The sequence below is a fragment of the Streptomyces sp. NPDC053665 genome (genome assembly GCF_055585285.1).
In genome coordinates, this window is the sequence record NZ_JBVJKK010000005.1 from 1 (window position 1) to 111,847 (window position 111,847).

A 111,847-nucleotide genomic window follows, 5' to 3' on the forward strand; every position below is an offset into this window, starting at 1 on the left:
TTCTCAAGGAACGGTCGCTTCCTTTGTACTCACCCTCTCGGGCTTTCCTCCGGGCGCTTCCCTTCGGTCTTGCGTTTCCGACTCTATCAGATCTTTCCGATCCGATTTCCTCGGTGCTTTCCAGGTTTCCGCTTTCGCGGTTTCCTTTCCGGCGGTTCCGACTCTATCAGATCCTTTCGGGCCTGATTCCCAGTCAGAGGGGCTTGTCCTCGCGGCCGTTGGGCCGTTCCGACGTGTCCAACCTTAGCGCGGTCTCTCGGCGATCCAAAATCGAAGCCGAAGCGGATTCGATCAGGGCGTCGAGTCCCATTCGAATTGAATTCGGGCGTGCCGAATACAACCCCGCTGGGATCGATCGTGCTGTGGTGGGTGCCGCTGCTGCGGCGGAAGTGCTGCCGAAGAACCGTTACGGCTCCGTGGCAACCCGAAGAACTTTACGGACCGGGCTGGGGGGTGTCAAGCCTCCCCTGTCAAGATCTTTTCGCGGTGCGTCAGTCCAGGTCGGTGAGGCGTCCGCCGGCGTCCGGCTGGGCGTGCTCCACCCGGCGCAGCAGGCGCGTGAGCACCTCGCCCAGCGCCGTGCGCTCCTTCGGGGACAGGTCCTGGAGCAGGTCCTCTTCGAAGACCGACGCCAGGCGCATCGCCTCCAGCCACTTCTCTCGCCCCTCCGGTGTCAGTTCCACGATGACGCGGACGCGGTTCGTCTCGTCCCGTTCACGGGTCACCAATGCTTCGGCGACCATGCGGTCGATCCGGTGGGTCATCGCGGCCGGCGTCAGGCCGAGGCGCTTGGCGAGGTCGCTGGGGCCCAGGCGGTAGGGGGCGCCGGAGAGGACGAGGGCCTTGAGGACCTCCCACTCGGCGTTGCTGATCCCGAGGGCCGCGGTCTGGCGGCCGTAGGCGACGTTCATGCGGCGGTTCAGGCGGGACAGGGCGGAGACGATCTGCTCCACCTGGGGGTCGAGGTCCTGGAACTCGCGCTGGTACGCGGCGATCTGCTCTTCGAGGGTCGGCTCGCTGGGGCCGGGGATGTCGCCCATGGGCCGCAGTATGGCACGGCCCCCCTTTGCCTTGAAGTCCTTGAGTATGTACTCTTTAGCATCGAACTTTAGCTTCGAAGTCTTCACTCCTAACTTGTGAGAGAGGTGAACGTGACCAGGGCGATGGGCGCTGCGATGCGCCGGATCCACGTGGGCAACGCACTCAGCGCTTTCGGGCTCGGCTTCACGGTCCCGTACCTGTACGTCTATGTGGCGCAGGTGCGAGGGCTGGGGGCCATGACGGCGGGTCTGGTGCTCGCCGTCTTTGCTGTGGCCGCACTGATCGTGCTGCCGTTCGCCGGACGGGCCATCGTCCGGCGCGGTCCGCTGCCGGTGCTGCTCACCGCCCTCGTCACCGCCGCCCTGGGGGCGCTGAGCCTGGGGATCTCCGGCAGCGCGGCGGCCGTGCTGGTCTCGGCGTCCCTGCTGGGAGCGGGCCAGGCCGTGATGCAGCCGGCGCTGGCGACCATGATCGTGGACTGCTCCAGCGCCGACACCCGCTCGCGTGCCTTCGCCATGCAGTTCTTCCTGCAGAACCTCGGGCTCGGCGTCGGCGGCCTCATCGGCGGCCACCTGGTCGACACCAGCAGTCCCGCGTCCTTCACGCTGCTCTTCGCGATCGAGGCGGCGATGTTCCTGCTGCTGGTCGTGGTGATGGCGACCGTGCGGATGCCGCACGCGCCGCGGATGGACGCGCCCGTCGGTGGGGACCGGGGCAGCTGGAAGCAGTTGCTGGGCAACCGCGCCATGGTGCAGCTGTGCGTGCTCGGCTTCGTGCTGTTCTTCGCCTGCTACGGGCAGTTCGAGTCGGGTCTGAGCGCGTACGGGGTCGAAGCCGCCGGTATCTCGACGTCCGCGCTGGGCACCGCGCTGGCCGCCAACACGCTGGTGATCGTCGTCGCGCAGTTCGCCGTCCTGCGGTTCGTGGAGCGGCGCCGCCGGTCGCGGGTGATCGCCGCTGTGGGCCTGATCTGGGCCGTGGCCTGGGTCGTCGCGGGGTACGCGGGACTCGGTCACGGGAGCCAGGAGATGGCGACCGCCGCGTTCGTGTCGACGTACGCCCTGTTCGGCCTCGGGGAGGCAATGCTGTCGCCGACCGTGGCCCCGCTGGTGGCCGACCTGGCGCCGGAAGGCATGGCCGGTCAGTACAACTCGGCGTTCGCCCTGGTCAAGCAGCTCGCGCTGGCCGTCGGGCCGGCGGTGGGCGGACCGCTCGGGGCGTCCCTGCACGCTCCGTACATCGTGGCGTTCCTGCTGTTCTCGCTGGGGATCACCGTGCTGGCCGTGCGGCTGGGGCGGCAGCTGACGGACGCGCAGGACCAGCCGTGGGTCGCCAGGAGCCGGGTCGTGGCGCGGGGCGGGGCGCCCGTCTCGGCGGACGTCTGATCCGTCCCCGTCAGGTCGGTGTGGTGCGGGGCAGGACGAACTCGCACCACACCGCCTTGCCGCCGCCTGGTGTGCGGCGGCAGCCCCAGTTCGAGGCGATCGTGGCGACGATGGCGATGCCCCGGCCCGATTCGTCGCCCGGTTCCGCGCGGCGGCGTCTGGGGAGGTGGTCGTCGCCGTCGGTGACCTCGATGATCAGGCGGCGGTCGGTGCGGCGCAGACGCAGCCGCATGGGCGGGGTGCCGTGCTGCAGGGAGTTGGCGACCAGTTCGCTGGTCGCCAGCACGCCCAGGTCGTGCAGATCCGCCGGGAAGCGCCAGCTGGTCAGGACACCGGAGGCGAAGGCACGCGCGCGGGGGGCCGCCTCCACACCGCCCAGCAGTTCCAGGGCGGCGTTGCGGAACAGCTCGCTGTCCGGGCCGGTGCGGGCGGGGTGCTGCAGGACCAGGACGGCCACGTCGTCGTCGTGGTCGGGGGTGACGCCGGCCGAGCGGATCAGGCGGTCGCAGACCACCTGCGGGGTGCCGGTGGCGCCGGACAGGGCGCGCTCCAGGGCGGCGATGCCCTCGTCGAGGTCGGCGTCGCGGCGCTCCACCAGGCCGTCCGTGTAGAGGACGGCCGTGGAGCCCGGGCCGAGCGGGACGGAGCCCGAGGTGTGCATCCAGCCGCCGGTGCCGAGCGGGGGGCCGGTGGGTTCGTCGGCGCGCAGGACCGTGCCGTTCTCGTCGCGGACGAGGATAGGGAGGTGGCCCGCCGAGGAGTAGACGAGCCTGCCCTCGTTCGGGTCGTGGATGGCGTACGCGCACGTGGCGATCTGGTGGGCGTCGATCTCCGCCGCGAGGCCGTCCAGGAGCTGGAGGACCTCGTGCGGGGGCAGGTCGAGGCGGGCGTAGGCGCGGACGGCCGTGCGGAGCTGGCCCATGACCGCCGCCGCGCGGACACCGCGGCCCATGACGTCGCCGATGACCAGGGCCGTGCGGCCGCCGCCGAGGGTGATCACGTCGTACCAGTCGCCGCCCACCGCCGCCTCGGTGCCGCCGGGGTGGTAGGTGGCGGCGATGCGCAGGTCGTCGGGCTCTTCCAGCTCCTGGGGCAGCAGGGAGCGCTGGAGGGTGACGGCCGTCTCGCGCTGGCGGCGCTCGCTGGCCCGCAGGCGTTCGGCCGCTTCGGCGTGGTCGGTGACGTCCGTGGCGAAGACGAGGACGCCGCGGCCTTCGCTGCCGCCCTTGCCGTCGTCGCGCTGGGCGACGGGAGTGCAGGTGAAGGTGTAGCAGCGGCCGTCGGGCGCCTTGCGGGACTTGACCGTCCGGGGCCGGCCGCTGCGCTGGACCTGGTCCAGCAGGGGGAACAGGCCGAGTCCGTCGAGCTCCGGGAGGGCCTCGCGGGCGCGCTCGCCCAGGGGGCGCACGCCGAAGGCGGTGGTGTAGGCGTCGTTGACGTAGGCGATCCGGTGGTCGGGGCCGTGGACCAGGGCGACGAGGGAGGGGACGCGGTCGAGGACCTCGCGCACCCGCAGTTCGTCGACGGCGGGGACGGGCGGGGCCTCGCCGGTCAGCTGCTCGGCGCGGGCGGCGGGCACGGAGCCGTCCCCCCGCCGGTCCGGGGAGGCCGTCTGCTCGGTCCGCGCTGCGGCGCGGCGCTGCGTTCCGGGGAGCCGGGCGCTCCAGCGCGTGAAGTTCACGAATCCTTGCCTCGTGTAGTGGTCGGCGGCCGGAACCGGCCGGGGCCCGGGGGCCCGCACCGGGACGTGGGGGGCACGCCCGCGGTGGTGGACCAGTCTGGCAGGGCGCGGACCGGACCGACATCCGTCAGACGCCGGGCCGGCCGCGGGAGTTCCTGGGTCGGGTCAGGACGACCCCTTCGGGTTGCGCGGGGGGTCCTGGGAAGGCTTTCCACCGGCCGCGAGTTCGAACTCGGCCCGCGGGTGTTCGAGTGAGCCCAGGGAGACGATCTCCCGTTTGAACAGCCCGGCCAGGGTCCATTCGGCCAGCACGCGCGCCTTGCGGTTGAAGGTGGGCACGCGGCTGAGGTGGTAGGCGCGGTGCATGAACCAGGCCGGGTAGCCCTTGACCTTGCGTCCGTAGACGTGCGCGACGCCCTTGTGCAGGCCGAGGGAGGCGACGGACCCGGCGTAGGAGTGCTCGTAGGTCGTCAAGGGTTCGCCGCGCAGGGTGTGCACGATGTTGTCGGCGAGGACGGCGGCCTGGCGGACGGCGTGCTGGGCGTTGGGCGCGCACTCGCGGCCGGGTTCCTTCGCGGTGACGTCCGGGACGGCGGCGGCGTCTCCCGCGGCCCACGCGTGCGTGGTGCCCTCGACCGACAGCTGCGGGGTGCACCGGAGGCGGCCGCGCTCGTTGCGGGGCAGGTCGGTCGCGGCGAGCACGGGGTGCGGTTTCACGCCGGCCGTCCACACGACCGTGCGGGTGGGGAAGCGGGCGCCGTCGCTGAGGACGGCGACCCGGTCGGCGCAGGACTCCAGGCGGGTCTCGAGGCGGACGTCGATGTTGCGCCGGCGCAACTCGGTGACGGTGTAGCGGCCCATCTCCTCGCCGACCTCCGGGAGGATGCGGTCGGAGGCCTCGACGAGGATCCACTTCATGTCCTCGGGCCGGACGTTGTGGTAGTGGCGGGCGGCGTAGCGGGCCATGTCCTCCAGCTCGCCGAGCGCCTCCACGCCCGCGTAGCCGCCGCCGACGAAGACGAAGGTGAGGGCCGCGTCGCGGACGGCGGGGTCGCGGGTGGAGGAGGCGATGTCCATCTGCTCGATGACGTGGTTGCGCAGCCCGATGGCCTCCTCGACGGTCTTGAAGCCGATGCCGTGGTCGGCGAGGCCGGGGACGGGCAGGGTGCGCGAGACGGAGCCGGGGGCCAGCACCAGGTGGTCGTAGGCGAGCCGCTGTCCGCCCGTGCCCTCCTCCTCGGTGGCGAGGGTGGTGACGGTGGCGGTGCGCTTGTCGTGGTCGACGGCGGTGGCCTCGCCGATGATGATGCGGCACCGGCCGAGGACGCGGCGCAGCGGCACGACGACGTGGCGCGGCGAGATGGCCCCGGCGGCGGCCTCGGGGAGGAACGGCTGGTACGTCATGTACGGGTCGGGGGTGACGACGGTGATCTCCACCTCGTCGCGGTCCAGTTCCCGGCTCAGTCTGCGCTGCAGGCGCAGGGCCGTGTACATCCCGACGTAGCCGCCACCGACAACGAGAATGCGCGCACGTTCCTTCACCATCCCATGACGCACCCGCCGCTTGCGTTTGTCCACAGCCTCGACGAATTGTGTGACCGGGGCGGGAGCCGGCGCGTAGTTGGCCGAAAGGGCGGGGCGGTGGGATCCGCCGCAGGTCAGGGCGGGTGGTGCAGGGGGCGCGCGGGGGCACATTCCGGACGTATGCGGCCCGTGCTCCGATCGGTGGGCGCTCTGTGCGGAACCTGCCCCTTCTGAATTGACTCCCTCTCAACTATGTTCGTGTGTCGACGGGGTGTAGGGGGATGTGCTCACCGGGTCCGCGACGGGCGGGCCCGCGGACCCGGGCCTGTTCCCCCGTCCCGCGATGGCTTGACGGGGAGTGTCTCCGGGGGGAGACGTCATTACCGGGGGAATGCATATGCATGTTCAGGATTCTCGATGGTCGACCGTGTCCGCTCTCGCGGGCGGCGCGACGATGAGCGCGACGCCGGGCGGCGCCCGCCCGGACGGGGCGCGGACCACACCGCTGCGCGTGGACGCGCAGCGCAATCTGGAGCACGTGCTGCGTGCGGCGCGCGAGGTCTTCGGCGAGCTGGGCTACGGCGCGCCGATGGAGGACGTGGCGCGGCGCGCGCGGGTCGGCGTGGGCACGGTCTACCGGCGGTTCCCGAGCAAGGACGTCCTGGTGCGCCGGATAGCCGAGGAGGAGATCTCCCGGCTGACCGACCAGGCGCGTGCGGCGCTCGGGCAGGAGGACGAGCCGTGGTCGGCGCTGTCGCGCTTCCTGCGGACGTCGGTGGCCTCCGGCGCCGGGCGGCTGCTGCCGCCGCAGGTGCTGCGGGTGCCCGCGGAGGACGGCGCGGGCGGTGCGCGTGTGCCGCAGCAGCGGACGCAGCCCGGACCGGCGGAGCTGCGGCTCGTCCCGGACGAGCCGGCGGCCGTGGCGGCGGTGCCGGATGCCGCGGCGGAGGAGGACGACGCCGGTGCGGCGGCGCTGCTCGACGTCGTGGGCCGGCTCGTGGAGCGGGCCCGGGCGGCGGGCGAGCTGCGGGCGGACGTGTCCGTGGCGGACGTCCTGCTGGTGATCGCCACGGCGGCGCCCTCGCTGCCGGACGCGGCCCAGCAGGCGGCGGCCTCGGCCCGGCTGCTCGACATCCTGCTGGAGGGACTGCGCTCGCGACCGGCGTGAACCGGCGCGGTGCGTACGGGCCCCGGGCACATCGGGGCCCGTGAGGGCCGTGGCGCGAAGAGGCCGCGATGAGGCCCGGGGCGTGCGCTCCGGGCCTCACGCGTGGGGCGGGGGAGAGGTGTGCGGGCCGGTTTCCGTCCGGCGAGGGGCCGTGGTCGGTGCGTGCGCCGCAAGCCCCGGTCGCCGGTGGTCCGGAGGAGTGCGCGGAGTGAGCCCGAAGGCGCGATCCTTCCCCGGGCGCGTGCCGTTCAGTACTGGCGTGCGGTGGATCCCCACGGACGGGTGATGCTCCTGGCTCAAGCGTTCCCGGTGGGGACCGCTGTGGCACGCTGACCCGGTGGTCTGGACGGGTTGGGCGGCTGGCGGGGGCGTTCCGCGATGAGCGGTGACGAGCGGGACGAGTCGGACGGGGGCGGCGGCGACGTCACGGCCGGTGGCGAGGTACCGCCCCAGGTGCCGAGCCAGGGCGGGCGCGCGGCCGTGCCGCCCCCCGCGCCCCACGACGGTGTGGTCCCGGCTCAGCGCGAAGGACGCGAAGAACGCGAAGGCCGCGAGGACGGCGTCCTGCCGCCGCCGCGCGAACTGCCGCCCTCCGACGCCGATCTGATCGACCGGATGCGCGCGGGCGACGACACGGCGTACGAGGAGCTCTACCGGCGCCATGCGCAGGCCGTGCGCCGGTACGCCCGTACCTGCTGCCGCGACGCCCACACCGCCGACGACCTCACCGCCGAGGTCTTCGCCCGGATGCTGCAGGCGGTACGCGGCGGGGCCGGGCCGGCGCACGCGGTGCGTGCCTATCTGCTGACCTCCGTACGGCGCGTGGCCGCCTCCTGGACGCGGTCCGCCCGCCGCGAGCAACTCGTCGACGACTTCGCCGTGTTCGCCGCCGGGTCCGCCCGGGGCGCCGACGTGTCCGACGGCGACACGCTCGAACTCGGCGCGGACGTACGGGCGATGCACGAGGCCGAGCAGTCGATGGCCATGCGGGCCTTCCGGTCGCTGCCCGAGCGGTGGCAGGCCGTGCTGTGGCACACCGAGGTGGAGGACGAGTCCCCCAGCGAGGTCGCCACGCTGTTCGGGCTCGACGCCAACGGCACCCGGGTCCTGGCCAGCCGGGCCCGCGAGGGACTCAGGCAGGCCTACCTCCAGGCCCACGTCAGTGCCACGCTCACCGCCGACGAGGAGTGCGCCCGCTGGGCCGACCAGCTGGGCACCTACGCGCGCGGCCGGCTGCGCACCCGGGCCGAGCGAGGGCTGCGCGGGCACCTGGAGGAGTGCGCCAGGTGCCGGCTGGCGGCGAGCCAGATCGCGGAGGTGGCCGGGGGCATCCCGGCCGTCGTGCCGGTCGCCGTCATCGGCTGGTTCGGTGCCGCCGGGTACGCGAAGGCGGCCGGGATCATCGCCGGGGGCACGGGCGCGGGCGCGGCCGGGGCCGCCGCGGCGGCGGGCGGCTCGTCCGGCGGGGCCGGAGGTGCCGGGGGTGCCGGCGGCGGTGCGGTGTCCGAGGGGCTCGGCGCGCCGCTGAAGGCCGGTGCGGCGGCCGGTGTGGTCGCCGTGGGCGTCGCCGTCGCGGTGGCGCTCGCGCTGGCCGGCAGCGAGACGCCGAAGGAGGAGGCCGGGCCTGCCCGGCCGGCCGCTCCGCCCTCGTCGGCCGTCCGGCCCGGCGATCCCACGCCCCCCGCCTCGAAGCCGGGCCCCGGGCCGAAGCCGCCCGTGCTGCTGCCCGTCGGCGCCGGTACACCCGCGCCCACCCCGGCTCCCCGGACCAGCCCGAGCCCGTCCCCCTCGGCCTCCCGCACGCCGGCGCCCACCCCGCCCCCCGGCGTCCCGAAGCCCACACCTCCGCGCACCCCCGCCCCCGAACCCACCCCGGCTCCCCCGTCGCCGCCCGCACCACCACCCGCCCCGCCCCCGCCGCCCCCGGCACCGGCCGTCTACCGGTGGAGCGACCTGGCGTACGACGTCACCGGGGACGGGACGGGACCCGAGATGCGGAGCGGCGCGAGCAGCTGGGTCTGGAAGCGGTCCGGGCCGTCCGTCGACGGCCGGCGGTACGCGCACGGCGTCACCGTGCACGGCCGGTCCTCCGTCACCGTCGACCTCAACCGGTCCTGCACCTCCTACGACGCGCAGGCGGGGGTCGACGACCTGGCGCTGGGGCTCGGCCGCGTCCACTTCTCCGTCTACGCCGACGGTGAGCGGCTGTGGCGGTCCGGGCTGGTCGAGGGCGGCGACCCGGCCGTGCCGGTCCACGTGGACCTCACCGGCCGGAGCACGGTGCGCCTCGTGGTGGAACCGCGCGGCGTGCTCGACGACGTGACGCTCGCGGACTGGGCGGAGTCGACGTTCACCTGCCGCTAGCGGCGTGCGCACCGCGCGCCTCGTCCAGCTCCCGCAGGACGTCCCGCGGGCCGAGGGCGGCGCCCGAGGCGCGCTCGGCGGTGTACCCGCCGGCGCCGAGGGCGGCGCTCGCGATGGCCGCCGCGCGCTCCGACGGGCCGCGTTCGGGCAGGGGACGGGCCCGGCAGGCCCGCCACCGGTCGGCGGCGCCGAGCAGCCGGGCGGCCCGGGCGCAGTCGCCGAGGTCGGCCAGCACGGCCGCCGCGGCGTCGGCCACCGCGGCCCGGACCGCGCCGGAGCACCGCTTGTCCACGGCCTCCCGCAGCACCCCGGCCACCTTCGCCAGGGCGGCCTCCGGGCCGGACTCGGCCGCCGTGATCACGGCGTCGACCAGGTGCAGCGTCACCGTGAACTGGGGCGGCGGCGTGCCCCGCGCGGCATCGGCCCGCGCCTCCTCGCACAGGGCGCGCGCCAGCGGCGTCTCCCCGTCGTCGGCGGCGATCCGGGCGCGCAGCAGGGAGACGAACGCCTTTGAGTCGGTCACCGCGTACCGGTCGGCGGCCGCGCTCGCCTCGTCCAGTGCGGCCAGCGCACCCGTCCGGTCGCCCGCGCGGTAGGCGATCTCGGCGAGCCGGGCGAGCAGGAGCGGGGACTCGGCGTACGCGCCGACCTCGTAGGCCAGGCGCAGGGCCTCCTCGTACTCCCCGCGGGCCTCGTCGTACGCACCGCGCGCCATGGCGGCCTCGCCCGCCGCGCCGCACGCCTGGGCGCGCAGCCAGCGGTCGCCGCAGCGGCGGCCGAGCGCCCGCAGCTCGGTGAGGTCGTCGTCGACACACAGCAGGTCACCGGGGGCGTCGACGACCGTGTGCGTGCGGAACAGCAGCGCCACGGCCGTCTCCCAGTCGCCGCCGTGGGCGCGGCAGTTGGCGACGGCGGCGTCCATGACGGACCAGACGTCGTCCTGGTCGTCGGAGAAGGCGACGACGATGGGCCAGATCAGGCCGGGTATGCGGGCCGCACGCGGGCCGCCGCTCTCGTAGTGGGCGCGCATGCGGGCCAGGTGGCGGCGCCAGCTCTCCGAGGAGGGGTCCACGGGCGCCGCGTCGCTCAGGAAGAACAGATGCAGCATCCGCAGATCCATCCGCAGGTCGTGCAGCGGATGCCCCACCGCCTCGTCGTCCGGTACGGCGAGGAGACGGGGCGCGCCGTCCCCCGGCGGCCGGGTGCTGCCGCTGCCGGGGCTCCGGCCGGGGCACAGGGTGCGTTCCAGCCACTCCATGGCCTCGTGGCGGTAGTTGCGCAGCCACCAGAACCAGCCCATGGTCAGCACGAGGGTCCCGGCCTCCTCCTCCGCCCCGGCCGTCAGCGCCCGGTCCAGGGCCGCGCGGATGTTGTCCAGCTCGGTCTCCAGGCGGGCGATCCAGGGCAGTTGGCCGGCGGAGCGCAGCAGCGGGCCGGCCCGCTCGACCAGCGCGCCCGCCCACGCCCGGTGCCGCGTCTCGGCGCCGGCGCGCAGGCCCGGGGTCTCGGCCGCGCGCTCCACGGCGTACTCGTGGATGGTCTCCAGCAGCCGGTAGCGCATGCCGCCGGGCCCGTCCTGCGGGCCCGGGGCGGCCACCACCAGGGACTTGTCGACGAGCGCCCCGAGCAGTTCGGCGGCGGGGCCGGTGCACACGGCCTCCGCCGCCTCGAGGTCCCAGCCGCCCGCGAACACCGACACCTCGCACAGCACGCGCCGCTCGGCCTCGTCGAGCAGGTCCCACGACCAGTCGACGACGGCCCGCAGGGTCTGCTGGCGGGGCAGGACCGTGCGGCTGCCGGAGGTCAGCAGGCGGAAGCGGTCGTCGAGCCGGTCCGCGATCTGCCGGGGGGTGAGCAGCCGCAGGCGGGCGGCGGCCAGTTCGATGGCGAGCGGCAGTCCGTCCAGCCGCCGGCAGATCTCCGCCACCGCGCGCTCGTCGAGGAGCACGGCACCCGCGTCGGGCCGCACGGCCGCGGCGCGCTCGGCGAACAGCCGCCGCGCGTGGTCCTGCCGCAACGGCTCGACGGGGCGCACCGACTCCCCGGGTACGCCCAGCGGTTCCCGGCTGGTGGCGAGGATCGTCAGCCGCGGGCAGCGGGTGAGGAGGGTCTCGGCGAGGTGGGCGGCGGCCTCGATGACGTGCTCGCAGTTGTCCAGGATCAGCAGCAGGTCGCGCGCGGCGCAGTACTCCACGAGCAGCGCGACGGGGTCCTCCTGCATGGCCGTGGCGCGCTCGCCGGTCATGAGGACGGTCTCGCGCAGGCCGAGTGCACTGACCACCGCGTCCGGCACCGCCTCGGGCCGGTCGAGCCGGGCCAGCTCGGCCAGCCATGCCTGGGGGAGCCCGGCGGCGGCCTGCTCGGCGAGGCGGGTCTTGCCGGAGCCGCCCGGTCCGGTGAGGGTGACGAGCCGGGCCCCGCGCAGGTCGGAGCGGATGGCGTCGATCTCGGGCTCCCGGCCGACGAAGGAGGTCAGCCGGGGGCGCAGGTTGCCGGTGCGCGCGCGTGCCGGTCCCGGCCCGGGCGCGGGGGTCCCGGGGTGCTCGCTCCTCGCGCCGGTGCCGAGCAGGTCGGCGTGCAGGGCGCGCAGTTCGGGCCCCGGGTCGGTGCCGAGCCCTTCGGCGAGGGTCCGGCGGACGGACTCGTACGCCTCCAGCGCGTCGGCGTCCCGGCCGGTGGCGCGCAGGGCCCGGACGAGGAGGGCGTGCAGCGGTTCGTCGTAGGGGTGGACGGCGGTCAGCTCCCGCAGTTCCGGTACGGCCTCCCGGGCGCGTCCCCGCCGCAGACGGGCCTCGGCCCGGGCGCGGATCGCCTCCAGCCTGGTCGCCTCCGCCCGGGTGGCGGCGGACCGGTCGGGCAGATCGGCCAGGGCGGGGCCGCGCCACAGGGCCAGGGCCCGGTCGAGGAGGTGTTCGGCCCGGCCGGGGTCGTCGCCGGCCAGGGCGTCGGTGCCGTGCCGGACCAGCCGGTCGAAGACGAACAGGTCGACGTCGTCCGGGTGCGCCGCGAGCTGGTAGCCGCCGGTCGCGGAGACGACGGCGTCCTTGCCGAGCACCCTGCGCAGTCGGCCGACCAGGGCCTGGAGGGCGGCGGGGGCGTCCTGGGGCGGGTCGTCGGCCCAGACCTCGTCGATGAGCGTGCCCGGGGTGGCGACGCGGGAGGGGCGCAGGGCGAGGGCGGTCAGCAGCGCGCGAAGCCGGGGCCCGCCGACGGCCACGGCGGCGCCGTCCTCGTCCTCCACCGTGGTGACACCCAGGATTCTGTACCGCACGGGGCCATTGTCGCCGGGACGACGGAACGGCCCGAGGCTTTCACCGCGCCGGGCGGTGCGGGGCCGTGCAGTGCCGGGCAGGGCCGTGCGGTGCGGTGCGGTGCCGTGCTGTGCGGTGCCGTGCAGCAGGTGGCGGGGGCGAAGGACGCGTTCTGGCTGGACCGCCGGTGGAGAGGAACGGGCGGTGCGGCGGGCCGCGGACATGCGGTCGGCGGGCGGACGGCCGCCGACGCTCCTGCCGTGCAGGTGGCCCGCCAGGCGGTGCCGGGTGGCACGGCAAGGGACCACATCGGCCGAGCGGTGGGTGCTGACGAGCAACAGGGCCGAACGGGCCGGTCGAGCGGGCCGGAACCGGCACGGTGCCCGGAAGCACCGGGCGACCCGGCTGGTGGAGAGCGGCGGGCACAAGGAAAGGAGTCGGCTGCACGGGCCGGTTCCCTGGCCGGACCCGACCCGGACCCGGAGCCGAAGCCGGTGCGCGTGCGCGCGGGCCGGTTCCCTGGCCGGAAGCCGGAGCCGGAGCCGGTGCGCGTGCATGCGGGCCGGGAGCGAGGCGGACGGCGGACACGCAGGGTGTCAGGGAGGGGCAGGCCCCGGGAGGGCCGGGACGCGCGGGGTGTTGCTACCCGCGCCGCCCTCCGGCCCCCGCTCCCAGCGCCCCCCGCCGCGGGGCGATTCCCGCCGGCACCGCTCGGGCCCTCGCGGGGGTGCCCGTCCAGCAGGTGCCGCGGCGGGACAGCAGGCGGCGCAGCCACAGTTCCAGGGAGACCAACTCGGCGAGACCGTCCAGGGGGAGGGATTCGCCCGCCGCCGCGCCGCGCAGCGCCTTGCGGACCACGCGGGCCTCCACCAACCCCGCCTCCGCCAGCAGCGGCGTCTCGAACAGCCCGATCAGGGAGTCCGCCGCGACCCGCAGCCCCGTGCGCGCGGCGGCCGCCGTCGTCCCCGGGGCCGGGACGCCCCAGCCGGGCGGCAGCTCGCGCACGCCGGCCCCCTCCAGCACCGTGCGCAGGATCGCGGCCCGTGCCCCGGGGCGTACCCGCAGCGCCTCGGGCAGGGCGCGGGCCGCGCGGACGACCTGGTTGTCGAGGAAGGGCGCGTGCAGCCGCTGGAAGCGGATCTCCGCGGCCTGCTCCAGCACCCGCAGGTCGGCGGCGTAGCGGGCCAGGGCCGCACGCGCGCGGAAGTCGCCCGGCCGCTGCCCGGGCCCCACCAGCTCGGACCGGTGCGTGGCCGCCTGGAGGCGAACCGATACTTCGGCGAGCGCCTCCCCGGTCAGCCAGCGCGCCGCCGGCCCGGGTCTGCCCCAGCTCAGCGCGGCGAGGGAAGCCTCCACCGCCCCGCCGGACGCGTCGAGGCCGTCGTCCGGCCGCGGGTCGAGGAGCCGCCCGGCGAGGGACTCCAGGCCCGTGCGGTAGGGCGTACGGGACAACCGCCGGGCCGCCGCGTACACCCGCGCGGGGACCAGCACCGACCCGTCGGCCTTGGTCAACGCCGCGACCGGGCGCACCAGATGGCGCCGCTTGCGGTCCATCAGCAGGTCGGCCAGGCGTGCCGGGTGCGCGTCCAGCACCTGCCGCGCCCCGTAGCCGGTGAAGTGGTCCGCGCTGCCCGCGGCGAGCCGGGCGCGGTGCCGTGCCGCCGTGACCAGGCACGGCCCGGGCTCGTCGGTCAGCGGTCCGTCCAGGTCGGCGTACGGCAGGGTCTCCTCGCCGCCCGCGACGACCACATGGTGCAGCCGCGGGTTCGCGGCCAGCGCCCCGGCCTGCTCCAGCTCGGCCTCCGGCGCCTTGACGGCCAGGTCGTTGAAGGTGACGGCGAGGAGCCGCTCCCCCGCGCCCGTGCCGTGCCCGAGGACGGTGCCGGGCATCCCGGGCAGACCCGCGGCGAGCAGGGCCAGCGCGCCCGAGGCCGGGCCGCCGGACAGGTCGGCCCCGATGCCGGGCACGGGCATCCCGCGCGCGGCACGCCGCTCGGCGGGGCCCATGCCGGGGACGGGCCCGGGGTCGATGTCCGCGCCGGGGACGTGCCGGGGGGCGGACAGGCGGGTGCGGACGGCCTCCACGAGCGCGTCGCGCACGGCGTCGACGGCGCTGTCGGGGTCGGCCGGCGGGGCGGCCACCGCCAGTGAGGCCCGCGGCTCGTACCCGGCGATCTCGCGGGCCCCGGCGCGCAGGATCAGGGCGTGCCCCGGCGGAATGCGCTTCACGCCGTCGTACGGCGTGGAATCGTGCAGCGCGGCGGGGACGTCCGGGGCAGCCAGCAGCGCGGCGAGGTGCCCGAAGTCGAGGTTGGCCTCGACGAGGTCGGCCAGCGGCAGGGCGGCGGTCGCGTACGCGGTGCCGCCGGCCCAGGGCGTGTGGAACACCGGCCGGACGCCCGCGAGATCACCGCAGACGGTGATCCTCCTGCCGACCTGGACGATCGCGGTGTAGCTGCCCGGCCACGCGGTCAGATGGCGCAGGGCCCCGCCCCGCGCGGCGAACAGGGCGACGCGCAACTGCTCGTCGGTGGCTCCGCAGATGCCGAGCACGGCGATGCGGGTGTGTTCGTCGGCCTTCACGACGCGGACCTCGTCGGGACGCCAGTCGCCGACCGCCCACAGGGGATCCGGGTCGCCCCACAGGAGTTGGGACCCCACCGGGTGCAGCGTCTCGCCGTCGCTCCCCGTCGCCCCCGCCGTGCCGGCAGCGACGGCTCCCGCGGCGGTGCTGCTCCATCCCACCAACCACCGCATTGCCGCCTCCACAGGCTGTGGACAACCAGTGCACCGTACGAACCGGTTCACCATGCTGCCATGAAGGAAGCGCTCCGGAGGGTGCCCGCGCCGCTCGCGCTCCGCCGCATGCGCCCCGGCGGAGCCGTCCGCACGAGCCGGTGCACCCTCAACGCCCGTACCCGGCACGGCGATACGGGCGGCACGGACCACCGCCGGAGGATCGGCGGAAGACGGCGCAGGCCGACCAAGGATGGCGCAGGCCGACCAAGGGCGGCAGCGGAGGACGTACGCCCGGCACCGGAAGAACGAGGAAGAACGAGGAGGAACGAGGAGGAACCGAGGAGACCGGCCGCAGGAGGAAGAGTCCGGCCAACATGCAAGGCAGGCGGGCGACATGTCCGCAGCAGGAGCGCGCCGCGAATGCGCCCCCGAAATGCGCCCCAATCACGCCCGAAGCGCCCTCGAGTACCGTGGTCGCGGCGTCGGCACAGCCCGGAAGGCGGGGTCGGTTTTCGGCCAAATAGCCGACGGACGACGGGAGTCGAACACGCTCCGTACAGGCTCCGCGCACGACGGCCCGGCCGCGCAGTCCGGGAGACGGAACGCGCCTCCCGGACCGTTCCGCCGCCCGCGGGGATGAAGGCGGCGGTGTCCCCCAGCCCACTGGATCCAGTACAGCGGGCCGACCCACGCGGGAACCATGGAACCGCTCCCGGGATGGCCGGAGAAGAGCGCACGGGCGGGCGCACGGCCACACACCGGGAGCACGTTGCAACTGCCCGTATCTGAACCGCACTTCAGTACGGACCACAATCCCGCCAACCGGAAGAATGCCCCTTAACGCTTGGGATGCGGCGAACTACGCTGGGTTTACGAATGCCGCACGGTTATGCCAGCGCGGCAGCCGTCTGTGTCGAGGGGTGGCGCATGTCCAGGGAGCAACGCGGGCCGAACGAAAAGCTCGGCGCCGTTCTCGCCCTCGCGGGAATCTCCAACGCCGGCCTCGCGCGGCGCGTCAACGACCTTGGCGCCCAGCGGGGACTGACGCTTCGCTACGACAAGACCTCGGTGGCGCGCTGGGTGTCGAAGGGCATGGTGCCCCAGGGTGCGGCGCCGCACCTCATCGCCGCGGCCATCGGCCAGAAACTGGGCCGCCCGGTGCCGCTGCACGAGATCGGCCTCGCGGACGCCGACCCCGCACCCGAGGTCGGGCTCGCCTTCCCCCGGGACGTCGGCCAGGCCGTGCGCTCCGCCACCGAGCTGTACCGCCTCGACCTCGCCGGCCGCCGTGCCGGCTCCGGCGGCATCTGGCAGTCGCTGGCCGGATCCTTCGCAGTAAGCGCGTACGCCACGCCCGCCTCGCGCTGGCTGATAACCCCGGCCGACAGTTCGGTGGCGCGTGACGTGGGTTCCGGTGAGGACTCCGGCGCACCGCTCAAAGTCGGCCACAGCGATGTGCAGAAACTGCGGGAGGCCGCCGAGGACGCCCGCCGCTGGGACTCCAAGTACGGCGGCGGCGACTGGCGTTCGTCAATGGTCCCCGAGTGCCTACGGGTCGAGGCGGCCCCCCTGCTGCTCGGCTCCTACACCGACGAGGTCGGCCGTGCGCTGTTCGGCGCCTCCGCCGAGCTCACCCGCCTCGCCGGCTGGATGGCCTTCGACACCGGCCAGCAGGAGGCCGCCCAGCGCTACTACATCCAGGCCCTGCGCCTGGCCCGGGCGGCCGCCGACGTCCCCCTCGGGGGCTACGTCCTGGCCTCCATGTCCCTCCAGGCCACCTACCGCGGCTTCGGCGACGAGGGCGTGGACCTCGCCCAGGCCGCCCTGGAGCGCAACCGCGGGCTCGCCACGGCCCGCACCATGAGCTTCTTCCGCCTGGTCGAGGCACGCGCGCACGCGCGCGCCAACGACGCCCACGCGGCGGGCGGCGCCCTCAAGGCGGCCGAGAGCTGGCTGGAGCGGGCCCGGCCCGGCGACAACGACCCGAGCTGGCTCGGCTTCTACTCCTACGACCGGTTCTGCGCCGACGCCGCCGAGTGCTACCGCGACCTCAAGGCGCCCCGCCAGGTCCGCCGCTTCACCGAGCAGGCGCTGTCGCGGCCCACGGAGGAGTTCGTCCGCTCGCACGGTCTGCGCCTGGTCGTCTCCGCCGTCGCCGAACTGGAGTCGGGGAACCTGGACGCCGCGTGCGAGCAGGGCGTACGGGCGGTCGAGGTCGCCGGCCGCATCTCCTCGGCCCGCACCACGGAGTACGTCAAGGACCTCCTGCACCGGCTGGAGCCCTACGGCGACGAGCCGCGGGTGGTCGAGCTGCGCGAGCGGGCCCGGCCCCTGCTGGTGGCCCCCGCGTGACCATCCGCCGTCCCGGCGTTTGAAGCCGCTGTCAGTGGCGCAGTGCACTATCGAGGCGGGAGGTGGTGCGCGTGGGGACCGCATACGACGGCGACGTGCTGGTGATCGGTGGCGGGATCGTCGGCCTGTCCACGGCGTACGCGATCACGCGGGCCGCGCCGGGCACACGGGTCACCGTCCTGGAGAAGGAGCCGGGCCCGGCCCGCCACCAGACGGGCCGCAACAGCGGCGTGATCCACAGCGGCATCTACTACCGCCCCGGCTCCCTCAAGGCCCGCTACGCGGTGCGCGGCGCGGCCGAGATGGTCAAGTTCTGCGCCGAGTACGGCATCCCGCACGCGGTCACCGGCAAGCTGATCGTCGCGACCGACCGTACGGAGCTCCCCCGGCTGCACGCCCTCGTGCAGCGCGGCCGGGAGAACGGCATCCCGGTCCGTGAGCTGGGCGCCTCCCAGATCGCCGAGTACGAGCCGGAGGTCCGCGGCCTGGCCGCGATACACGTCGGCACGACCGGCGTCTGCGACTACGTCGAGGTCGCCCGCCGGCTGGCCCACGCCTCGGGCGCGGAGATCCGCTACGGCACCAGGGTCGTCCGCGTCGACCGGCGCCCCGAGCGCGGGGTCGCCGTGCTCACCGCGGCGGGCGAGATCGTCCGTGGGCGCGTCCTGGTGAACTGCGCGGGCCTGCACTGCGACGAGATCGCGCGCCTGACCGGGGACGACCCCGAGGTGCGGATCGTGCCGTTCCGGGGCGAGTACTACGAGCTGGCCCGGCCGGAGCTGGTGCGCGGCCTGGTCTACCCCGTCCCCGACCCGGCGTTCCCCTTCCTCGGCGTGCACCTCACCCGCGGCATCGACGGCGAGGTCCACCTCGGCCCCAACGCCGTCCCGGCCCTGGCCCGCGAGGGGTACGGCTGGACCACGCTGCGCCCGCGGGAGCTGGCCTCCACCCTGGCGTGGCCCGGCTCCTGGCGGATCGCCCACCGGCACTGGCGGTACGGGGCGGGGGAGCTGCGGCGTTCCCTGTCCAAGAGCGCGTTCACGCGGGCGGTGCGCAGGATGCTGCCCGCCGTGACCGAGGACGACCTGGTCCCCGCGGCGGCGGGCGTGCGGGCCCAGGCCGTCCTGCGGGACGGAACCCTGGTCGACGACTTCCTGATCCGCGAGGCCCCGCGCACGGTCCACGTACTGAACGCCCCGTCCCCGGCGGCGACGGCCTCCCTCCCGATCGGCCGCGAGGTAGCTCGCAGAGCCCTGAACGCGCTGTAGCGGCGCAGCGGAGACACGGAGTCGACGCCGAGGCCGGGTGGGTCCGCAACCCGGCGGAGCGGCGAGCACGGCGTCGAAGCCAAGGCCGGGCGGGACCGCAACCCGGCGTAGCGGCGAGCACGGCGTCGAAGCCAAGACCGGGCGGGACCGCAACCCGGCGTAGCGGCGGACACGGCGTCGAAGCCAAGACCGGGCGGGACCGCAACCCGGCGTCGCGGCGAGCACGGCGTCGATGCCGAAGCCGGGTAGGCCCACAACCCAGCGGAACGGGGTGCCGCCGCGCCCACCCGTGCCGCCCTTAGCGGCACGCATGCCCGCGGTGAGGGCACCGCGGGCGCAGCAGATGCGCGGCGTCGATGCCGAGGCCAGATAGGCCCGCAACCCGGCGTAGCGGGGTGCCGCCGCGCCCACCCTCCCCCAAGCTCTCGGCTTCGCTCGAGCAGGGGGGACCCCCATCGCCCCTAGCGGCACGCATGCCCGCAGCGACGGGACAGCCGCCATGCCACGCAAGGGGACGTGTCGGGGGGTGTCCGCCCGCAGCTGGTTGGCGCGTCGACGGACAGTGAGTCGGTGTGACACCCCATCGCGCCGTTCCGAGGACGGACACCCCCCGGCGCGGCCCCGACCCACCACCGGCGCCAGGCGAAGCACAGGCGAAGCACCACGGCCGTAAAATCGGGACCACTGTGTCTGACTCCGCGAACACCCCCGAAACCCCGAGCCCTCACCCGCACACCCCGGGTGGCTCCCTCCGCCACACCCGGGCCAAGGGCGAGCCGCGTTTCCCCGACGGACCGAAGCCGGACCCGGCCGGGTCGCACTTCGAGCGGCGCATCCGGAGTTTCCAGCCCCGGCGCAGCCGGGTGACGGCGGGCCAGGCCGACGCCCTGCAGCGGCTGTGGCCGAAGTGGGGCCTCGACATCGACGGCCACGCCCTCGACCTGCGCGACCTCTTCGGCGACGACCACCCCGTCGTCCTGGAGATCGGCTTCGGCATGGGCGAGGCCACGGCCCAGATGGCCGCGGCGGACCCCACGACCAACGTCCTCGCCGTCGACGTCCACACGCCCGGCCAGGGCAACCTGCTCAACCTCGCCGACCACAACGGCCTGTCCAACATCCGCGTCGGCAACGGCGACGCGATCATCCTGCTGCGCGAGATGCTCGCCCCGGACTCCCTCGACGGCCTGCGCGTCTACTTCCCCGACCCGTGGCCCAAGAAGCGGCACCACAAGCGCCGGCTCATCCAGCCCGACTTCCTGACCCTCGCCGCCACCCGGCTGCGCCCCGGCGCGCTGCTGCACTGCGCCACCGACTGGGAGCCGTACGCCGAACAGATGCTCGACGTCCTCACCGCTCACCCCGACTTCGAGAACACCCAGGCCGACGGCGGTTTCGCCCCGCGCCCCGACTTCCGGCCGCTGACCCGTTTCGAGGGCCAGGGACTGGACAAGGGACATGTCGTGAACGACCTCCTGTTCCGGCGCGTACCACACGCGGACCAACCCCAGCCCTCCGCCGGCGCCTGACCGCGCCCGTCACCTCCCGCCTGCGGACGGCGCCCCTCCGTCGTTAGGGTCGAAGCCGTGGCCACCAGTTCCCCGTTTCCGTATCCCAGCGGACCCGCCGACGGCACCCCCGTCGGCGGGTCCCTGCGGCACGCGCACTGGTGGCAGCGCCCCTGGGTGCGCTACGGCGCGCCCAGCACCCTCCTCGCGATATCCGGCCTGGTCATCCTCGCCCTGGTGCGCGAGGAGACCGGCACGGAAGGGTTCCTGGTCGGGCTGGGCCTGGCCGTCCTCCCGGTCCCCCTGCTGCTGGCGTCGTTCCGCTGGCTGGACCGGGTCGAACCGGGCCCCTGGCGGAACCTGCTGTTCTGCTTCGCCTGGGGCGCCTGCGCGGCGGCGCTGATAGCGATCGTCGCCAACAGCTTCGCGACGAGATGGATAGCCACGGCCACCGCGGACCCGTCCAGCGCGGACACGCTCGGCGCGACGGTGATAGCGCCGGTGGTCGAGGAGTCCGCCAAGGCGGCGGCCGTCCTGCTGGTCTTCCTGTTCCGGCGCCGCGACTTCACCGGGATCATCGACGGCGTCGTCGTGGCCGGCGTCACGGCGACCGGCTTCGCGTTCACCGAGAACATCCTCTACCTGGGCACCGCCTTCGGCACGGACCAGATGACCGGCGGCACGGGCATCGCGTCCGTCACGGCGGCGACCTTCTTCGTCCGCATCATCATGTCGCCGTTCGCCCACCCCCTGTTCACGGTCCTCACCGGCATCGGCTTCGGCGTCGCCGCGCTCGCCGGGGACCGCGCCCGGTTCCGCCGGGTGGCGTTCCCGCTCGCCGGGCTGCTGCTGGCGATGGGCATGCACGCGATGTGGAACGGCTCCGCGTCGTTCGGCGAGTACGGCTTCTTCGCCGTGTACGCGGCGTTCATGGTGCCGATCTTCGGCCTGCTGACCTGGCTGGTGATCTGGACCCGGCAACGGGAGCTGCGGACCGTGCGCGAGGAGTTGCCCGCGTACGCGGTGGCCGGCTGGCTGGACCCGGCGGAGCCGTACGCGCTGGGCTCGATGCGGGCCCGGCGGATCGCCCGCGCCCACGCCCGGCGCCACGCGGGCAGGGCCGCGGCGCGCGAGGTGGCCCGGTACGAGGCGTACGCGACGTCCCTCGCGTTCCTCCGGCACCGGGCCCGCCGCGGCCGGGCCGGCGCCGGGTTCACCGTCCGCGAGCAGGAACTGCTCGGCGAGCTGTGGCGGCGCCGGGAGGCGGCCCGCCCGGCCCTGGTCCACGCGGCCCGGGTGACCTCCCCGCCACCCCCGGCGATGGCGCCGCCCTGGCCGGTGCACGGGGTGTACGGCGCATACGGCGCAAACAGCGCGCACGGCGCGTACGGCCAGCCCCACCGGCCGGCTCCCCACCCGGCGTACAACCCCTACCGCTCCTGAGCCGCCACGGAGCCGCTACTGAGCCGCTCCAAAACCGCCGCTCAGCCACCACGCAGCCACCACTCAGCCACCACGCAGCCACCACGCAGCCGCCGCTGAGCCGCCACGCAGCCGTCGCTGAGCCGCCGCTCCCCCTCGCTCCGTCAGGCGGAGGCCTCGTCGAGCCGGGCGGTCTCCGCCTCCGTCAGGGTCAGCCGCGCCACCCCCACCAGCGCCGGCAGCTGCTCCACCGTCCGCGCGGAGGCGATCGGCGCGACGACGGTCGGCCGGGCGGCGAGCCACGCCAGGGCGACCGTCGCCACCGGCACCTCGTGCGCCGCGGCGATCTCGTCGAGCGCGTCGAGCACCCGGCGCCCGCGCTCCGTCTCCAGGTGCCTGGCCGCGCCCCCGGCCCGCGCGCTCTCGACGGTCGTGCCGGGCCGGTACTTGCCCGTGAGGAAGCCCGACGCGAGGGCGTAGTACGGCACGGCCGCGAGGCCGCTGCGCTCGGCGAGGTCCTGGAGCCCGCCCTCGTAGGTGTCGCGGGAGACCAGGTTGTAGTGGGGCTGGAGGGCGACGTAGCGGGCCAGTCCCTCGCGGTCGGAGAACTCCAGGGACTCCCGCAGCCGCTCCGCGGAGATGTTGGAGGCGGCGATGTGCCGCACCTTGCCGGCCTTCACGAGCGCGTCGAGGGCGCCGATGATCTCCTCGACGGGCACCTCGGGCCGGTCGTAGTGGGTGTAGTACAGGTCGATGTGGTCGGTACCCAGCCGGCGCAGGGAGGCGTCGGCGGCGGCCTTGATGGTGGCGGCGGACAGCCCCTGGAAGTCGGGGTGCTGGCTCACCTTCGTGGCGACGACGACCTCGGAGCGGTTCCCGCGCGCCCGGAGCCACCGGCCGAGGATGGTCTCGGACTCACCGCCCCGGTTGCCGTCGACCCACGCCGAGTAGACGTCGGCGGTGTCGACGAAGTTGCCACCGGCCGCGGTGTAGGCGTCGAGGACGGCGAAGGACCGGTCCTCGTCGGCGGTCCAGCCGAAGACGTTGCCGCCGAGGGCGAGCGGGAAGACCTCGAGGTCGGAGGAGCCGAGCTTGCGCAGAGTCGTCGTAGCAGTCATACCCGGCGTCAACGACCGTACGGAACGGCCCATTCCGGGAGCCGCACAAAACCCGGGCAAACAAACCCGGGCAAACGAACCCGGGCAAACACCCCGGTCACCGAAAACCGGCAGCCCTGACGCCGGGGGGTCGTCGTCAGGGCTGCCGGTGCTTCGACGGGCGCGGTGCGTCTACGGGGTGAGTCCCTTGCCCCGCAGCCACGCCATGGGGTCGATGCCGCTCGCGGAGCCGCTGGAGTGGACTTCGAGGTGGAGGTGGGCGCCGGTGACGTTGCCGGTGGCGCCGACGCGGCCGATGACGTCGCCCGTGCCGACCTTCTGGCCGACGCTGACGCCGATCGACGACTGGTGCGCGTACCAGATCTCGGTGCCGTCATCGAGGGTGAGGACGGTCTTGTAGCCGTAGGAGCCGTTCCAGCCCGCCTCGGTGATGGTGCCGCTGTGGACCGCCTTGATCGGCGTGCCCGTGGGGGCGGCGAAGTCGAGGCCGGTGTGGTAGCCGGAGGACCAGTAGGCGCCGGCCTGGCCGAAGGTGGAGGTGAGGGTGTACGAGGAGGTCGGCAGCGTGTACTGCTTCGCGAGGGCGGCGAGCCGCTCGGCCTCGGCCTTCTTCTCGGCCGCCTCCTCCGCCTTCTTCTTCGCCTCGGCGGCCTTGGCCTTGGCCTCCTTCTCGGCCTTGGCGACGGCCTCCTGGGCCGCCTTCTCGGCGGCGGCCGCGGCGTCCTGGGCGGCCTTGGTGTCGATCTGGTCCTGCTGGTGCTCGACCTGGGCCATGATCCGGGCGCGCAGGGCCTCACCGGCGCCGTCGGTGCCCGGCTCGGCCTCGGCGGTCGTGGTGCCCAGGCTGCTGAGCGGGGTGGCGGAACCTTCGGGGGTGTCGTCGTCCGAGAGGAGGGAACCCACCGAGGGAAGGTCCGGGACGGAGATCGACACCGGCGGCTTGCCGGTCTGGGCGCTGGCCATGCCGCCCGCGCCGACGGCGGCTATGACGCCGACACCGAGGACGGTGGAGCTGCGGGCGAGTCCTCCGCCGCGCTGCTTGGAGACGCGGTGCCGGCCACGGACGGGGCGGATGGACTCCGCGGTGGGGTTCCACTCCTGGAACGGGCCCTCGTCGGTGCGCTGACGGCCGAAGCCGAAGGTCTCGGGGTCGCGCTGGTCCGCCGCGAACGGGGCAGCGGGGGCAGGCCGGTTGGACGCCACGTGGGCGTGCTCCTTTCCTTCCTTCTCGCCTACCGGGTTAGCTGACGGGTTCGGAGCAGGAAGGTCTCCTACGCGCGTATACCTGCCGTGCTGCCACGGCGGCATCCGCCCGATTCACCCCAAGTGGTGGTTCCCCGGTTCCCTCGCGGGATTCGGCGCGTGCGCACGGAGCCGCCTTCTGTGACGGCTGGGACGACCGCGCTGCGTTATCGAACGTTAATGGATGGCGCGGTGCGTATTCCAGCGCTTCCGCTTGATCATTAACCTTTTTCGCGCGGACCAACCTGCCATGACCGGGGTGAATCGGGCGAGTTGACCGCCTCCCGGGCCTCGCACGGTACTTGACGGTGTGTCAGTTGTTATGCGCTGTGAGGCGGTTCACTCACCGTGTGTGACGGCCGGTCGACGGCTGGAGGGAAACGGCCCGGAAGGCCGGAGAGAAAAGGCCCATGAGGCCGGAGGGACGACGCATCGAGGGCCGGAACCCTTTCGGATTCCGGCCCTCGGCCTTCAGTAGCGGGGACAGGATTTGAACCTGCGACCTCTGGGTTATGAGCCCAGCGAGCTACCGAGCTGCTCCACCCCGCGTCGTTGTGTTCACCAGTGTACGCCATCCGCGGGACGCCTCGCGCACACCCCGTACCGGTGCTGCGCTCAGGTCACCAGATGCCGGTTCGGCGCCTTGGCCCGCTCCTCGTGCTCGGACAGGACGACGACCTGCGCTCCCCCGGCGGCCAGGACTCCGCTGCCGTCGGCCCCGGCCACGAAGGTGTCCGGCTCGCGCCAGGCCGTGACGACCCGCCGCACGCCCGCGTCGAGGATCAGCCGGGCGCAGGGTGCCGGGCGCGAGGCGCGGCGGGCGCAGGGTTCGAGGCTGCTGTAGACGGTCGCCCCGGCCAGCCTGGGGTCGGCCGGGTCGAGCTTGGCCAGGGCCGCCTCCTCGGCGTGCACGACCGGGTCGCCGCCCTCGCGTGAGTGGCCGCGGGCCAGTTCGGTGCCGTCGGCCGCGACCACCACCGCCCCGACGCTGAACGCGGTCCCGGAGGGCGGGCAGTGCTCCGCCAGCTCGCAGGCCGCGGCCAGCCAGTGATGGTCGGCGGCGACCGGGAGCGGCCCGGTGCCGGGGGCGGTCGGTTCGTAGCGCATCAGGACGACGTCCTCGATCCGGCGGGTGTCGAGCAGCCGCAGCCGGCCGGGCGGGTAGCCGCCGGGGCCGAAGAGGCGGGGCGCGGCGGGGTCGCCCACGAAGAGCGGGGCGAGGACCAGCTGGATCTCGTCGGCGAGCTCCTGGGTGAGCAGCTGGGTGTGGATCAGGCCGCCGCCCTCGACCATCAGCCGCCGCACGCCCCGCACGTCGTGCAGGTGGGTGAGGAGCCGGCGCCAGTCGAGGCGCGCGCCCAGGGGGACGACGTCGGTGGCGAGGCCGAGGGCGCGGGCGCGCCGCGCGCCCTCGTCGGTGGTGTAGAGGACCTTCTCGCCGCCGGTGTGCCAGAAGTTGGCGTCCGGGTCGAGGTCGCCGGTGCCGCTGACGGTGACCTTGAGGGGGTACTCGGACCGGCCCGCGGCGGCACGGGCGGCGCGGCGCTGCGGGGAGTTGACCAGGAGGCGGGGGTTGTCGGCCCGGATCGTGCCCGCGCCGACCAGGATCGCGTCGACGGACGCGCGCACCTCGTCGACCCGGTCGAAGTCGGCCGGGCTCGACAGGAGCAGGCGTTCGGGTCCGGTGTCGTCCAGGTAGCCGTCGAGGGAGACGGCGGCGGACAGCAGGACGTACGGGTGAGGCATCGACGCTCCGCGGCTGGTCGGAAGGGCGGGACTGGACGGGACGGGCGGGACTGGCACGGGTGGGGCGGGACGGGGCTGGACGGGCAGAGTGGGACGTGGCCAAGTCTTACGCGGTCACCCGGCCGGACGTGGACGGCACCCCCCGCCGCCGGCCGCACCGGCGGAACTCGGCGCCGGCCGAACCGCCGTCCGGCCGGGGACGGCCGTGCAACGGTCTGCTTGCCGCTCGGCTCTTCGGGTACAGCCTTTGCAAGAGGGCGACCTCCACAGCACCCGGAGCTTATGGAAAGTGACCGTTTTGTGACCGGATTCGGCGGGCCCGGTGACCACCGGGCCAGGGGGCCGGGCGAGGGCCCGGAAGCCGTCGCCTCGCAGATCGCCGATGCGGTGGACAGCCTGGCGGCCCTGTGGACGGTCGCGGCCCAGGAGGCGTCCCTGCGGCTGTCCCCGCATCAGTTGCGGGCGCTGCGCGCGGTGCAGACCGCACCCGGACTCAACCTCACCGCCCTGGCGGAGCGGCTGGACATCGGCCTGCCCACCGCCAGCCGCCTCTGCGACCGGCTCGCGGCGGCCGGCCTGCTGGAACGGGCCCCGCACCCGGACACCCGCCGTGAGGTCCAGCTCCGGCTCACCCCGCACGGCCGCAACGTCCTGAGCGACGTCGCCGCTCGCCGCACCCACGCCCTCACCGTCACCGTGGCCGCGATGCGGCCGGCCGAACGGGAGGCACTGAAAAGGGGATTGCGCGCCTTCCTGGCCGCCCAGCACCACACGCCTCCCCGGGCCGGCGAGCCACCGGGCCCGTGAGAAGTCCGGTCCGACGGAACGGCCGGTCCCCCGCCGCCACCCCGGCCCTCACGCCCCGGGCGGGCCCCCCTTCAGCACCGCCACGCACGTGTCGTCACTCACCGGCCGGGCCGCGCTGCCCGAGTCGCGCAGCACCACCGCGGCGACCACCGCCGGGTCGCAGGTCAGGAGCACGTCCTCGGGCGGGCTCCAGCGGCTGGGCAGACCATCGCTGTGCAGCACCAGCATGCTGTCCTCGTGCCACGGCCCGCTCTGCACGGGGACGTCGGCCGGCGCCTGGGCGCCCACGATGCCGGGCCGGGACAGCAGCGGCCGCCACTCCCCGCCGGTGCGCAGCCGGGCGCCGACGTTGCCGATCCCGGCGAAGTCCAGCCGCCCCGCGGACAGATCGGCCTGCGCCACGGCGACGGCAGCCCCCCGGGTGGGGCGCAGAGCCGGGCCCAGACGCCGCAGGATCTCCGGCGGCGGCAGCTCGGCCAGGTCGCGCAGCGCGGTCACCGCCGCGGTGGAGGCCTCGGCGGCCTTCTCCCCGTGGCCGAGCCCGTCGGCGAGCAGCAGGGTCAGCCGGTCCCCGGCGCGGACACGGGCCCAGGCGTCGCCGGAGTGGGCCGCCCGGCCCAGGGGGACGTTGACACCGCCGGCGTGCGGGGGCGGCGCGGACGTCCCCGGGTGCCGCACGGCGATCCCGTGGTCGATCCGGGCCAGTACGACGGTGCCCCGGCCGACGGCGCTGTGCAGGTCGAAGTCGTTCGCGACCCGGCGGCAGGTGCCGAGCCCCGCGCCCAGGGAGGCCGCGACGGTCGTGGAGTAGCCGTCGCGCATCGCGGCGGCCACGTCCGGGATGCCGGGCCCGTGGTCCAGCGAGAGGAGCTGCACACAGGTGCGCGGACGGCCGCCGTCCGTCCGCTCGACGAGGCCGATGAGCACGTGGCCGCCCTCGGCGTGCCGCAGCAGGTTGGTCGCCAGTTCCGTGGCCACCAGGGCGGCGGACGCCGTGCGGTGCGCGGGCAGTCCGGCGCACGCGCTGGCCTCCTCGGCGGCGACCCGGACGTCCCGCACCCGGGTCGAGTCGTCCACGGGCACGTCCCAGACCCTGCTCATCAGGGCTCCGGCCGGGAGGGCGGTACGGCCGTGGCCCAGGCCGTGACGGTGACGGTGGTGCCCTCACCCGGCCGGCTGTCCACCCGGAACTCGTGCACGAGCCGCTTGGCCCCGCTCATGCCCAGGCCCAGCCCGCCGCCGCTGGTGTAGCCGTCGGTCATGGCCAGGTCCAGGTCGCGGATGCCCGGCCCGGTGTCGACGAAGGCCAGCCGCAACCCCTGCGTCGGCCCGGTGGTCAGCGGGGTGATCTCCAGGTGGCCGCCACCGCCGTGGACGAGGGTGTTGCGGGCCAGTTCACTGGCCGCGGTGACCAGTTTGGTCTGCTGCACCAGACCGAAGCCCAGCTCGGCGGCCGCCTGCCGGACCTGCTGCCGCACCCAGGCCAGATCGGCGTCCGAGCCGATCGGCAGGGTGGCCGGGGCGGCATGGTGGGAAGCCTGCATCAAGGACTCCCCCCTCCGTCGCGCGGGTCGACGGCGAGCAGCTCCATGGCGCGCTCGACGTCCAGAGCCGTCCTCAACCCCGGCAGCGTGAGACCGAGTTCGACGAGGGTGATCGCCACGGCCGGACGCATCCCGGCCAGGACCGTGCGCGCCGCGAGCAGCTTCGCCCCGGCGGCGATCTCGGCGAGGACCCGGCCCAGGAACGAGTCGACGATCTCCACGCCGGAGATGTCGATGACGACCCCGGTCACCCCGGACCCGGCGATCCGGGCCGCGACGTCGTGCTGCAACTGCTCGGCCATGGCATCGTGCAACTCGCCCTGGAGCGTGACCAGCAGGACGTCGCCCAGCCGGAGCACCGGCACGGTGAAGGAGTGCCCGGGCACCGGCGCGGACAGCGGGGACCCGTCCCCCGCGGGCAGCGTCACCGCGCGCCCGCGTCCGCCGGGTCGGCCGCCCGCAGCGGCGCGATCTCCACGCCCTGCCGGCCGAGCGCGTAGGCCAGCGCGTCGGCCAGGCTCGCCCGGGTGATCACCGTGCCGAGGTCGATGCCCAGGTGGACGATCGTCTGCGCGATCGCAGGCCGGATGCCCGAGACGATGCACTCGGCGCCCATCAGCCGGGCCGCCGCGACCGTCTTCATCAGGTGCTGGGCGACCAGCGAGTCGACCGTGGGCACACCGGTGATGTCGAGGATGGCGTACCGGGCGCGCTCGGCGACGATCGCGTTCAGCAGGCTCTCCATGACCACCTGGCTGCGCGCGCTGTCGAGCGTGCCGATGAGCGGGACGGCGACCGTGCTGTCCCACAGTTTGATCACGGGGGTGGCCACCTCGTGCAACTGCTCGCGCTGCCGGGCGATCAGCGCCTCGCCCGCACTGAGCGTGGTCTCCATCACGACCAGCCGCAGCGTGCCCATGAGCACGGTGAGCGCCACCACGCACTCCTGCGCGTCCGGCGAGCCGGGGTCCTCGAACTCGGCGCGCAGCAGGTCCACCGCCGGGAGCCGCAGCGCGGCCACCTCGCCGGCGACCCCGTCCGGGTCGATGCCCGTACGGGCGCGGGAGGCGGCCATGCGGCCCAACTGGTCGCGCACCGCCTCGAATCCGGGCGCGCGGATGTCGTCCAGCCGCTCGGAGGCGGCGACGGCGGCGAGGGCGGCGAGCACGGCCCGGCCCGCCTCGACCGCCTCGTCGCGGGAGACCGTGAAGACGGTGCGGAACAGCGCGGCGTCCGCCCACCGCTGGGCGATCTGCTCCCGCCGCCGTTCGAGGAAGGCGCTCACCTGGTGCGCGGCCGGCCCCTGCCCGGCGTGTGCTTCCGACACCGTCACTTGCATCGCTCCTTCGCACGGGCCGAACCGAGGTCCATCACGGCGCCCTCACCGATTACTTGCCCTATGACAAACATTAGTGCCGACGGTCGGCACCACCAAACAGTCGTACACCGACGCTCCTGACCGGGCGCCTTCCCCCATCCTTCACCGGCCACGCCAGTCCAGACACACCACGAGGGCGTCGTCGTCCGGGACGGGCCGGCCGCGGTGGCCGGACAGCTCGCGCAGGATGGCCCGGGGCACGTCGGCCGCCGGCAGCAGCCGGGTCGACTGGATCGCCCGGGCCAGGGCGGCGTCGCCGTAGGCCTCACCGCCGGGGGAGGCGACGTCGTAGACGCCGTCGCTGACGAACACCAGCCGGTCGCCGGGCTCCACGGCGAACTCCTGCACGACGTAGTCCGTCTCCTCGAACATGCCGAGCGGCAGCTGGGCGTCGAAGGCGACCCGCTCCACCGTGCCGCGGCGCAGCCGCAGCAGCTGCGGGGAGCCCGCGTCCACCGCCCGGGCGCGCCCGGTGGCCAGCTCGATGTCGAGCATCAGCACGGAGAGGTAGCAGCGGCCCCGGTAGTGCGCGTACACCGCCTGGTCCGCCAGCGCCGCCTGGTCGTCGATGGCCAGGCCGGCGCGGCGCGCGTTGCGCAGGGCGCTGATGGCCAGGCTGGTCAGCAGGGACGCCTCGATGCCCTCGCCCATGCCGTTGGTCACGTACAGGCTGAGCCGGTCGGCCGAGGCGGACCAGTCGAAGTTGTCCCCGAAGATCGCGTACGCCGGTTCCAGCTGCGCGCCCAGTTCGTACTCGGGACGGGCGCAGGAGCGGGCGGGCAGCAGCTGCCACTGCATCTCGGCGGCCAGCGTGAGCCGGTCCCGGCGGCGCGCCTGGAGGTAGAGGTCGGTGTCCCGCTCGGCCACGACCACCTCGTGCGCCAGCACCTCGGCGACCTCGGCCAGTTCGCCCACGCAGTCCTCGGCGTGACCGGCGTCCGGCAGGGTCACCGTCAGCACCCCGAGCCGGTCGCCGCGCACGCTGACCGGCAGGTGCGCGCGGACCGGGCCGCCCGCGACGTGCTCCAGGTGCGGCTCCTGCGCGCCGAAGGCCCGGCCCGCCGGGCTGTTATGCACCGGCACCGGCTCCAGGGTGTGCGGCAGCACGGACACGGGCTGGAGCAGCGACATGCCGTAGTCGGCCAGGAACAGCTCGACGGAGTCCGCCGCGTACTGATCGGTCAGTACACGACGGACCGCGTCCAGCAGTTGATGGGGCGCCGCCGTGCGCAGGGCGCGCTCGGCGGCGACGAATCTGTTGTCGATCGCACTCACGACGTCAAAACACCTGTCTCTGCTCGATAAGTCGACGATTGCCGGACCCGGCCCCGGCAGCGGACACGGGCCGCTCCCTCACCGCCGGGCTGATCCGCACGAAAGGCCCTAGTACGCTGACGGCCACCCCGGTGCCTGCGAGAGTGTGACTGTGACTTCCCTCCGACCCCGCCCTGAGCCTGCCGAGGTCGCCCGTGTGACCTCGACGGCCGCGGAGTTGCTGGAGGTCCTGTGGGGCCGGGCCTCGACCGCGCCGGCCTCGGCCTCGCAGCTGCGCGTGCTGCTCATCCTCGAACACCACGACGGCATCAACCTGCGCACCCTCGCCGATTCCCTCGCCTCCACACCGCCCTCGACCAGCCGGCTCTGCGACCGGCTCCAGGCGGCCGGTTTCGTCGAGCGCGAGGTCAGCGCACCGGACCGGCGCGAGGTGCGGCTGCACCTCAGCGGGCGCGGCCGCGCCTTCCTGGCCGACCTGCGCCGGCGCCGGGAGCAGGCACTGCGCACGGTGCTGGACCAGATGCCCGCCGCCGAGCGGGTCGCGCTGCTGCGCGGGCTGGAGGCGTTCTGCGAAGCGGCGGCGGCCCAGATACACGACGACTCCGACGATTCCCGCTCGTCCGGATCCCGGACTGCCTGACCTGCCCGCCGCGGCCCGGGACCGATTCTTCCCGTTCGCTCCCCTGGCACGTTCGGCACGGCTAGGTTGTTGTCCGCCAACTATAGTTGTCAAACGACAACTGTCCGCTCCGGATGTCCCTCGGCCCCTTTCCGCGCCCCACACCGTCCCCACCCTCCTGCCCGTCCGGTCGGCCCGTACGGTCGCAGCACATGTCCGGTTACCCCGGCACCGCCCCGGCCTGCGTCGACTGTGGTCAACGTCTCGGCGGGGCACCCGGGGGCATGGGAGGGGAGACTGTGGGTAGCGGCGCTGAAGGTGGCCTGCCGGGGAACCGGAGCGGGCCGGACTACGAGGGAGGGCCCGTGACCGCGACCATGCGCATCGGCACGACGACGGATTCCGCCACCGGGACCGGTGCGGAGCTGCCCCGGATCGCCGAGCCGCAGAAGCTCGCCCCGCAGGACGCGCGCGAGCTGACGGGTCAGTTCCTCGACCGCCTCGCGGTACTGGAGGAGGGCACGCCCGAGTACCAGTACGCGCGCAACACGCTCATCGAGATGAACATGTCGCTGGTGCGGTTCGCGGCCCGCCGCTTCCGTGCCAACGGCCAGTCGATGGAGGACGTCGTCCAGGTCGGCGTCATCGGGCTGATCAAGGCCATCGACCGCTTCGAGGTCTCCCGCGAGGTGCAGTTCACGAGCTTCGCGGTGCCGTACATCATCGGGGAGATCAAGCGGTTCTTCCGCGACACCTCGTGGGCGGTGCACGTGCCGCGCCGGCTCCAGGAGGCCCGTACCGAACTCGCCAAGGCCACCGAGGAGCTGGCCTCGCGGCTCGGCCGCGCCCCGCGGGTGTCCGAGCTGGCCGCGCTGATGAACCTGTCGGAGGAGGAGGTCGTCGAGGCGCAGATCGCGGCCAACGGCTACACGTCCTCCTCCCTCGACGCGGCGATCACCGGCGAGTCCGACGAGGGCGACGCGACGCTGTCGGCGTTCATCGGCGGGGACGACCCGGCTCTCGAACTCGTCGAGGACTTCCACACGCTGGCCCCGCTGGTCGCCGAACTGGACGAGCGCCAGCGGCTGATCCTGCACCTGCGCTTCGTGGAGGAGCTGACCCAGGCCGAGATCGGCGCCCGCCTCGGCATCTCCCAGATGCACGTCTCCCGGCTGATCTCCCGCACGGTGGCCCGGCTGCGTTCGGGGATGCTCGCCACGAGCTGACGCGGCCCCGCCCCGCTGGACGAGAAAAGCGCCCCGACCGGTCTCCCCGGTCGGGGCGCTTCTTCGAGCGGCCGGAGGGCGTCTGCCCCGGCTGCCTCGCGGTAGGCCCTGTGGGACTCGAACCCACAACCAATGGATTAAAAGTCCACTGCTCTGCCAATTGAGCTAAGGGCCCAGGCGATGTCGCCCCCACGAGCATAGCCGGACGACGCCGCGTCTCCGATCGGGTATCCGGCTCGGGGCGCTGCCGGAGGGACGAACAGGGCCGATGGGTCCCACGCGCCGCCCGTCCCGGGCGTGTTGACCCACCGGACGGCGAAGCGCCGCGGCCCCGCCCCTGGGGGACGGAACCACGGCGCTCGTCGTCACGCGTGTGCGTCAGCCGTTGCGCTTCCAGCGCGGCTTGTCCTCACGGCGGCCGAAGGAACCGCCGCCGCGGTGGTCGTCACGCCGGCCGTACGGACGGTCGTGGCCCGGACGGTCGTGGCCGGGGCGGTCGTGGCCGCCGGAGCGGAAGCCCGGGCGGTCGTCCCGGCGGTCGCGGTTGAAGGGACGGTCGCTGCCCCGGTGCCCGCCGCGCTCGTCCCGGCGGAAGCCGCCGCGGTCACGGTCGCGGTTGAAGCCGCCGCGGTCGTCCCGACGCTCGAACGAACGGCCGCCACGGTCGTCACGACGCTCGAAGGAACGGCCACCGCGGTCGTCACGGCGGAAGCCGCCGCGCTCGCCCCGGTCACCGCCGCGGTCGTCACGGCGCTCGAAGGAACGACCGCCACGGTCGTCACGACGGTCGAAGGAACGGCCACCCCGGTCGCGGTCACGGTCGCGGTTGAAGCCGCCGCGGTCGTCCCGACGCTCGAACGAACGGCCACCGCGGTCGTCACGACGGTCGAAGGAACGGCCACCGCGGTCACGGTCGAAGGACCGGTCCCGGTCGGCGTACCGGTCGCGCCCGGCCCCGCCGCGCTCCTCGCGCCGCTCCCGGCGCTCGTAGGGCGCGGAGGTCTCGGCGCGGTCCTCGCGCTCGACGTCCTGGGCGGTGGGCTGCTCCGGGACCGACACCTCGACGGCGACGGTGGCGTCCCCGGCCTCGGCGTCCGCGGCCGCGGGCTCCTCGCCGCGGTCACGCGCGACCCGGGCGAGCAGCCGGTCGGCCTCCTCGCGCAGCTCGTTCGCGCGCCGCTGGGCCCGCTCGAGCTCCTTGGTGAGCTGGGCGACCTCGCGCTCGGCCTGCTGCGCGGCGTTGCCCACGGACTCGGCCTGGACCTCGGTCATCGACCGGGCCCCGGTGATCTCGGCGACCTCGGGGTCGAAGGCGCCGGCGCCCTGGATGATGTGGCGCGAGGCGTCGACGCCCGCGTCCTCCATCAGCCGGAAGATCTGGCGCCGCTGGTGCGGCAGCGACAGGGAGACGACGGTGCCGGTACGGCCCGCACGCGCGGTACGGCCCGCCCGGTGCAGGTAGTCCTTGTGGTCGCCGGCGGGGTCGACGTTCAGCACGAGGTCGATGCCGTCGACGTGGATGCCGCGGGCGGCGACGTCGGTGGCGACGAGGACGTTGACGTAGCCGTCCTTGAAGTCGGCGAGGGTGCGGGTCCGCGCGCCCTGGGTCATGCCGCCGTGCAGCGCGTCGGCCTTCACCCCGGAGTCGCGCAGCTGCTCGGCGACGCGGTCGGCACCCAGCTGGGTGCGGACGAAGATGATCGTGCGGCCCTTGCGGGAGGCGATCGCGGCGGTGACCGGCGCCTTGTCCTTGGGCTTCACGATGAGGATGTGGTGCGACATCGTCGTCACGGCGCCCTGGGCGGCGTCGACCTCGTGGCTCACCGGGTTGTCCAGGTACCGGTCGACGAGCGTCTTGATCTCGTTCTCCATGGTCGCGGAGAAGAGCATCCGCTGACCGCCCGCGGGCACCTGGTCGAGCAGCTCCGTCACCTCGGGCATGAAGCCCAGGTCGGACATCTGGTCGGCCTCGTCGAGGACCGCGATCTGGACGTTCTCCAGGGAGCAGGCGCCGCGGTTGATGATGTCGCGCAGCCGGCCCGGCGTGGCGACCAGGATGTCGACGCCGCGCTCCAGGGCGTAGATCTGGTTGCCCATGGACGTACCGCCGCAGACGACCTTCATCTTCAGGCCGAGGACGTCGCCGTAGGGCTGGAGCGCGTCGGCGACCTGCATGGCGAGCTCACGCGTGGGGGTCAGGATGACGGCACGCGGCTTGTGCTTCTCGGTCCGGCCGCCGGCCAGGGTGGCCAGGGTGGGCAGACCGAACGACAGGGTCTTGCCGGAGCCGGTGCGGCCGCGGCCGAGGATGTCCTTGCCGGCCAGGGCGTCCGGGATGGTCGCGGCCTGGATCGGGAAGGGGGTGGTCACGTCGTTCTGCGCGAGCTTGCGCACGACACCCTCGGGCAGACCGAGGTCGGCGAAGGTGGTCTCGGGGGCGTCCTCGACTGCCTCGTTCTCGGGCACGACGACGTGATCAGTACTGGCGATGGACATGCGAATGCGAAACCTTCCGGAGTCTCAAGTCGGCACGCGCCCGTCAACTCCGTGATTCGCGATTCGCAATACGACCGCCTCAATGCGGTCCACCACGGCAAGGGAGAGTACGCGCCACACGGCGCGCTCTGCGGTGGCGCCGGGCAAGATGGGATCAAACGATCTGCCACCATACGCAGTCCGGGGCCCTTGACGCAAACCGGACCGAGCGGGTGACAGCGGGAACGCGCCCTCGTCCGCAGACCGCGGGGCGCTTCCGAAGTGCGTCAACCAGCGTCCCGCGCGGATTGTTCCCGGCCCGCACGGGTTGTTCCCCGGGGCGCCCGGCACCCGCAGGACACCCCGGCGCCCCGCGCTACACCGGTACCCCCGCCTCGGGGGCCGGTTCCCGCTGGACCAGCTGCGGTCCGGGCGGCTCGTGCGCCGAGGACGACGGCTCGGGCGTGGGCTCCGGGCTCGTCGTCGGCTCGGGGGGCGTGGGCGTGGGCTCCGGCTCGGCCGTGCGGGTGGGCTCGGGCGGGGCGGGCGGCTTCGGCGTGGGCCGGGACGGCCTGCCGGGCCGGTCGTGCCCGGGTGCGGACGCGCTCGCCCGGGCGGACGGCGAGGTGGCGGGGGACGCCGACTCCTTCGCCTCGCCGTCCTTGCCGTCGCCCTTGCCCTTGCCGCCCTTCTTGCCCTTGCCGTGCCCCCGCTTGCCGTCGGCCGACACCGCCCCGGGCCCGGAGCCGCCCGAGACTCCCGAGCCGCCGCCGGGCCCCTCACCGGCGTGGTGTCCGGCGGAACGCGACGGCTCGACGCTCCCGCCCGCGCCGTCGTCGCCGACGCTCATGCAGCCCGCGGCGGCGGCGACGGCCACGACCGCGGCGGCCAGGCGGACGGGTACGTACAAGGGGCGCACGGGGCCACCTCCGGGAAGGGTGAGGGAGTCAACACCTCAACTCCCGCCGCCCACAAGAGGACACGCGCCCCGTATTCACAACCCGCTCAGCCGTAGCCCAGGGCGTGAAGGCGCTCGTCGTCGATGCCGAAGTGGTGCGCGATCTCGTGCACCACGGTGACCTCCGTCTCGGCGACCACGTCCTCGCGCGATGCGCACATCCGCAGGGTGGGGTTGCGGTAGATCGTGATCCGGTCCGGCAGCACACCGGCGTACCACTCGCCGCGGTCGGTCAGCGGAGTCCCCTCGTAGAGCCCGAGCAGCTCCGGGTCGTCCGCGGGCGGCTCGTCCTCGACGAACACCGCGACGTTGTCCATCAGTCGGGTCAGCTCCGGCGGGATCCGGTCGAGCGCCTCGGCGACCAGCTCCTCGAACTCCTCGCGCGTCATCTCCAGCACAGGCCCATTGTCGGCCACGACCCCGGTCCGCGAGAGCCTTCCGGCGCCGCATACCCGGCTGCCGACGTGGGCATACGGGATCAATGGCCCGCGTCCCCGCCGCAGTCCTGCGTGTCCTGAAGCCCGTCCGCACCGTCCCGCACGCCCTGGCCCGCCGCTACCGATCCCGCCAGGCACCCGCCACGATCGCCCTCGTACCGCAGCCGCACCCCTGGACCCGGGCCCTGGGGCTGGTGACGGTGGTACTCGCCGGCGCCTGGCTCGGCCTGCTGGTCGTGGGCAACGTCCGGGTCCCGGTCGGCCCCATGGACACCACCATGACGCTGCGGCCCTCCTTCACGGGCGGCACGAAGATCAACATCTCGCCGCTGGGCGCCCTTCAGCTGGACAGCCACATCGCGCCGTTCCGCCTGGACGTGAACGTCGACCAGCTCGACCCGGACCGCTCCCGGGCCCTGGTCGACCATCCCGAGCGCCTCTCCGGTCTCCAGGACGAGGTCACCGAGGACGTCGGCCGCGGCACCCTCGACCTGGCCGTGCGGTCCGGGGTCGCCGTCGTCACCGGAGCCACCGCGCTCGGCCTCGCCGTCTACCGCCGGCCCCGGCGCGCCCTGGCCGCCGGCGGCCTCGCCCTCACCCTGCTCGCCGCCTCGGGCGGCACGGCCTACGCCACCTGGCGCCCCGACTCCGTGCTGGAGCCCCGGTTCTCCGGCCTGCTCACCTCGGCACCCTCCCTGGTCGGCAACGCGCGCAGCATCGTCATGGAATTCGACGTCTACCAGAAGGAGTTGGCCCGCCTGGTCACCAACGTCACCCGGCTCTACGACGCCACCTCCACCCTCCCCGCCTACGCCCCCGACCCCTCCACGATCCGGGTCCTGCACGTCTCCGACATCCATCTGAACCCGGCGAGCTGGAAGATCATCGCCTCGCTGGTGGAGCAGTACAAGGTGGACGTGATCGTCGACTCGGGCGACACGATGGACCACGGCACGGCCGCCGAGAACGGCTTCCTCGACCCGGTCGAGGACCTCGGCGCGCCCTACGTCTGGGTGCGCGGCAACCACGACTCGATGATCACCCAGGAGTATCTGGAGGACCTGAAGAACGTCCACGTCCTGGACGGGGGCCGGGCCGAGACCATCGAGGGCCTGCGCTTCGCCGGCATGGGCGACCCGCAGTTCACCCCGGACCGCGCGCGCCGCACCGGTGCCGAGCAGTCGCAGGAGCTGGCCGGTGCCCGCCTGGCCACGGCCCTGCGCGACCAGCGCGCCGCGGGAACCCCGGTGGACATCGCCGTGGCCCACGAGCCCTCCGCCGCTCGCGAGGTCGACGGCGAGGTCCCCCTGGTCCTGGCCGGGCACCTGCACCACGACGAGATGAAGGTCCTGGCGTACGGGACCCGGCTGCGCATCGAGGGCTCCACGGGCGGCAGCGGTCTGCGCGCCATCGAGGGCAAGCACCCCGACCCCATCGAGGCGTCGATCCTCTACTTCGACCGGGAGACCCGCCATCTCCAGGCCTGGGACGAGATCGAACTGGGCGGGCTCGGCCTCACCACCGCCGAGGTGAGCCGCCACCTGCCGGAGGAGAACCAGCCGGGCGCGAACCCGTCTCCCAGCCCCTCCGGATCGTCTCCCAGCCCTTCCGGATCGGAGGGAGCAGGCACGGGAACGGGCGGCTCCTCCCCGTCCGCGACCCCACGCCCGTAAACCGTTTTGGCGATAGCTCCCGCCATCCCATATGCTTCTCACGTCCCCGACGCGCTGAGAAGCGCCCAGGCGGGCCGATAGCCCTCATCGTCTAGCGGCCTAGGACGCCGCCCTTTCAAGGCGGTAGCACGGGTTCGAATCCCGTTGGGGGCACGCACCACCCTGTGCGACACTGTCGTACGAAAGCTTGGTCCTGTGGAGCAGTTTGGAGTGCTCGCCACCCTGTCAAGGTGGAGGCCGCGGGTTCAAATCCCGTCAGGACCGCTGAGGTTTCACGTGAAACCTCGTGGCTGGGTAGCTCAGTTGGTACGAGCGTCCGCCTGAAAAGCGGAAGGTCGCCGGTTCGACCCCGGCCCCAGCCACAACCGCCCTATCAGGGCTTGAGCCCCTCTCCGGGATTCCGGAGAGGGGCTCTTTCGTGTCGTCCACGCCACTCGGTGCGCCGACGCTCAGGCGACGGATGGCGCCCGGGGCCGGGCCCGGTCGCCGCCGCCGACCGGGCTGCACCGGTCACGCGGCCGCAGTGCAAGCCGGAGGGCTGCCGGGCAGCAGGCGGGAGAGGTCGAAGACCACCGGGTTCGTCTCGGCGGCGAGGCGCAGCAGCCACATCGGCTGCCGGCCCAGCCCGGTCACGGTGACGCGGAGCGCCGGGTCGCCGATGGCCGGGTTGAAGAGCAGGTGGAGGCCGGCCACGTCCATGAAGGCGGTGTCGGTCAGGTCCCACTGGAGGTCGGTCACCTGCGGCGGCAGCGCGGCGACGGCGGCGCGCAGGGGGGTGAGGGTGTGGAAGTCGATCTCTCCGCGTGCGTGGATGCGTGCGGAGGTGCCGTTGACGGCGGTGGTGACGTTCATGCGGGCACGCCCCCTTCCGGGGGTGGGTGAGCCCAAAGGCGGCACACTCCCTGGAGAGGCGTCGCGACGATGGCGGGGCCGAGTGCCCGTGGTGGGGGCAACGCCCGGCGTCCCGAAAGACCGGCACCTGAGCGTGCCGGTCGGTCTCGCTGTTCCTCCACGGTCGCACAGCGGCGCCTGTGACCACGATGCCCCACATGGTGGATTTCCTGTGAAGCCCGTTACGGTCCGGCCCGCCGTCACGCGGGACACCCCGACCTCGGGGCTCCCCGTACGCGGGGGCGGGGTGACGGGCGAGCCACCCGACCCTAGAATCGAACATGTGAACGAGGAACCGCCGTCCCGGCTCGAGCTGCTGCGCTTCGCGCGCCGTGTGGTGGTCCGGCAGGCCAAGGCGGCCCTGGCGCAGATCGACCGGTGGATCGCGGTGGAGGAGACCAGGGAGGCCGAGCGGCGCCAGGGAATCGAAGCCCGGCCGCCGGCGCCACAGTGGCTGCTCGAACAGGGACTGTCCGGCCACGACCCGGTGTGCGTGCACGTCGGCGACTGCTGGAACGCCGGGAAGCGGTCCCGGGGCCTGGAGCGGGACGAGGCCCGCCGGGCCCTGGCCGACGGCATCAAGCCCTGCCCCCAGTGCCGCCCGGACAGCGCACTCGGCTTCCTCGACTAGAGCGGATGCCCCGGGCGTCCCCCTCGGCCCGCGCCAGCCGCACCCAGCCTACGGTCGGGCCCGCCGGGGGAGGTTCCGGGCGGCCGGGGCGGCCGGGGCCGGCGGCGGGGCAAAAGCGTTCGCCATGAAAATCGCCGGGATGAGATCCTGGATCGCGTATGTCTACGCACCCCGCCCCCGCCCTCGGCGCCCTCGCCCCCCGCCTCACCGAGCTGTCCCTGCGCGACGCGCACCGGCTCGGGCGGCGGCTCGAAGGCGCGCGCAAGATCCGTAAGCCGGAGGCCCGGGCCGCCGTTCTCGCCGAGATCGAGGCGGAGATCGCCAAGGGCGAGGAGCGGCTCGCCGCCCGGCGCGCCCGCGTGCCCGAGATCACGTATCCCGAGCAGCTGCCGGTCAGCCAGAAGAAGGACGACATCGCGGCCGCGATCCGCGACCACCAGGTCGTGATCGTCGCCGGCGAGACCGGCTCCGGCAAGACGACGCAGATCCCCAAGATCTGCATGGAGCTCGGCCGGGGCGTGCGCGGCATGATCGGCCACACCCAGCCGCGCAGGATCGCCGCCCGCACCGTCGCCGAGCGCGTCGCGGAGGAGCTGAACACGCCCCTCGGCGAGACCGTCGGCTGGAAGGTGCGCTTCACCGACCAGGTCGACCCCGAGGCCACCTGCGTCAAGCTGATGACGGACGGCATCCTGCTCGCCGAGATCCAGACCGACCGCGAGCTGCGCGCCTACGACACGATCATCATCGACGAGGCCCACGAGCGGTCCCTCAACATCGACTTCCTGCTCGGCTACCTCGCCCAGCTGCTGCCCAAGCGCCCCGACCTCAAGGTCGTCATCACCTCGGCGACGATCGACCCGGAGCGCTTCTCGCGGCACTTCGGCGACGCCCCGATCATCGAGGTCAGCGGCCGCACGTACCCCGTCGAGGTGCGCTACCGCCCGCTCCTGGAGGAGGACGGCGACGACGCCGACCGCGACCAGATCACCGCGATCACCGACGCCGTCGAGGAACTGCAGAAGGAGGGCCAGGGCGACATCCTGGTGTTCCTCTCCGGGGAACGCGAGATCCGCGACACCGCCGACGCCCTGACCAAGAAGAACTACCGCTTCACGGAGATCCTGCCGCTCTACGCCCGGCTCTCGCACGCGGAGCAGCACCGCGTCTTCCAGCCGCACACGGGCCGCAGGATCGTGCTGGCCACGAACGTCGCCGAGACCTCCCTGACCGTCCCGGGCATCAAGTACGTCATCGACCCCGGCTTCGCCCGCATCTCGCGCTACAGCCACCGCACGAAGGTGCAGCGCCTGCCGATCGAGCCGGTCTCGCAGGCCAGCGCCAACCAGCGCAAGGGCCGTTGCGGCCGTACGTCCGACGGCATCTGCATCCGGCTGTACAGCGAGGACGACTTCGACGCCCGGCCGGAGTTCACCGACGCGGAGATCCTCCGGACGAACCTGGCCTCCGTCATCCTGCAGATGACCGCGGCCGGCCTCGGCGACATCGAGAAGTTCCCCTTCATCGACCCGCCGGACCACCGCAACATCCGCGACGGCGTGCAGCTCCTGCAAGAGCTGGGTGCCCTGGACCCGGCGCAGAAGGACCCCCGCAAGCGGCTCACCGACACCGGCCGCAAGCTCGCCCAGCTGCCCGTCGACCCCCGGCTGGCCCGGATGGTCCTGGAGGCCGACAGGAACGGCTGCGTCCGCGAGGTCATGGTCATAGCCGCCGCCCTGTCCATCCAGGACCCGCGGGAACGCCCCGCCGACAAGCAGGCCCAGGCCGATCAGCAGCACGCCCGCTTCAAGGACGAGACCAGCGACTTCCTGGCGTACCTCAACCTCTGGCGCTACCTGCGCGAGCAGCAGAAGGAGCGTGGTTCGTCCTCCTTCCGCCGGATGTGCAAGCAGGAGTACCTCAACTTCCTTCGCATCCGTGAATGGCAGGACATCTACACCCAGTTGCGCACGGTCGCCAAGCAGATGGGCATCCACCTCAACGACGACGACGCCCCGGCCGACCGCATCCACGTCTCCCTCCTCGCGGGCCTGCTGTCCCACGTCGGCATGAAGGACGTGAAGGAGACCGGCGGGGAGGGCGGGAGGAGCACGGGGAAGAACGAGTACCTGGGCGCCCGCAACGCCAAGTTCGCGATCTTCCCGGGCTCGGCGCTGTTCAGGAAGCCCCCGCGCTTCGTGATGTCCGCCGAACTCGTCGAGACGTCCCGCCTCTGGGCCCGGGTCAACGCGAAGATCGAGCCGGAGTGGGTCGAGCCCCTCGCCCAGCACCTCGTCAAGCGCACCTACAGCGAGCCGCACTGGGAGAAGGACCAGGCGGCCGTGATGGCGTACGAGAAGGTCACGCTGTACGGCGTGCCGATCGTGGCGCAGCGGAAGGTCAACTACGGGCGGATCGACCCGGAGATCAGCCGTGAGCTGTTCATCCGCAACGCGCTCGTCGAGGGCGACTGGCGCACCCACCACAAGTTCTTCTCCGACAACCGCCGCCTGCTCACCGAGGTCGAGGAGCTGGAGCACCGCGCCCGGCGCCGCGACATCCTCGTCGATGACGAGACGCTCTTCGACTTCTACGACCGGCGCGTCCCCGAACACGTCGTCTCCGGCGCGCACTTCGACTCCTGGTGGAAGCACAAGCGCCACGAGCAGCCCGACTTCCTCGACTTCGAGCGCGAGATGCTCATCAACGAGAAGGCGGGCGAGGTCACCAAGGCCGACTACCCCGACTCGTGGCGCCAGGGCAACCTCAAGTTCCGTGTGACGTACCAGTTCGAACCCGGTGCCGACGCCGACGGCGTGACGGTCCACGTCCCGTTGCAGGTGCTCAACCAGGTGACGGACGAGGGCTTCGACTGGCAGATCCCGGGCCTGCGCGAGGAGCTGGTCACCGAGCTGATCCGCTCCCTGCCCAAGCCCGTCCGCCGCAACTACGTGCCCGCGCCGAACTACGCGAAGGCGTTCCTGGACAGGGCGGTGCCCCTCCAGGAGCCGCTGACCACGACCATGGCCCGCGAGCTGCGGCTCATGGTCGGTGTCCCCTTCGAGCCGGACGACTTCGACTGGGCCAAGGTCCCCGACCATCTGCGGATCACGTTCCGGATCGTCGACGAGCGGCGCCGCAAGCTGGCCGAGGACAAGGACCTGGAGGCGTTGAAGCTCCGGCTGAGGCCCAAGGCCCGCAAGGCCCTCTCGCAGGCCGCGGCGGCCACGGCCGAGCGGCAGGGCGGCCCGTCCCTGGAGCGCGCGGGCCTCACCGACTGGACGATCGGCACGCTCACGCGCGTCTTCGAGACGCGCCGGGCCGGCCAGCCGGTGAAGGCCTACCCGGCGCTGGTCGACGACGGCGACACGGTCTCCGTACGCCTCTTCGACACCGAGGCGGAGCAGGCGGAGGCCATGTGGAAGGGCACCCGCCGGCTGATCCTGCGCAACATCCCCGTCAACCCGGCGAAGTTCGCCTCCGAGAAGCTGACGAACGCGCAGAAGCTGGCCCTGTCGGCCAACCCGCACGGCTCCATCCAGGCCCTGTTCGACGACTGCGCCATGGCGGCCGCCGACAAGCTCATCGGCGACCTCGGCGGACCGGCCTGGGACGAGGAGTCCTACCGCAAGCTGTACGACAAGGTGCGCGCCGAGATCGTCGACACGACGGTCCGCACGGTGGGTCAGGTGCAGCAGGTCCTCGCCGCCTGGCAGGCCTGCGAACGCCGCCTGAAGGCCGTGCGCAGCCCCGCGCTGCTGCCGAACCTCCAGGACGTGCGGAAGCAGCTGGACGCGCTCGTGCAGCCCGGATTCGTGACGGAGGCCGGCCTGCGCCGGCTGCCGGACCTGATGCGCTATCTGGTGGCCGCCGACCGGCGTCTGCAGCAGATGCCGACGAACGTCCAGCGTGACACCACGCGCATGGAGAAGGTCCACGAGATGCAGGACGAGTACGCCTGGCTCCTGGAGCAGATGCCGCAGGGCCGGCCGGTCCCGCCGGCGGTCCTGGACATCCGCTGGATGCTCGAGGAGCTCAGGGTCAGCTACTTCGCCCACGCGCTGGGCACGGCGTACCCCGTCTCCGACAAGCGGATCGTGAAGGCGATCGACGCCGCGGCTCCGTGACGACCCGCACACGGAGGGTGAGTTCGACCCGCGGCTCACCCTCCTGTACAGTCTCTTCTCGCAGCGCAACGCACGAATAGCGCAGCGAAACCTGGTCCTGTGGAGCAGTTTGGAGTGCTCGCCACCCTGTCAAGGTGGAGGCCGCGGGTTCAAATCCCGTCAGGACCGCAGTGAGAGAGGCCCGGATCTTCGGATCCGGGCCTCTCGTCGTGCGGGCGACACTCCGTCACCCACGGGCCCCCGGCCGGCTCCGCCCCTTGCGCCACGGGCGTGCCCCAGTCGCCGAGGGCGCCTCCCCGGCCCCTCGCGCCGTCTTGACGCTCCCTCAATCGGCCGGTACCCCGGAACCAGGGGCCGTTCCCGTACGGCTCCCCGGAGGTGGCGTATGGCGGCATCGGCCAGGCACGAGACGCGGGCGCTGCTTCGCGCGCACCTGGCGGCCGCGTCGTCGTACCGGCATCTCACCCGGCACTGCCCGATCTGCCATCGCCTGCTGCGGCTGGCGATGGAGTCCGCTCCGGGGACCACCGCCCCCGAGCCTCCGCCGGCCCGGGAGGACGAGAGTCCCGCGCCCGCCTGACCCCTCGGGCCGCCCAACACCCGTGCGTGCGGCGGCCGCTGGCACCGCGCGTTCCTTTACCGCACCGGGCGGCAGGCCAACAAGCCGTGCGGTATGTGACGGGAGTCACCGCATGTTCCGGGAGAAGCGCGGTACTTACGCCCCTCCTACAACAGGTCAATTTAATATGTGCAATTGCACTCTCCCCGAGGCTCCCGCCCGGAGGGGATCCGGCACCCGCACCCCGCCCGTCCCCCAGACTCCGACAAGGCCGCTCACCGGCAGGCCGGCGGACCGGCACGAGGGCACAAAAAAGATCGCGCTGGACCCGGCGGAGTCCAGCGCGATCGACGACGCACCCTGTCATATGCCTGTAGTGCTGCTCTGACTGGCTTGGGCGTGGGGGCTGTTGGGGCAGCACCCCGCGTCGCTTGGAGCTGTGGACCCGGACGTCACGGTCAGTTGGGGGACGGACCGATTCGACCGGTATTCAGTTGTTCAGGCCTCGCTGCGCTGCTGCGGGATGCCCGCGAGCAGAGCGCGGACCTCGGCCTCGCGGTAGCGCCGATGCCCGCCGAGCGTGCGGATCGACGTGAGCTTGCCGGCCTTCGCCCACCGCGTGACCGTCTTGGGGTCGACGCGGAACATGGTGGCGACCTCAGCCGGGGTCAGCAGCGGCTCGGCATCAGGGGTGCGAGCGGTCATGAGCGGCCTCCTCGGGAGAACCGAACCTTCTCGGTTCTTTCCTCTAAATTCTGCACCTTGACCCGCGTTGCCCGAAATGGCGGACGCGAGTCGAGTCGGTTATAGGACGAACGGCTTGTCCTCGGCACTACAACTACACCATCTGTCCAGCCGCGTCGGCCAAACCGATGGAATTGCCCCCCCAGGCGTTCATCACCGACGGAAGCCGATGGACCATGCCATAGCGGACAGTCACACCGCTGTGACGATCAGTCACGCGGTGATCAGGAAGGCACCAGACCCCCCAAAGCGTGCAATGCTGAGATTCCACCCATAGTGCAGCACTACAGGACGGAGGAGCCCTCCCCGGACTCCTTGTCCTATTTTGGCATGAGGAGGGGCAAGCGGCGCAAGGGCCTCGTACGTGCAGTCCGTCACGCTTGGCCTACTTGCGAGGTCTGCCCGGATCGGGTCCTACGTCCCTTGTTGACGAAGCCTCAGGAGACGCTCGGCCCGCTTCAGGAAGTCGGTGCGAGGACGAAACCCCAAATCGGGCGGTTCGTCAAACGTCAGTTCGTGACCAACCGCGAGCGGTACGTGCCGACGGCGAGGTCAGGGGTCAGTTGGCGGACCGGAGATCCCGTACGGAACGCCACCGCTCCACGAGCCGGGCGTAGGCCTCCCCGGCGGCCGTGCCGTCGCCCCGGCGCAGCGCGGCGATGCCCTCGGCGACGTCCGCCGCCGAGTGGTCCTCCTCCAGCGTCCCGGCCGGCAGGGCGTGCACCAGGCCGCCGTAGTCCAGTTCCACCAGCGAACGCGGGTGGAACTCCTCCAGCCACCGCCCGACGTCCACCAGGCCGTCGATCAGCGGCCCCTCGTCCATCGCCTCGCGCAGGGCGCGCAGCCCCCGGGCCACGCGCCGCCGGGCCTGGACCATCGGGGTGCGGTAGCGCAGGACGGGCGGGCTGTCCTCGGCGGCGCCCCGGACGTACTCCCGCTCCTCGTCCGAGACCAGGACGAACCAGTTGATCGGCACCTGCCAGGTCGCCGTGCGGATCCACGGCCGGGCGTCCGGGTGGTCGGTCAGCCAGCGCTCGTAGTCCTGGGCCGCCTGATCGCGCAGGAGGGGCGGCAGGACCGCGTCCAGGACCGGGGGCGGCAGCTCGCCGGAGAGATCGTCCAGGGCCTGCCAGCCGCGCAGCCGGGTGCGCCAGGGGCACACGCAGACCACCCCGTCGACGTCGAGCACGAAGGCGTCCTCGCTCTCGTGCACCGGCACGGGAACCGGCGGGGTGGGGGCCAGGTCGGCCAGCGCGCGACGGAGTTCGTCCTGGTAGGAGGGGCGGTCGTCACGGCGGGCGTACCGCGCCCAGTGGCTGCGCTCGGGCTCGGGGAAGGCGGCCAGCGGCTCGTACACGCGCAGATAGGTCGCGTACGGGACGATCACCGAGGTCACCTTGGGCACGCCTGCTCCCTCCCCCGCGCGCCGCCGCGAAAACCTGCCGGGCCCTCGCGCGGCCGCACGGTGAATCCATGCAAATCGTCGCACGGGCATACTCCGCTCGGAGGTGATCCTGAGCATGGTGCCGCCGGCGGGGCCGCCAGGCTCTAATCTCGTGCTCAACAGTCCCCGCCACCCGTACGGGGGCGCCTCCACCCGCCGCAACTTACTCAGGAGTCACCACAGTGACCGACGTAACCGGCGCACCTGCTGATGTCCTGCACACCCTGTTCCACTCGGACCAGGGAGGACATGAGCAAGTCGTGCTCTGCCAGGACCGCGCGAGCGGCCTCAAGGCCGTCATCGCCCTGCACTCCACCGCCCTGGGCCCCGCGCTCGGCGGTACGCGCTTCTACCCCTACGCGAACGAGGCCGAGGCCGTCGCCGACGCGCTGAACCTCGCCCGGGGGATGTCGTACAAGAACGCCATGGCCGGTCTCGACCACGGCGGCGGCAAGGCCGTGATCATCGGTGACCCGGAGAAGATCAAGACCGAGGAGCTGCTCCTCGCCTACGGCCGGTTCGTCGCCTCGCTCGGCGGCCGGTACGTCACCGCCTGCGACGTCGGCACCTACGTGGCCGACATGGACGTCGTGGCGCGCGAGTGCCGCTGGACGACGGGCCGCTCGCCGGAGAACGGCGGCGCGGGCGACTCCTCCGTCCTGACCGCCTACGGCGTCTACCAGGGCATGCGCGCCTCCGCGCAGCACCTGTGGGGCGACCCCTCGCTGCGGGGCCGCAAGGTCGGCATCGCGGGCGTCGGCAAGGTCGGCCACCACCTGGTGGAGCACCTGCGGGCCGAGGGCGCCGAGGTCGTCATCACGGACGTGCGCGAGGAGGCCGTGGGCCGCATCCTCGCCGCCCACCCGACGGGCGTCACGGCCGTGGCCGACACCGCCACCCTGATCCGCGCCGAGGGCCTGGACATCTACGCCCCCTGCGCGCTCGGCGGGGCCCTGAACGACGACACGGTGCCCGCGCTCACCGCCACGGTGGTCTGCGGCGCGGCCAACAACCAGCTCGCCCACCCGGGTGTGGAGAAGGACCTCGCCGACCGCGGGATCCTCTACGCGCCGGACTACGTGGTCAACGCGGGCGGCGTCATCCAGGTCGCCGACGAGCTGCACGGCTTCGACTTCGACCGGTGCAAGGCGAAGGCGTCGAAGATCTTCGACACCACGCTGGCCATATTCGCACGTGCGAAGGAGGACGGCATTCCGCCGGCCGCCGCGGCCGACCGGATCGCCGAGCAGCGCATGCAGGACGCGGCCGCGGCACGCCGGGCGGGCTGACCCGCCCGGTCCGGCCCCGGGGTCTCGTACGTTTGACCGGTACCCGCCGGAGGGCAGTTAGAGAGAACTCTCACTTCTCCCGGCGGGTCGACCGCCGATAAGTGGTTAAAATCGCGGTTGACCAGCGAGGACGGGGCGCCTCGAAGGTCCTGGGCGCGGGCACGTCATGCGGGCGACGTACCGTATGGGCGCGGGCTCAGGTACCGTGGAAGCCCTACGGACCGGTCTCTCTGTGGAGAGTCCGTGCCGGACCATGAACGCGTGTCAAGACTCTGGGGCCGTCGAGCCCCGTCGTTGAGGGGGTCGAGCCATGGGGCGCGGCCGGGCCAAGGCCAAGCAGACGAAGGTCGCCCGCCAGCTGAAGTACAACAGCGGCGGGACTGATCTCTCACGCCTGGCCGAGGAGCTGGGTGCATCGCCTTCGAATCCGCAGCCGCCTAACGGCGAGCCGTTCGAAGACGATGATGACGACGACCTGTACGCACGGTACGCCGACCTCTACGAGGACGACGACGAAGACGGGGACGGCCAGTCCTCGCAGCATCGTCGCGGCGCTTGACCTTGCACTGAGCACTCACCCGGTCGGTGACCGTCGGTCACCGACCGGGTTCTGTGCTGCGTGCGGGTGAGGGCCCCGTGCCTCAGCTCGCGTAGTCACCGATCAGGGCGGCACCCGTGGGGTGCTCGCCCCGTTCCGTGATCTCTCCGGCCACCCAGGCGTCCACGCCACGGTCGGCCAGGGTCGCCAGGGCCACGTCCACGGACTCCTGGGGCACGATCGCGATCATGCCCACGCCCATGTTCAGCGTCTTCTCCAGCTCCAGGCGCTCGACTCGGCCCGTCCGGCCGACGAGGTCGAAGATCGGGGCCGGCGCCCAGGTGGAGCGGTCGACGATCGCGTGCAGCCCGTCGGGGATCACGCGGGCCAGGTTGGCCGCGAGCCCACCGCCGGTGACGTGGCTGAAGGCGTGCACCTCGGTGGTGCGCATCAGGGCCAGGCAGTCCAGCGAGTAGATCTTCGTCGGCTCCAGCAGCTCCTCGCCGAGGGTGCGGCCGAGCTCCTCGATGTGCGCGTCCAGCGCGAGGCCGGCCTGGTTCAGCAGGACGTGGCGGACGAGGGAGTACCCGTTGGAGTGAAGCCCGGAGGACGCCATGGCGATCACCGCGTCACCCGTACGGATGCGATCCGCGCCCAGCAGCCGGTCGGCCTCCACGACGCCCGTGCCGGCGCCGGCGACGTCGAAGTCGTCCTCGCCCAGCAGGCCCGGGTGCTCGGCCGTCTCGCCGCCGACCAGGGCGCACCCGGCCAGCACGCAGCCCTCGGCGATGCCCTTGACGATCGCGGCGACGCGCTCGGGGTGGACCTTGCCGACGCAGATGTAGTCGGTCATGAACAGCGGCTCGGCGCCGCACACCACGATGTCGTCCATGACCATCGCGACCAGGTCGTGGCCGATGGTGTCGTAGATGCCCAGCTGCCGGGCGATGTCGACCTTCGTGCCGACACCGTCCGTGGCGGAGGCGAGCAGGGGGCGCTCGTAGTTCTTCAGGGCGGAGGCGTCGAAGAGGCCGGCGAAACCGCCGAGGCCGCCGAGGACCTCGGGGCGCTGCGCCTTCTTCACCCACTCCTTCATGAGCTCGACGGCGTGGTCGCCGGCTTCGATGTCGACGCCCGCGGCTGCGTAGCTGGCGCCGCCTTCGGCAAGGGGTTTCTCGGACATGGCTGGGAGAACCTTCGTGTCGTACGGCGGGTGTTACGGGCCGTCTACGGGCGGCGGATCGCGTCGGCTGCGGCCGTGGCGGCCGGGCCGGCGGCCAGCTCCGTCTCCAGCAGCTGCTTGCCGAGCAGCTCCGGGTCGGGGAGCTCCATCGGGTACTCGCCGTCGAAGCAGGCACGGCACAGGTTCGGCTTGGCGATGGTGGTCGCCTCGATCATGCCGTCGATGGAGATGTAGGCCAGGGAGTCGGCCCCGAGCGAGGTGCCGATCTCGTCGATCGTCATGCCGTTGGCGATGAGCTCGGCGCGGGTGGCGAAGTCGATGCCGAAGAAGCAGGGCCACTTCACGGGCGGCGAGGAGATCCGGATGTGGACCTCGGCGGCGCCCGCCTCACGGAGCATGCGCACCAGGGCCCGCTGGGTGTTGCCGCGCACGATCGAGTCGTCCACGACCACCAGGCGCTTGCCCTTGATGACTTCCTTCAGCGGGTTCAGCTTCAGGCGGATGCCCAGCTGGCGGATCGTCTGCGAGGGCTGGATGAAGGTCCGGCCCACGTAGGCGTTCTTCACCAGGCCCGCGCCGAACGGGATGCCGGAGGCCTCCGCGTAGCCGATGGCGGCGGGCGTGCCCGATTCCGGGGTCGCTATGACCAGGTCCGCCTCGACCGGGGCCTCCTTCGCCAGCTTGCGGCCCATCTCCACGCGGGAGAGGTACACGTTCCGGCCGGCGATGTCGGTGTCCGGGCGGGCGAGGTAGACGTACTCGAAGACGCAGCCCTTGGGCTTCGCTTCCGCGAATCGAGAGGTGCGCAGGCCGTTCTCGTCGATGGCGACGAACTCGCCCGGCTCGATCTCGCGGACGTAGCTGGCGCCGCAGATGTCGAGGGCCGCGGACTCAGAGGCGACGACCCAGCCGCGCTCCAGGCGGCCGAGCACCAACGGGCGGATGCCCTGCGGGTCGCGGGCCGCGTACAGGGTGTGCTCGTCCATGAAGACGAGGGAGAAGGCGCCCCGGACCTGCGGGAGGACGCTGTGCGCGGCCTCCTCGATGGTCAGCGGCTTGCCGTCCTCGTCCGTCTGGGCCGCGAGGAGCGCGGTGAGCAGGTCGGTGTCGTTGGTCGCCGCGACGCGCGGGGCGCGGCCGCCCTCCTGCTTGGGCAGGTCGGCGACCATCTCGGCGAGCTGGGCGGTGTTGACGAGGTTGCCGTTGTGGCCGAGCGCGATGGAGCCGTGCCCGGTGGCACGGAACGTCGGCTGGGCGTTCTCCCAGACGGAGGCACCGGTGGTCGAGTAGCGGGCGTGTCCGACCGCGATGTGACCCTGGAGCGAACCGAGGGAGGTCTCGTCGAAGACTTGCGAGACCAGGCCCATGTCCTTGAAGACGAGGATCTGTGAGCCGTTGCTGACCGCGATTCCCGCGGATTCCTGGCCTCGATGCTGGAGGGCGTAGAGCCCGAAGTACGTGAGCTTGGCGACCTCTTCGCCCGGAGCCCAGACACCGAAGACGCCGCAAGCGTCCTGGGGGCCCTTCTCGCCGGGGAGCAGGTCGTGGTTGAGTCGTCCGTCACCACGTGGCACGCCACCGAGTGTAGGCGAGGTCGACCGTTGGTCCGAATTGGGGAAACCGGACTTCTCCGTGGGTCACCGCGCGGCGCCGGCCCGGACCGTCGTGCCGTTCTCGCTGGTCAGCGTGAGGGTTTGCTGATCGACCGTGTACCTGAGCCGCGTCTCGAAAAGTCGCAGCAGGGTCTTCTCGCCGGTCATGAGTGAGTCTTCGCACATCATTCGGGTGGTGGCCGGACGGCCCAGGGTGATATGGCCGTCGCGGACGGTGGCCTTCGCGTTGACCTTGTTGCAGCCGAGGCTGCCGGAGACGGTGCCCTTCTCGTCGTCGAAGGTGAGGTGGGCGCGGCCGTCGAGGTCCGGGGTCGTGACCGTCCAGCGGGTGCCGGCCAGGGGGGTGTCCTTCGCCTTGCTCAGCCGGACGGTGGCGCCCTCGTCGGTGGTGAGGGTGAGGTGGCCGCTGTCGGTCGCGGCCTTCAGTTCCCGGCCGGACAGGGTGCGGGCCAGCGTCGCCTCGAAGGCCATGGGCTTGTCCGCGCAGGCCATCTGGGTGGCCATGGTCCTGCCCAGCCGGATGCGGTCGCCGTCGACCTCGGCCTTCGCACGGAAGTCGTTGCAGCCGAAGCTGCCTTCGGCGCGGCCCTCGGCGAAGGTCACGTGGGCGCCGGTGGGGGCCTGGTGGGTCCGGCCGGCGGCGGTGACGCTGTCCACGCTCCACCGCACGCCGGTGACCTGCTGCCGCCCGGCACCGGCCGAGCCGCTGCCGCCGTCCGCCTGCTCGCTGCCGCACGCCGCCAGGAGCGGGACGAGCATGGCGGCGGCCGTCAGGGTCATGCGCTGCTTCTGCTTGTCCATGTCACTTCGACGGGCCACCCGGGGGGATCGGTTCCCCTTGTGACGGCGCGTGCGTCCCGGGCGGGCCGGGGCGTCACCCCAGGAGGGGCAGGTGCGGGGCCAGGTCGGCGCGCTCGCCGCTGGCGCTGACCTGCGCTTCCTTCAGCGCCTCGACCCAGTCCAGCCGCCCGGTCGCGAGCCGGATCCAGGTCAGGGGGTCCGTCTCGACGACGTTGGGCGGGGTGCCCCGGGTGTGCCGCGGGCCCGCCACGCACTGCACCACCGCGAAGGGGGGCACCCGCACCTCCGTCGAGCCGCCCGGGGCCTTCGCGGCCAGCGCGTCGGCCAGCAGGCGCGTGCAGGCCGCCAGGGCCTGGCGCTCCACGGGGATGCCGAGGCCGGGGACGGCGGCGTTGAGGTCGTCGGTGTGGACGACGAGTTCGACCGTGCGGGTGACCAGGTAGTCGTCGAGGGTCATGGCACCCGTGCGGGTGGCGAGGACGCGGCTGCCGGGGGCGTCCGCGAGCTTCCGCGCCAGGCGCTCCGCGGACGCGGCGTACAGCGCGTCGAGGTCCGGGTGGGCCGCGGCGAGCTGCCGGGTGGCGTCGTCGATGTCGGCGGCCCGGTGGGCGGTGGCGGCGGGCCAGTCGAGCAGACCGAGCTCCGCCCGGGCCGGCGGCTCGCGGTCGAGGTTGCGGCTGACCGTGTCCACGGCCATGGTCACGTGGGCCGCCAGCTCCCGCACGCTCCAGCCGCCGAGCCGGGTCGGCAGCGCCAGCTGCTCCGGGGTGAGGCTCCGGACCGCCTGCCGCACGTTGTCGAACTGGCCGAGCACGGCTGCGCGGATCCGGGCGGGGTCGTGGCTGCGGGTGCGCTTCTTGGCCGGAGGCATGGGGCTCAGCCTAGGACGGCCGCGGCCGGGGTCGTGCCGAAGCCCCCGCCCGGGTGTCCGGGCGGGGGCTTCGGGGGGTGACTCACGCCAGCAGGGCCGGGATGGTCGTCTCGTGCGCCTCGCGGAGCTCGGCCAGGGTGAGGGTGAACTCGCCCTGCACGTCGACCGTGTCGCCGTCGACGACGCCGATGCGGGTGGCCGGCAGGCCGCGTGCGCCGCACATGTCGTTGAAGCGGACCTCCTCCGAGCGCGGCACGGCCACGACCGCGCGGCCCGCCGACTCGGAGAACAGGAACGTGAACGCGTCCAGGCCGTCCGGGACGATCAGGCGGGCGCCCTTGTCGCCCAGCAGGGCCGATTCGACGACCGCCTGGATCAGACCGCCGTCGGACAGGTCGTGCGCGGAGTCGATCATGCCGTCGCGGGAGGCGGAGATCAGGATCTCCGCCAGCAGGCGCTCGCGCTCCAGGTCGACCTTCGGGGGCAGCCCGCCGAGGTGGTCGTGCACGACCTGGGACCAGGCCGAGCCGCCGAACTCCTCACGCGTGTCGCCGAGGAGGTAGAGCAGCTGGCCCTCCTCCTGGAAGGCGACCGGCGTGCGGCGGGCCACGTCGTCGATCACGCCGAGCACGGCGACGACCGGCGTCGGGTGGATGGCGGCCTCGCCCGTCTGGTTGTAGAGGGAGACGTTGCCGCCCGTGACCGGCGTGCCGAGCTGCTGGCAGGCGTCCGCCAGACCGCGCACGGCTTCCGCGAACTGCCACATGACCGCCGGGTCCTCGGGCGAGCCGAAGTTCAGGCAGTCGGACACGGCGAGCGGCTTGGCGCCGGTGGTGGCGACGTTGCGGTACGCCTCCGCCAGGGCCAGTTGGGCGCCGTGGTACGGGTCGAGCTTGGCGTACCGGCCGTTGCCGTCCGTGGCGAGGGCCACGCCGAGGCCGGTCTCCTCGTCGATCCGGATCATGCCGGAGTCCTCGGGCTGGGCGAGGACGGTGTTGCCCTGCACGAAGTGGTCGTACTGGCTGGTGATCCAGGACTTGGAGGCCTGGTTCGGGGAGGAGACCAGCTTCAGGACCTGGTCCTTCAGCTCCTCCGAGGTCTGCGGGCGCGGCAGCTTGTTCGCGTCGTCGGCCTGGAGGGCGTCCTGCCAGTCGGGACGGGCGTAGGGGCGCTCGTAGACCGGGCCCTCGTGCGCGACCGTGCGCGGGTCCACGTCGACGATCTTGCCGCCGTGCCAGTAGATCTCCAGGCGGTCGCCGTCGGTCACCTCACCGATGACGGTGGCGATGACGTCCCACTTCGCGCAGATCTCCAGGAAGCGGTCGACCTTCTCCGGCTCGACGACCGCGCACATGCGCTCCTGCGACTCGCTCATGAGGATCTCCTCGGGCGAGAGCGTGGAGTCGCGCAGCGGGACGTCGTCCAGGGTGACGCGCATGCCGCCGGAGCCGTTCGAGGCGAGCTCGGAGGTGGCGCAGGACAGTCCGGCCGCGCCGAGGTCCTGGATGCCGACGACCAGCTTCTCGGCGAACGCCTCCAGGGTGCACTCGATGAGGAGCTTCTCCTGGAAGGGGTCGCCGACCTGGACGGCGGGGCGCTTGGAGGGCTTGGCGTCGTCGAAGGTCTCGGAGGCGAGGATCGACGCGCCGCCGATGCCGTCGCCGCCGGTGCGGGCCCCGTACAGGATGACCTTGTTGCCGGCGCCGGAGGCCTTCGCGAGGTGGATGTCCTCGTGCCGCATGACGCCGATGGCACCGGCGTTGACCAGCGGGTTGCCCTGGTAGCAGGCGTCGAAGACGACCTCGCCGCCGATGTTCGGCAGGCCCAGGCAGTTGCCGTAGCCGCCGATGCCCGCGACGACGCCGGGCAGGACGCGCTTGGTGTCGGGGTGGTCGGCGGCGCCGAAGCGCAGCGGGTCCACGACGGCGACCGGGCGGGCGCCCATCGCGATGATGTCGCGCACGATGCCGCCGACACCGGTGGCCGCGCCCTGGTAGGGCTCGACGTACGACGGGTGGTTGTGCGACTCGACCTTGAAGGTGACCGCGTAGCCCTGGCCGACGTCCACCACACCGGCGTTCTCGCCGATGCCGACGAGCATGGCGTCGTTCTCGGGCGCCTTCTCGCCGAACTGGCGCAGATGCACCTTGGAGGACTTGTACGAGCAGTGCTCGGACCACATGACCGAGTACATGGCGAGCTCGGCCCCGGTGGGCCGGCGGCCGAGGATCTCGACCACGCGCTCGTACTCGTCCTTCTTCAGGCCGAGTTCGGCCCAGGGCAGCTCGACGTCGGGGGTCGCGGCCGCGTGCTCGACCGTGTCCAGAGGCGTCCGGCTCATGCGTTGACCAGCTTCTTGAGGATCGAGGTGAAGAAGGGGAGGCCGTCGGTGCGGCCGGTGCCGATGAGCGGCTCCACGGCGTGCTCCGGGTGCGGCATCAGACCGACCACGTTGCCGGCCTCGTTGGTGACACCGGCGATGTCCCGCTGCGAGCCGTTCGGGTTGAAGTCGAGGTACCGGAAGGCGACCCGGCCCTCGGCCTCCAGCTTGTCGAGCGTGTACGGGTCGGCGACGTACTGCCCGTCGTTGTTCTTCAGCGGGATGTGGATCTCCTGGCCGGCCGTGTAGTCGGTGGTCCAGGCGGTCCCGGCGTTCTCCACGCGCAGCTTCTGGTCGCGGCAGATGAAGTGCAGGTGGTCGTTGCGCAGCATCGTGCCGGGCAGCAGGTGCGCCTCGGTGAGGATCTGGAAGCCGTTGCAGATGCCGAGGACCGGCAGGCCGGCCTTCGCCTGCTCCAGCAGCGGGTCCATCACCGGCGAGAAGCGGGCGATGGCCCCGGCCCGCAGGTAGTCGCCGTAGGAGAAGCCGCCGCACAGCACCACGGCGTCGACCTGCTTGAGGTCCTTGTCCTTGTGCCACAGGGCGACCGGTTCGGCCCCCGCCAGGCGGATCGCGCGCTGTGTGTCCCGGTCGTCCAGACTCCCCGGAAAAGTGACGACGCCGATACGAGCGGTCACTTCACGGCCTCCGCGGCTTCCTCGACCCGGACGGTGAAGTCCTCGATCACGGTGTTCGCGAGGAAGGACTCCGCAAGATCGTGAATGCGGGCGAGGGCGGCCTCGTCGACCGGCCCGTCAACTTCCAGTTCGAAACGCTTTCCCTGGCGGACGTCCGAGATCCCTTCGAAACCCAGCCGCGGCAGTGCGCGCTGGACCGCCTGGCCCTGGGGGTCGAGGATCTCCGGCTTGAGCATGACGTCGACTACGACGCGTGCCACTGGCACTCCCGGTGTGTAGTGCTGAGCAGGTTCCTTCAGACTACCCGCACAAAATTTCTACGCGCGTTGACTTGTAGGAATCTACGTGACAGCCATCACGATCCGGCATCGGCGCCCGCGCACGCGAAATTTTCGGGAAAGATTCCGGATCGACACCCGAAACCCATTGCGTACGGACACGCAGAAGGGATTTAGTCGGGCTTCACCAAGTATTGCCGGGCACTGTACAAATGAATTGGCAAAGTGCCGCAAGAAGGGACCGATATTCGTGGCGCAGAAGGTCGTGGTCACCCTCTTCGACGACATCGACGGCTCAGAAGCGGCGGAAACGATCGCCTTCGGTCTGGACGGAACGTCGTACGAGATCGACCTGAGCGAGGTCCACGCCGGCGAACTGCGCAAGGCGCTCGCGCCTTACGTCGAGGCCGGCCGCACGCGCTCCCGCTCGGGCAGGGCGTACCGGCAGACGGAGGTCGCACCGGACCCCTCGGCCGTGCGCGCGTGGGCACAGGCCCACAAGATGGAGGTCCCCGCGCGCGGACGCATCCCCAAGAAGGTCTACGAGGCGTTCACCGCCGCCCAGTGACGGCCCGTCCGGGCCGGGCCGACGGCCGCTCACCGGCCCCTCGCGGCAACCGACTTGCGCAGCACCCCTGCTGATCAGCTAGAGTCTGGAGCACGCCGAGGGGCAAGGCCGCAAAGGCCCAGCTCACGGAGACATGCGGGTGTAGTTCAGTAGTAGAACATCCCCCTTCCAGGGGGAAGGCGCAGTGTGCGATTCCTGTCACCCGCTCTGCACCGCCGTACCGGCCACTGTTGTGGATCAGGTAGGCTGGTGCCCGCACCGATCGGTGAAAGCCGGTCGGGAGCACATGCGGACGTAGCTCAGTTGGTAGAGCGCAACCTTGCCAAGGTTGAGGTCGCGAGTTCGAGCCTCGTCGTCCGCTCGGGAATGAGACCCCGGTCCTTCTGGACCGGGGTCTTTTCGTGTTCCCCTGCACCGCTCTGACATTTGTCATGCCGAGTGATGACAGCGCGCACTGCTCACGGCCCCGTACGGGCGGAACGCTGAAGGCATGGAAACCAACGGACACGAGCACGTGATCGAGGTCACCGACCTGCGGCGTGTGTACGGGGGCGGGTTCGAGGCGGTCCGCGGGATCGGCTTCTCCGTCCGGCGCGGCGAGATCTTCGCGCTGCTGGGCACCAACGGCGCGGGCAAGACGTCCACCGTCGAGCTGCTGGAGGGACTCGCGGCGCCGGCCTCGGGCCGCATCCGGGTCCTCGGCCACGACCCGTACACCGAACGGGCCGCCGTACGCCCGCGCACCGGCGTGATGCTCCAGGAGGGCGGCTTCCCGTCCGAGCTGACCGTCGCCGAGACCGCGCGGATGTGGGCGGGATGCGTGAGCGGCGCCCGGCCGCCGGCCGAGGTGCTGGCGCTGGTCGGGCTGGAAGCCAGGGCGGGAACCCGCGTCAAGCAGCTGTCCGGCGGCCAGCGGCGCCGGCTGGACCTGGCGCTCGCGCTCCTGGGCGACCCCGAGGTGCTCTTCCTGGACGAGCCGACCACCGGCCTGGACGCCGAAGGCCGCCGCGACACCTGGGAGTTGGTCGCCGCCCTGCGCGACGGCGGCACGACCGTGCTGCTGACCACGCACTACCTCGAGGAGGCCGAGAACCTCGCCGACCGGCTGGCGATCATGCACGAGGGACGCATCGCCACCACCGGCACCCCCGCCGAGGTGACCGCGGCGGAGCCTTCGCGGATCTCCTTCGAACTGCCCGACGGCTACTTCGTCGGCGACCTGCCGCCACTGGCCGAGCTGGGCGTGAGCGGCCACGAGACCGACGGCCGGACGGTCCGGCTGCGCACCCACGAACTCCAGCGCACGGCCACCGGACTGCTGACCTGGGCCGCGCGGGCCCGGGTCGAACTGCGCCGCCTGGACGTGCGCTCGGCCTCCCTGGAGGAGGCGTTCCTCGGCATCGCCCGGCAGGCCTCCGCGGACCACACCGCGGGCACGACGACGAAGGAGTACGCGGCATGAGCGCCACCGGCACCACCCCCCGCCCCGCGACGGCGGTGACGACCCCGCTCAGCCGGATGACGGCCCTCGCCCGCGCCGAGCTGACCCTGCTCGGCCGGACCCGGGGCGCCCTCGTCGCCGCGCTGTTCGTGCCGCTCGTGCTGCCGGTCAGCGCCTCGCAGGCGGCCAAGGAGATGGACCTCGCCGAGGCCGGGCTCGACACGGGCACGTTCGTGCTGCCCGCCGCGATCGGCTTCTCCCTGCTGTTCGCCGTCTACTCCGTCCTCGTCGGCACGTTCGTCGTGCGGCGCGAGGAACTCGTCCTCAAGCGGCTGCGCACCGGTGAGCTGCGGGACGGCGAGATCCTGGCCGGAGCGGCCCTGCCGGCCGTGCTCACCGGGCTCGCGCAGAGCCTGCTGCTGGCGGCGGCGTGCACCGTGCTGCTGGACGTGGCCGCGCCCTCCGCGCCCCATCTGGCCGTCCTGGGCCTGCTGCTGGGGCTGGTGCTGTGTGCCGCCCTGGCCGCGGCCACCGCGAGTTTCACCCGGACCGGCGAGAGCGCCCAGGTGACGCCCATGCCGCTGATGATGGTCTCGATGGTCGGCTCGGGGATGTTCGTCCCGCTGCAACTGCTGCCGGACGAGGTGGCCTCCGTCTGCGAACTGCTGCCGCTGACGCCCGTCGTCACCCTGGTGCGCGGGGGCTGGACCGGCGACCTGACCGGCTCGGAGGCGCTGGGCGCCGTCGCGGTCGCGGTGGCCTGGACCGCCGTCGCCGTGTTTGCTGTACGCCGGAGGTTCCGCTGGGAACCGCGGCGCTAGGCGAACCGGGAAGGGCTGACTGATGCGCGGGCCGGGCAGGTGGTGGCGGCGGAAGACCACGCCGGAGAAGGTCGAGACGTACACCCGGTGGTCGTTCCACTTCTTCGCGGTGATGGAGTTCTTCTCCGTCGGGCTGACCTCCGTCGCCCCGCTGGGTCCGCGGCTCGGCACCGCCGTCATGCTGGTGGTGGGCGTGCACGCCACCCTCTGCTTCGTGACCGTCTCGGCGGCGGTGGACTGGACGCGTGGCCGCCGGCCGCAGCCCGTCGGGCTGCTGTGGGCGCTCGCCGCCGTGACCGCCGTGATCGCCGCCGCCGCGATCGCCCTGGCCGAGCACGGACCGGAGGGCGAGGGCTTCGACACCGCCGCGGGCGGCGTCTTCGGCGTCATCCTGATCTTCGGCCCCGGCATCATCGCGCTCGGCGTCCGCGACCGGCGGCGCGCCTTCGGGATCGCGGCCGCCTTCGCCGCCGGCACCTGGATCGTCACCTTCGCCATCGGCGCCTCCGCGCTCACGGCCCTGTTCACGGCGCTGATCGTGCTGGCCGGCGGCATGTTCATCGCCTTCACGGCCGTGTTCTCGGTCTGGCTGCTCGACGCCGTGTACGAACTCGACGAGGCCCGCGAGACCCGGACCCGGCTCGCCGTCGCCGAGGAGCGGCTGCGGTTCGGGCGGGACCTGCACGACGTGATGGGGCGCAACCTCGCCGTCATCGCGCTCAAGAGCGAACTGGCCGTGCAGCTCGCCCAGCGCGGGCGGCCCGAGGCGGTGGCGCAGATGGTCGAGGTGCAACGGCTCGCGCACGAGTCGCAGCGGGAGGTGCGGGAGGTCGTGCGCGGCTACCGCGAGGCCGACCTGGGGTCGGAACTGGCCGGGGCGCAGGGCGTGCTCACGGCGGCCGGCATCGACTGCACGGTCACCGGCCCGGTCCCGGCGGGGCTGCCGGCCGGGGTGCAGTCCGCCCTGGGCTGGGTCGTCCGGGAGGCCGCGACGAACGTCCTGCGGCACGGGGACGCGAGCTGGTGCCGGGTACGGCTGTCGACGGCGGAGGGGCGTGTGGTGCTGTCGGTGGAGAACGACGGGGTGGCCGCGGCCGGGCAGGGCTCCTCCGGCCCGGCTGGTTCCGGACCGGCTGGTTCCGGACCGGCTGGTTCCGGACTGGCCGGGCTGCGGGAGAGGCTGGCCGGCATCGACGGGACGCTGGAGGCCGGGCCCGTGGACAAGGGACACTTCCGGCTGACCGCACGGATCCCCCTGCCCGCGCCCGCCGCACCGGCCGGGACGGCCCACGCCCGCGCGGGCGTGGGTGACATCACACGATGAAGGACGGGGGGACGACCGTGCGGCTGCTGCTCGCCGACGACGAGCACCTGATCAGGGGCGCGCTCGCCACACTGCTGTCGCTGGAGGAGGACCTCATGGTCGTCGCCGAGGCGGCCACCGGGCCCGAGGCCCTGGCGATGGCCCGGGCGCACCGGCCCGACGTGGCGGTGCTGGACCTGCAGATGCCCGGGGCCGACGGTGTGAAGGTCGCCACATCCCTGCGCACCGAGCTGCCCGGCTGCAAGGTCCTGATCGTCACCAGCCACGGGAGGCCCGGGCACTTGAAGCGGGCGCTGGAGGCGGGGGTGCGGGGGTTCGTGCCGAAAACGGTCAGCGCCCAGCGGCTCGCCGAGATCATCCGCACCGTGCACGCCGGGAACCGTTACGTCGACCCGGAGTTGGCCGCCGACGCGATCGCCGCCGGGGACTCGCCGCTGACCGTGCGGGAGGCCGAAGTGCTGGAACTCGCCGCCGACGGGGCGCCCGTCGCGGAGATCGCCGAGCGGGCCGCGCTCTCCCAGGGGACCGTGCGGAACTACCTGTCCTCGGCCGTCTCCAAGCTCGGGGCGGAGAACCGGCACGCGGCGGTGCGGCTCGCGCGGGAGCGAGGTTGGGTATAGTGGTTCCCGCGCCACGGCGCATGCGAACGTAGCTCAGTTGGTAGAGCGCAACCTTGCCAAGGTTGAGGTCGCGAGTTCGAACCTCGTCGTTCGCTCCAGTGAGAAGCCCCCCGGTTCCGGCCGGGGGGCTTCTCTCGTGTCTACGACCAGTTCGTGCCGGTCAGGCGCTCGTACGCCTCCACGTACTTGGCGCGGGTGGCGTCGACGACCTGCTGCGGCAGAGGCGGGGGCGGCTGCTCGCTCCTGCGGTCCCAGCCGGACTCCGCCGAGGTCAGCCAGTCGCGCACGAACTGCTTGTCGTACGACGGCTGCGCCCGGCCCGGCTCCCACCGGTCGGCCGGCCAGAAGCGGGAGGAGTCCGCGGTGAGGACCTCGTCGGCGAGGACCAGGGTCTCGCCGTCGAAGCCGAACTCGAACTTGGTGTCCGCCAGGATGATGCCGCGCTCGCGGGCGATGTCGCGGCCGCGGGAGTAGACCGCGAGGGTCGCCTGGCGCAGCCGGGCGGCGGTGTCGGCGCCGACCTGGCGGGCGACCTCCTCGTAGGAGACGTTCTCGTCGTGCTCGCCGACCTCGGCCTTGGTGGCCGGGGTGAAGATCGGGGCGGGCAGTTCACTGCCGTCGGTCAGGCCCTCCGGCAGGGCGAGGCCGCAGACCGTGCGGGTCTCCTGGTACTCGGCGAGGCCCGAGCCGGTGAGGTAGCCGCGGGCCACGCACTCCACGGGGATCATCTCGAGGTTCTTGCAGACGAGCGTGCGGCCCTCCCAGTCGGCGGGCGCGCCGGCAGGCAGGTCCGTGCTCAGGACGTGGTTCGGGACCAGGTCGGAGAGCCGGTCGAACCACCACAGGGACAGCTGGGTGAGGATCCGGCCCTTGTCGGGGATCTCGGTCGGCAGCACCCAGTCGTAGGCGGAGATGCGGTCGCTGGCGACCATCACGAGGTCGCCCGCCTCGTTCCGGTACAGCTCGCGCACCTTGCCGGTGTGCAGATGCACCAGACCCGGCACCTCGATCGGCTCGGGCTTTTCGACGAATCCGGACACGGTTCCTCCCCGTGGTGATGTCCAAGTGGCTCGATTCTCCCGTACGGGAGGCCCGGCACGGACACGGGGTCAGTCGCGTTTGCAGATGCGGTCCAGGAGATTCGCGGTCGCCCGCTGGATCCGCTCGTCGACGTGGCCCGGGCGGTCCAGGGCCGGGGACCAGGCGAACGTTCCTGCTGCGAAGACCCAGGCCCCGGAGGGCGCGCGGTACAGGGAGGTCTCCTGGTGGCGGCGCGTGCCCTCCTTGTCGGTGTACGGGGAGTGGGCCAGCAGGATCCGCTCCTCGTGCTCGGGCAGCGGGGTGCGCGGGAAGTAGCGGTCGGCCTCGCCCGCCACCAACCCGTCGATCTCGTCGCCCTCGTGGGCGCCGGTCGCCTCCCACAGCCAGTGCCCGGCGTTGCGCACGATCAGCGGGTGCGGCTCGGGCACGGGCCCGGCGTACTGGATGCCCAGGAGCTGCTGCTCGGCCCGGTCGACCTCCCGCCACAGCACCGGCTTGCCCGGGCCCCTGCGCTTGCGGCAGGTGAGCAGGCGGTCGGGGACACCGGAGGGTGAGGGGCCCAGTTCCACCTGCCAGTACAGGGAGTTGGCGGACAGGAACACCAGTGAGGTGCCGGCGTCGCGGGCGACCTCCACGGTGCGGCGCATGTCCGCCGACCAGTACTCGTCGTGCCCGGGGAAGACCAGCCCGCGGTAGCGGGCCGGGTCGACACGGCCGGCGTGCAGGTCGGAGGCGTGGGCGTAGCCGAGGTCGTAGCCGTAGCGCTCGGCCCAGCGGATGACGTCGTAGGCGTGGCCCACGTGCAGGGGGAGGCCGGCGCCCGCGTAGGGGCGGTCGAAGGAGACCGTGGTGGCGGCCTGCGACTCGCCCAGCAGACGGCCCGTGCCGTCCCAGGCGTGGTAGAGGCTGGCGCCGGTGCGGCCGTCCTCCGGATAGAGGTTGTACGCCTGCCAGGTGACGTCGGGCAGCACGAGCAGCAGGTCGGCGGGCTGGTCGTGCCGGACGGTGAAGGGGACGTGCGAGCGGTAGCCGTCGGCGGTGGTGAGGACCGCCACGTACGCCCCGACGTTCCAGTACGAGGGCACTTGCAGGCGCCAGGACAGCCACCAGTGGTGGCAGGAGACCGTGCGGTCGGCGGTGAGCGGCGGGGGCTGCACGATGCCGGACAGGCGGGGGCTGGTGGTGATCTTCGCGGCGCCGTCACCGCCGTAGTGGCCGATGCGGTAGATGTCGACGCCGAACTCCTGCGGCGGGTCGACGGTGATGTGGAAGTCGATGGCCTCGCCGGGCGCGACCGCGCCGGTGGAGGTGAAGCCCTTGATCTGGAGGCGCACGTCGTCCGCCGCGCGGGGGCCGCCGCCGGAGCGGGTCCCTTTCGCGGCCCCGGGGGACGCGTCCTGGTCGACGTACCAGGGGACGACCTGGCCGGTGTCGTCGAAGTACGTCACGTTGCCGCGCAACCAGGGCACCGGGCCCTGCCCGAAGGGATCCGTCACGCCGTGTGCCAGTGCTCCCGACTCCCAGCGCCGGGTCTGCTCCGAACTCATGGTGGCTCCCCTCCCCTTGGCCCCCGTGATCGTCCGTACCGGTGTGCGCTCTCTGGTGCTGTGCGTGTGGTGCGTGCTGTGCGTGTGGTGCGTGCTGTGCGTGCTGTGCGTGTGACCGTGGTGCGGGTGGTGCGAGTCGCGCGCGTAGTGCGTGCCGGGCGGTGTGCGCGCCGCGTGCCCTGCGCGGCGCGCGGTCTCCGTGCCGGGTGGCCGGCCTGGTGCCGCCAGGCCCCCGCGGGTCGTCGCGAGCCGGTCCGTGCGGCCCGTGCCGTCCGCGCCGTCCGCGCGGTCCGCGCGGTCCCGCGGTGCCCGCGGCCCGGGAGGCGTGTGCGACTCCGCGTGCTTATGTGCTTGTCGTATTCCGCCCGCCCTTGCCACGCGCGTGACGCTCCCAGCACATCACATGACGCACGCGTTCCGTCACTGTTCGTTGTGAATTGGCCAGAAGCGGAAGGTGCTGCTCCGCGGCGGACGCGGTCCCTCAGCCGAGCCGGACCGGCTTCTCCGGGCGTATCCCCAGCTCGGCGAGCCAGGTGCGCAGCGGGACCGCGTTGCCGTCCTCGATCAGGGTGAGCACCTTGGGGGCCAGATCAGCCGCGCGCTCGCCCTCGACGAGCAGGGTCGGGCCGTCCAGCCAGTCCAGGCCGGGCACGGCACCCGCGCTGTCCATCGCGGCACAGCAGACCATCGCCGTGAGGTGGTCGGCGAGCAGCTCGCGGGCCGTGCGCGGCGGCTGGAGCGGGAAGAGGGGCAGGGCCCGGTCGTCCCAGAGGGCCGCGGGGTCGGGCCCCGGGGACGCGGCGGGAGTCGCCGGACCGGGACCGGCGGACGCCGCGTGCGGGGGCGGGGCCTCCTCGCGGGCCAGCTCGGCGCTGAGCCGGGCGGCCAGCGCGGCACTGCGGGGGGTGGTGTCGGCGAGGTCCTCGTCGTCGGCGAAGGCCGGCGCGGCGCTGTCCCCGGGCCGGGGGGCCTCGGCAGGGCCGCCGGTCGCGGTGCCGGTGGTCCCGGACGCCGGTCCGGCGGCGCCGGTCCCCGGTGTGGCGCCGCTGCCCGCCTCGGGGGCGGCGGATGCGGGGGCCGGGGTGGCGGGGACGGAGGCGGAGGCGGAGGCGGCCGGGCTGTACCCCGGGGCCGTGATCGTGCAGGGCGGGCCGGGGGGCCAGGCGGGGTCCGGCTCGGTGAGGTGGTCGAGGACCCGGGACAGGGTCGGAGCGGCGGAGGCCGGGGGCGTGTCACCGGTGGCCGGGCGGACACCCATGGCGTCCAGGACCCGGTGCAGCCGGGCGGCGTCGAGGCGCCATGTGCGGTCCACGACCTCCTCCGGGTACGCGCTCCAGTCCACGGGGGACCAGTCGGGCCCGGACCCGGACGGGCCGCCGTGGAAGAGGCGGGCGGCGAGCAGGGAGGCGGCCTCGTCGACCGAGCCCGGCTCCTCCAGCAGGTCGCAGGCGGGGCGCTCGCCGAGCCGGGACGCGAAGCCCTCGGCCAGGCGGTCCCGCCGGGACAGTTCCGTGAGCGCCGCGACCACACCGGCGTCCAGCCGGGACGGCCAGCGGCCCATCCGCCAGGCCGGCAGCGCGACGCGGGTCAGCAGCCGGTCCCAGCCCGCGTACGCCAGGCCGACCTGCTCCTGGGCGACGATCCGCAGCCCGTAGTCCACAGCCTGTGCACGCTCCGCGGCGGCCGCCGCCACACCCCGCTCCATCTCGGCGGCGTGCCCGCGGCAGCTGCGCAGCAGCGCCCGGGCCACCCAGCCGACCCCCGCGAGCACGGCCCGGGTCACCGGGTCGCGCCGGGGCGCCGAGGCCACGGCCACGGCGGCGTCCAGACCGCGGACGAAGCGACGGGCGGCCGCTATGTCCGGATGGGCCGAGGGGCCCGTACCGGCGACGACCGGGGCGAGGACCGCGCGCAGTTCGCCGACGCGCATCCACCACAGGAACGGGGAGCCGATGACCAGGACCGGGGCTACCGGCTGTCTGCGGTGGGCGTGCCGCCCGGAGCCCGCTATGTCCTCGTGCTCCTCGGCCGGCGGCGGGCCGTGCGCCGGGTGCGTGCGGTCCTCGAGCCAGCTGTCGCAGTCCGGGGTGAGCGCTATCGCGGAGGGTGCCGGGACGTCGAGGCGGTCGGCCAGGTCGCGCACCATCCGGTACAGGTCCGGGGCCGCCTCCTCGGCGATCGGGACGGTGGGGCTCAGGGCGGGCCGGGCCCGCGCCACGACCAGGGCGACCCCGCCGGCGAAGAGCAGCACGAGCGCCGCGACCGGCGTCAGGGCCCAGCGGGCCGCGTCCCATCCGGAGCCCTCGAGACGGCCGCCCGCGGCGCCCGCCAACAGGATCACGGCGACGGCGGCGGGCAGCAGGGCGACGGCCAGCGCACGGCTGCGCATGCGCAGCACGACCAGCGCCCGCGCCCGGGCGGCCTGCGCCCCTGCCTCCACACCCATTCCGGTCACGACCGACCTCACCCCCTCCCCGTAGACCTGACGCTTCCCTTGCTCACTCCCCCACTGTGGCACCCGTCACTGACATCGCAATGCCGGTGGGCCAAGTGCCGGAACGCTTGCGCCGCACCATAGTTGGGGCTCCTCCCCCCGTCAGCCGGATACGGCATCGGTCACTCGATGGAATGGCTTTGGGGAGAGCTGATGACGGACGGCACGACGATCGGGTCACCCCGCGCCGACACCTCCCGGTACACGTCAGGCCCCGGATCCTGAGACGGATCCGGGGCCTGCGGGGTTCATCGCGGCCGGACGGGCGGTGCCCGCCCGGCCGGGGAGGGTTACGCGCCGGCCGCCTTCGCGGCGATGTCCGTGCGGTGCTGGGAACCGTCGAGGCGGATGCGGGCCACGGCCGTGTAGGCACGGTCGCGGGCCTCGGTGAGGTCCTTGCCGGTGGCCGTGACGGACAGCACCCGGCCGCCCGCGCTGACCACGGCGTCGCCCTCCCGCCGGGTGCCGGCGTGCAGCACGTACGCGTGCGGGGCGTCCTGGGCGGCGACCTCGTCCAGTCCGGTGATCGGGTCGCCGGTGCGCGGGGTGCCCGGGTAGTTGTGCGAGGCGACGACCACGGTCACGGCCGCGTCGTCGCTCCAGCGCAGCGGCTCCAGGTCGGCGAGGGTGCCGGTGGCGGCGGCCAGCAGCAGACCGGCCAGCGGCGTCCTCAGCCGGGCCAGCACGACCTGGGTCTCCGGGTCGCCGAAGCGGGCGTTGAACTCGATCACGCGCACACCGCGCGAGGTGATCGCGAGACCGGCGTAGAGCAGCCCGGAGAACGGCGTGCCGCGCCGCCGCATCTCGTCCACGGTCGGCTGGAGCACGGTCCGCAGCACCTCGTCGACCAGCTTCGGATCGGCCCAGGGCAGCGGCGAGTACGCCCCCATGCCGCCGGTGTTGGGACCCTCGTCGCCGTTCAGGGCGCGCTTGAAGTCCTGGGCGGGCTGGAGCGGGACCACCGTCTCGCCGTCGGTGACGGCGAACAGGGAGACCTCGGGGCCGTCGAGGTACTCCTCGATGACCACGCGCTCACAGGCGGCGGCGTGCTCCCGGGCGGCGCTCAGGTCGTCGGTGACGACGACGCCCTTGCCGGCGGCGAGGCCGTCGTCCTTGACGACGTAGGGAGCGCCGAAGGCGTCGAGTGCGGTCTCGACCTCCTCCGCCGTCGTGCAGACGTACGACCGGGCCGTGGGCACTCCGGCCGCCGCCATGACGTCCTTGGCGAAGGCCTTGGAGCCTTCCAGCTGCGCGGCCTCGCCGGAGGGGCCGAACACCGGGATGCCCGCCTCGCGCACGGCGTCGGCGACACCGGCGACGAGCGGCGCCTCGGGGCCGACGACCACGAGCTCCGCGCCGAGCCGGGTGGCCAGCGCGGTGACGGCGCCGCCGTCCAGGGCGTCGACCTGGTGCAGCTCGGCGACCTCGGCGATGCCGGCGTTGCCGGGGGCGCAGTACAGCGCCGTGACGTCGGGGTCGTGGGACAGGGAGTGGCACAGGGCGTGTTCGCGGGCGCCGCTGCCGATGACGAGGACCTTCACGGGGTCAGCCTAACGGCAGCGGCCGGTTCCCCTTTGTGCGGGCTTCCGAAGTCCGGGGACGGACGGGCCTGGAGGATCCTACGAACGGCACGCGGGCGGGGCCGTACCGGAGGGCGCGCCCGCTACTCGTTGGTGAACTCCTCCACCACGGTCGCCCCCAGCTCCTTGACGATCAGCTCCTGGCCCGACAGCGCTGATTCGTCCAGGTCCGGATCGTCGTCCTCGGGGATGTCCTCCTCGACGGAGACGTGGCGCCGCTGGGGTGCGGAGGGCTGGGGAACCGGCGCCGAGGGCGCGGGAGCGGCCTGCCGGGCGGGGGCCGCCGGGGCGGCCGCCTGCGCGGGGGCGGGGCGCCGGGCCGTCGCTGTGGCGCCACCGCCGCCGGAGCCGCCGCCCCAGGTGCCGGAGCCGGTGGCCGCGGCGGAGCCGCCGTAACCGCCCGGGGCCGGGGCCGGGGCCGGTGCCGCGCCCGGGCCGCCGCCGAAGCCCGCGGGGCCGCCGGGGGCCGGGGGCGCGGAGCCGCCCGAGGGGTCGACGATCGCCTCGATCTTCCACTGCACGTTGAACTGCTCGCCCAGTGCCTGGCGCAGCACGTCCTCGCTGCCGCTGCTGAGGAAGTTGTCCCGGGCGCCCGCGTTCACGAAGCCGAGCTGGAGGGTCGTGCCGTCGAAGCCGGCGACCTGGGCGTTCTGGCTGAGCAGGATCCAGGTGAAGCGGCGGCGGTTCTTGACGGCCTCCAGGATGTTCGGCCACAGCATGCGCGGGTCGAGCCCCCCGGCGGGGGGCGCGGCGGGGGCCGCCTGGGGCGCGGCCGGCGCAGGGGACTGCGGGGCCTGCGGGGCGGGGGCGGGGGTGCTCGGCGTGGGGGCGCCCGACCCGGCGGGGCCCGTCGCCGGGGCGCCGGAGGCGGGGGCGCCCGGGGTGGCGGTGGGCCAGCCGCCGGGGCGGCGGCCGCCGCCGGCGGACGCGGCCGTGGGCCACGCGCCGGGAGCGGGGGCGGAGGGGGAGGGTGCCGGGGACTGCGGCGGCTGCGCGGGGTGCGCGGGTGCGCCGCCGGGGCCGGGCGCGGGGGCGGAGGGGGTGTCGGCGGGTACGGCCGGGGCGTGGCCCTCGGGTGCACCCGCGTCGGCCGGGGAGGCGCCCGGGCCGGTGGGGTCGGGGGCCGCGCCGGTCGGGGCGGGGGCCGTCGGGGCGCCGCTGCCCTGGTCGGCGGGGGCGCCGGGGCCGCCGGGCGTCCGGACCGCCGCGCGGGCCGCGGCCGGGCCGCCGCCGGGCGGGACCGGCGCGGCGGGCTGTGCGTGGGCCTGCGGCCCGGGTACGTAGCCCATGGCGGGCGCGCCCCCCGCGGGAGCCGCGGAGAAGGTCACGCCGCGCTCGACGCGGTCCAGGCGGGCCATGACGGACCGCTCGTCGCCGTAGGCGGCGGGGAGCAGCACACGCGCGCAGATCAGTTCGAGCTGGAGCCGGGGCGAGTGGGCGCCGCGCATCTCCGTGAGGCCCTCGTTGACCAGGTCCGCGGCGCGGCTCAGCTCGGCGGGTCCGAAGGTGCCGGCCTGGGCCTGCATGCGCTCGACGACGTCGGCCGGGGCGTCGATCAGCCCCTTCTCGGCGGCGTCCGGCACGGCGGCCAGGATCACGAGGTCGCGCAGCCGCTCCAACAGGTCGGCGACGAACCGGCGCGGGTCGTTGCCGCCCTCGATCACCCGGTCGACCACCTCGAAGGCGGCGGCCCCGTCACCGGTGGCGAACGCCTCGACGACGGAGTCGAGCAGCGAGCCCTCGGTGTACCCCAGGAGGGACGTGGCCATGGCGTACGTCACACCGTCCGAGGCGGCGCCGGCGAGCAGCTGGTCCATGACGGACATCGAGTCACGCACGGATCCGGCGCCGGCCCGCACCACGAGCGGGAGCACACCGTCCTCGACCGGGATGCCCTCCTTCTGGCAGACCTCACCGAGGTACTCCCGGAGGGTGCCGGGCGGGACGAGCCGGAAGGGGTAGTGGTGGGTCCGGGAGCGGATCGTCCCGATGACCTTCTCGGGCTCGGTGGTGGCGAAGATGAACTTGAGGTGCTCCGGGGGCTCCTCGACGACCTTCAGCAGCGCGTTGAAGCCGGCCGACGTGACCATGTGGGCCTCGTCGATGATGTAGATCTTGTACCGGCTGCGGGCCGGTCCGAAGAAGGCCTTCTCGCGCAGGTCACGGGCGTCGTCCACGCCTCCGTGGGAAGCGGCGTCGATCTCGATGACGTCGATGGAGCCGGGGCCGTTGCGCGCGAGGTCCTGGCAGGAGTGGCACTCGCCGCACGGGGTGGGCGTGGGGCCCTGCTCGCAGTTCAGGCAGCGGGCGAGGATGCGCGCACTGGTCGTCTTGCCACAGCCGCGCGGCCCGCTGAACAGGTACGCGTGGTTGACCCGGTTGTTGCGCAGCGCCTGCTGCAACGGGTCGGTGACATGCTCCTGCCCGATGACCTCGACGAAGGTCTCCGGGCGGTAGCGGCGGTACAGAGCGAGAGACGACACGCCTACGAGGTTATAGGCGGCCGGTGACATCGGGCCTCGACCTAGAGACGGGCGGGGGCGGAGAGCCCGGAGAACCCTGGGCCGCCGCGGAACGCAGACGCCCCCCACGCACCCGCCAGAGCCGACCTACCCTTGCTGCCTTCCGGCCCTGGGGGAGTTCAGTCAGATAGCGCCGCGTGAGGGGCTGCGCCAAGGTTACCTGATGTCTGGGGCAGGGAACGAGTTCGCGAGCACTCCTCTCGGTCATGTAATGTTCCCAGCGGAGGATTCGCCTAGAGGCCTAGGGCGCACGCTTGGAAAGCGTGTTGGGGGCAACCCCTCACGAGTTCGAATCTCGTATCCTCCGCCAGTGCCTCACCGGGCACGATGTCGAAGGGCCCCACCGTTCGCGGTGGGGCCCTTCGACGTGGTGGGTGGGGCCCGTGTGTCGGCGTTTCCGGGAGATCCGGAACGGGCAGGGGCGGTGCGCCGGGCGGTGTTGGCCGCATACTGGGGGCAATGACTAAGCCTTCAGCTCCGAAGCGCCATCTGCCGACCAGCCCCTTCAAGGCCCCGGTCGCACCGGCCCCCAAGCACTTCGCCGTGGGAGACCAGGTCACCCACGACATGTACGGCCTCGGCCGCGTCATCGGCATCGAGGACGGAATCGCGGCGCTCGTGGACTTCGGTTCCGCGCCCGTGCGGATCCCGAGCCCCTACGCCAAGATGACCAAGCTGTAGTCCTCCGTGCCGGGACACGGCACGCACGGGCCCCTCGCGGGCCCGCTCAGGAAAAGAGACCTCTCATCGACTCGACTTCGCTGTTCTCCGCCGTGGAAGGGCACCCCAGCCGTTCCGCCGCCGCGTCCCCGCCGCCGGCGACGGACCCCTTCCAGGCCCCCGACTTCGGGGAGGACGACACGTTCCTGCCCGAGGAGGCGCCGCAGCCCGCCCCGGCCAAGCGCCGCCGGGCCGCCTAGCACCGCCGGCGCAGCGCGCCGCCCCGGCTCCACCGCTCCCGCGCCCGTGTGACGGACGTCTACGGCCGGCGGTCCGAGTCGGGCCAGACGTACGGCAGGTCGTCCGGGACACCCGGGAAGAGCTCCGCGTAGGTCTCCGGGTCCTTGCGGACCAGGGCCGAGCGGTGGCTGCGGTGGAACGGCCCGTCGCCCAGCCAGGGCGGAAGCTCGCCCTCGGCGGCCAGAGCGGACTGGTCGCGGATCGGGGCGTGCGGGCGGGCCGCGGCGAGGTCGGCCACCATCGTGGCGGCACAGGTGTCCTGGTGGCCCCGGTCCCGCCAGACCCGGCAGATCTCCAGGCCGTAGCGGACCAGGGCCTCCTCGTAGCCGATCCACATCCGCACCGCCGGGTGGTTGCGCCAGCCGTAGCCCGGGACGACCAGGCCGCGCAGCACCTGGAGTGTCTCGACCCGCTGTTTGCCGAGCCTGCGGCGGTCCAGGGCGAGGGCCGTCTCCTCGAAGTCCGCGTAGGGGAGGAAGGTCTGCATCCGTCGTCGGTGCTCCTTGCCTTGTCACGGGGGCGGGGGCCGGGGCGGGTGGGGCCTCAGGCACGGGTCAGGGGCTGCTCCGCCCAGATGGTCTTGCCGGTCGCGGTCTGCCGGGTACCCCAGCGCTCGGTCAGTTGCGCCACCAGGAGCAGGCCCCGGCCGCCCTCGTCGTAGCTGCGGGCGCGGCGCAGGTGGGGGGCGGTGCTGCCGCCGTCGGAGACCTCGCAGATCAGGCTCGTGTCGTGGATCAGCCGGAGCCGGACCGGCGGCTCGGCGTGCCGGATGGCGTTGGTGACGAGTTCGCTGGCGACCAGTTCGGTCACGAACACCGCGTCGGACAGCCCCCACCGCTCCAGCTGCGCCACGACGTCCTTGCGGGCCTGCGCGACGGCGGACGGGTCGGACGGCACCGACCAGGTGGCCACCCGGTCGCCGTGCAGCGCCCGGGTGCGGGCCAGGAGCAGGGCCACGTCGTCCGCCGGCCGCGGCGGCAGCAGGTCGGCGAGGACCGCGTCGCACAGGGCGTCCAGCGAGGCCGCCGGCCGGGCCAGGGCGCGGCGCAGCCGGTCGGCCCCCGCGTCGAGGTCGTGGTCGCCGGTCTCGATCAGGCCGTTGGTGTACAGCGCGAGCAGGCTGCCCTCGGGCAGCTCCACCTGGGTGGCCTCGTACGGCAGTCCGCCCACGCCCAGCGGTGGGCCGGCCGCGAGGGCGATCAGGTCCACGGCGCCGTCGGGGCTCACCACGGCGGGCCGGGGGTGCCCGGCGGCGGAGAAGCAGCAGCGCCGGGAGACCGGGTCGTAGACGGCGTACAGACAGGTGGCGCCGACGTCGGCGGAGGTCTTGGACGCCGGGTCCGGGGCTCCGGCGAAGGCGGGCGGCGGCGCGGGCCCGCCCGTCTCCCCTCCCTCGTCCTCCGTGTTCAGGCGTGCCACCAGGTCGTCCAGGTGGGTCAGCAGTTCGTCGCAGGGCAGGTCGATGTCGGCCAGGGTGCGCACCGCCGTGCGCAGCCGCCCCATGGTCGCGCTGGCGTGCAGCCCGTGGCCCACGACGTCGCCGACGACCAGGGCCACCCGCGCCCCGGACAGCGGGATGACGTCGAACCAGTCGCCGCCGACCCCGGCGTGCCCGCCGGCCGGCAGGTAGCGGGAGGCGACCTCGACCGCCGCCTGCCGGGGCAGCCGCTGCGGCAGCAGGCTGCGCTGGAGCATGACGGCGGTGTCCCGCTCGCGCGTGTAGCGGCGGGCGTTGTCGATGCTGACGGCGGCCCGGGCCGTCAGCTCGCCGGCCAGCACCAGGTCGTCGTGGCGGAAGACCTCGGTGTTGTGGTGGCGCACGAAGTACGCCACGCCCAGGGTGGTGCCGCGGGCGACGAGCGGCACGCTCATCACCGAGTGGATGCCGAACGCCCGGTAGCGCGCGGAGCGGGCCGCGTCGCGGGCGAGCCACGCGGCGAACGCCGGGTCGTCCGGCGCGTGCAGCACCGGCTGTCCGGTGCGCAGGCTCTCGTAGGGCGCCGAACCGGCGGGGTAGGCGTCCACGGCGCCCGCGGCCACGACCGCCTCCGGCGCCCCGGGGATCCGCGAGCGCAGCGCGGTCCGCCGCAGCAGCAGCGGGCCCTCCGCGGGGACGGTCCGCCCGGGCGGTTCGGGCAGGTCCTCCAACGTGGCCAGCAGGTCGACGCTGACGAAGTCGGCAAGCTCCGGGACGGTCACGTCCGCCAGTTCCTGGGCGGTGCGGGTCACGTCGAGCGTGGTGCCGATGCGCCGTCCCGCCTCGGCGATCAGTTGCAGGCGCTTGCGGGCCCAGAACTGCTCCGTCATGTCGTGCGCGGCGAGGCAGACACCCCGGACGGCGGCGTCCCGCGGATCGCGCAGAACCGACATGAAGAGCGACCAGGCGTGCTCGTGCAGTTCACCGGGGGCCCGCAGGAAGTTCTCCTCGTACTCGGGCTCGCCGGTCGTCAGGACCCGGGCCATGGCGCGTTCCGCCCGCTCGCCGGAGTCGTCGTCGATGATCTCGGACACGCGCAGGCCCCTCATCTCCTCCTCGGTGAGGGCCGTGGCGCGTTCCATGTCGGCGTTGGCCCGCCGCAGTCTCAGCCGGGTGTCGTAGAGCGCCATGGCGCAGCACGGGGACTGGGCGAAGCTCCAGGCGACCAGTTGCTCCTCCAGGCCGGTGCCGGGTCCGGGGCCCGGCAGGGCGGAGACGATCAGCCAGGCGGGGGCGCCGGAGCCGGGGGGCCGGTGGTGGGCGAGGATCCTGGCGGTCAGCGTCCGGCCGTCGCGGTGGCGCAGGGCGACGTCGCCGTTCCAGCGCGGCAGCCCGGCCAGGGCGGGCATGCCGCCGCGCAGCGGGATCGGCTCGGCCAGCAGGTCCGCGGCACGGCGGCCGGTCAGCTGCCCGGCCGGATACCCGAGCAGCTCCTCGGCGCCCGCGTTCCAGCCGGTCACCGTGCCGTCCTCGTCGAGGGTGACGCGGGCGGTGAGGGCCTCGCCGACGAGGGCGTCGACGGCTTCGGGTGCCGGTCCGGACGACGACCGGGTGGCCCGGCCGATGGTGACGGGCTGCTCCATGATCGGTCATCTCGCTCTCACGGGGGCTCGGTCGTATCCCCGGAAATGCGCGGTTATGACCTGTTTACCCCGATCGGAGGAGCCCTCACCGCACCACGGCCAGAAGGAGCGCGAGCCTGCCGGCGCCGGGCGCGGGTAACCGCCCACCCATGGGTGAGATCCTCGTGGGCACGTGCTCGTGGACCGACAAGGCCCTGGTCGCCAGCGGCTGGTACCCGGCCGGACGGCGGGACGCCGAGGGGCGGTTACGGCACTACGCCGAGCGGTTCCCGGTCGTGGAGGTCGACTCCTCGTACTACGCGCTGCCGAGCGAGCGGAACAGCCTGCTGTGGGCCGAGCGCACGCCGGACGGGTTCGTGTTCGACGTGAAGGCGTTCTCGCTGCTGACCGGGCATCCCACCCGGGCGGCCGTGATGCCGGGCGGGCTGCCGGCCGACCCCCGCGATCCCCGGGTGCTGGACGAGGTGTGGGCCCGCTTCGCGGCCGGTGTCGAGCCGCTGCGGCGGGCCGGGCGGCTCGGGAGCGTGCTGTTCCAGTTCCCGCCGTGGTTCCGCCCCGGTCAGCGCGCCGAGGCGTTCCTCGCGGAGTGCGCCGCCCGGACCGGGGGCTGGCCGCTCGCCGTGGAGTTCCGGCACCCGTCCTGGTGGGAGCCGGAGCATGCCGAGGACACGGTGGCGCTGCTGGCCCGGCACGGCATGGCCGCGGTCGCCGTCGACATGACGCAGACGCTGCCCTCGTCCGTGCCGCCCGTGACGCCGGTGACCTCCTCCCGGCTGGCCGTCGTCCGCTTCCACGGCCGCAGCACCGCCTGGGGCACCGGCAGCAAGGAGGACCGGTTCCGCCACGCGTACCGCGACGACGAACTCGCCGAGTGGCTGCCCCGGGTGCGCGCGCTGGCCGAGGAGGCGGACCAGGTCCACGTGCTGTTCAACAACTGCTGCGGCGACGCGGCCGTGCGCGCGGCCGAGACCATGACCCGGCTGCTCGACGGCACCGCGTCGACGGCAACGGGACGGGTGCCTAGGGCTCGATCCGCACCTTCTTCGCCACCGTCACCTGGTCCACGTCCGACACCCGCACGGTCGTCCTCATCGTCCAGTCCCCGGCGAGCGGCAGGTTGACGGAGTTGGTGCCCCAGTAGCCGCCCCGGTCCCTGACCCCGGCGTCGATGGGACCCACCTCGCGGGCGGGGAGGGTGAAGGTGATGCGGACCTCGGGGACGACGACCAGACCGGTGTCGGAGCCGTGGACCACGGCCGTCACGCCGTTCTCGCCGACCCGGGCGGGGTCGAGCGTGACGTAGACGGTGCCGCGGCCGGTCACGCCGTCCCGGCCCGTGTCGAAGGGCACGACGACCTCCGCGGTGGGCGGCAGCGCGCCGACCGGGGCCTGCCGCGCCGCCTCGGCCTGGGCGCGACCGGGCAGCGTTCCGGTGAGCACGGTGGTGATCAGCAGGACCACGGCCGCGACGGCGGCCTCGGCGAGCACGGACCGCCGCAGACCGCGCCGCCGGGCGTCCGGGTCGTCGGGGGTGTCGGGGGCACCAGGGGCATCGGGGGCGCCGGGTCCATCGAAACCGACGGGGTTCCCGTGGCCGTCGGCTGTGCCGGAACCGCCGGGGGCTTCTGCTCCGTCGGCCGTGCCGGGGCGGTTGTTCCCGCCCGAACCGTCGAGGTCGTCGAGGTCGTCGAGGTCGTCGGGGCGGCCGTGCGCCCCGTCGGGGCCGCGGGGGGCGAGTGAGGAGGCCGGGACCGGTCCGGGGTGCGAACCCATCGGCTCCGGGCCGCCGTCGCCGCCCGGCTTCCCGACCGCCGCGCCGACCGGCTGCGGGGCCCACTCCGGGACGGCGGCCCGGACGGCCGGCGCCGGGGCCGCGATCCGGGCCGTCCAGCGGCGGGAGTGGCGGGCGACCAGGAGCAGCGCTCCCACCGCCGCCAGTTTCACCAGCAGCAGGCGGCCGTACGGCGTGGTGCTCAACGCGGACAGGGAGCCGAGGCCGCGCCAGGACTGGTAGAGGCCGGTGACGACCAGTACGGCCACCGAGGCGAAGGCGATCCGGGAGAAGCGGGGCACGATCCTCGCCAGGTCCTCGCCCGAGCCGCGGCGCGAGACCAGCAGCAGCGCGGCCAGACCGCCCAGCCACACGCCCGTCGCGAGCAGGTGCGCCACGGAGGACGTCATCGCGAGCGGCACCTGGATCCCGGCGGAGGCGTGCTCGGCCGCCGCCCACGTCAGGGCGAGCCCGACGGCCAGCACCGAGGCCCCGGTGAGCGGGACGGGGTCCCGGCGCTGCGGGCCGCGGTCCCCGGCGCGGCGGCGGGACAGCCACCGTGCGAAGGCCGCCGTGAGCAGCAGCACCGCCAGCCGCGCGAGCAGGGCCCGGCCGGGGCGGCCGGTCAGGGTGCGGCCGAGGGCCTCGGTGTCGAAGGCGGCGGCCGGGCCGGTGCCCGCCTCGTAGGGGGCGCGCAGCAGGAGCAGGACGGCCGTGGCGCCGAGCAGCGCCCACCAGGCGGCCCGCGCCGGCCGGCGCAGCGCGGAGGGGTTCGCAGGCCGGCACAGCAGCACGAACGCGGCGGTGCCGACGAGCAGGGCGGCGGCGAGGTAGGCGAGGTAGCGGGCGGCGTCGTACAGGCGGGCGGTGAGCGGGTCCTCGGCGGGCCCGGTGTCGATCGGGGCGGTGGTCGCGGACGGCTTGCCCACCGAGAAGCTGAAGGCGCCCGAGACGGGGTGGCTGTCGGCGGACACGACCCGCCAGGCCACCGTGTAGGTGCCCTGGGCGAGTCCGGCGGGCAGGGAGACCCGGGCCGTCTCGGAACGGCCGTCGGCGTGGGTGGCCTCGCCGATGTGGACGCGGTGCTGGTCGGGCCCGAAGACCCGGAAGGAGTCGTCGAGGAGGCCGACGGACTCGGTGAAGGTCAGGGTGACGTGACGGGGGGACCGCTGCACGACGGACCCGTCGTCGGGGTCGGTGCCGCCGAGGGCGGCGTGGGCCGAGGCGGAGCCGCCGCCCAGGAGGAGCAGGGCCAGCACGGTGCCGAGCAGCACCAGGGCCCGGATTCCCCGGGGACGTCCGACAGTGCACTCCTCGTTCCGCCGGTGCTCCACGTATGTCTCCGGGGTCGGGTCCTGGGGCTTCCGGTTATGTACGGACGGAACCGGCGCCCTGCTCACGCGGCGCCCGCGATCCGTGCCCTGCTCACGCGGGGCCCGCGGTCCGTGCCCCGCTCACCGCTCCGGGAGGGGCCGGGACAGCGCGGCGATCCCGGCGGCGGCCGCCGGGTAACGCGCCGTCAGCCCGGCCGCGTCCCCGTGTTCGTAGCCCTCGAAGGTGAAGCCGGGCGCCAGCGTGCAGCCGAACAGGGTCCACGAGCCGCCCGCGCGGACCCTGCCGCCCATCCAGGTGCCCGCCGGGACGGTGAACTGGACGTGCTGGCCGTCCAGGACGTCCGGCCCCAGGACGGCCGTGCGGGTGCCGCCGTCCGGCGCGAGCAGCAGCAGCTCCAGGGGATCGCCCAGGTAGTGGTGCCAGATCTCGTCCGTGGGCAGGCGGTGGAGGGCGGAGAAGTCGTCCGCGGTGAGCAGGGCGACGATCGCCGTGCCCTCCGGCCTGCCGTCGGGACGCTGCGGCCCGGCCCAGGTCTGGCGGAACAGGCCGCCCTCGCGGGGGATCGGTTCGAGGCCGTAGTGCGCGATGAGCTCGTCGGGCGTCACGCGGGGAAGAGTATCTCCCGGTCCAGGAAGGCGAGCTGGGCCTTCTTCTCCGGCAGGTACACGTCCGGCAGGTCGACCTCCGGCAGGACGACGACCGGCCCCGGGGTGAAGCCCTGCTTGAGGAAGCGGGCCACCGCCTTCTCGTTGGCCACGTCCGGGTCGACGACGACCCGCCGGCGGTCCAGGCCCAGCAGGACGTACGCGGCGATCACGCCCACCAGGCGCGAGGTCCAGCCGGGCTGTGCGCCGCCCGGGCCGGTGGGGGCGAGCAGCAGGTGCACGCCGATGTCGCCGGGGCGGACCTCGTAGCACTCGCCGACACGATCGGCCTCCGGCTCGTAGGTCTGCAGGACCGCGACCGGCTCGCCGTCCCGGACGACCAGGAAGGCGTGGTGGGCCGGGAGCGTCTCCATGTGGGCGTAGATCCCGGCGACCTGTCGTTCGGTCAGGCCGGTCATGCCCCAGAAGGCGGCCCGGTCCTCGCTCACCCAGCGATGGATCACGCCGGCGTCGGCCCCCGGGTCCAGCGGCAGGATCCGGACGGTGCCGAGACCGTCCACCACCTGCTCGTGGACGGGTGTGCGGGAGGCGTAGGGGTCAGACATCGGTCTCCTTCGTCAGCCGGTCCCAGTCGGTGACGACCGGGACGAGGTCTCCCCCGAGCCACAGGGGGAGCTGATCGCGGTGGTGGGGCGAGCCCGGGACGCCGGACGCGCCGAGCGGGACCACCCAGCGGCTGTCCTCGCGCCGGGCCAGGTCCCAGACGTAGCGGGCGGCCGGGCCCCGGGCGGCGAGGTCGGTGAGGCCCGGTACGCCGGAGGTGCACAGCACGCAGTCGTGGTCGCCGGACAGCCCCGGCTCCTCGATGGGCGCCACCGGTTCAAGGGCCCGCCAGGGGGCGAGCCGGTGGGTGTCCCCCCAGACGCCGGTGGGCGGCCGCAGGGCCACCTCCTCCACGGCCTCCCGGGCGGCCGCCGGGCGGTCGACGCCGTACAGGTCGTCGGCGGTCAGCAGGTGTTCGAGCGCGAAGCCGATGCGCGGGAGCAGGGCGAGCCACGGCCGGAAGACCTCCGGGTACGCCGGCGGCACGGTGAGCGCGGCGAAGGCCGGATGGGCCGCCAGCCGCCGCACGAGCGCCGAGCGGACGGCCGCGTACAGGGCCGCGTCCGGGCTGCCGGCGTCCATGCGGCGGTCCCAGGCGAGGAGCCGGTCGCGCAGCGCGGCGGCCCCGGGGGTGAGGGTGCCGAGGGAGCGGAGGAGGTCCAGCAGCGGGGCGGCGGAGCCGAGGTGGGTGTCCACGTGGACGGCGGGCATGTCGGCGGCCGACCAGCGGTCCTTCGCGGCCAGCAGCGCGGCGATGCGGTCGTGGCGGTGGGGCGGGGCGAACTCGACGCCCAGGGGTCCGGCGGGGCCCCGCTGATTGGCCATCACGGCGACGCCGCCGGTGAGTCCGGCCCGTGGTGACTCGTGCCAGCCGTGCCAGTCGTGGCCGGGTTCCCAGGCGGGCACCGGGCGCACGCGGCCGGCCTCGGCGCGCACCGGCACCCGTCCGGCCACGCGGTGCAGCACACCGCCCTCGGTGTCGGCGGCCTGGACGACGTTGACCGGCTCGGCCCACAGGTCCAGGGCCCGGTCCACGTCGGCGACGCGGCGGGCGCGCAGCAGCGGCAGCAGGGCGGAGAAGCCGAGGTCGGAGGTGACGCGCGGCGGGTAGCGCAGGCTGATGGCCACGGGCACGCCCGATGGGTCGGCCGGCTCCCCGTCGAGCCCTTCGGGGCCGCCGATGATCACCGGCCCGCGAGCGGTCTCGACCACCTCGACCTCGACCGGCTCCGCACCGGCGACCTCCACGACCTCGGTGTGCCGGGACGCCCGGTGCCAGGTGCCGTCCGGCCCGAGGGCCTCCACCCCGGCACCGGTGCGCCGCAGCCGCTCCCGGTACAGGTCCTGGTAGTCGGCCATGGCGTTGGTGATGGCCCAGGCGACCGTTCCGGTGTGCCCGAAGTGGGCGATGCCCGGGACTCCGGGGACGGCCAGGCCGACGACGTCGAACTCCGGGCAGGACAGGTGGATCTGCTGGTAGACGCCGGGGTCCTCGATGAAGCGGTGCGGGTCGCCGGCGATGACGGCCTGTCCGGTGACGGTCCGCTCCCCGCCGACCAGCCAGCCGTTGCTGCCGGCGGTGCCCGGGCCGTCGGTGGCGAACAGCCCGACCGCGTCGGGGCCGAGGTGGGTCACGACCTGCTCGCGCCACAGCTTGGCCGGGAACCCGGCGAACAGGATGTGGGTGGCCAGCCAGACGCCGAGCGGCGTCCAGGGCTCCCAGCGGCCGGGGGCGAGGCCGGTGCGGGCGAACTCGGGGGCCTCGTCGCGCTCCGCCAGACCGGCGTTGACCCCGTCGACGTACGACCGCACCCAGGCCGCCGTCTCCGGGTCCCGTCGTTCCAGGTCGGCGAAGCACCGTCTGGCCGTGTCGTCGAGTCTGGCGCGTCTGGCGAACAGGTCCCAGGGTAGGGCGTCCTCGCCCAGGAAGGACGCCGAGGTGCCCCGCGCGCGGTGGCGTTCGACCTCCAGTTGCCAGGCCCGGTCGCGGGCGGTGACGCGGCCCTGCGCGTGGGCGAGTTCGGCCGCGCCGCCCGCGCGCACATGCGGAATGCCCCAGGCGTCACGGTAGATCTCGGTGACCACGCTGTGCCCTCACTTACCTTTAGGTTAGGCTTGCCTAAGTCAATGTGGCGGAATCGTACGTGAAGGGTGACCACGCGATGGGGCAGGGGCGGGGTTGGGAGGGCGCGGTCCTCAAACTGCTGCGCGCGAAGGATTTCCGGTTCACCGTGACGGGCGGCGAGGACGTCACGCCCGCGTACCGGCGGCTGCGCTTCACCGACGGCGGTCTGCTCGCCGCGACCGGAGTGCACCCGACCATGTGGGTGCGCCTCTGGTTCGACAACGCGGGCAAGCCCCACCAGCGCGCCTACACCCTGGTGGACCCCGACCCCGAGAACGGCACCTTCGCCCTGGAGTTCGCCCTGCACGAGGGGTGCGCCAGCGACTGGGCCCGGGCGGCCGCCCCCGGCGACACCATCGGGGCCACCGTCCAGGGCACCGGGTTCGAGCAGCCCTCCCCGGCCCCCTCGCACGTCTTCGCCGTGGGCGACCCGGCCTCCCTGCCCGCCCTCAACTCCCTGCTGGACGCCCTGGGTCCGGCCCCGGCCACCGTCTGGTTCGAGGGCGGCGACGACGACCTGCCGTTCCGCACCGACCCCGGCCGGCACGAGCTGCGCACGGTGCCGCGCCGGGACTCCGGCGCCCACCTGGTCGACCGGGTGCGCGCGGAGCTGCCGGAGCTGCTGCGCGGCACGAGCGACCCGTACGTGTGGATCGCCTGCGACACGGCGACGACCCGCACGCTCGCCGCGTACGTCCGCAAGGAACTGGGGCTCCCCAAGCAGCGGGTGCACGCGCTCGGGTACTGGCGCCCCTGAGACCGGCTCCGGACGCGGCCGGGCCCGCACCGGGGGATGATCGGGGCATGGACGTCACCCTTCACCTCGCCCAGGACCCCGAGGCCGACGCGCTGCTCGGCCGCAGTCCGCTCGCCGCGCTGGTCGGGATGCTGCTGGACCAGCAGGTCCCGATGGAGTGGGCGTTCAAGGGCCCGGCGACGATCGCGCAGCGGCTCGGCACCGGCGACCTCGACGCGCACGAGATCGCCGCGCAGGAGCCGGAGGCCTTCGCCGCGCTGCTCTCGCAGAAGCCGGCCGTGCACCGCTACCCCGGCTCCATGGCCAAGCGCATCCAGCAGCTGTGCCAGTACCTCGTCGAGCACTACGACGGTGACGCCGAGGCCGTCTGGAAGGACGCCGGCACCGGACAGGAGCTGCTGAAGCGGCTGGCCGGACTGCCCGGGTTCGGCAAGCAGAAGGCCCAGATCTTCCTCGCCCTGCTCGGCAAGCAGCTCGGGGTGCGCCCCACGGGCTGGCGTGAGGCGGCGGGCTCCTACGGCGAGGCCGACTCCTTCCGCTCGGTCGCCGACATCACGGGCCCCGAGTCCCTGACGAAGGTACGGGCGCACAAGCAGGAGATGAAGGCGGCGGCGAAGGCGTCCAAGGCGGCCAAGGCGTCCGGGGCGACGAAGCCGCCGGGTGCGTAGGCGGTACGCCGGCCGGGGCCCGCCGGGCGGGATCCCCCAGCCGTACACCGCCGTCAGTCTCCCGGACCGGCCCGGATGGCGGACGGCCGCAGGGCGGTCCGAGCATGGAGCATGACCGAGCCACCGGGCGGCTCCCCCGGCGATCCGGAGCCCGACGCCGACCGAGACCACGCGCCCGGCCGCTCCGGCCCCTCCGGCCGCTGGCCCTCCGACCCCGAGGCGCCCGAGGCACACGCGCGGCACGTGCCGTCCGGGGACGCCTGGCCGCCCGACCCGCACAGCCCGCACGGCCCGCCGGACGAGCCGGGGTCCCGTGGCGGGCAGGACGCACTGGGCCGAGCGGGTAGATCCCGCGGCGGACGGGATGAACGGCACGCGCCCGGCGGGGAGTGACCTCCCGTGACCCCCGCACCGCAGCCGGCCCCCCGCGGCCCGCGCCGGCCCGTCTGGCCGCGGGTGCTCGTCCTGCTGCTGGCCCTGCTCCTGCCGGGCGCCCACGCCACGGCCCCCGGCGGACCCGTGGCCGTCACCGTCGCCGGGGAGAGCACCACCGCCGAGGCCGACGTCCTCGACACGGTCCTGCGCCCCTCGGCACGCACCACCCGGCGCGCGGAGGCCGCCCCGCGCCGAGCCCCGCTCCCGGCCGCCTCCCGGCCCGCACACCCGGCCCGCCCCGCCGCGCCCGGGCCGGCGCACCCGCCGCACGTCCCACGCCCCCCGCGTTCCTGGGTTCTGCGCTGCTGAACGGACCCGCCCCGGTCCACCAGCCCGTACGCAACCAGAAGGAACGGCACCGCCATGCTCCAAGACCCCTACGCGGTCCTGCGCGCCCTGCTGCGCGCCGAGGCCGCCCGCAGCGCCCCCAAGCCGGCTCCCCGCACCGCGAAGTCCGAGCCGCCCCGGCCCCCGGAGGAACGCGACCGCGGCTGACCCACCCCGACGGCGGAGGCCCCCGACCGACCGGCGCCTCCGCGGCCACGGGGACCGATCCCCGGCACGGATGCCCGCCCGGGCCTTCGCCGCGCTCCTCTCCTCCGACGAGGGTGCGACGAGGGTGCGACGACCTCCGCCGAGCCGGGGGAGCAGTTGCGGATCAGCCCGAGCAGACCGCCGCACGAGTCCGCAGGGTCGGGATCAGTGTCTGCGGCGGCCCGGGCGGCGTGCCGTGCCGAACAGCGATCGGGTGATCTCCCGGCCGACCTGCGTCCCGACCGAGCGGGCCAGCGACGTGAAGATCCCGCTCCCGACCACCTGCTCGACCATGGACGGCTCCTCCCCGCCCCGCCGCGCGGGCGCGGCGTCCCGCATCTCGTCGGGCCCCTTGGCCCCCCGGCCGCGCCCCTCCCGCGGGTCCCGCTCCAGCCGCTCGTACGCCGACTCCCGGTCCACGGCCTGCGCGTACCGCTCGTACAGCGGCGACTCCCGGACGGCCCGGTCCAGCGCCTCCTGGCCGACCGGGCCCATCAGCGACCCGGGCGCGCGCAGCCGCGTCGCGGCGACCGGGGTCGGCGCGCCCTTCTCGCTGAGCACGGTGACCACCGCCTCGCCCGTCCCGAGGCCGGTCAGCACCTCCTCCAGGTCGTAGGGCGACTTCGGGAAGGTCTTCACCGTGGCGTTCAGGGCCTTCTGGTCGTCGGGGGTGAAGGCGCGCAGGGCGTGCTGGACGCGGTTGCCGAGCTGGGCGAGGACGTCCGCGGGCACGTCCTTCGGGGTCTGCGTCACGAAGAAGACCCCGACCCCTTTCGAGCGAATCAGGCGCACCGTCTGGGTGATCGACTCCAGGAACGCCTCGGAGGCGTCGTCGAACAGCAGGTGCGCCTCGTCGAGGAAGAAGACGAGGCGCGGCTTGTCCACGTCGCCCAGTTCGGGCAGGTCGTGGAAGAGGTCGGCCAGCAGCCACATCAGGAACGTGGAGAACAGCTGCGGCCTGTCCTGCACGGCGCTCAGCTCCAGGACGGACACCACGCCCCGGCCGTCCCCGTCCGTGCGCAGCAGCTCACCCGTGTCGAACTCGGGCTCGCCGAAGAACCCGGACGCGCCCTGCGCCTCGAAGGCGGTCAGCGAGCGCAGGATCACCCCGGCCGTGGCCGCGGACAGGCCGCCGATCGTCTTCAGCTCCTGCCGGCCCTCGTCCGAGGTCAGGTACGCGACCACCGCCCGCAGGTCCTTGAGGTCGATCAGCTCCAGGCCCTTGCCGTCGGCGTAGTGGAAGATCAGCGCGAGGGACTGCTCCTGGGTCCGGTTCAGCCGCAGCACCTTGGACAGCAGCACCGGGCCGAAGCCGGTGACCGTCGCGCGGACGGGGATGCCCCGGCCGATGCCACCGAGGGCGTAGTACTCGGCGGGGCACCCGGCCGGCGCCCACCGCTGGCCCACTTCGCCCGCACGGCCCTCGACCCGGGCGTCCGCACGGCCCGGCTCGGCGATGCCCGACAGGTCGCCCTTGATGTCGGCGAGGAAGACGGGCACCCCCTGGGCGGACAACTGCTCGGCGATCAGCTGGAGCGTCTTGGTCTTGCCGGTGCCCGTCGCGCCGGCGACCAGCCCGTGCCGGTTGAGCATCGACAGCGGCACGCGGATCTGCGCGTCGGGCAGGCACCGTCCGTCCCAGAGCAGGGCGCCCAGCTCCAGGGCGGGGCCGGAGAACGCGTAGCCGGAAGCGATCTTCAGGGCCTCCTGCGGCAGGGCGGCGGCACGGGCGGACACCTCGGGGGCGGGAGTGGACGGCATGGTCTCGTGATCCGGCATGTTCACGCCCCTGTTCCCGTTACGTACCGCCTTGTGGGGTTTTTTTCAGCGTCGCACTCCGCCGCCATGGCTGCGCCCGGAAGGTCTTGACCGGTAGGCTTTCCGTGTGATCTTCAAGCGCATCGGAAACGGCCGGCCGTACCCCGACCACGGCCGGGAAAGCACCCGGCAGTGGGCGGACGTCGCGCCGCGCCCGGTCCGCCTCGATCAGCTCGTCACGACGAAACAGCAGCTCGACCTCGAGACGCTCCTCGCCGAGGACTCGACCTTCTACGGCGACCTCTTCGCGCACGTCGTGAAGTGGCAGGGCGACCTCTACCTCGAGGACGGCCTGCACCGCGCGGTGCGCGCGGCGCTCCAGCAGCGCCAGGTGCTGCACGCGCGCGTGCTCGAACTCGACTGACCCCCCGCCGCGGCGCCCGCCGCGCTCCCCGTCCGGGGGCCGGTTGGCCCTTTCGGGTTCCACTGGGCGATGTCGAATGATCATCTAGTAGGCATCGTCGCCCGGGCGCACTACGCTGCGCTCATGAGCATGCTGACTCCCCCCGGCATGGGCGGCAAGTACCGCATCACGGGCAACAAGTACCCCCGGATGCGCCGGCCCCGGCGGCACGGCAGGCTCGTCGCCGTCGGCGTGGCCTCCGTCCTGGTGCTCGGCGTGGGCGGCTGGGGCACCCTGCAGCTCATCGACGTCTTCACCGGCGGCGGCCGGAAGGCCTCGGCGGCCGGCGGAGGCACCGAGTGCGAGCCGACGACCAGGGCGAGCGCCTCGCCCGTCGCCCGGACCGTGCCCCGGCCGGGCACGATCACCGTGAACGTCCTCAACGCCACCACCCGCGGCGGCCTGGCCAAGAAGACCGCCGACGAGCTGAAGAAGCGCGGCTTCAAGATCGGCGACGTGGGCAACGCGACCAAGCAGTACGACAAGAAGGTCAAGGGCACCGGCGTCCTGCTCGGCCCCTCGGCCGCCCTCGACACCACGCTGCCGGTGCTCGGCACCCAGCTCCCCGGTGCCGAGCGGCGCACCGACGCCACCCGCAAGGGCACCGCCCTCGACCTCGTCATCGGCGACGCCTTCAAGGACCTGGCGAAAAAGCCGGACGCCGACCGGGCCCTGACCGAGATGGCCAGACCCGAGCCGGCGCCCAAGTCGAAGAAGAACTGCTGAGGCCCGCTGCCGCCGGCACACCGGCGGCAGGGCCCGGGGAAACCCGTCGGGGCTACCCGTCCGGGCTACTCGGCCGCCCCGTACATGCGGTCGCCCGCGTCCCCGAGGCCGGGGACGATGTAGCCCTGGTCGTTCAGGTGCTCGTCCACCGAGGCGGTCACGACCGTCACCGGCGTGCCCGCCAGCTCCCGCTCCAGGATCTCCACGCCCTCGGGCGCCGCCAGCAGCACCACGGCCGTCACGTCGTCGGCGCCGCGCCGAATCAGCTCCCGGATCGCCGCGACCAGCGTGCCGCCGGTGGCGAGCATCGGGTCCAGCACGTACACCTGACGCCCCGACAGGTCCTCCGGCATCCGCGTGGCGTACGTGGACGCCTCCAGCGTCTCCTCGTTGCGGATCATGCCGAGGAAGCCCACCTCGGCGGTCGGCAGCAGCCGGACCATGCCGTCGAGCATGCCGAGGCCGGCCCGCAGGATCGGCACCACCAGCGGACGCGGGTGCGACAGCTTGACGCCCGTGGTCCGGGCGACCGGCGTCTGGATGTCGACCTGCTCGGTGCGCACGTCCCGCGTGGCCTCGTAGGCGAGCAGGGTGACCAGCTCGTCGGCGAGACGCCGGAACGTCGGGGAGTCGGTGCGCTGGTCGCGCAGGGTGGTGAGCTTGTGGGCGACCAGAGGGTGGTCGACGACGTGGAGACGCATGGCCACAACATTAACCGGGCAGGGTGACCCCGGCCGCACGGCAAGGTGCCCGCGAGCCCGTCACCCGCTCGCTGGCGTCAAACCGCCCGTCCGGGGGAAGGTGGGAGGGACGGACTGGGGGTGGTGAACCAGATGCCCGACCGGGATGCCCGAGACGATCCGTCGCCGCGCGTGCGGCCGGTGAGGAACCCGGCGACCGACCGGATGCCGAAGAGCGACCGGAGGCCGGAGACCGACCGGATACCGAGGAGCGACCGGATGCCGACGACCGACCGGATGCCGGGGAGCGACCGGATGAACGAGACGGACGAGTCGGACGCCGAGCGCCGCAGGCGCCGCGCCCGGTTCCTGCGCGACCTCGCGGAGGCCCGCGCACTGCGCGACCGCGTGCAGCCGCGCCGCGCCAAGACGGCCCGGCTGCGGCACGCGATGCGCATGCGCACGTTCCGCTGGTAGGGAACGGCGGGCGAACCGGCGGCGAAGATCGCGAACCGCGCGGACGTTCTTCGCGGGTGACCGCACCTGGGGCGGGGGAAAGCCGCGTACGATCCGCAGGTGGCGGCAACGAGCGTGCGATCGAAACTGCCGGACACAGGGAGCCGAAGACGTCCCCTGGACGCCTTGTTTCTGCCACGATTCCGAGTGGGCGGGGCTCGGACGAGCACTCCCGCCCGCAACCTCCGCCGGGGGGACCCCCAACCGGCACGCCTCAGACCAGTGGGAGAGTCACGGTGTACTTCGCCGCACTGCTCGCGCGCACCGAAGACGGGTGGGAAGCGAGCGACACAGAGCTCGACGATGTGGAGACCCTGTCGGATCTCGCCGACCTGGCCCGTGAAGCCTCCCCCGACGAGGACACGGTGCTCGTGCTCATCGAGCAGGAGGACGCCTGGTTCGGCGTCGTCCGCGTGGACGGCGAGGAAGACCCTCGTATCTACGTCTCGGACGCCGCCGCCGCTGCCCGCAGCAGCTACGGCGAGATCCTGCTCACCGACGAGCTGCTCGGCCGGGATCCGGGCGCCGACGCCTCGGACGACCTCGACGCCCTCGACCTCGACGGCACCGAGGACGGCGAATCCGACGACGAGGAGGCCGACGACGGCGGCGACGGGGCGGCCGGCTCCGCCGACGCCGTGCCGCACGGCCCGGTGGGCGACGCCGCGGTCCTCGACGACCTCGGCGTGAGTGAGAAGGAGCTGCGCTCCATGACCACCGACGCCGTCACCGAGATCGCCGAGTCGCTGGGCGCCTCGGAGACCCTGGAGACGGTCCGCTGACCGCTCGCACCGACGCGGGGCCGCCGGACCCGGTGCCCGACCCCGTACGGGACCCTTGGCGGCCCGCGATGCGCCTCGCCCTGGACCAGGCCGCCGAGGCCGCCCGGGGCGGGGACGTCCCGGTCGGCGCCGTCGTCCTGGCGCCGGACGGCACGACGGTGATCGCGACCGGGCACAACGAGCGCGAGGCCGGCGGCGACCCCACCGCACACGCGGAGGTCCTCGCCGTCCGGCGGGCCGCGGCCGCCCTCGGTCAGTGGCGGCTGGCCGGCTGCACCCTCGTGGTCACGCTGGAGCCCTGCACGATGTGCGCGGGCGCCGTCCAGCAGTCCCGCGTCGACCGGCTCGTGTACGGCGCCCGCGACGACAAGGCCGGTGCCGCCGGCTCACTGTGGGACCTGCTGCGCGACCGCCGGCTCAACCACCGCCCCGAGGTGATCGAGGGCGTGCTCGCGGACGAGTGCGCCCTGCTGCTCACGCAGTTCTTCCGCGACCGCTGAAGGACCGCCGGGAGGTCGCCGCAAACCGATTTCGAAGCACGCCGCACCTTGCTGTAAGGTCTCCCTCGGTAGCGTGTCCGAGCGGCCGAAGGAGCTCGCCTCGAAAGCGAGTGTGGCGCAAGTCACCGAGGGTTCAAATCCCTCCGCTACCGCTGAAGAAGGGCCCCGTCGCGAGACGGGGCCCTTCGTGCGTTCCGCCCCTTCGGAGTGCGCGCGGCTTCGTGCGATCATGTGCGCTGCATGGGACACCAGTGACAGGGGAGGCCGCGATGGCGGTGAACGCGAAGAAGGTCGCCGTCTACGTCCTCGTGGTCTTCGCGCTGTACGTGATCATCACGGACCCGGAAACGGCGGCCGACTACGTCCTCATAGGGTTCCAGGGCATCTCGGACGCCGCCGCGGCCCTCGGCGACTTCGCCACCTGGGTCGCCAAGGGAGGAAAGTAATGATCCGCCACCTGGTCCTCTTCAAGCTCCACGAGGGCGTCGAGCGCGACGACCCCCGGGTCGTGAAGGGCGTCGAGGCCTTCCGCGCCCTCGACGGCACCATCCCCGAGATCCGCCACTGGGAGCTCGGCTGGAACATCAGCGACCGCCCCATCGCGTACGACTTCGCCATCAACTCCGCCTTCGAGGACGCCGAGTCGCTGCGGCGCTACGTCGAGCACCCCGACCACCAGGCCGGCGTCGCGCTGTGGCGGGAGTTCGCCACCTGGGTGATCGCCGACTACGCGTTCTGACCCGGCCGCACCGAGCCGCCCCGAGCCCCCCGTCGTCGTGACGGGGGGCTCTCGCGTACCGCTGTTCAGTTTTGCGGGCTTTCATCCCTCAACACGGAGTGATTGGGTGCTTGCACACAGTGCACATGTCTTGTGATGCTATGACCGCTTTTGATGGGAAGAGTTGACCGATGAGTTGACGATGACGAGGTGGAGTTGACCGTGCTGGCCAGTACCGCACCTCAGGCACCGTCCCCTCAGGCGCCCGCCCCGCAGGCGCCCGGCCCGCAGGCACCCGCTCCCCAGGCACCCGCCCCGCAGGGACCGGTTCCTCAGGCGTCCGTTCCGCAGGGACCGGCCCAGCAGGCATCCGTTCCGCAGGGACCGGCCCAGCAGGCGTCCGCCCCGGACGCCGCACCCCAGCGGAGCCGCGGCGCCGACACCCGGGCGCTGACCCAGGTCCTCTTCGCCCAGCTCAAGGAGCTCCAGCCGGGCACGCCGGAGCACGACCGCGTACGGGGGGCGCTCATCGAGGCGAACCTCCCGCTCGTGCGCTACGCGGCCGCCCGTTTCCGCTCCCGCAACGAGCCGATGGAGGACGTCGTCCAGGTCGGCACGATCGGGCTGATCAACGCCATCGACCGCTTCGACCCGGACCGGGGCGTGCAGTTCCCCACGTTCGCGATGCCGACGGTCGTGGGCGAGATCAAGCGGTACTTCCGCGACAACGTCCGCACGGTCCACGTGCCGCGCCGGCTGCACGAGCTGTGGGTGCAGGTGAACAGCGCGACGGAGGACCTGACGACCTCCTTCGGCAGGTCCCCGACGACCGCGGAGATCGCCGAGCGGCTGCGCATCGGCGAGGACGAGGTGCTCTCCTGCATCGAGGCCGGGCGCTCGTACCACGCGACCTCCCTGGAGGCCGCGCAGGAGGGCGACGGGATGCCGGGGCTGCTGGACCGGCTCGGCTACGAGGACCCGGCGCTGGACGGCGTGGAGCACCGCGACCTCGTACGGCACCTGCTCGTGCAGTTGCCGGAGCGGGAGCAGCGGATCCTGCTGCTGCGGTACTACAGCAACCTCACGCAGTCCCAGATCAGTGCGGAGCTCGGCGTCTCGCAGATGCACGTCTCGCGCCTACTCGCGCGTAGCTTCCAGCGGTTGCGGTCTGCGAACAGGATCGACGCCTGACCGCAAACGCGAGCGAGAGGTCACCGGCGGGAGGGAATCGCTCATCAGGGCGGTTGCCGACAGTTTCGGGCCGACACCCCGTCAGACCCCGTGTTTGCAGGGCGGATTCGCGTCTCACATGTCGACAAGTCACTACAGCGTGTTGCCGACATGTGACATTCTGCGGGAAGCGCGTTTGCCGGAGCTTCGGCTCCGGTATTCAGGTGAAGGCTGCGTTCCTCCGACGGGAGCGCCCGCCGCGACCGTCCCGCGACCCAAAGGGGGTGGCATGTCCGCAGAACAGGGCAGCTCGAAGGTGCTCACGCTCGCGGAGAGCGACACAGCTCCCCATGCTCTCGACTCACTCGGCCCCATCGACGAGGCTCCGGCCCTGGTGGCCGAGCCCGTCCCGGCCCTTCCGGCCGCGGGCGCCATCGACACCCGCACCCTGTCCCGCTCCCTGTTCCTGCGGCTGGCGGCGCTCGACGAGGACAGCCCCGAGCGTGCGTACGTCCGTGACACGCTGATCGAGCTGAACCTGCCGCTGGTGCGGTACGCGGCCGCGCGTTTCCGGTCGCGGAACGAGCCGATGGAGGACATCGTCCAGGTCGGCACGATCGGGCTGATCAAGGCGATCGACCGGTTCGACTGCGAACGGGGCGTGGAGTTCCCGACGTTCGCGATGCCGACGGTGGTCGGGGAGATCAAGCGGTTCTTCCGGGACACCTCGTGGTCGGTGCGGGTGCCGCGGCGGCTTCAGGAGCTGCGGCTCGCGCTGACGAAGGCGAGCGACGAGCTCTCGCAGAAGCTGGACCGCTCGCCCACGGTCACCGAACTCGCCTCCGTGCTCGGGGTGTCCGAGGAGGACGTGGTCGACGGGCTGGCGGTGGGGAACGCGTACACGGCGTCCTCGCTGGACTCGCCCGCACCGGAGGACGACGGCGGCGAGGGGTCGCTGGCGGACCGCCTGGGGTACGAGGACACGGCGCTGGAGGGTGTGGAGTACCGCGAGTCCCTCAAGCCGCTGCTGGCCAAACTCCCGCCCCGGGAGCGGCGCATCATCATGCTGCGGTTCTTCGCGAACATGACGCAGTCGCAGATCGGCGAGGAGGTCGGCATCTCGCAGATGCACGTCTCCCGGCTGCTGACGCGGACGCTGGCGCAGCTGCGCGAGGGTCTGATCTCGGACTGATCGCCGGCTGATCTCCGACTGATCGCTCTGCGGGTCGTCGCGGGCCAGGGGTCTGCGGCGGCCTGCGTTGTGCGCAGGAGCTCGGGGTGTGCGGTTCGCCTGCCGGCGGGTGGGGTCGGGGCCGTGCCGGGGGGTGTCCGTCCTCGGAACGGCGCGATCGACTTGCGTGCCGACTGACTGTCCGTTGACGCGCCAACCAGCTGCGGGCGGACACCCCCCGGCACGGCCCCTCGCGCCGTCCCCGCGGGTGCGGGTGCGTCGTGGCCTGCGCCGGGCGGTTGGACCGTCGGCGCCTATGGGCCTCCGTCGTGCTCGGGCGTTACGCCATCGCCAGCCAGGCGACGCCCGCGATGATCGCCAGGGCGACGACGACGCCGACGACGAGGCCGATGCGCGGTCCGCCGGAGGTGGTCGCGGCCTGGCGGCCCTGCGGCGCCTCGTCGACGAAGGCGCGGAACATCTGGGTGTTGCCGGCGGGGTCGTGATTGCCCTGCGGGGCCTGGTTGTTAGCCATGGCCCGAGACCCTAGCGAAAACGGCGGGGCTCCCCAAGTGGGGGTTGTCGTTCCGATTCCGGTCGCGCCATCAGCGGCGTCAGGGTCGCCACCTGCGCGTTTACTCTCGCAATACTTGCCTTTGCCAAGTTTTGGGTCCGCATGGGCCCTTTTTATTTGCCTGCAGCAACCAACCGCTCCTATGGTTGCCCTAAGCAACGAAAGCGGGAGGTGTCATGGCCGGGAAGGCGCAGTACGAAGAGCTGGTGCGCCAGTTCAGCGCCTTCGGCGCCGTGAAGCGGGAGCTGGGCCGGATCATGCCGGCCGAGTGCCCCGGCGGCTCGGCGGCCGTACTGACGCTGCTGGGACGGCACGGCGACATGCGCATGAGCAAGCTCGCCGAGCTGCTCGCGGTGGACATGTCGGTCACCAGCCGCCATGTGGCGCACGTCGTGGACCGGGGCTGGATCGAACGCTCCCCCGACCCGGCGGACAAGCGCTCACGCATCCTGCGCCTCACGCCCGAGGGCCACGCACAGCTCGACGAGCTGTCCCGGCGGACCACCGACGTCCTCGCCGAGCGCCTGAGCGACTGGACCGACGAGGAGGTCGGCCGGCTCACGGAGCTGATGGCGCGGCTGCGGGAGAGCTTCGACTGCCGTCCCGCGACCAGGGCCGCACCGCCCGCTTTCGAACGGACCACCCGTACACCCGCAAGCACGTAAGCAAAGGAAGCCCATGGCAACGACCACACCAGCCGGTGTGCGGGCTCATGCCAAGCACGGGGGAGGCTCCCACGGCTCCTCCGGCGACGCTCCGATGACGCACCGGCAGATCATGGAGGCCCTCACCGGCCTGCTGCTCGGCATGTTCGTCGCGATCCTGTCGTCGACGATCGTCTCGAACGCCCTGCCCCGCATCATCGGGGACCTCGGTGGCGGCCAGAGCGCCTACACCTGGGTCGTGACCGCGTCCCTGCTGACGATGACCGCCACCACCCCGCTGTGGGGCAAGCTGGCGGACCTGTTCTCCAAGAAGCTGCTGATCCAGATCGCGCTGGTCGTCTTCGTCCTGGGGTCGGCCGCGGCGGGCATGTCGCAGAACCCCGGCATGCTGATCACGTTCCGCGCCGTCCAGGGCATCGGCATGGGCGGTCTGTCCGCCCTGGCCCAGATCATCATGGCGGCGATGATCTCGCCGCGTGAGCGCGGCCGGTACAACGGCTACCTGGGCGCCGTCTTCGCCACCGCGATGGTCGGTGGTCCCCTGGTCGGCGGTGTCATCACCGACACCGACTGGCTCGGCTGGCGCTGGTGCTTCTACGTCGGCGTGCCCTTCGCCGTGATCGCCCTGATCGTGCTGCAGAAGACCCTGCACCTGCCCGTGGTGAAGCGGAAGGTCAAGGTCGACTGGGCCGGCGCCTTCTTCATCACCGCGGCCGTCTGCCTGCTGCTCATCTGGGTCACCTTCGCCGGTGACAAGTACGACTGGGTCTCCTGGCAGACCTACGCCATGGTCGGCGGTTCCGTGGTGCTGCTCGCCCTGTTCGTCCTGGTCGAGGCCAAGGCGAGCGAGCCGATCATCCCGCTGCGGCTGTTCCGCAACCGCACCATCACCCTGGCCTCGCTGGCCTCGCTGTTCGTCGGTGTGGCAATGTTCGCCGGGACCGTCTTCTTCAGCCAGTACTTCCAGCTGGCCCGGGACAAGTCGCCGACGATGTCCGGTGTGATGACGATCCCGATGATCGCGGGTCTGTTCGTCTCCTCCACCGTCTCCGGTCAGATCATCACCCGGACCGGGCGCTGGAAGGGCTGGCTGCTCGCCGGCGGTGTGCTGGTGACGGCCGGACTGGGCCTGCTCGGCACGATCCGCTACGACACCGAGTACTGGCACATAGCGATCTTCATGGCGCTGATGGGCCTCGGCATCGGCATGATGATGCAGAACCTGGTGCTGTGCACGCAGAACCAGGTGGAGGCGGGCGACCTGGGCGCCGCCAGCTCCACGGTGACCTTCTTCCGGTCCCTCGGCGGTGCCGTGGGCGTCTCGGCGCTGGGCGCCGTGCTCGGCAACAAGATCACCGACTACGTCAAGGACGGCCTGGCCGGCCTCGGCGCCAAGGGCGAGGCCCTCGGCCACGCCGGCACGGGCGGCGGCGGGATCCCCGACCTGGACACGATGCCCGCGCCGATCCGCACGGTCGTCGAGAGCGCCTACGGCCACGGTGTCGCGGACGTGTTCCTCTACTCGGCGCCGATGGCCCTGCTCGCCCTGCTGGTGTCGCTGTTCATCAAGGAGGTCCCGTTGAAGACCAGGGGTGCCCTCGCCCAGGCCGCGGAACCGCAGACGCCCGCGGAGGCCCCCGCCGGAGCGGCCGCCGAGTCCCTCGTCGCCGCGGAGAAGGCGGCGCCCCGCTGGGCCGTGTCCGAGACGGGGACCGCCGACGAGACCGGCCCCGAGGGCACGCAGCGGCTCGCCGCCGTGGCGACCGCGACCCGGGCCGAGGAGTCCGCGCCGGGCGGCGTGCCGGTGCGCGGGTTCGTGCGCGGCAACGAGTCCGCGCCCGTGCCGCAGGCGGCCGTCACGCTGATCTCGCTGGCCGGGCGCCAGCTGGGCCGGTCGGTGGCGCAGGCCGACGGTGCGTACGCGGTCGACGCCCCGGGCCCCGGCTCGTACGTGCTGATCGCCTCCGCCGACGGCTACCAGCCGCAGGCCTCCACGATCGTGGTGAACGGCGAGCCGGTCGCCTACGACGTCCTGCTCAGCGGCACCAGCGGGCTGACCGGCCTGGTGCGCGCCGTGGAGAGCGGGCAGCCGGTCAAGGACGCCATGGTCATCGTGACCGATGTGCGCGGCGACCTGCTGGCCACCCAGGCCACCGGTGAGCAGGGCGAGTTCTCCTTCGCCGAGCTCGTGCCGGGGGCGGTGACCGTCGCGGTGAACGCCGCCGGGTACCGGCCGCGTGCCCTGCCCGTGGAGGTCGGCGGCACCGGGGTCACCCGGATCGAGGTCGACCTGGAGGCGGGTGCCCGGGTGCAGGGCGTCGTCCGCGCCCCGCACGGCCCGCTGGCCGACGCGCGGGTCACGCTCGTCGACCAGGCCGGCAACGTCGTCGGCTCGGCCACGACCGGGACGGACGGGGCGTACGCCTTCACCGACCTGGACGGCGGCGAGTACACCGTCATCGCCACGGGCTACCCGCCGGTGGCCACGGCCCTGACGGTGACCGGCGCCGGCACCGACGGCCACGACATCGAACTCGCCCACCCCGGCGAGTAGCCGACCCCGGCCCGTGGCAGGTGGGCGCGCTCTGAGCGGAGGTGCGCCCCCTGCCACGGGCCGGTCCCTTTTTTCCGAGGAGTTGTACGAGATGGGACTGACCGCACGGATCCGTACCCGGGACGGATGGGCCGTGTCGCACGCGGTCGTCACGGTGGCGGACATGACCGGCGCGCAGGTGCTGCGGGCCGAGGCCGACGCGGAGGGCGCCGTCCGGGACGCGACACCGCTGCAGCCGGGGGCGTACACCGTGATCGTCACGGCCGTCGGGTACGCGCCCGCCGCGTCGAGCGTGATCGTGACGGCGAGCGGCCGGGCCGAGGCCGGCACGGTGACGCTGGCCCGCCAGGGCGGCACCGAGCTGCCGCCGCCCGGGCCGTGGACCGTCGACCCGGTGCACTCCAGCGTGGCCGCCGTGGCACAGCACCTGGGCATCTCCAGCGTGCACGGCCGGTTCACGGAGTTCTCCGGCGCGATCGAGATCGCCCCGGACGACGTCGCCAAGTCGCGCGTGGAGGCGGTGATCCGGGCCGCGTCCATCGACACCGGCAACGGCATGCGCGACGGGCACCTGAAGTCGCCGGACTTCCTGGACGTCGAGCGCTTCCCGGAGATCACCTTCCGGTCCACGGGCCTGACGGCGAACGGGTCCGACCGGTGGACCGTGCACGGCGAGCTGGGCATGCACGGCGTCGTGCGGCCGGTCGACCTGGACCTGGCCTACCTCGGCACCGGCCCGGACCCGTGGGGCGGCACCCGCGCGGCGTTCCGCGCCACGACCGAACTGCGCCGCGAGGACTTCGCGATGAACTACAACCAGGTCCTCCAGGCGGGCATCGCCGCCATCGGCACCACGCTCAGGGTGGAACTGGACATCCAGGCCGTGCAGGGCGAGTCACTGCCGGCGGTGTGAGCCCGGGGCGGACACCTTCGCCACCAACTGGCCGCACAGGTCGCGCAGTTTGACGTTGCGGTCCTGTGAGGCCCGGCGCAGCCGCTCCAGCGCGGTGCGCGCGTCGACGCCCTCCCGGGCCATGAGGATGCCGATCGCCTGGTCGATGACGCTGCGGGAGAGCAGCGCGGTGCGCACGTCGGCCGCGGACTGGCGGCGGCTCTCGATGGCCAGCGCCATGTCGATCGCCTCCCCCGCCCGGGCGGCGAAGGCCCGGGCCGCCTCCCGGCCCGGGCCCAGGTCGTCCGCCCCGGTGCCGTAGAAGTTGATGGCGGCGCCGCTCCCGCCCTCGACGGTGACCGGGACCGCCAGCACGCAGCGGACGCCCACGGACAGCGCGTACGCGGTGTACGCCGGCCAGCGGGTCTGCGCCGCCAGGTCCGGGGCGTACTGCTCGCTCCCGGTGTCGGCGGCGTCCACGCAGGGCCCCGCGCCGTTCTCGTACTGGCGCAGGTCGAGGCCGCTCGGCATGCCGTCGCTGCCCGCCAGCGTGAGCAGCCGGCCGGCCCGGCGCACCGTGACGCTGCACGCGGCGGCGCCCGGCACCTCCTGGACCGCACGGTCGGTCAGATCGCGCAGCAGGGTGTCGAGACCACTGCTGCGCACCATGGCCTGGTCCAGCGTGCCGGATGTCTCGGAGCTCATGCCGTACGGGTATCCCGTCGTCCCGCGAACACGCCCCGCGGGCAAGCGGGCTTCGCTCAGGGCGTGTTGTGCGTGTCGACGATCCGGCGGGCGATGGCGCGCAGTTTCACGTTCTCCCGCTGCGAGGCGCGCACCAGGCTGTCGAAGGCCGCGGCCGCGTCGACGCCCTGGCGTTCCATGAGGATCCCGGTGGCCTGGCCGATCAGGTCGCGGGTGTGCATGGCCTCGGTGAGCTGCTCGTGCACGGTCGCCGTGTCCAGGGCGATGCTGACGTGCGCGGTGAAGAGCCGGCCGATGCGCGTGGCGTCCTCGTCGAAGGCGCCCGGCTTACGCGCGTAGGCGGTCAGCACGGTCAGCCGGCGGCGGTCGGCACGCAGCCGCAGCGACAGCGCCGAGCGCAGGCCCAGCGCCGCCAGCGCGTCCCCGCCGTCGTCGGCCTCGCTGTCCGCTATCGACGCCACCGGGCTGTCCCACAGCCGGTCCCAGTGCGCGTGCTCCTCGCCCCCGGTGTGCCCGGCCTCGGCGGCGCGGACCACGTCGTCGGTGCAGGCGAGCGTGCGGGGCGTGCTGCCGCGCTCGAACTCGGAGATCCCGGCGTGATCGGCGCCGGGCAGGATGTCCACGGCCAGCCGGGCCGCCGTGCGGAGAGTGCCGTCCGGTGTGAGGGTTTCGTGCAGGTGCTGAGAAGCCGCCGTAAGCGCCTCGGCCAGCTCGAAGCCAGCCGGAAAACGGGGCAAACCAGGAAACTCGGACGCAGCCACCACGAACCTCTTCGGCATGCACGGCCATGGCCGTGCGCAGGAGAGCTCCGCAGCACATTCCCGACTGCGAGCACAGGACGGACAGCACTCTAACTGTTCGGTTGCCTGGAAGTGACGCCCGGCCGACGGCGGCCGGGCCAGGGCCGCTTCCGTCCCCGCCGCCCGGCGTGATGAAATGGTCGCGGGTCAGGAAGCGGCCTTACCGGTAACCGGACGAACGTCTGCCAGGTGAGCGCCGTGACCTTCTTCCCGAAACCCACAGAGCCGCACGACCTGCCCGGCCGCGTCCATCTCGCCATGCCCGCGGAGATCGACTTCACCACCGCCGGGAAGCTGCTCCCGCACATCATGTCCGCAGCGCGGGACCGCGGTGACCGGCTGGAGGTCCTGGTCCTGGACTTGACCACGACCTCCTTCATGGACTCCCAGGGCATCCGTCTGATCAACGACGTACGGCACCGGCTGCGCCCCGGCGCGCGGGTGCGTCTGGTGGCCCGCCCGGAGGGCATCGCGAGCCGCGTGCTGGAGCTGACGGGGATGCGCCGGGACGTGCCCGTGTACGACAACCTCGCCGAGGCCCTGGCGACGTAGGCTGCCGGGCATGGCACCGAACATCGCGACGAACACCCGTGTCTCCCTGGACGAGTTGCTCGATTTCGTACGCCCCCGCCACCGCGCGATCCTGCTCACCCGCAGGGGTGACGGCAGCCCTCAGGGCTCGCCGCTCACCTGCGGCGTGGACGACTCGGGCCGGATCGTGGTGTCCACCTACCCGGAGCGGGCCAAGACCCGCAACGCCAAGCGGGACCCGCGCGTGAGCCTGATCGTGCTCAGCGACGACTTCGACGGCCCCTGGGTGCAGATCGACGGCACGGCCGAGGTGGTCGACGCGCCCGAGTCCGTCGAGCCGCTCGTGGAGTACTACCGGAACATCGCCGGGGAGCACCCGGACTGGGACGAGTACCGGACGGCCATGGTCCGGCAGGGCAAGTCGGTCATCCGGATCACCCCGCAGCGCTGGGGGCCGGTGGCCACCGGCGGTTTCCCGGCGCGGCTCGTCGACGGGGCGTAGCACCTCGGGCCGCTGCTCGCGGCCGGGTCCTCACCCGCGGCCGGCCATGGCCTCGATCCCGGCGATCAGCAGCTCCAGCGCGAACTCGAAGTCGCGCTCCAGCATCTCGGCGACGGTGTCGCCCCCGCGCGCCGCCATGATCTCCTGGGACTCCCGGACGACCTCGGCGGCCTGCGGGGCGGCCGCCACGGTGGTCAGGGCCTCCTGGAAGTACTCGTCCACCGTCAGCCCGCCCGCCGCGGCCCGGGTGGCGAGATGCCCCTCCAGCGTCCCGTAGCCGTAGACGAACTGGAAGACGGCGGAGATCGTGCTGGTCATGCGCCCGGCGGGCAGCCCGGTCCGGCGCACCACGCGCTGGACGACCCGGGAGAACGCCAGGTTGTTGGGGCCGATGTTGAGGTAGGCGCCGACCAGCGGGGACACCCACGGGTGGCGCACCAGCAGCGTCCGGTACTCCCGGGCCAGCGCCCGCACCTGCTCGCGCCAGTCCTCCCTGGCGTCCGGGTCGGGCAGCCGCATCTCGCCCATGACCTGGTCCAGGGCGAGTTCGAGGAGGTCGTCCTTGGTGTCGACGTACCAGTAGACGGACATCGCGGTGACGTTCAGCTCACCGGCCAGGCGCCGCATCGAGAACCCGGCCAGTCCCTCCGCGTCCAGCAGCCGCACGCTGGCCTCGACGATGCGCGTGCGGTCCAGCCCCGAGGGCTGCCCGCCGCCGCGCCGCCGGTGCGCCCCGCCCTCCAGCCAGACGCTGGTCCGCGGCTTGTCCTGCCGGGCCGTCCTCGCCATGGCGCACCTTCCTCGATCATCCGACGCGGCTCATGCTAGACGCGCCGTCACCACCGGGCGCGGGGCTGTGCCGACGGGCGCGCGGCCGCCGCGCGGGCGTGATCGGCAGGGCGGACCGGCACGGCGGACCGGCACCCGCAGTGAGCGCCGGCTCCGCGCCCTCAGTCGGCTCCTGCCCGCTCGGCCCGCCGGAGCAACGCGGCCGCGACGAGTCCGCCCGCCAGTACGGCGACCGCCCCGACCAGCTGACTGGTCTCCAGGCCGGAGGCGAACGCGTCGGAGATGCGGGCCTTCTCCTCGGCCGAGTCGGCCGCCGCCAGCGCCGCCGGCAGCGAGGCGGCGGACACGGCCACGAGCGAGGCGAAGCGGGCGTTGAGCACCGCGCCGAGCACCGCGACGCCCAGCCCGTTGCCGAACTCCGCGAGGGTCCCGTTGATCCCCGCGCCCACGCCCGCCTTCTCGGGCGGGATCGCCCCCATGATCGCGTTGGCCATCGCGGGCATCGACAGGGCGACGCCGGCGCCCATCACGACCAGCCCGAGCAGCATCCCGCCGTACCCGTGCGCGCCGAGCAGCGCGATCGACGCGAGACCGGCCGACACCAGGGTCATGCCGAGTGCGATCGCCGCGGGCGTGCCCGCCTTGAGCACCAGCTTCGCGCCGACGCCGGAGAAGTTGAGCGCCACGACCGTCAGCGCCAGCGGGGCGGTGCGCAGCCCCGCGTCCAGCGGCTCGTAGCCGAGGACGAACTGAAGGTGCTGGGTGAGCAGGAAGAGCGATCCCGTCATGCCGAACGCCACGAGGATCGCGCCCGCCACCGCGCCGACGAACCGCTGGTCGCGGAAGAAGTGCATGTCGAGCATCGGGTGCTCGGTGCGCAGCTCCCACAGCACGAACAGGCCGAGCACCACCAGGCCGATCAGCGCGGGGAGCAGCACCTGGCCCGAGGTCCAGCCGTGTTCGGGCCCGGTGATGATGGCGTACACGGCGGCCGTCATGCCGATGGTGGACAGCACCGCCCCGAGCAGGTCGGGCCGGTCGCCGGCCCTGTGCTTCGACTCCGGCACGAGCGCGGCGACCGCGACGAGGCCGAGCAGGGCGACCGGGATGTTGACGATGAAGATCGCGCCCCACCAGAAGTGGTCGAGCATCACCCCGCCGATCAGCGGCCCGGCCGCGAAACCGAGCGAACTGACCGTCGACCACAGCGCGATGGCCTTCACCCGTTCCTGCTCGTCGAAGATCTGCACGACGACGGCGAGCGTCGTGGTCATCAGCAGCGCACCGCCGACGCCCATGCCCGCACGGGCCGCGATGAGCTGGCCCGGGCTCTGGGACAGCCCGGCGGCGAGGGAGCCCACACCGAAGATCGCCAGGCCGGTCATCAGCATCAGCTTGCGGCCGTAGCGGTCGGCGGAGTTGCCCGCGGTGAGCAGCAGACCCGCCTGCACCAGCGAGTAGGCGTTGATCATCCACTGGACGTCGGCGGTCGAGGCGTCCATCTCGCGGGTGAGCGAGGGGATCGCCACGTTCAGGATCGTGTTGTCGAGCAGCACGGTGAGCTGCGCGAGGCAGATGACACCGAGGATCAGCCAGCGCTGGGGATGGCCGGAGGGTGCCGCCTGCGGCGGGGCCGTCTCCCGGGAGGACGTCGTCATGTTCTACACCGTAGAACCATTGCCTTACGGTGTACAACAGACTTTCGCCGGGCCCGCCGAGGGGCGGTGGCTTCCGGCCACCGCCCCTCACCCGCCCCCGCCGGGCAGGGTCAGCCGCTGGTCCTGCTCGTGAGGTCGTAGAAGGTGGACGACCCGGCCGTGACCTTGGTGAAGGTGGCCTCCACCCAGGCCGTGATCTGCGCGGAGGCGCCGTCGGAGCCGCCCCCCATGCCACCGCCGGTGCCGGACGCGATGAAGTAGTGGATCCGCCCGTCGGCCACGTACTGCTGGAACTGCGCGAGGGTCGGGGACGGGTCGGTGCCGTTGAAGCCGCCGACGGCCATCACCGGCTCGCCCGTGGACAGCTGGTAACTCGCCGCGTTCTGGGCGCCGATGGCCGCCGCGGCCCAGGTGTACCGGTCGGCGCCGGTCGTGAGCAGCTTCTTCGCCCGGTCGCTGACGGACGCGCCGGAGAGCAGGCCGCCTGCGCCGCCGCCCCCGTTCCGCCCGGGCCGTTCCGGCACCTGCCCGCCCTGCTGGTTGCCGCCCTGCCCCGGCATGCCGCCGCCGGGGAAGCCGCCGCCCGGCTGCCCCGGGGCGGTGCCGGTGCCGTCGCGCCGGGTCGGAGCGCCGCCCGGGAAGCCGTCACTGGGCCCGGCGCCACCGGGGCCGCCACCGCCGCCGGGGCCGCGGCCGCCCGCGACCGCCGGGCCCGCCGTGACGATCGAGCCGGAGTGCCCCTCGTTCACCGTGGTGAACGTGTACGCCGCCGGGCCGGCCAGCGCCGCGGCGAGCCCCAGGCCCGCCGCTCCCAGCGCGAGCCGCCGTCCCAGCCGGCCGGCGAAGACCAGCCCCAGGGCGGCCGTCAGACCCCCGGCCAGGACCCACCACTTCAGCCACGGCAGGTAGCCGGCGGAGCGGTTCAGCAGGACGTACCCCCAGACGGCCGTCGCCGTCATGGCGGCGGCCAGGGTCAGGGACGCCCACGCCCGGTCCCTCCTCTCCCAGAGCAGCACCGCGCCCATGCCGGTCAGCGGGGCCACGTAGGGGGCCAGGGCCACCGTGTAGTACTCGTGGAAGATGCCCTGCATGTAGCTGAAGACCAGCATGGTCGTGAGCAGGGCGCCGCCCCAGACGAGGAACGCGGCGCGGGTCGCGGAGGTGCGCCGGGCACCGCGCGTGGCCACCAGGGCGGCGGCCAGCAGGATCAGCGCGGCCGGGATCAGCCAGGAGATCTGACCGCCGAGGGAGGAGCCGAAGAGCCGGTCCCAGCCGGTCTCGCCCCAGCCACCGCCCCGGCCGCCGCCCCCGCCGCCGACGCTGCCCGTCTCGTCGCCGTCGAGGCGGCCGAAGCCGTTGTAGCCGAAGGTCAGTTCCAGGAAGCTGTTGTTCTGCGAACCGCCGATGTACGGGCGGGAGGAGGCGGGCCACAGCTCGACCACGGCCACCCACCACCCGCCGGAGACCACGATCGCGGCCAGGCCCGCCGCGAGCTGCCCGATCCGCCGCCGCACCGGCACCGGCGCGCAGACGCCGTACACGAGGGCGAGCGGCGGGAGGACCAGGAACGCCTGGAGGGTCTTGGCGAGGAACGCCGCCCCGATCGCCGCACCGGCCCACACCAGCCACCGGGTCCGGCCGTCCTCCAGCGCCCGCAGGACGAGGGAGCAGGCCAGCGCCATCAGCAGGGCCAGCATCGCGTCCGGGTTGTTGAAGCGGAACATCAGCGCGGCGACGGGCGTGAGGGCGAGCACCGCGCCCGCGATCAGTCCGGCCGCGGGAGCGAACCGGCGGCGGACGGCCGCGTACACGACGGCGACCGTGCCGACGCCCATGAGGACCTCGGGGACGAGGATCGCCCAGGAGCCGAGCCCGAAGAGCCGGACGGACAGGGCCATCGGCCACAGCGCGGCCGGGGGCTTGTCGACGGTGATGGCGTTCGCCGCGTCCAGAGAGCCGAAGAAGAACGCCTTCCAGGACTGGCTGCCCGCCTGGACGGCCGCCGAGTAGAAGGAGTTGGCGTAACCGGAGGCGCTCAGGTTCCACAGGTAGAGCAGGGCGGTGGCGGCCAGCAGGGCGAGGAACGCGGGCCGGACCCAGCGGGGGTCCTCGGGCCGTCCGCGCCACAGCCGGTGGGGCAGGGGGTGGCGGGGCGCGCCGGAGGCGGCGGCTGCGGAGGCGGCAGGGCGGGGTTCGCTGCCGGGCGCCGTGTCCGTGCTGGGAGTGGGCCGGTGGAGGTGGACGGTCATCGGTGGTCCCCCGGATCGGTGTCGTGCGTGCGGGCCGGCTGCGGCGCCGGGTGGTGGTGGGGCTCGTGGGGCTGGGGCGGCGGCATCTCGTACCGGTGCTCGTGGGGTTGCTGGATCAGGTGGCGCGGGAGCGGGGCCGGCGATCCGGCCGCACCGGAGCTGCTCGCCGTCGTCGGCGTCCCGTCCGTGCGCCGGTCGGGGAAGACCCACGCCCGCAGGAGCAGGAAGCGCAGCACGGTCGCCGCGAGGTTGGCGGCGACCAGGACGGCCAGCTCGGTGGAGTGGGCGGGCGCGGAGGTGGCCGCGCCGAGCGCGGCGAGCGAACCGCTGGTCAGCGCGAGCCCGATACCGAACACCACCAGACCCTGCGCCTGGTGCCGTACGGCCCCGGCGCGCCCCCGCACCCCGAAGGTGAGCCGCCGGTTGGCCGCCGTGTTGGCGACCGCGGAGACCAGCAGGGCGAGGGCGTTGGCGGTCTGGGGACCCGTGAAGGCGCGGAAGCCGCTGTAGAGCAGCAGGTAGAAGAGGGTGGACAGGGCACCGACCACGCAGAAGCCGACGAGCTGACGGGCCAGCCCGCTCGGCACGTCCTCGATCTCGCGGTCGCGGGGGTCGTCGCCGAACGGCCGGGCCAGCCGGTCCAGCGGCAGCGAGCCGGTGGCCAGGGCCCTGCCGATCCGCCACACGCCCTTGAGGTCGTCGGTCGCGGTCCGCACCAGGTGCACGGACGAGTGGGGGTCGTCGACCCAGTCGACGGGCACCTCGTGGATGCGCAGCCCGGCCCGTTCGGCGAGGACCAGCATCTCGGTGTCGAAGAACCAGCCGGTGTCCTCGATCAGCGGCAGCAGCGCCTGCGCCACATCGCGGCGGATCGCCTTGAACCCGCATTGGGCGTCGGAGAAGCGGGCGTGCAGGGAGCCGCGCAGCACGAGGTTGTACGCCCGGCTGATGAACTCCCGCTTGGGTCCGCGCACGACGCGCGCGCTGCGGGCCAGCCGGGAGCCGATCGCCAGGTCCGAGTGGCCGGAGATCAGCGGCGCGACGAGCGGGAGCAGGGCGTTGAGGTCGGTGGACAGGTCCACGTCCATGTAGGCGAGGACGGGGGCGTCCGAGGCCGACCAGACCTCCCGCAGGGCCCGGCCCCGGCCCTTCCGCTCCAGCCGGACGCTGCCGACCTCGGGTATCTCCGCCGCCAGCCGGGCCGCGACCGCCGGGGTGGTGTCCGTGGAGGCGTTGTCCGCGATCGTGATGCGGAATGCGTAGGGGAAGGTGCGGACCAGGTGCGCGTGCAGCCGGCGCACGCACGGCGGGAGGTCCTTCTCCTCGTTGTGGACGGGGACCACGACGTCCAGGACGGGTGCGGCTGCCGGTGCGGCCGGGAGGTGCTCCCGCGCCGGCAGGGTGCCGGGGAAAGAGTCGGTTCGCATGGGACCGACTGTCGTCAGGCGCCCTGTCGCAGCCGTGTGGTGACGCTGTGGCCCGCCTGTGAGTACGGCTCGCCGTCCCGCTCGGGGCGCGGCGGGTGGGCGGCGGCGGGCAGCCGGAGGGTGAACACGGTCCGCCCGGGGGCGCTGTCGACGCCGACGCCGCCGCCGTGCGCCGCCGCCACGGCCTGCACGATGGCGAGGCCGAGGCCGGTCGAGCCGGTGGCGCGGGACCGGGCGGAGTCCCCGCGCGCGAACCGCTCGAAGACGTGCGGGAGCAACTCCGCTGCGATGCCCGGCCCGTCGTCCTCCACCTCGACGCACAGCCACGCGCCGCGCCGCCGGACGCGGGCGGTGACGGTCGTGCCGGGCGGGGTGTGGGTGCGGGCGTTGCCCAGGAGGTTGAGCAGCACCTGCTGCAACCGGGCCGCGTCCACCGTCACGGGCACCGGCTCGTCGGGCAGGTCGAGCCGCCAGTCGTGGTCCCGGCCGGCCGCGCGGGCGTCGCCGACGGCGTCCACGACGAGCGGCACGAGGTCGGTGTGCCCGAACTGCAGCGGCCGACCGGCGTCCAGGCGGGCGAGCAGCAGCAGGTCCTCCACGAGCAGGGTCATCCGGTCGGCCTCGGACTCGATCCGCCCGAGGGCGTGGCGGGTGTCGGGGCCGACCTGTTCGCGTCCCCGCCGGGTGAGTTCGGCGTACCCGCGGATGGAGGCGAGGGGCGTGCGCAGTTCGTGACTGGCGTCCGCCACGAACTGCCGGACCCGCGTCTCGCTGCACTGCCGGGCGTGCAGCGCGGCGTGCACGTGGTCGAGCATCCGGTTCAGCGCGGCCCCGACCCGCCCGACCTCGGTGTGCGGGTCGGTCTCGGAGTCGGGCACCCGCTCGTTGAGGTGGACCTCGCCGCTGTGCAGGGGGAGTTCGGACACGCGGGTGGCGGTGGCGGCGACCCTGCGCAGGGGGCGGGTGGCGACGCCGACCAGGACGGAGCCGGCCAGGCCGGCCGCGGCGAGACCGGCGCCGGTGACGCTGATCTCGACCAGGACGAGGGTGTTGACGGTGCTGGTCACGTCCGTGGTGGGGACGGCGACGTAGTAGCTGCCCTTGTCCCCGCTCTTGAAGACGGCCCGGTACTCGCCCAGGCCGGGGACCTCGACGGTCCGCGGCGACCCGTCGGACTGCGGCACGGACATCAGCGCGGCGGTCTGGGCGGAGTTCAGCGACCGGGCGCTCATCCGGTAGTCGTCGCCGGACACGCCGTACTTGGACTCCGTGATCCGGCCGTCCTCGATCCTGGCGGCGATGGTGCCGGCCGGCTGCGGCCCCCGGGTGACGAAGACGGTGAGGCTCTCCTCCTTCAGCAGGGCCGGCGCGCCACCCCCGTTCCCCGCGTCGGGGTCCCGGGGCGGGCTCAGCGCGGCCCGGGACGCGGCGGCGCCGAGCTGCCCGTCGAGCTGTTCGTACAGGTGGGACCGCAACGCGAGGGTCGTCACGGTGCCGATCACCGCGCACACCACGGCGATCAGCACCACGGACGCGACGACGAGCCGCGTCCGCAGCGTGCGGGGGCGGCCCGCCCGGCGGGCGCCCGGCTCGCGCCGGGCACGCGAGCGGGGCCGTCCGCTCACGACGCCGCGGGCTTGATCAGGTAGCCGGCGCCGCGCCGCGTGTGGATCATCGGCTCGCGTCCGGCGTCGATCTTCCGCCGCAGGTAGGAGATGTACAGCTCGACGACGTTGGCCTGCCCGCCGAAGTCGTAGGACCAGACGCGGTCGAGGATCTGCGCCTTGCTGAGCACGCGCCGCGGATTGCGCATCAGGAACCGCAGCAGCTCGAACTCGGTCGCGGTCAGATGGATGCCGTCCCCGCCGCGGGTCACCTCGTGGCTGTCCTCGTCCAGGGTGAGGTCGCCGACGGCCAGCACGGAGCCGGACCGCCGGTCGGCCGCGCCGGAGCGCCGGATCAGCCCGCGCAGCCGTGCGACGACCTCCTCCAGGCTGAACGGCTTGGTGACGTAGTCGTCGCCGCCCGCCGTGAGCCCGGCGATCCGGTCCTCCACCGCGTCCCTGGCGGTGAGGAACAGCACCGGCACGTCCGGCAGTTCCCGGCGCAGCCGCCCGAGGACGGACAGCCCGTCCATGTCGGGCAGCATCATGTCGAGCACGACGGCGTCGGGCCGGAAGCCGCGAGCGGCCCGGACGGCGCCCATGCCGTCACCGGCACTGCGGATCTGCCAGCCCTCGTAGCGCAGGGCCATGGACAGCAGCTCGGTGATCGACGCCTCGTCGTCCACCACCAGCACGCGGACGGGGCTCCCGTCCGGCCTGAGCAGTTCGGTGCGCCCCTGGGGCGAGGTCGTGGTCATGCGGACACGATGGCGGCGGGCTCTGAGAGCGCCCTTTTCCGCGTCTGTGATTTCCCTGAGAAACACACAGGCACTTCTCAGGCGGCTCCTGGGATCCGCCGCCCGGCCTCAGAACAACCCGTCCTGCACCCCGGCGTCTTCCCTGAACCGCCGTACCGGCAGCCGCCGCCGGCCCTCCTGGGCAGGACCCAGCTCCCACCCGGTCAGCAGCCGCGTGTCGAGGACGACGACACCGCTCCCGGTGTCCAGGTGCAGGTCGGGTCCGGCGGCGGCGACCAGCTCACCACCGATCGCACCGCCCGGGACCAGCTCGCGCACCTCCCCCACGGCGGCGGGCAGCCCCGCCAGCCCGAAGACGGCCGTGTGATCGACGACCCGCAGCGGCGCACGCGCCAGCGACTCGGGCCACCCGGGCAGGGCCACAGCCCGCGCGTGCAGCGCGGTGATCTCCGCGGCCCGCTCCGGTTCCGTCCCGGGCAGGGCCGAGCGCACGGCACGCTTGTCGGTGTACGGGATCCGGTCGGGCACCCGCAGGGCGGCGCGCAGCAGCTCCTCGCTGCGCCGGGCGGCCATCAGGGGCCCCACCCCGAGCCAGGTGAAGCAGACGGCCCCCTGCTCCAGCAGCCGGGCCGGCCCCCGCTCCTCGGCGGTGATCCCGACCTTGACCATGCCGGGCCCGAACCACGCCAGGTAGACGCGGTAGGGCCGGGGATCGTCGGCCAGGGTGTCCGCCGCGACGGAATGGGCCCGGTCCAGCCGCGCGCACTCCTCGCACCGGGCGCCCGTACTGCGCCCCGGCACGGCAGCGGCGACCGGACACGCGTGCCCCCGAGCCCCCCGGCAGGTCCGCACGCTCCCTTCCGCGACTCCGAAAGCCACGCGTTTCCCCCAGGTCAGCGCGCTGCGCCGGCCTCCGGACCACACCAGCCCGGGCCCGTCCGCCGACCACCGCAGCCCCGCGCACTTCCATGCCTGTGCCATCACCGCCGAGAGTAGGGCCAGGCACTGACAGCAGGGGCAGGCCCCGGCAGCGACCGGGCCACGGGGAGGACGACAACGGCGCGGAGCCGACGGCCGGATCAGCGGCCCGGGCTACGAGCCCCCGTGCTCGGCCCGGGCGACGAGCCCCCGTGCTCGGCCCCATCAGCGGCCCACGCCGCGCGGCGATACGACGCGGAACCGGCGGCCGGATCAGCGGCCCGGCCGACGAGCCCCCGTGCTCGGCCCGTGCGACGAGCCCTCGTGCTCGACCCCGTCACCAGCACACGCCGCGCGGCGATACGACGCGGAGCCGACGGCCGGATCAGCGGCCCGGGCTACGAGCCCCCGCGCTCGGCCCGGGCGACGAGCCCGCGTGCTCGGCCCCGTCACCAGCACACGCCCGTGCGGCGATACGACGCGGAACCGGCGGCCGGATCAGCGGCCCGGCCGACGAGCCCCCGCGCTCGGCCCGGGCGACGAGCCCCCGTGCTCGGCCCCGTCACCGGCACACGCCGTACAGGGGCCGGGCGGCCGAGGGCGGGTGGCGGCGGCCGGATCAGCGGCCGGTGCCGGTCCCCGCGGCGCCCACCAGGGCCGTCTCCGGCTCCGCCGCCGCGCGCCGCGCGGGCGCCGGTCCGGTCTCCCGGCCGGCGCGCTCCCCGCGCCGGCCCCGGCCGGCCAGCCGGCACCCGAGGCAGTCCGCGTGCCCGCCCGAGGCGGCCGAGTCCCGCACCCGCCATCCCCACTCCTCGCGGGGCCGCGCGCCCGGGCCCTTGCCCCAGCCGGCGAGGTGCAGGGCCCAGGTGACCAGGAGGCCGACCACCACGACGCCGAGCCCCGCGGCGATCAGCAGGCCCGAGACGGCGCAGACACCCGCTCCCGCCGCGACGGCCCCGACGGTGGCGATGCCGAAGCCGATCCACCCGGCGGCCGTGTGCCCGTGGTCATACTGATGTGCGCTCATGTGCGTCCTCCGATCGAGGGCTCGGCCTCCGAGCAGAACCCCTCACGAGCTAAGAGTTTAACAACCCAAACATCTCACGAACTAAGGGATCTGGGAATGCAAGCCAAGCCGCGTCCGGCCGCCACGCCGGAGCAGGCACTGTCGGCGATGGACCAGCTCATCGCGACGCACCTGGTCGGACAGCACGAGATCGCCCAGCAGGTGGGTCTGAGCGTGACCGACCTCACCTGCTTCGGCTATGTCATCGAGGCCGGTGAGAACCACCCCACGGCGGGGGACCTGGCAGCGCGCGTCCACGTCACCACGGGCGCGGTCACGGGCATTCTGAACCGGCTCGAACGGGCCGGCTACATCACCCGCCTCCCCGACCCGGCCGACCGCCGCCGGGTCCGCGTGGCCGCCCGGCCCGACGCGGTCGCCCGGGTGCGCGAGGTCTACGAGCCGTACTACGCCCGCCTCGGGGCGCTCTTCGCGGACTACACGCCCGACGAGATCGCCGTGCTCACGGACTGGTTCACCCGGGCGAGCTCACTGGCCGCGACCTACCTGGAGGAGTACTGCCGCCCCGAGTGACCGACGGCGCCCCGCACGCGCCGGCCACCGGGTGCACGCACCGGCCTCAGGACGCCGAGCCGCCGCGGGACGCGGACTCCTTGATCCACGCCCGGGCCGTGCGCCAGATCCAGTAGGCGGCGGCACCGGCGTAGATCCAGAACCGGGGGGAGGAAAGGTCGGCGTCGCGCAGTTCGTCCGCGAAGAGCCAGACGACGAGCACGGTCAGCGCGGTGACGCCGTACAGCTTGCGCCGCGCCAGCCGGCGCTCCCGCCGGGGGCCCTCGGCCAGGCGCATCGCGTAGACCTCGGCACTGCCGAAGGCCTCCTCGGCACTGTCGCCGGACGCGGCCAGATGCTGACGGGCCTCCCGCACATGGGCCCGCGCCTGGGCGGCCGGCATCGCGTGGCGTCCGCGCAGCAGGCCCTCGACGTGGGACAGCCAGCGCTCGTCGTCGCCCCGGTGCCCCGGGGTGAACCAGCGGTCGACGGCGGCGTCCGGGAAGGCGACCGCCGCGGCGCTCAGCGCCACGCCCGCCACCGCGAGGGCCGGGACCGGGAACGTGAACAGCGGCTCATCGGGGAGGAAGGCGGCGGCGGTGGCACCACCGCCCAGCGTCACGAGCGCCGCCGAGGCGAAGATCCACGAACCGGTGATCCGCCCGGCGGCCCGGGCCGCGAGGACGGCGGACGTCAGGACGGCGGTCAGCACGACGGCGGTGAACGCCGCGATCGACGACCAGCCGGCGTCCGCCCAGAGGCCGTCGTCGATCCACCGCAGCACCCCGACGACGACTCCGGCCAGACCGAGTGTCGCGAGGGAGGCGGTGAGACGCTCGCCCGGGGTGAGGCCCTGCGCGTCGACGCGCGCCCGGTCCTCCTCGCCGATCCGCTCCGCGGCCACGGAGCGCGCGTACGCCACGGGGTCGCCGAAGAGGTCGTGCGGCGTGCGGCCCGTCTCGGTCACCGCGTCGTGCGCCTCCGCCAGGACCTGATGGATCAGGTCGGCGGAGGCCTGCTGGTCGAGCGTGAGGCGCAGTTCGACGACCGCCGCCCACGTCTCGTCCTCCTCGCGCGTCCAGCCGAGCTTGTTCGTCGTGGTCAAGACGATCCCCCTTCTCGGTCCCCGAGCAGCGTCGCGACGGTCCCGTGGAGGTCGTGCCACGCGGCGCTCTCCCGGCGCAGCCGTTCCCGTCCGGCCTCGGTGATGCGGTAGTACTTCCGGCCGGGCCCGCCCTCGCCGGCGCCCCACTCGACCTCGACCGCGCCCTCCTCCTCCAGGCGCGTCAGAGCGGGGTACAGGGTCGCGGGCTTCACGCCCTCCAGCCCGGCCTCGGCCAGGCGGCTCAGCAGGGCGTACCCGTAGTTCTTCTCCTCGGCGTCCAGCACCCCCAGCAGGCAGAGGGGCAACACCGCCCGCGTCCACGCCGCGTTCACCGCCACCGGCCCTCCCCGGGTTCTGATCAGCCGACTATTCGATTATCCAGAATAGTGGGCCCAACGGAACGTCTGCGCAAGGGCGGCTCACCGGGGCGCGGGGGACGCGGAGTTGACCGGACAGCGCACGCGGAAACGCCAGAGGCCCCGGATCTCTCCGGGGCCTCTGGTCTGTGTGCACTCGGCAGGATTCGAACCTGCAACCTTCTGATCCGTAGTCAGATGCTCTATCCGTTAAGCTACGAGTGCTTGTTCTGTTGTTTCGCCGCTCTCGGGCCTTTCGGCTCGCTCGCGGCGACAGGAAGAACATTACATGACTGCCGCCGCCATGTGAAATCCATTGGCCGCACCCCTTGTGAGCTGCGAAAACAGGGTCAGCGGGGGGCAACGACAGCGAAGCCCCGGTCGGATGACCGGGGCTTCGTGATCAGGTGCGGAGGCGGAGGGATTTGAACCCTCGATGGGCTTTAAGACCCAAACCGCATTAGCAGTGCGGCGCCATAGACCGGACTAGGCGACGCCTCCAGCGCATCCACCCGCGCGAGCGCGAGTCGGTGCGTGCCGATGATGACACAGTCGAGCGGGGTGTCACCAATCGACCCCCACGGTACTAGGCGGGAAGGGCGCGGGGCAAAGGCCTTGTCAGGTGGTCGCGGGCCGCCGGAACCGGACCGGGCGGGCGGCAGCGGCGAGGGTGGAGGCGCCGGGCGGGCGGCAGCGGT

Annotated in this window: 95 protein-coding genes, 13 tRNA genes, 1 other RNA gene, 1 pseudogene and 1 riboswitch; of the genes and pseudogenes, 52 read left to right on the forward strand and 58 right to left on the reverse strand. The window is 73.5% G+C overall.

Annotated elements, in window-relative coordinates; translation table 11 throughout:
* Positions 1-491 precede the first annotated feature (491 nt).
* A complete protein-coding gene (locus tag ACZ6ZN_RS20070; RefSeq protein WP_469648070.1) occupies positions 492-1,040 on the reverse strand; it encodes a MarR family winged helix-turn-helix transcriptional regulator in 549 nt (182 codons plus the stop codon).
* A 123-nt stretch (positions 1,041-1,163) separates the two neighbouring features.
* Here ACZ6ZN_RS20070 and ACZ6ZN_RS20075 point away from each other — a divergent pair, with 123 nt between their 5' ends.
* Positions 1,164-2,426, forward strand: coding sequence for an MFS transporter (locus ACZ6ZN_RS20075; protein WP_469648907.1), 1,263 nt, complete (start codon positions 1,164-1,166; stop codon positions 2,424-2,426).
* A gap of 10 nt (positions 2,427-2,436) precedes the next feature.
* On the opposite strand, the gene ACZ6ZN_RS20080 is transcribed toward ACZ6ZN_RS20075, so the two are convergent.
* Both ACZ6ZN_RS20080 and ACZ6ZN_RS20085 read right to left on the reverse strand, forming a co-directional pair.
* Positions 2,437-4,107, reverse strand: a complete 1,671-nt coding sequence (locus tag ACZ6ZN_RS20080) for an ATP-binding SpoIIE family protein phosphatase (protein ID WP_451876076.1) — start codon at positions 4,105-4,107, stop codon at positions 2,437-2,439.
* 165 nt (positions 4,108-4,272) lie between these two features.
* The gene (locus tag ACZ6ZN_RS20085; RefSeq protein ID WP_469648074.1) at positions 4,273-5,652 is read right to left on the reverse strand and encodes an NAD(P)/FAD-dependent oxidoreductase; all 1,380 of its coding nucleotides are present in this window, start codon (positions 5,650-5,652) and stop codon (positions 4,273-4,275) included.
* Positions 5,653-6,028: 376 nt separating this feature from the next.
* Between ACZ6ZN_RS20085 and ACZ6ZN_RS20090 the strand changes: the two genes are divergently transcribed.
* Entirely contained in the window at positions 6,029-6,799 is a 771-nt protein-coding gene (locus tag ACZ6ZN_RS20090; protein WP_469648077.1) for a TetR/AcrR family transcriptional regulator, read from the forward strand.
* A gap of 378 nt (positions 6,800-7,177) precedes the next feature.
* Positions 7,178-9,163, forward strand: coding sequence for a sigma-70 family RNA polymerase sigma factor (locus tag ACZ6ZN_RS20095; protein ID WP_469648079.1), 1,986 nt, complete (start codon positions 7,178-7,180; stop codon positions 9,161-9,163).
* On the opposite strand, the gene ACZ6ZN_RS20100 is transcribed toward ACZ6ZN_RS20095, so the two are convergent.
* Together ACZ6ZN_RS20100 and ACZ6ZN_RS20105 are read right to left on the reverse strand one after the other, a co-directional pair.
* Entirely contained in the window at positions 9,150-12,434 is a 3,285-nt protein-coding gene (locus ACZ6ZN_RS20100; protein ID WP_469648082.1) for an ATP-binding protein, read from the reverse strand. The genes ACZ6ZN_RS20095 and ACZ6ZN_RS20100 overlap by 14 nt on opposite strands.
* 622 nt (positions 12,435-13,056) lie before the next feature.
* Positions 13,057-15,171: an asparagine synthase-related protein gene (locus ACZ6ZN_RS20105; protein WP_469648083.1), complete on the reverse strand. Its 2,115-nt coding sequence runs from the start codon at positions 15,169-15,171 to the stop codon at positions 13,057-13,059.
* Between the two features lie 909 nt (positions 15,172-16,080).
* On the opposite strand from ACZ6ZN_RS20105, the gene ACZ6ZN_RS20110 reads away from it, so the two are divergent.
* The 4 genes from ACZ6ZN_RS20110 (at position 16,081) to ACZ6ZN_RS20125 (ending at position 21,724) form a co-directional block, all read left to right on the forward strand.
* Positions 16,081-17,505, forward strand: coding sequence for an MFS transporter (locus ACZ6ZN_RS20110; RefSeq protein WP_398109327.1), 1,425 nt, complete (start codon positions 16,081-16,083; stop codon positions 17,503-17,505).
* Positions 17,506-17,567: 62 nt separating this feature from the next.
* A complete protein-coding gene (gene lhgO / locus ACZ6ZN_RS20115; protein WP_469648086.1) occupies positions 17,568-18,773 on the forward strand; it encodes an L-2-hydroxyglutarate oxidase in 1,206 nt (401 codons plus the stop codon).
* A gap of 686 nt (positions 18,774-19,459) precedes the next feature.
* A complete protein-coding gene (gene trmB / locus ACZ6ZN_RS20120; RefSeq protein ID WP_469648088.1) occupies positions 19,460-20,302 on the forward strand; it encodes a tRNA (guanosine(46)-N7)-methyltransferase TrmB in 843 nt (280 codons plus the stop codon).
* Between the two features lie 57 nt (positions 20,303-20,359).
* Positions 20,360-21,724, forward strand: coding sequence for a PrsW family intramembrane metalloprotease (locus ACZ6ZN_RS20125; protein WP_469648091.1), 1,365 nt, complete (start codon positions 20,360-20,362; stop codon positions 21,722-21,724).
* A gap of 143 nt (positions 21,725-21,867) precedes the next feature.
* Here ACZ6ZN_RS20125 and ACZ6ZN_RS20130 read toward each other — a convergent pair whose 3' ends face one another.
* From ACZ6ZN_RS20130 to ACZ6ZN_RS20145, 4 genes are all read right to left on the reverse strand, one after another.
* Positions 21,868-22,821, reverse strand: a complete 954-nt coding sequence (locus tag ACZ6ZN_RS20130; RefSeq protein WP_451876067.1) for an aldo/keto reductase — start codon at positions 22,819-22,821, stop codon at positions 21,868-21,870.
* 171 nt (positions 22,822-22,992) lie between these two features.
* Positions 22,993-24,024: a M23 family metallopeptidase gene (locus ACZ6ZN_RS20135; protein WP_451876066.1), complete on the reverse strand. Its 1,032-nt coding sequence runs from the start codon at positions 24,022-24,024 to the stop codon at positions 22,993-22,995.
* 12 nt (positions 24,025-24,036) lie between these two features.
* Positions 24,037-24,192, reverse strand: a riboswitch (cyclic di-AMP (ydaO/yuaA leader).
* Positions 24,193-24,538: 346 nt separating this feature from the next.
* Positions 24,539-24,612 (reverse strand) — tRNA-Met (locus ACZ6ZN_RS20140).
* 66 nt (positions 24,613-24,678) lie between these two features.
* Entirely contained in the window at positions 24,679-25,809 is a 1,131-nt protein-coding gene (locus ACZ6ZN_RS20145) for a dihydrofolate reductase family protein (RefSeq protein WP_469648094.1), read from the reverse strand.
* Between the two features lie 300 nt (positions 25,810-26,109).
* Here ACZ6ZN_RS20145 and ACZ6ZN_RS20150 point away from each other — a divergent pair, with 300 nt between their 5' ends.
* Positions 26,110-26,616 carry a MarR family winged helix-turn-helix transcriptional regulator gene (locus ACZ6ZN_RS20150; protein ID WP_469648097.1) on the forward strand — a complete coding sequence of 169 codons (507 nt, stop codon included), beginning with the start codon at positions 26,110-26,112 and terminating at the stop codon, positions 26,614-26,616.
* Positions 26,617-26,664: 48 nt separating this feature from the next.
* Here ACZ6ZN_RS20150 and ACZ6ZN_RS20155 read toward each other — a convergent pair whose 3' ends face one another.
* The 5 genes from ACZ6ZN_RS20155 to ACZ6ZN_RS20175 form a co-directional block, all read right to left on the reverse strand.
* On the reverse strand, positions 26,665-27,717 hold the full coding sequence (locus tag ACZ6ZN_RS20155) for a SpoIIE family protein phosphatase (protein WP_469648101.1): 1,053 nt from the start codon (positions 27,715-27,717) through the stop codon (positions 26,665-26,667).
* Positions 27,717-28,160: an anti-sigma regulatory factor gene (locus ACZ6ZN_RS20160; RefSeq protein WP_451876062.1), complete on the reverse strand. Its 444-nt coding sequence runs from the start codon at positions 28,158-28,160 to the stop codon at positions 27,717-27,719. Before ACZ6ZN_RS20160 ends, ACZ6ZN_RS20155 begins: the two co-directional genes overlap by 1 nt.
* Positions 28,160-28,582, reverse strand: a complete 423-nt coding sequence (locus ACZ6ZN_RS20165; protein WP_469648910.1) for an STAS domain-containing protein — start codon at positions 28,580-28,582, stop codon at positions 28,160-28,162. Before ACZ6ZN_RS20165 ends, ACZ6ZN_RS20160 begins: the two co-directional genes overlap by 1 nt.
* 2 nt (positions 28,583-28,584) lie before the next feature.
* Positions 28,585-29,493, reverse strand: coding sequence for an STAS domain-containing protein (locus ACZ6ZN_RS20170; RefSeq protein ID WP_469648103.1), 909 nt, complete (start codon positions 29,491-29,493; stop codon positions 28,585-28,587).
* A gap of 147 nt (positions 29,494-29,640) precedes the next feature.
* Positions 29,641-30,813, reverse strand: a complete 1,173-nt coding sequence (locus tag ACZ6ZN_RS20175; RefSeq protein ID WP_469648106.1) for a PP2C family protein-serine/threonine phosphatase — start codon at positions 30,811-30,813, stop codon at positions 29,641-29,643.
* Between the two features lie 145 nt (positions 30,814-30,958).
* On the opposite strand from ACZ6ZN_RS20175, the gene ACZ6ZN_RS20180 reads away from it, so the two are divergent.
* Both ACZ6ZN_RS20180 and ACZ6ZN_RS20185 read left to right on the forward strand, forming a co-directional pair.
* Entirely contained in the window at positions 30,959-31,453 is a 495-nt protein-coding gene (locus ACZ6ZN_RS20180) for a MarR family transcriptional regulator (RefSeq protein WP_451876059.1), read from the forward strand.
* Between the two features lie 356 nt (positions 31,454-31,809).
* Positions 31,810-32,658 (forward strand): RNA polymerase sigma factor SigF, encoded by an 849-nt coding sequence (locus tag ACZ6ZN_RS20185; RefSeq protein WP_398109370.1) that lies wholly within the window; start codon positions 31,810-31,812, stop codon positions 32,656-32,658.
* A 102-nt stretch (positions 32,659-32,760) separates the two neighbouring features.
* On the opposite strand, the gene ACZ6ZN_RS20190 is transcribed toward ACZ6ZN_RS20185, so the two are convergent.
* The 4 genes from ACZ6ZN_RS20190 to ACZ6ZN_RS20205 all read right to left on the reverse strand — a co-directional run bounded on the left by ACZ6ZN_RS20190 (position 32,761) and on the right by ACZ6ZN_RS20205 (position 36,489).
* A tRNA-Lys gene (locus ACZ6ZN_RS20190) sits at positions 32,761-32,833 on the reverse strand.
* 203 nt (positions 32,834-33,036) lie between these two features.
* Positions 33,037-35,154: a DEAD/DEAH box helicase gene (locus ACZ6ZN_RS20195; RefSeq protein ID WP_469648111.1), complete on the reverse strand. Its 2,118-nt coding sequence runs from the start codon at positions 35,152-35,154 to the stop codon at positions 33,037-33,039.
* Positions 35,155-35,509: 355 nt separating this feature from the next.
* Positions 35,510-36,052: a hypothetical protein gene (locus ACZ6ZN_RS20200; RefSeq protein WP_469648114.1), complete on the reverse strand. Its 543-nt coding sequence runs from the start codon at positions 36,050-36,052 to the stop codon at positions 35,510-35,512.
* Between the two features lie 86 nt (positions 36,053-36,138).
* On the reverse strand, positions 36,139-36,489 hold the full coding sequence (locus ACZ6ZN_RS20205) for a metallopeptidase family protein (RefSeq protein WP_398109312.1): 351 nt from the start codon (positions 36,487-36,489) through the stop codon (positions 36,139-36,141).
* Positions 36,490-36,572: 83 nt separating this feature from the next.
* Between ACZ6ZN_RS20205 and ACZ6ZN_RS20210 the strand changes: the two genes are divergently transcribed.
* The 4 genes from ACZ6ZN_RS20210 (at position 36,573) to ACZ6ZN_RS20225 (ending at position 38,563) form a co-directional block, all read left to right on the forward strand.
* Positions 36,573-38,201, forward strand: coding sequence for a metallophosphoesterase family protein (locus ACZ6ZN_RS20210; RefSeq protein WP_469648117.1), 1,629 nt, complete (start codon positions 36,573-36,575; stop codon positions 38,199-38,201).
* Positions 38,202-38,281: 80 nt separating this feature from the next.
* Positions 38,282-38,354: transfer RNA gene (locus tag ACZ6ZN_RS20215), tRNA-Glu, on the forward strand.
* Between the two features lie 36 nt (positions 38,355-38,390).
* Positions 38,391-38,465 (forward strand) — tRNA-Asp (locus ACZ6ZN_RS20220).
* A gap of 24 nt (positions 38,466-38,489) precedes the next feature.
* Positions 38,490-38,563, forward strand: a tRNA-Phe gene (locus tag ACZ6ZN_RS20225).
* A gap of 148 nt (positions 38,564-38,711) precedes the next feature.
* Here the strand turns inward: ACZ6ZN_RS20225 and ACZ6ZN_RS20230 are convergent.
* Positions 38,712-39,053: an STAS domain-containing protein gene (locus ACZ6ZN_RS20230; protein WP_469648120.1), complete on the reverse strand. Its 342-nt coding sequence runs from the start codon at positions 39,051-39,053 to the stop codon at positions 38,712-38,714.
* Between the two features lie 322 nt (positions 39,054-39,375).
* On the opposite strand from ACZ6ZN_RS20230, the gene ACZ6ZN_RS20235 reads away from it, so the two are divergent.
* The 4 genes from ACZ6ZN_RS20235 to ACZ6ZN_RS20250 all read left to right on the forward strand — a co-directional run bounded on the left by ACZ6ZN_RS20235 (position 39,376) and on the right by ACZ6ZN_RS20250 (position 44,430).
* Positions 39,376-39,723 carry a DUF6233 domain-containing protein gene (locus tag ACZ6ZN_RS20235; RefSeq protein WP_469648122.1) on the forward strand — a complete coding sequence of 116 codons (348 nt, stop codon included), beginning with the start codon at positions 39,376-39,378 and terminating at the stop codon, positions 39,721-39,723.
* Between the two features lie 158 nt (positions 39,724-39,881).
* Positions 39,882-43,850 (forward strand): ATP-dependent RNA helicase HrpA, encoded by a 3,969-nt coding sequence (hrpA, locus tag ACZ6ZN_RS20240; RefSeq protein ID WP_469648125.1) that lies wholly within the window; start codon positions 39,882-39,884, stop codon positions 43,848-43,850.
* A gap of 93 nt (positions 43,851-43,943) precedes the next feature.
* A tRNA-Asp gene (locus ACZ6ZN_RS20245) sits at positions 43,944-44,018 on the forward strand.
* Between the two features lie 217 nt (positions 44,019-44,235).
* Positions 44,236-44,430 (forward strand): DUF6274 family protein, encoded by a 195-nt coding sequence (locus tag ACZ6ZN_RS20250; RefSeq protein WP_451876053.1) that lies wholly within the window; start codon positions 44,236-44,238, stop codon positions 44,428-44,430.
* A gap of 477 nt (positions 44,431-44,907) precedes the next feature.
* Here the strand turns inward: ACZ6ZN_RS20250 and bldC are convergent, their stop codons facing one another.
* Both bldC and ACZ6ZN_RS20260 read right to left on the reverse strand, forming a co-directional pair.
* Complete coding sequence (gene bldC / locus ACZ6ZN_RS20255; protein ID WP_003949541.1) at positions 44,908-45,114, reverse strand: developmental transcriptional regulator BldC; 207 nt, start codon at positions 45,112-45,114, stop codon at positions 44,908-44,910.
* Positions 45,115-45,712: 598 nt separating this feature from the next.
* Entirely contained in the window at positions 45,713-46,558 is an 846-nt protein-coding gene (locus ACZ6ZN_RS20260) for a DUF8083 family protein (RefSeq protein WP_398109305.1), read from the reverse strand.
* Positions 46,559-46,779: 221 nt separating this feature from the next.
* Between ACZ6ZN_RS20260 and ACZ6ZN_RS20265 the strand changes: the two genes are divergently transcribed.
* Entirely contained in the window at positions 46,780-47,886 is a 1,107-nt protein-coding gene (locus ACZ6ZN_RS20265; RefSeq protein ID WP_469648128.1) for a Leu/Phe/Val dehydrogenase, read from the forward strand.
* A gap of 310 nt (positions 47,887-48,196) precedes the next feature.
* Complete coding sequence (locus ACZ6ZN_RS20270) at positions 48,197-48,445, forward strand: DUF3073 domain-containing protein (protein ID WP_398109303.1); 249 nt, start codon at positions 48,197-48,199, stop codon at positions 48,443-48,445.
* Positions 48,446-48,527: 82 nt separating this feature from the next.
* Here the strand turns inward: ACZ6ZN_RS20270 and purM are convergent, their stop codons facing one another.
* The 7 genes from purM to purS all read right to left on the reverse strand — a co-directional run bounded on the left by purM (position 48,528) and on the right by purS (position 56,170).
* On the reverse strand, positions 48,528-49,607 hold the full coding sequence (gene purM / locus ACZ6ZN_RS20275; RefSeq protein WP_469648131.1) for a phosphoribosylformylglycinamidine cyclo-ligase: 1,080 nt from the start codon (positions 49,605-49,607) through the stop codon (positions 48,528-48,530).
* A gap of 44 nt (positions 49,608-49,651) precedes the next feature.
* On the reverse strand, positions 49,652-51,181 hold the full coding sequence (gene purF, locus ACZ6ZN_RS20280; RefSeq protein ID WP_398109301.1) for an amidophosphoribosyltransferase: 1,530 nt from the start codon (positions 51,179-51,181) through the stop codon (positions 49,652-49,654).
* 63 nt (positions 51,182-51,244) lie between these two features.
* The gene (locus ACZ6ZN_RS20285) at positions 51,245-52,021 is read right to left on the reverse strand and encodes an META domain-containing protein (protein ID WP_469648133.1); all 777 of its coding nucleotides are present in this window, start codon (positions 52,019-52,021) and stop codon (positions 51,245-51,247) included.
* Between the two features lie 73 nt (positions 52,022-52,094).
* Positions 52,095-52,892, reverse strand: coding sequence for a maleylpyruvate isomerase family mycothiol-dependent enzyme (locus ACZ6ZN_RS20290; protein ID WP_469648135.1), 798 nt, complete (start codon positions 52,890-52,892; stop codon positions 52,095-52,097).
* 82 nt (positions 52,893-52,974) lie between these two features.
* Positions 52,975-55,233 (reverse strand): phosphoribosylformylglycinamidine synthase subunit PurL, encoded by a 2,259-nt coding sequence (gene purL / locus ACZ6ZN_RS20295; RefSeq protein WP_469648138.1) that lies wholly within the window; start codon positions 55,231-55,233, stop codon positions 52,975-52,977.
* Entirely contained in the window at positions 55,230-55,910 is a 681-nt protein-coding gene (gene purQ / locus ACZ6ZN_RS20300; RefSeq protein WP_398109297.1) for a phosphoribosylformylglycinamidine synthase subunit PurQ, read from the reverse strand. The genes purL and purQ overlap by 4 nt, the downstream gene beginning before the upstream one ends.
* Positions 55,907-56,170: a phosphoribosylformylglycinamidine synthase subunit PurS gene (purS, locus tag ACZ6ZN_RS20305; RefSeq protein WP_309063126.1), complete on the reverse strand. Its 264-nt coding sequence runs from the start codon at positions 56,168-56,170 to the stop codon at positions 55,907-55,909. Before purS ends, purQ begins: the two co-directional genes overlap by 4 nt.
* Before the next feature lie 268 nt (positions 56,171-56,438).
* Between purS and ACZ6ZN_RS20310 the strand changes: the two genes are divergently transcribed.
* The 8 genes from ACZ6ZN_RS20310 (at position 56,439) to ACZ6ZN_RS20345 (ending at position 61,060) form a co-directional block, all read left to right on the forward strand.
* Complete coding sequence (locus tag ACZ6ZN_RS20310) at positions 56,439-56,756, forward strand: histone-like nucleoid-structuring protein Lsr2 (protein WP_467740281.1); 318 nt, start codon at positions 56,439-56,441, stop codon at positions 56,754-56,756.
* Between the two features lie 135 nt (positions 56,757-56,891).
* A tRNA-Gly gene (locus ACZ6ZN_RS20315) sits at positions 56,892-56,963 on the forward strand.
* A gap of 81 nt (positions 56,964-57,044) precedes the next feature.
* Positions 57,045-57,117: transfer RNA gene (locus tag ACZ6ZN_RS20320), tRNA-Gly, on the forward strand.
* A 129-nt stretch (positions 57,118-57,246) separates the two neighbouring features.
* The gene (locus tag ACZ6ZN_RS20325) at positions 57,247-58,218 is read left to right on the forward strand and encodes an ABC transporter ATP-binding protein (protein ID WP_469648141.1); all 972 of its coding nucleotides are present in this window, start codon (positions 57,247-57,249) and stop codon (positions 58,216-58,218) included.
* Positions 58,215-59,018: an ABC transporter permease gene (locus ACZ6ZN_RS20330; protein ID WP_469648143.1), complete on the forward strand. Its 804-nt coding sequence runs from the start codon at positions 58,215-58,217 to the stop codon at positions 59,016-59,018. Before ACZ6ZN_RS20325 ends, ACZ6ZN_RS20330 begins: the two co-directional genes overlap by 4 nt.
* Positions 59,019-59,040: 22 nt before the next feature.
* Positions 59,041-60,342: a sensor histidine kinase gene (locus ACZ6ZN_RS20335; protein WP_469648145.1), complete on the forward strand. Its 1,302-nt coding sequence runs from the start codon at positions 59,041-59,043 to the stop codon at positions 60,340-60,342.
* The gene (locus tag ACZ6ZN_RS20340; protein WP_369197561.1) at positions 60,339-60,962 is read left to right on the forward strand and encodes a response regulator; all 624 of its coding nucleotides are present in this window, start codon (positions 60,339-60,341) and stop codon (positions 60,960-60,962) included. Before ACZ6ZN_RS20335 ends, ACZ6ZN_RS20340 begins: the two co-directional genes overlap by 4 nt.
* Before the next feature lie 22 nt (positions 60,963-60,984).
* Positions 60,985-61,060 (forward strand) — tRNA-Gly (locus ACZ6ZN_RS20345).
* 42 nt (positions 61,061-61,102) lie between these two features.
* Here the strand turns inward: ACZ6ZN_RS20345 and ACZ6ZN_RS20350 are convergent.
* The 6 genes from ACZ6ZN_RS20350 to ffs form a co-directional block, all read right to left on the reverse strand.
* On the reverse strand, positions 61,103-62,002 hold the full coding sequence (locus ACZ6ZN_RS20350) for a phosphoribosylaminoimidazolesuccinocarboxamide synthase (protein WP_451876046.1): 900 nt from the start codon (positions 62,000-62,002) through the stop codon (positions 61,103-61,105).
* A 69-nt stretch (positions 62,003-62,071) separates the two neighbouring features.
* Positions 62,072-63,550: a N,N-dimethylformamidase beta subunit family domain-containing protein gene (locus ACZ6ZN_RS20355; RefSeq protein WP_469648148.1), complete on the reverse strand. Its 1,479-nt coding sequence runs from the start codon at positions 63,548-63,550 to the stop codon at positions 62,072-62,074.
* A gap of 481 nt (positions 63,551-64,031) precedes the next feature.
* Positions 64,032-65,996, reverse strand: coding sequence for a hypothetical protein (locus ACZ6ZN_RS20360; RefSeq protein WP_469648913.1), 1,965 nt, complete (start codon positions 65,994-65,996; stop codon positions 64,032-64,034).
* 338 nt (positions 65,997-66,334) lie between these two features.
* Positions 66,335-67,585, reverse strand: a complete 1,251-nt coding sequence (purD, locus tag ACZ6ZN_RS20365) for a phosphoribosylamine--glycine ligase (protein ID WP_469648151.1) — start codon at positions 67,583-67,585, stop codon at positions 66,335-66,337.
* A 122-nt stretch (positions 67,586-67,707) separates the two neighbouring features.
* On the reverse strand, positions 67,708-70,107 hold the full coding sequence (locus ACZ6ZN_RS20370; protein WP_469648153.1) for a DNA polymerase III subunit gamma and tau: 2,400 nt from the start codon (positions 70,105-70,107) through the stop codon (positions 67,708-67,710).
* A gap of 93 nt (positions 70,108-70,200) precedes the next feature.
* Positions 70,201-70,295, reverse strand: an RNA gene (gene ffs, locus ACZ6ZN_RS20375) — signal recognition particle sRNA small type.
* Between the two features lie 73 nt (positions 70,296-70,368).
* Between ffs and ACZ6ZN_RS20380 the strand changes: the two genes are divergently transcribed.
* The 3 genes from ACZ6ZN_RS20380 to ACZ6ZN_RS20390 all read left to right on the forward strand — a co-directional run bounded on the left by ACZ6ZN_RS20380 (position 70,369) and on the right by ACZ6ZN_RS20390 (position 71,066).
* Positions 70,369-70,456: transfer RNA gene (locus ACZ6ZN_RS20380), tRNA-Ser, on the forward strand.
* Positions 70,457-70,605: 149 nt separating this feature from the next.
* Positions 70,606-70,827: a hypothetical protein gene (locus tag ACZ6ZN_RS20385; protein ID WP_333931599.1), complete on the forward strand. Its 222-nt coding sequence runs from the start codon at positions 70,606-70,608 to the stop codon at positions 70,825-70,827.
* Positions 70,828-70,919: 92 nt separating this feature from the next.
* Positions 70,920-71,066 carry a hypothetical protein gene (locus ACZ6ZN_RS20390; RefSeq protein WP_398109288.1) on the forward strand — a complete coding sequence of 49 codons (147 nt, stop codon included), beginning with the start codon at positions 70,920-70,922 and terminating at the stop codon, positions 71,064-71,066.
* Between the two features lie 59 nt (positions 71,067-71,125).
* Here the strand turns inward: ACZ6ZN_RS20390 and ACZ6ZN_RS20395 are convergent, their stop codons facing one another.
* The gene (locus ACZ6ZN_RS20395) at positions 71,126-71,593 is read right to left on the reverse strand and encodes an MSMEG_6728 family protein (RefSeq protein WP_398109287.1); all 468 of its coding nucleotides are present in this window, start codon (positions 71,591-71,593) and stop codon (positions 71,126-71,128) included.
* 56 nt (positions 71,594-71,649) lie between these two features.
* Positions 71,650-74,166, reverse strand: a complete 2,517-nt coding sequence (locus tag ACZ6ZN_RS20400; RefSeq protein ID WP_451876042.1) for a SpoIIE family protein phosphatase — start codon at positions 74,164-74,166, stop codon at positions 71,650-71,652.
* Positions 74,167-74,315: 149 nt separating this feature from the next.
* Between ACZ6ZN_RS20400 and ACZ6ZN_RS20405 the strand changes: the two genes are divergently transcribed.
* On the forward strand, positions 74,316-75,287 hold the full coding sequence (locus ACZ6ZN_RS20405; RefSeq protein ID WP_469648159.1) for a DUF72 domain-containing protein: 972 nt from the start codon (positions 74,316-74,318) through the stop codon (positions 75,285-75,287).
* Here the strand turns inward: ACZ6ZN_RS20405 and ACZ6ZN_RS20410 are convergent.
* The 4 genes from ACZ6ZN_RS20410 to ACZ6ZN_RS20425 form a co-directional block, all read right to left on the reverse strand.
* The gene (locus ACZ6ZN_RS20410) at positions 75,187-77,211 is read right to left on the reverse strand and encodes a copper resistance CopC/CopD family protein (RefSeq protein ID WP_469648161.1); all 2,025 of its coding nucleotides are present in this window, start codon (positions 77,209-77,211) and stop codon (positions 75,187-75,189) included. The two genes, ACZ6ZN_RS20405 and ACZ6ZN_RS20410, sit on opposite strands and share 101 nt — an antisense overlap.
* Positions 77,212-77,391: 180 nt before the next feature.
* Positions 77,392-77,877, reverse strand: coding sequence for a cupin domain-containing protein (locus ACZ6ZN_RS20415; RefSeq protein WP_398109284.1), 486 nt, complete (start codon positions 77,875-77,877; stop codon positions 77,392-77,394).
* Positions 77,874-78,482 carry a GNAT family N-acetyltransferase gene (locus ACZ6ZN_RS20420; protein WP_451876039.1) on the reverse strand — a complete coding sequence of 203 codons (609 nt, stop codon included), beginning with the start codon at positions 78,480-78,482 and terminating at the stop codon, positions 77,874-77,876. Before ACZ6ZN_RS20420 ends, ACZ6ZN_RS20415 begins: the two co-directional genes overlap by 4 nt.
* A complete protein-coding gene (locus ACZ6ZN_RS20425; protein WP_469648166.1) occupies positions 78,475-80,565 on the reverse strand; it encodes a penicillin acylase family protein in 2,091 nt (696 codons plus the stop codon). The genes ACZ6ZN_RS20420 and ACZ6ZN_RS20425 overlap by 8 nt, the downstream gene beginning before the upstream one ends.
* Before the next feature lie 77 nt (positions 80,566-80,642).
* On the opposite strand from ACZ6ZN_RS20425, the gene ACZ6ZN_RS20430 reads away from it, so the two are divergent.
* From ACZ6ZN_RS20430 to ACZ6ZN_RS20445, 4 genes are all read left to right on the forward strand, one after another.
* A complete protein-coding gene (locus ACZ6ZN_RS20430) occupies positions 80,643-81,362 on the forward strand; it encodes a siderophore-interacting protein (protein ID WP_469648915.1) in 720 nt (239 codons plus the stop codon).
* Positions 81,363-81,409: 47 nt separating this feature from the next.
* Entirely contained in the window at positions 81,410-82,030 is a 621-nt protein-coding gene (locus tag ACZ6ZN_RS20435; RefSeq protein WP_469648168.1) for an HhH-GPD-type base excision DNA repair protein, read from the forward strand.
* Between the two features lie 399 nt (positions 82,031-82,429).
* Entirely contained in the window at positions 82,430-82,774 is a 345-nt protein-coding gene (locus tag ACZ6ZN_RS20440) for a hypothetical protein (protein WP_469648169.1), read from the forward strand.
* A 54-nt stretch (positions 82,775-82,828) separates the two neighbouring features.
* On the forward strand, positions 82,829-82,960 hold the full coding sequence (locus tag ACZ6ZN_RS20445; RefSeq protein WP_469648172.1) for a hypothetical protein: 132 nt from the start codon (positions 82,829-82,831) through the stop codon (positions 82,958-82,960).
* 204 nt (positions 82,961-83,164) lie between these two features.
* Here the strand turns inward: ACZ6ZN_RS20445 and ACZ6ZN_RS20450 are convergent, their stop codons facing one another.
* A complete protein-coding gene (locus tag ACZ6ZN_RS20450) occupies positions 83,165-84,778 on the reverse strand; it encodes a helicase HerA-like domain-containing protein (protein WP_469648175.1) in 1,614 nt (537 codons plus the stop codon).
* A gap of 106 nt (positions 84,779-84,884) precedes the next feature.
* Between ACZ6ZN_RS20450 and ACZ6ZN_RS20455 the strand changes: the two genes are divergently transcribed.
* Together ACZ6ZN_RS20455 and ACZ6ZN_RS20460 are read left to right on the forward strand one after the other, a co-directional pair.
* A complete protein-coding gene (locus ACZ6ZN_RS20455) occupies positions 84,885-85,181 on the forward strand; it encodes a type II toxin-antitoxin system VapB family antitoxin (RefSeq protein WP_004943146.1) in 297 nt (98 codons plus the stop codon).
* Positions 85,182-85,328: 147 nt separating this feature from the next.
* Complete coding sequence (locus tag ACZ6ZN_RS20460; RefSeq protein WP_469648917.1) at positions 85,329-85,946, forward strand: LytR C-terminal domain-containing protein; 618 nt, start codon at positions 85,329-85,331, stop codon at positions 85,944-85,946.
* 65 nt (positions 85,947-86,011) lie between these two features.
* Here the strand turns inward: ACZ6ZN_RS20460 and upp are convergent, their stop codons facing one another.
* Positions 86,012-86,647: a uracil phosphoribosyltransferase gene (gene upp / locus ACZ6ZN_RS20465; RefSeq protein WP_398109277.1), complete on the reverse strand. Its 636-nt coding sequence runs from the start codon at positions 86,645-86,647 to the stop codon at positions 86,012-86,014.
* Between the two features lie 258 nt (positions 86,648-86,905).
* On the opposite strand from upp, the gene ACZ6ZN_RS20470 reads away from it, so the two are divergent.
* From ACZ6ZN_RS20470 to ACZ6ZN_RS20505, 8 genes are all read left to right on the forward strand, one after another.
* Positions 86,906-87,103 (forward strand): hypothetical protein, encoded by a 198-nt coding sequence (locus ACZ6ZN_RS20470; protein WP_451876033.1) that lies wholly within the window; start codon positions 86,906-86,908, stop codon positions 87,101-87,103.
* A gap of 275 nt (positions 87,104-87,378) precedes the next feature.
* On the forward strand, positions 87,379-87,924 hold the full coding sequence (locus ACZ6ZN_RS20475; protein ID WP_398109276.1) for a tRNA adenosine deaminase-associated protein: 546 nt from the start codon (positions 87,379-87,381) through the stop codon (positions 87,922-87,924).
* A gap of 68 nt (positions 87,925-87,992) precedes the next feature.
* A complete protein-coding gene (tadA, locus tag ACZ6ZN_RS20480) occupies positions 87,993-88,424 on the forward strand; it encodes a tRNA adenosine(34) deaminase TadA (protein ID WP_469648178.1) in 432 nt (143 codons plus the stop codon).
* A gap of 67 nt (positions 88,425-88,491) precedes the next feature.
* Positions 88,492-88,576 (forward strand) — tRNA-Ser (locus tag ACZ6ZN_RS20485).
* 117 nt (positions 88,577-88,693) lie between these two features.
* The gene (locus tag ACZ6ZN_RS20490; protein ID WP_398109275.1) at positions 88,694-88,870 is read left to right on the forward strand and encodes a hypothetical protein; all 177 of its coding nucleotides are present in this window, start codon (positions 88,694-88,696) and stop codon (positions 88,868-88,870) included.
* Positions 88,870-89,163, forward strand: coding sequence for a Dabb family protein (locus ACZ6ZN_RS20495; protein ID WP_451876030.1), 294 nt, complete (start codon positions 88,870-88,872; stop codon positions 89,161-89,163). Before ACZ6ZN_RS20490 ends, ACZ6ZN_RS20495 begins: the two co-directional genes overlap by 1 nt.
* A gap of 189 nt (positions 89,164-89,352) precedes the next feature.
* Complete coding sequence (locus tag ACZ6ZN_RS20500; protein ID WP_469648183.1) at positions 89,353-90,333, forward strand: RNA polymerase sigma factor SigF; 981 nt, start codon at positions 89,353-89,355, stop codon at positions 90,331-90,333.
* A 268-nt stretch (positions 90,334-90,601) separates the two neighbouring features.
* On the forward strand, positions 90,602-91,504 hold the full coding sequence (locus ACZ6ZN_RS20505) for an RNA polymerase sigma factor SigF (RefSeq protein WP_451876028.1): 903 nt from the start codon (positions 90,602-90,604) through the stop codon (positions 91,502-91,504).
* A 319-nt stretch (positions 91,505-91,823) separates the two neighbouring features.
* Here ACZ6ZN_RS20505 and ACZ6ZN_RS20510 read toward each other — a convergent pair whose 3' ends face one another.
* Entirely contained in the window at positions 91,824-92,018 is a 195-nt protein-coding gene (locus tag ACZ6ZN_RS20510; protein WP_469648185.1) for a hypothetical protein, read from the reverse strand.
* A 215-nt stretch (positions 92,019-92,233) separates the two neighbouring features.
* Between ACZ6ZN_RS20510 and ACZ6ZN_RS20515 the strand changes: the two genes are divergently transcribed.
* The 3 genes from ACZ6ZN_RS20515 (at position 92,234) to ACZ6ZN_RS20525 (ending at position 96,189) form a co-directional block, all read left to right on the forward strand.
* Positions 92,234-92,722, forward strand: coding sequence for a MarR family winged helix-turn-helix transcriptional regulator (locus ACZ6ZN_RS20515; protein WP_398109270.1), 489 nt, complete (start codon positions 92,234-92,236; stop codon positions 92,720-92,722).
* A 94-nt stretch (positions 92,723-92,816) separates the two neighbouring features.
* Positions 92,817-95,276, forward strand: a complete 2,460-nt coding sequence (locus ACZ6ZN_RS20520) for an MFS transporter (RefSeq protein WP_469648919.1) — start codon at positions 92,817-92,819, stop codon at positions 95,274-95,276.
* Positions 95,277-95,367: 91 nt separating this feature from the next.
* Positions 95,368-96,189: a YceI family protein gene (locus ACZ6ZN_RS20525; protein WP_451876025.1), complete on the forward strand. Its 822-nt coding sequence runs from the start codon at positions 95,368-95,370 to the stop codon at positions 96,187-96,189.
* Here the strand turns inward: ACZ6ZN_RS20525 and ACZ6ZN_RS20530 are convergent.
* Together ACZ6ZN_RS20530 and ACZ6ZN_RS20535 are read right to left on the reverse strand one after the other, a co-directional pair.
* Entirely contained in the window at positions 96,172-96,873 is a 702-nt protein-coding gene (locus tag ACZ6ZN_RS20530; protein WP_469648189.1) for a GAF and ANTAR domain-containing protein, read from the reverse strand. The two genes, ACZ6ZN_RS20525 and ACZ6ZN_RS20530, sit on opposite strands and share 18 nt — an antisense overlap.
* A 56-nt stretch (positions 96,874-96,929) precedes the next feature.
* On the reverse strand, positions 96,930-97,652 hold the full coding sequence (locus ACZ6ZN_RS20535; protein ID WP_451876024.1) for an ANTAR domain-containing protein: 723 nt from the start codon (positions 97,650-97,652) through the stop codon (positions 96,930-96,932).
* 210 nt (positions 97,653-97,862) lie between these two features.
* Between ACZ6ZN_RS20535 and ACZ6ZN_RS20540 the strand changes: the two genes are divergently transcribed.
* Together ACZ6ZN_RS20540 and ACZ6ZN_RS20545 are read left to right on the forward strand one after the other, a co-directional pair.
* On the forward strand, positions 97,863-98,225 hold the full coding sequence (locus tag ACZ6ZN_RS20540) for an STAS domain-containing protein (protein ID WP_469648192.1): 363 nt from the start codon (positions 97,863-97,865) through the stop codon (positions 98,223-98,225).
* Positions 98,226-98,235: 10 nt separating this feature from the next.
* Complete coding sequence (locus ACZ6ZN_RS20545; protein WP_398109264.1) at positions 98,236-98,706, forward strand: PPOX class F420-dependent oxidoreductase; 471 nt, start codon at positions 98,236-98,238, stop codon at positions 98,704-98,706.
* Positions 98,707-98,736: 30 nt separating this feature from the next.
* Here ACZ6ZN_RS20545 and ACZ6ZN_RS20550 read toward each other — a convergent pair whose 3' ends face one another.
* The 9 genes and pseudogenes from ACZ6ZN_RS20550 to ACZ6ZN_RS20590 all read right to left on the reverse strand — a co-directional run bounded on the left by ACZ6ZN_RS20550 (position 98,737) and on the right by ACZ6ZN_RS20590 (position 109,136).
* Positions 98,737-99,495 (reverse strand): TetR/AcrR family transcriptional regulator, encoded by a 759-nt coding sequence (locus ACZ6ZN_RS20550; protein WP_451876022.1) that lies wholly within the window; start codon positions 99,493-99,495, stop codon positions 98,737-98,739.
* A gap of 161 nt (positions 99,496-99,656) precedes the next feature.
* Complete coding sequence (locus ACZ6ZN_RS20555; RefSeq protein ID WP_469648196.1) at positions 99,657-101,153, reverse strand: MFS transporter; 1,497 nt, start codon at positions 101,151-101,153, stop codon at positions 99,657-99,659.
* A 110-nt stretch (positions 101,154-101,263) separates the two neighbouring features.
* A complete protein-coding gene (locus ACZ6ZN_RS20560) occupies positions 101,264-103,402 on the reverse strand; it encodes an ArnT family glycosyltransferase (RefSeq protein ID WP_469648199.1) in 2,139 nt (712 codons plus the stop codon).
* Complete coding sequence (locus tag ACZ6ZN_RS20565; RefSeq protein ID WP_469648921.1) at positions 103,399-104,205, reverse strand: GtrA family protein; 807 nt, start codon at positions 104,203-104,205, stop codon at positions 103,399-103,401. Before ACZ6ZN_RS20565 ends, ACZ6ZN_RS20560 begins: the two co-directional genes overlap by 4 nt.
* Positions 104,206-104,307: 102 nt before the next feature.
* Positions 104,308-104,829, reverse strand: a pseudogene (locus tag ACZ6ZN_RS20570) (glycosyltransferase); the annotation flags it as partial.
* A 14-nt stretch (positions 104,830-104,843) separates the two neighbouring features.
* Entirely contained in the window at positions 104,844-106,454 is a 1,611-nt protein-coding gene (locus ACZ6ZN_RS20575) for an ATP-binding protein (protein WP_469648202.1), read from the reverse strand.
* Positions 106,451-107,191, reverse strand: a complete 741-nt coding sequence (locus ACZ6ZN_RS20580) for a response regulator transcription factor (protein ID WP_398109258.1) — start codon at positions 107,189-107,191, stop codon at positions 106,451-106,453. The genes ACZ6ZN_RS20575 and ACZ6ZN_RS20580 overlap by 4 nt, the downstream gene beginning before the upstream one ends.
* Positions 107,192-107,299: 108 nt before the next feature.
* A complete protein-coding gene (locus ACZ6ZN_RS20585; protein WP_451876018.1) occupies positions 107,300-108,172 on the reverse strand; it encodes a DUF2797 domain-containing protein in 873 nt (290 codons plus the stop codon).
* Positions 108,173-108,728: 556 nt separating this feature from the next.
* Positions 108,729-109,136 (reverse strand): HGxxPAAW family protein, encoded by a 408-nt coding sequence (locus ACZ6ZN_RS20590; protein WP_469648205.1) that lies wholly within the window; start codon positions 109,134-109,136, stop codon positions 108,729-108,731.
* Positions 109,137-109,232: 96 nt separating this feature from the next.
* On the opposite strand from ACZ6ZN_RS20590, the gene ACZ6ZN_RS20595 reads away from it, so the two are divergent.
* Positions 109,233-109,709 (forward strand): MarR family winged helix-turn-helix transcriptional regulator, encoded by a 477-nt coding sequence (locus tag ACZ6ZN_RS20595; RefSeq protein ID WP_469648208.1) that lies wholly within the window; start codon positions 109,233-109,235, stop codon positions 109,707-109,709.
* Between the two features lie 46 nt (positions 109,710-109,755).
* Here the strand turns inward: ACZ6ZN_RS20595 and ACZ6ZN_RS20600 are convergent, their stop codons facing one another.
* The 4 genes from ACZ6ZN_RS20600 to ACZ6ZN_RS20615 all read right to left on the reverse strand — a co-directional run bounded on the left by ACZ6ZN_RS20600 (position 109,756) and on the right by ACZ6ZN_RS20615 (position 111,650).
* Positions 109,756-110,793, reverse strand: coding sequence for a hypothetical protein (locus ACZ6ZN_RS20600; protein ID WP_469648211.1), 1,038 nt, complete (start codon positions 110,791-110,793; stop codon positions 109,756-109,758).
* Entirely contained in the window at positions 110,790-111,131 is a 342-nt protein-coding gene (locus tag ACZ6ZN_RS20605; RefSeq protein WP_451876014.1) for a PadR family transcriptional regulator, read from the reverse strand. Before ACZ6ZN_RS20605 ends, ACZ6ZN_RS20600 begins: the two co-directional genes overlap by 4 nt.
* A gap of 170 nt (positions 111,132-111,301) precedes the next feature.
* A tRNA-Arg gene (locus ACZ6ZN_RS20610) sits at positions 111,302-111,374 on the reverse strand.
* Positions 111,375-111,559: 185 nt separating this feature from the next.
* Positions 111,560-111,650 (reverse strand) — tRNA-Ser (locus ACZ6ZN_RS20615).
* Positions 111,651-111,847 lie beyond the last annotated feature (197 nt).

Excerpts from the sequence above, each read along its gene's own strand:
- ACZ6ZN_RS20590 (WP_469648205.1), bottom strand. The coding sequence starts at position 109,136 with ATGAGCGCACATCAGTATGACCACGGGCACACGGCCGCCGGGTGGATC.
- ACZ6ZN_RS20430 (WP_469648915.1), top strand. The coding sequence starts at position 80,643 with ATGGGGCAGGGGCGGGGTTGGGAGGGCGCGGTCCTCAAACTGCTGCGC.
- ACZ6ZN_RS20470 (WP_451876033.1), top strand. The coding sequence starts at position 86,906 with ATGCCGACGACCGACCGGATGCCGGGGAGCGACCGGATGAACGAGACG.
- ACZ6ZN_RS20385 (WP_333931599.1), top strand. The coding sequence starts at position 70,606 with ATGACTAAGCCTTCAGCTCCGAAGCGCCATCTGCCGACCAGCCCCTTC.
- ACZ6ZN_RS20110 (WP_398109327.1), top strand. The coding sequence starts at position 16,081 with ATGTCCAGGGAGCAACGCGGGCCGAACGAAAAGCTCGGCGCCGTTCTC.
- ACZ6ZN_RS20325 (WP_469648141.1), top strand. The coding sequence starts at position 57,247 with ATGGAAACCAACGGACACGAGCACGTGATCGAGGTCACCGACCTGCGG.
- ACZ6ZN_RS20565 (WP_469648921.1), bottom strand. The coding sequence starts at position 104,205 with ATGCTGGTCCTCGCCGAACGGGCCGGGCTGCGCATCCACGAGGTGCCC.
- hrpA (WP_469648125.1), top strand. The coding sequence starts at position 39,882 with ATGTCTACGCACCCCGCCCCCGCCCTCGGCGCCCTCGCCCCCCGCCTC.
- ACZ6ZN_RS20555 (WP_469648196.1), bottom strand. The coding sequence starts at position 101,153 with ATGACGACGTCCTCCCGGGAGACGGCCCCGCCGCAGGCGGCACCCTCC.
- ACZ6ZN_RS20395 (WP_398109287.1), bottom strand. The coding sequence starts at position 71,593 with ATGCAGACCTTCCTCCCCTACGCGGACTTCGAGGAGACGGCCCTCGCC.
- ACZ6ZN_RS20560 (WP_469648199.1), bottom strand. The coding sequence starts at position 103,402 with ATGACCGTCCACCTCCACCGGCCCACTCCCAGCACGGACACGGCGCCC.
- ACZ6ZN_RS20585 (WP_451876018.1), bottom strand. The coding sequence starts at position 108,172 with ATGGCACAGGCATGGAAGTGCGCGGGGCTGCGGTGGTCGGCGGACGGG.
- ACZ6ZN_RS20460 (WP_469648917.1), top strand. The coding sequence starts at position 85,329 with ATGGGCGGCAAGTACCGCATCACGGGCAACAAGTACCCCCGGATGCGC.
- ACZ6ZN_RS20230 (WP_469648120.1), bottom strand. The coding sequence starts at position 39,053 with ATGAACGTCACCACCGCCGTCAACGGCACCTCCGCACGCATCCACGCA.
- ACZ6ZN_RS20450 (WP_469648175.1), bottom strand. The coding sequence starts at position 84,778 with ATGCCGGATCACGAGACCATGCCGTCCACTCCCGCCCCCGAGGTGTCC.
- ACZ6ZN_RS20210 (WP_469648117.1), top strand. The coding sequence starts at position 36,573 with ATGGCCCGCGTCCCCGCCGCAGTCCTGCGTGTCCTGAAGCCCGTCCGC.
- ACZ6ZN_RS20290 (WP_469648135.1), bottom strand. The coding sequence starts at position 52,892 with ATGCCTCCGGCCAAGAAGCGCACCCGCAGCCACGACCCCGCCCGGATC.
- ACZ6ZN_RS20360 (WP_469648913.1), bottom strand. The coding sequence starts at position 65,996 with ATGGGTGTGGAGGCAGGGGCGCAGGCCGCCCGGGCGCGGGCGCTGGTC.
- ACZ6ZN_RS20400 (WP_451876042.1), bottom strand. The coding sequence starts at position 74,166 with ATGGAGCAGCCCGTCACCATCGGCCGGGCCACCCGGTCGTCGTCCGGA.
- ACZ6ZN_RS20070 (WP_469648070.1), bottom strand. The coding sequence starts at position 1,040 with ATGGGCGACATCCCCGGCCCCAGCGAGCCGACCCTCGAAGAGCAGATC.
- ACZ6ZN_RS20580 (WP_398109258.1), bottom strand. The coding sequence starts at position 107,191 with ATGACCACGACCTCGCCCCAGGGGCGCACCGAACTGCTCAGGCCGGAC.
- bldC (WP_003949541.1), bottom strand. The coding sequence starts at position 45,114 with ATGACCGCTCGCACCCCTGATGCCGAGCCGCTGCTGACCCCGGCTGAG.
- ACZ6ZN_RS20505 (WP_451876028.1), top strand. The coding sequence starts at position 90,602 with ATGTCCGCAGAACAGGGCAGCTCGAAGGTGCTCACGCTCGCGGAGAGC.
- ACZ6ZN_RS20525 (WP_451876025.1), top strand. The coding sequence starts at position 95,368 with ATGGGACTGACCGCACGGATCCGTACCCGGGACGGATGGGCCGTGTCG.
- upp (WP_398109277.1), bottom strand. The coding sequence starts at position 86,647 with ATGCGTCTCCACGTCGTCGACCACCCTCTGGTCGCCCACAAGCTCACC.
- tadA (WP_469648178.1), top strand. The coding sequence starts at position 87,993 with ATGCGCCTCGCCCTGGACCAGGCCGCCGAGGCCGCCCGGGGCGGGGAC.
- ACZ6ZN_RS20195 (WP_469648111.1), bottom strand. The coding sequence starts at position 35,154 with ATGTCCATCGCCAGTACTGATCACGTCGTCGTGCCCGAGAACGAGGCA.
- ACZ6ZN_RS20550 (WP_451876022.1), bottom strand. The coding sequence starts at position 99,495 with ATGGCGAGGACGGCCCGGCAGGACAAGCCGCGGACCAGCGTCTGGCTG.
- ACZ6ZN_RS20420 (WP_451876039.1), bottom strand. The coding sequence starts at position 78,482 with ATGTCTGACCCCTACGCCTCCCGCACACCCGTCCACGAGCAGGTGGTG.
- ACZ6ZN_RS20270 (WP_398109303.1), top strand. The coding sequence starts at position 48,197 with ATGGGGCGCGGCCGGGCCAAGGCCAAGCAGACGAAGGTCGCCCGCCAG.
- purM (WP_469648131.1), bottom strand. The coding sequence starts at position 49,607 with ATGTCCGAGAAACCCCTTGCCGAAGGCGGCGCCAGCTACGCAGCCGCG.
- ACZ6ZN_RS20495 (WP_451876030.1), top strand. The coding sequence starts at position 88,870 with ATGATCCGCCACCTGGTCCTCTTCAAGCTCCACGAGGGCGTCGAGCGC.
- ACZ6ZN_RS20155 (WP_469648101.1), bottom strand. The coding sequence starts at position 27,717 with ATGAGCAGGGTCTGGGACGTGCCCGTGGACGACTCGACCCGGGTGCGG.
- ACZ6ZN_RS20160 (WP_451876062.1), bottom strand. The coding sequence starts at position 28,160 with ATGCAGGCTTCCCACCATGCCGCCCCGGCCACCCTGCCGATCGGCTCG.
- purL (WP_469648138.1), bottom strand. The coding sequence starts at position 55,233 with ATGAGCCGGACGCCTCTGGACACGGTCGAGCACGCGGCCGCGACCCCC.
- ACZ6ZN_RS20355 (WP_469648148.1), bottom strand. The coding sequence starts at position 63,550 with ATGAGTTCGGAGCAGACCCGGCGCTGGGAGTCGGGAGCACTGGCACAC.
- ACZ6ZN_RS20105 (WP_469648083.1), bottom strand. The coding sequence starts at position 15,171 with ATGCGGTGGTTGGTGGGATGGAGCAGCACCGCCGCGGGAGCCGTCGCT.
- ACZ6ZN_RS20330 (WP_469648143.1), top strand. The coding sequence starts at position 58,215 with ATGAGCGCCACCGGCACCACCCCCCGCCCCGCGACGGCGGTGACGACC.
- ACZ6ZN_RS20535 (WP_451876024.1), bottom strand. The coding sequence starts at position 97,652 with ATGCCGAAGAGGTTCGTGGTGGCTGCGTCCGAGTTTCCTGGTTTGCCC.
- ACZ6ZN_RS20335 (WP_469648145.1), top strand. The coding sequence starts at position 59,041 with ATGCGCGGGCCGGGCAGGTGGTGGCGGCGGAAGACCACGCCGGAGAAG.
- ACZ6ZN_RS20130 (WP_451876067.1), bottom strand. The coding sequence starts at position 22,821 with ATGACTGCTACGACGACTCTGCGCAAGCTCGGCTCCTCCGACCTCGAG.
- ACZ6ZN_RS20435 (WP_469648168.1), top strand. The coding sequence starts at position 81,410 with ATGGACGTCACCCTTCACCTCGCCCAGGACCCCGAGGCCGACGCGCTG.
- ACZ6ZN_RS20285 (WP_469648133.1), bottom strand. The coding sequence starts at position 52,021 with ATGGACAAGCAGAAGCAGCGCATGACCCTGACGGCCGCCGCCATGCTC.
- ACZ6ZN_RS20145 (WP_469648094.1), bottom strand. The coding sequence starts at position 25,809 with ATGCCTCACCCGTACGTCCTGCTGTCCGCCGCCGTCTCCCTCGACGGC.
- ACZ6ZN_RS20340 (WP_369197561.1), top strand. The coding sequence starts at position 60,339 with ATGAAGGACGGGGGGACGACCGTGCGGCTGCTGCTCGCCGACGACGAG.
- ACZ6ZN_RS20185 (WP_398109370.1), top strand. The coding sequence starts at position 31,810 with ATGCGCATCGGCACGACGACGGATTCCGCCACCGGGACCGGTGCGGAG.
- ACZ6ZN_RS20090 (WP_469648077.1), top strand. The coding sequence starts at position 6,029 with ATGCATGTTCAGGATTCTCGATGGTCGACCGTGTCCGCTCTCGCGGGC.
- ACZ6ZN_RS20075 (WP_469648907.1), top strand. The coding sequence starts at position 1,164 with ATGGGCGCTGCGATGCGCCGGATCCACGTGGGCAACGCACTCAGCGCT.
- ACZ6ZN_RS20510 (WP_469648185.1), bottom strand. The coding sequence starts at position 92,018 with ATGGCTAACAACCAGGCCCCGCAGGGCAATCACGACCCCGCCGGCAAC.
- ACZ6ZN_RS20545 (WP_398109264.1), top strand. The coding sequence starts at position 98,236 with ATGGCACCGAACATCGCGACGAACACCCGTGTCTCCCTGGACGAGTTG.
- ACZ6ZN_RS20530 (WP_469648189.1), bottom strand. The coding sequence starts at position 96,873 with ATGAGCTCCGAGACATCCGGCACGCTGGACCAGGCCATGGTGCGCAGC.
- ACZ6ZN_RS20515 (WP_398109270.1), top strand. The coding sequence starts at position 92,234 with ATGGCCGGGAAGGCGCAGTACGAAGAGCTGGTGCGCCAGTTCAGCGCC.
- ACZ6ZN_RS20520 (WP_469648919.1), top strand. The coding sequence starts at position 92,817 with ATGACGCACCGGCAGATCATGGAGGCCCTCACCGGCCTGCTGCTCGGC.
- ACZ6ZN_RS20490 (WP_398109275.1), top strand. The coding sequence starts at position 88,694 with ATGGCGGTGAACGCGAAGAAGGTCGCCGTCTACGTCCTCGTGGTCTTC.
- ACZ6ZN_RS20095 (WP_469648079.1), top strand. The coding sequence starts at position 7,178 with ATGAGCGGTGACGAGCGGGACGAGTCGGACGGGGGCGGCGGCGACGTC.
- ACZ6ZN_RS20445 (WP_469648172.1), top strand. The coding sequence starts at position 82,829 with ATGCTCCAAGACCCCTACGCGGTCCTGCGCGCCCTGCTGCGCGCCGAG.
- ACZ6ZN_RS20250 (WP_451876053.1), top strand. The coding sequence starts at position 44,236 with ATGGCGGCATCGGCCAGGCACGAGACGCGGGCGCTGCTTCGCGCGCAC.
- ACZ6ZN_RS20595 (WP_469648208.1), top strand. The coding sequence starts at position 109,233 with ATGCAAGCCAAGCCGCGTCCGGCCGCCACGCCGGAGCAGGCACTGTCG.
- ACZ6ZN_RS20085 (WP_469648074.1), bottom strand. The coding sequence starts at position 5,652 with ATGGTGAAGGAACGTGCGCGCATTCTCGTTGTCGGTGGCGGCTACGTC.
- ACZ6ZN_RS20405 (WP_469648159.1), top strand. The coding sequence starts at position 74,316 with ATGGGTGAGATCCTCGTGGGCACGTGCTCGTGGACCGACAAGGCCCTG.